84 protein-coding genes, 6 tRNA genes and 1 rRNA gene (1 of these 91 running past the window's edge) are annotated in these 115343 nt (G+C 52.5%); 77 read left to right on the forward strand and 14 right to left on the reverse strand.

From position 1 onward, the window contains the following. The 20 genes from V8F51_RS04725 to V8F51_RS04820 form a co-directional block, all read left to right on the forward strand. Nucleotides 1-93, forward strand: a 23S ribosomal RNA gene (locus V8F51_RS04725); the annotation flags it as partial. Nucleotides 94-247: 154 nt separating this feature from the next. Then, nucleotides 248-335, forward strand: a tRNA-Ser gene (locus tag V8F51_RS04730). A 26-nt stretch (nucleotides 336-361) separates the two neighbouring features. Further along, nucleotides 362-436 (forward strand) — tRNA-Glu (locus V8F51_RS04735). An 18-nt stretch (nucleotides 437-454) separates the two neighbouring features. Beyond that, nucleotides 455-531: transfer RNA gene (locus V8F51_RS04740), tRNA-Met, on the forward strand. Between the two features lie 35 nt (nucleotides 532-566). After that, nucleotides 567-642 (forward strand) — tRNA-Thr (locus V8F51_RS04745). Nucleotides 643-649: 7 nt separating this feature from the next. Next, nucleotides 650-724 (forward strand) — tRNA-Gly (locus V8F51_RS04750). 8 nt (nucleotides 725-732) lie between these two features. Continuing rightward, nucleotides 733-809, forward strand: a tRNA-Pro gene (locus V8F51_RS04755). Between the two features lie 119 nt (nucleotides 810-928). After that, entirely contained in the window at nucleotides 929-1951 is a 1023-nt protein-coding gene (locus V8F51_RS04760) for an LLM class flavin-dependent oxidoreductase (protein ID WP_337098910.1), read from the forward strand. 187 nt (nucleotides 1952-2138) lie between these two features. After that, on the forward strand, nucleotides 2139-2684 hold the full coding sequence (locus V8F51_RS04765; RefSeq protein WP_337098911.1) for an HD domain-containing protein: 546 nt from the start codon (nucleotides 2139-2141) through the stop codon (nucleotides 2682-2684). A 168-nt stretch (nucleotides 2685-2852) separates the two neighbouring features. Next, entirely contained in the window at nucleotides 2853-3602 is a 750-nt protein-coding gene (gene pdaA / locus V8F51_RS04770) for a delta-lactam-biosynthetic de-N-acetylase (protein ID WP_337099364.1), read from the forward strand. Between the two features lie 259 nt (nucleotides 3603-3861). Next, complete coding sequence (locus tag V8F51_RS04775; protein ID WP_337098913.1) at nucleotides 3862-5106, forward strand: MFS transporter; 1245 nt, start codon at nucleotides 3862-3864, stop codon at nucleotides 5104-5106. A 204-nt stretch (nucleotides 5107-5310) separates the two neighbouring features. Further along, nucleotides 5311-6231, forward strand: a complete 921-nt coding sequence (locus V8F51_RS04780; RefSeq protein ID WP_337098915.1) for an ABC transporter permease — start codon at nucleotides 5311-5313, stop codon at nucleotides 6229-6231. A gap of 37 nt (nucleotides 6232-6268) precedes the next feature. Further along, complete coding sequence (locus V8F51_RS04785) at nucleotides 6269-7162, forward strand: carbohydrate ABC transporter permease (protein WP_337098916.1); 894 nt, start codon at nucleotides 6269-6271, stop codon at nucleotides 7160-7162. Nucleotides 7163-7245: 83 nt separating this feature from the next. After that, nucleotides 7246-8898, forward strand: a complete 1653-nt coding sequence (locus tag V8F51_RS04790) for an extracellular solute-binding protein (RefSeq protein WP_337098918.1) — start codon at nucleotides 7246-7248, stop codon at nucleotides 8896-8898. 167 nt (nucleotides 8899-9065) lie between these two features. Next, on the forward strand, nucleotides 9066-10643 hold the full coding sequence (locus V8F51_RS04795) for a response regulator (protein ID WP_337098919.1): 1578 nt from the start codon (nucleotides 9066-9068) through the stop codon (nucleotides 10641-10643). Next, on the forward strand, nucleotides 10634-12379 hold the full coding sequence (locus tag V8F51_RS04800; RefSeq protein ID WP_337098920.1) for a sensor histidine kinase: 1746 nt from the start codon (nucleotides 10634-10636) through the stop codon (nucleotides 12377-12379). Before V8F51_RS04795 ends, V8F51_RS04800 begins: the two co-directional genes overlap by 10 nt. A gap of 197 nt (nucleotides 12380-12576) precedes the next feature. Then, on the forward strand, nucleotides 12577-13767 hold the full coding sequence (locus V8F51_RS04805) for a glycoside hydrolase family 88 protein (protein ID WP_337098921.1): 1191 nt from the start codon (nucleotides 12577-12579) through the stop codon (nucleotides 13765-13767). Between the two features lie 27 nt (nucleotides 13768-13794). After that, nucleotides 13795-16989, forward strand: a complete 3195-nt coding sequence (locus tag V8F51_RS04810) for a glycosyl hydrolase (protein WP_337098922.1) — start codon at nucleotides 13795-13797, stop codon at nucleotides 16987-16989. A 34-nt stretch (nucleotides 16990-17023) separates the two neighbouring features. Continuing rightward, nucleotides 17024-18163 (forward strand): right-handed parallel beta-helix repeat-containing protein, encoded by a 1140-nt coding sequence (locus V8F51_RS04815; protein ID WP_337098923.1) that lies wholly within the window; start codon nucleotides 17024-17026, stop codon nucleotides 18161-18163. Between the two features lie 64 nt (nucleotides 18164-18227). Beyond that, nucleotides 18228-20705: a glycoside hydrolase family 2 TIM barrel-domain containing protein gene (locus V8F51_RS04820; protein ID WP_337098924.1), complete on the forward strand. Its 2478-nt coding sequence runs from the start codon at nucleotides 18228-18230 to the stop codon at nucleotides 20703-20705. A gap of 106 nt (nucleotides 20706-20811) precedes the next feature. Here the strand turns inward: V8F51_RS04820 and V8F51_RS04825 are convergent, their stop codons facing one another. Together V8F51_RS04825 and V8F51_RS04830 are read right to left on the reverse strand one after the other, a co-directional pair. Continuing rightward, nucleotides 20812-21441 (reverse strand): histidine phosphatase family protein, encoded by a 630-nt coding sequence (locus V8F51_RS04825; RefSeq protein ID WP_337098925.1) that lies wholly within the window; start codon nucleotides 21439-21441, stop codon nucleotides 20812-20814. Nucleotides 21442-21464: 23 nt separating this feature from the next. After that, entirely contained in the window at nucleotides 21465-22877 is a 1413-nt protein-coding gene (locus tag V8F51_RS04830) for an FGGY-family carbohydrate kinase (protein WP_337098926.1), read from the reverse strand. Nucleotides 22878-23086: 209 nt separating this feature from the next. On the opposite strand from V8F51_RS04830, the gene V8F51_RS04835 reads away from it, so the two are divergent. The 12 genes from V8F51_RS04835 (at nucleotide 23087) to V8F51_RS04890 (ending at nucleotide 45875) form a co-directional block, all read left to right on the forward strand. After that, the gene (locus V8F51_RS04835; RefSeq protein WP_337098927.1) at nucleotides 23087-25264 is read left to right on the forward strand and encodes a hypothetical protein; all 2178 of its coding nucleotides are present in this window, start codon (nucleotides 23087-23089) and stop codon (nucleotides 25262-25264) included. A 200-nt stretch (nucleotides 25265-25464) separates the two neighbouring features. Beyond that, nucleotides 25465-27846 carry an alpha-L-rhamnosidase-related protein gene (locus tag V8F51_RS04840; protein ID WP_337098929.1) on the forward strand — a complete coding sequence of 794 codons (2382 nt, stop codon included), beginning with the start codon at nucleotides 25465-25467 and terminating at the stop codon, nucleotides 27844-27846. Between the two features lie 79 nt (nucleotides 27847-27925). Further along, nucleotides 27926-29728 (forward strand): sensor histidine kinase, encoded by a 1803-nt coding sequence (locus tag V8F51_RS04845; protein ID WP_337098930.1) that lies wholly within the window; start codon nucleotides 27926-27928, stop codon nucleotides 29726-29728. A gap of 5 nt (nucleotides 29729-29733) precedes the next feature. After that, a complete protein-coding gene (locus tag V8F51_RS04850; protein ID WP_337098932.1) occupies nucleotides 29734-31398 on the forward strand; it encodes a response regulator in 1665 nt (554 codons plus the stop codon). A gap of 105 nt (nucleotides 31399-31503) precedes the next feature. Next, a complete protein-coding gene (locus tag V8F51_RS04855; protein WP_337098934.1) occupies nucleotides 31504-33270 on the forward strand; it encodes a hypothetical protein in 1767 nt (588 codons plus the stop codon). A gap of 72 nt (nucleotides 33271-33342) precedes the next feature. Further along, nucleotides 33343-34242 (forward strand): ABC transporter permease, encoded by a 900-nt coding sequence (locus V8F51_RS04860; RefSeq protein WP_337098935.1) that lies wholly within the window; start codon nucleotides 33343-33345, stop codon nucleotides 34240-34242. Between the two features lie 21 nt (nucleotides 34243-34263). Then, nucleotides 34264-35151, forward strand: coding sequence for a carbohydrate ABC transporter permease (locus tag V8F51_RS04865; protein ID WP_337098936.1), 888 nt, complete (start codon nucleotides 34264-34266; stop codon nucleotides 35149-35151). Nucleotides 35152-35225: 74 nt separating this feature from the next. Next, nucleotides 35226-37169 (forward strand): heparinase II/III domain-containing protein, encoded by a 1944-nt coding sequence (locus tag V8F51_RS04870; protein ID WP_337098937.1) that lies wholly within the window; start codon nucleotides 35226-35228, stop codon nucleotides 37167-37169. 3 nt (nucleotides 37170-37172) lie between these two features. Beyond that, complete coding sequence (locus V8F51_RS04875) at nucleotides 37173-38315, forward strand: glycoside hydrolase family 172 protein (RefSeq protein ID WP_337098938.1); 1143 nt, start codon at nucleotides 37173-37175, stop codon at nucleotides 38313-38315. Further along, nucleotides 38302-39471, forward strand: coding sequence for a glycoside hydrolase family 172 protein (locus V8F51_RS04880; protein ID WP_337098939.1), 1170 nt, complete (start codon nucleotides 38302-38304; stop codon nucleotides 39469-39471). The genes V8F51_RS04875 and V8F51_RS04880 overlap by 14 nt, the downstream gene beginning before the upstream one ends. 176 nt (nucleotides 39472-39647) lie before the next feature. After that, entirely contained in the window at nucleotides 39648-39791 is a 144-nt protein-coding gene (locus V8F51_RS04885) for a hypothetical protein (protein ID WP_337098941.1), read from the forward strand. Between the two features lie 93 nt (nucleotides 39792-39884). Beyond that, nucleotides 39885-45875: an InlB B-repeat-containing protein gene (locus V8F51_RS04890; RefSeq protein WP_337098942.1), complete on the forward strand. Its 5991-nt coding sequence runs from the start codon at nucleotides 39885-39887 to the stop codon at nucleotides 45873-45875. 505 nt (nucleotides 45876-46380) lie between these two features. On the opposite strand, the gene yhbH is transcribed toward V8F51_RS04890, so the two are convergent. Continuing rightward, nucleotides 46381-47544: a sporulation protein YhbH gene (yhbH, locus tag V8F51_RS04895; RefSeq protein ID WP_337098943.1), complete on the reverse strand. Its 1164-nt coding sequence runs from the start codon at nucleotides 47542-47544 to the stop codon at nucleotides 46381-46383. 275 nt (nucleotides 47545-47819) lie between these two features. Here yhbH and V8F51_RS04900 point away from each other — a divergent pair, with 275 nt between their 5' ends. The 11 genes from V8F51_RS04900 to V8F51_RS04950 all read left to right on the forward strand — a co-directional run bounded on the left by V8F51_RS04900 (nucleotide 47820) and on the right by V8F51_RS04950 (nucleotide 59549). Continuing rightward, on the forward strand, nucleotides 47820-48632 hold the full coding sequence (locus tag V8F51_RS04900; protein ID WP_337098944.1) for an ABC transporter ATP-binding protein: 813 nt from the start codon (nucleotides 47820-47822) through the stop codon (nucleotides 48630-48632). Beyond that, entirely contained in the window at nucleotides 48613-49428 is an 816-nt protein-coding gene (locus V8F51_RS04905; protein ID WP_337098945.1) for an ABC transporter permease, read from the forward strand. The genes V8F51_RS04900 and V8F51_RS04905 overlap by 20 nt, the downstream gene beginning before the upstream one ends. Then, entirely contained in the window at nucleotides 49425-50348 is a 924-nt protein-coding gene (locus tag V8F51_RS04910; RefSeq protein WP_337098946.1) for an ABC transporter permease, read from the forward strand. The genes V8F51_RS04905 and V8F51_RS04910 overlap by 4 nt, the downstream gene beginning before the upstream one ends. A gap of 73 nt (nucleotides 50349-50421) precedes the next feature. Continuing rightward, nucleotides 50422-51516, forward strand: a complete 1095-nt coding sequence (locus V8F51_RS04915; RefSeq protein WP_337098947.1) for an ABC transporter substrate-binding protein — start codon at nucleotides 50422-50424, stop codon at nucleotides 51514-51516. 118 nt (nucleotides 51517-51634) lie between these two features. Next, the gene (locus tag V8F51_RS04920; protein ID WP_337099366.1) at nucleotides 51635-53008 is read left to right on the forward strand and encodes an aspartate aminotransferase family protein; all 1374 of its coding nucleotides are present in this window, start codon (nucleotides 51635-51637) and stop codon (nucleotides 53006-53008) included. Then, on the forward strand, nucleotides 53005-54291 hold the full coding sequence (locus V8F51_RS04925) for a M20 family metallo-hydrolase (protein WP_337098948.1): 1287 nt from the start codon (nucleotides 53005-53007) through the stop codon (nucleotides 54289-54291). The genes V8F51_RS04920 and V8F51_RS04925 overlap by 4 nt, the downstream gene beginning before the upstream one ends. Beyond that, a complete protein-coding gene (locus tag V8F51_RS04930; protein WP_337098949.1) occupies nucleotides 54279-55163 on the forward strand; it encodes a nitrilase-related carbon-nitrogen hydrolase in 885 nt (294 codons plus the stop codon). Before V8F51_RS04925 ends, V8F51_RS04930 begins: the two co-directional genes overlap by 13 nt. 24 nt (nucleotides 55164-55187) lie before the next feature. Next, nucleotides 55188-56564, forward strand: coding sequence for an NAD(P)-dependent oxidoreductase (locus V8F51_RS04935; RefSeq protein ID WP_337098951.1), 1377 nt, complete (start codon nucleotides 55188-55190; stop codon nucleotides 56562-56564). Further along, a complete protein-coding gene (gene preA / locus V8F51_RS04940) occupies nucleotides 56557-57867 on the forward strand; it encodes an NAD-dependent dihydropyrimidine dehydrogenase subunit PreA (RefSeq protein ID WP_337098952.1) in 1311 nt (436 codons plus the stop codon). The genes V8F51_RS04935 and preA overlap by 8 nt, the downstream gene beginning before the upstream one ends. Before the next feature lie 3 nt (nucleotides 57868-57870). Further along, nucleotides 57871-59307 (forward strand): dihydropyrimidinase, encoded by a 1437-nt coding sequence (gene hydA, locus V8F51_RS04945; protein WP_337098953.1) that lies wholly within the window; start codon nucleotides 57871-57873, stop codon nucleotides 59305-59307. A gap of 26 nt (nucleotides 59308-59333) precedes the next feature. Beyond that, complete coding sequence (locus V8F51_RS04950; protein WP_337098954.1) at nucleotides 59334-59549, forward strand: hypothetical protein; 216 nt, start codon at nucleotides 59334-59336, stop codon at nucleotides 59547-59549. Here the strand turns inward: V8F51_RS04950 and V8F51_RS04955 are convergent. Next, nucleotides 59543-61165: a PucR family transcriptional regulator gene (locus tag V8F51_RS04955; RefSeq protein ID WP_337098955.1), complete on the reverse strand. Its 1623-nt coding sequence runs from the start codon at nucleotides 61163-61165 to the stop codon at nucleotides 59543-59545. The genes V8F51_RS04950 and V8F51_RS04955 overlap by 7 nt on opposite strands. A 197-nt stretch (nucleotides 61166-61362) precedes the next feature. Here V8F51_RS04955 and V8F51_RS04960 point away from each other — a divergent pair, with 197 nt between their 5' ends. Then, nucleotides 61363-62841: a CoA-acylating methylmalonate-semialdehyde dehydrogenase gene (locus tag V8F51_RS04960; RefSeq protein ID WP_337098956.1), complete on the forward strand. Its 1479-nt coding sequence runs from the start codon at nucleotides 61363-61365 to the stop codon at nucleotides 62839-62841. Between the two features lie 13 nt (nucleotides 62842-62854). Here V8F51_RS04960 and V8F51_RS04965 read toward each other — a convergent pair whose 3' ends face one another. Continuing rightward, complete coding sequence (locus V8F51_RS04965; protein WP_337098957.1) at nucleotides 62855-64108, reverse strand: MFS transporter; 1254 nt, start codon at nucleotides 64106-64108, stop codon at nucleotides 62855-62857. Between the two features lie 209 nt (nucleotides 64109-64317). Here V8F51_RS04965 and V8F51_RS04970 point away from each other — a divergent pair, with 209 nt between their 5' ends. Next, nucleotides 64318-65484 (forward strand): exonuclease SbcCD subunit D, encoded by a 1167-nt coding sequence (locus V8F51_RS04970; RefSeq protein ID WP_337098958.1) that lies wholly within the window; start codon nucleotides 64318-64320, stop codon nucleotides 65482-65484. Further along, nucleotides 65481-68576 (forward strand): SMC family ATPase, encoded by a 3096-nt coding sequence (locus V8F51_RS04975; RefSeq protein ID WP_337098960.1) that lies wholly within the window; start codon nucleotides 65481-65483, stop codon nucleotides 68574-68576. The genes V8F51_RS04970 and V8F51_RS04975 overlap by 4 nt, the downstream gene beginning before the upstream one ends. 74 nt (nucleotides 68577-68650) lie before the next feature. Here V8F51_RS04975 and V8F51_RS04980 read toward each other — a convergent pair whose 3' ends face one another. After that, nucleotides 68651-69193 (reverse strand): hypothetical protein, encoded by a 543-nt coding sequence (locus V8F51_RS04980; RefSeq protein WP_337098962.1) that lies wholly within the window; start codon nucleotides 69191-69193, stop codon nucleotides 68651-68653. 199 nt (nucleotides 69194-69392) lie between these two features. On the opposite strand from V8F51_RS04980, the gene V8F51_RS04985 reads away from it, so the two are divergent. After that, the gene (locus V8F51_RS04985; protein ID WP_337098964.1) at nucleotides 69393-69773 is read left to right on the forward strand and encodes a DUF423 domain-containing protein; all 381 of its coding nucleotides are present in this window, start codon (nucleotides 69393-69395) and stop codon (nucleotides 69771-69773) included. Nucleotides 69774-69921: 148 nt separating this feature from the next. After that, nucleotides 69922-71817: a putative bifunctional diguanylate cyclase/phosphodiesterase gene (locus V8F51_RS04990; RefSeq protein ID WP_337098965.1), complete on the forward strand. Its 1896-nt coding sequence runs from the start codon at nucleotides 69922-69924 to the stop codon at nucleotides 71815-71817. Between the two features lie 95 nt (nucleotides 71818-71912). Here the strand turns inward: V8F51_RS04990 and V8F51_RS04995 are convergent, their stop codons facing one another. Next, nucleotides 71913-72410, reverse strand: coding sequence for a hypothetical protein (locus tag V8F51_RS04995; RefSeq protein ID WP_337098966.1), 498 nt, complete (start codon nucleotides 72408-72410; stop codon nucleotides 71913-71915). Nucleotides 72411-72571: 161 nt separating this feature from the next. Here V8F51_RS04995 and V8F51_RS05000 point away from each other — a divergent pair, with 161 nt between their 5' ends. Beyond that, a complete protein-coding gene (locus V8F51_RS05000) occupies nucleotides 72572-72877 on the forward strand; it encodes a YunC family protein (protein ID WP_337098967.1) in 306 nt (101 codons plus the stop codon). Between the two features lie 88 nt (nucleotides 72878-72965). Here V8F51_RS05000 and mtnA read toward each other — a convergent pair whose 3' ends face one another. After that, on the reverse strand, nucleotides 72966-74021 hold the full coding sequence (mtnA, locus tag V8F51_RS05005; RefSeq protein ID WP_337098968.1) for an S-methyl-5-thioribose-1-phosphate isomerase: 1056 nt from the start codon (nucleotides 74019-74021) through the stop codon (nucleotides 72966-72968). Nucleotides 74022-74045: 24 nt separating this feature from the next. After that, nucleotides 74046-75257, reverse strand: coding sequence for an S-methyl-5-thioribose kinase (gene mtnK, locus V8F51_RS05010; protein WP_337098969.1), 1212 nt, complete (start codon nucleotides 75255-75257; stop codon nucleotides 74046-74048). Nucleotides 75258-75407: 150 nt separating this feature from the next. Here mtnK and V8F51_RS05015 point away from each other — a divergent pair, with 150 nt between their 5' ends. From V8F51_RS05015 to V8F51_RS05045, 7 genes are all read left to right on the forward strand, one after another. Continuing rightward, nucleotides 75408-75995 carry a DUF1802 family protein gene (locus V8F51_RS05015; protein ID WP_337098970.1) on the forward strand — a complete coding sequence of 196 codons (588 nt, stop codon included), beginning with the start codon at nucleotides 75408-75410 and terminating at the stop codon, nucleotides 75993-75995. A gap of 323 nt (nucleotides 75996-76318) precedes the next feature. Further along, on the forward strand, nucleotides 76319-77098 hold the full coding sequence (sufC, locus tag V8F51_RS05020) for a Fe-S cluster assembly ATPase SufC (protein WP_307205760.1): 780 nt from the start codon (nucleotides 76319-76321) through the stop codon (nucleotides 77096-77098). 21 nt (nucleotides 77099-77119) lie between these two features. Continuing rightward, a complete protein-coding gene (sufD, locus tag V8F51_RS05025) occupies nucleotides 77120-78427 on the forward strand; it encodes a Fe-S cluster assembly protein SufD (RefSeq protein ID WP_337098972.1) in 1308 nt (435 codons plus the stop codon). Continuing rightward, nucleotides 78424-79650: a cysteine desulfurase gene (locus V8F51_RS05030; RefSeq protein ID WP_337098974.1), complete on the forward strand. Its 1227-nt coding sequence runs from the start codon at nucleotides 78424-78426 to the stop codon at nucleotides 79648-79650. Before sufD ends, V8F51_RS05030 begins: the two co-directional genes overlap by 4 nt. Further along, nucleotides 79637-80062, forward strand: coding sequence for a Fe-S cluster assembly sulfur transfer protein SufU (gene sufU, locus V8F51_RS05035; RefSeq protein WP_337098975.1), 426 nt, complete (start codon nucleotides 79637-79639; stop codon nucleotides 80060-80062). Before V8F51_RS05030 ends, sufU begins: the two co-directional genes overlap by 14 nt. 39 nt (nucleotides 80063-80101) lie before the next feature. Then, nucleotides 80102-81499 (forward strand): Fe-S cluster assembly protein SufB, encoded by a 1398-nt coding sequence (sufB, locus tag V8F51_RS05040; protein ID WP_337098976.1) that lies wholly within the window; start codon nucleotides 80102-80104, stop codon nucleotides 81497-81499. 147 nt (nucleotides 81500-81646) lie between these two features. Beyond that, entirely contained in the window at nucleotides 81647-82579 is a 933-nt protein-coding gene (locus V8F51_RS05045; protein WP_337098977.1) for a GNAT family N-acetyltransferase, read from the forward strand. A gap of 63 nt (nucleotides 82580-82642) precedes the next feature. Here the strand turns inward: V8F51_RS05045 and V8F51_RS05050 are convergent, their stop codons facing one another. The 3 genes from V8F51_RS05050 to V8F51_RS05060 form a co-directional block, all read right to left on the reverse strand. After that, the gene (locus V8F51_RS05050) at nucleotides 82643-83701 is read right to left on the reverse strand and encodes an HD-GYP domain-containing protein (protein WP_337098978.1); all 1059 of its coding nucleotides are present in this window, start codon (nucleotides 83699-83701) and stop codon (nucleotides 82643-82645) included. Between the two features lie 96 nt (nucleotides 83702-83797). Further along, on the reverse strand, nucleotides 83798-84889 hold the full coding sequence (locus tag V8F51_RS05055) for a ThiF family adenylyltransferase (protein ID WP_442956403.1): 1092 nt from the start codon (nucleotides 84887-84889) through the stop codon (nucleotides 83798-83800). Between the two features lie 17 nt (nucleotides 84890-84906). Beyond that, on the reverse strand, nucleotides 84907-85641 hold the full coding sequence (locus V8F51_RS05060; RefSeq protein ID WP_337098979.1) for a molybdenum cofactor biosynthesis protein: 735 nt from the start codon (nucleotides 85639-85641) through the stop codon (nucleotides 84907-84909). Between the two features lie 221 nt (nucleotides 85642-85862). Between V8F51_RS05060 and moaA the strand changes: the two genes are divergently transcribed. The 15 genes from moaA (at nucleotide 85863) to V8F51_RS05135 (ending at nucleotide 105119) form a co-directional block, all read left to right on the forward strand. Continuing rightward, nucleotides 85863-86864, forward strand: a complete 1002-nt coding sequence (gene moaA, locus V8F51_RS05065; protein WP_337098981.1) for a GTP 3',8-cyclase MoaA — start codon at nucleotides 85863-85865, stop codon at nucleotides 86862-86864. A 9-nt stretch (nucleotides 86865-86873) separates the two neighbouring features. Beyond that, the gene (locus tag V8F51_RS05070) at nucleotides 86874-87350 is read left to right on the forward strand and encodes a hypothetical protein (protein ID WP_337098982.1); all 477 of its coding nucleotides are present in this window, start codon (nucleotides 86874-86876) and stop codon (nucleotides 87348-87350) included. Nucleotides 87351-87406: 56 nt separating this feature from the next. Beyond that, on the forward strand, nucleotides 87407-88873 hold the full coding sequence (locus V8F51_RS05075) for a bifunctional metallophosphatase/5'-nucleotidase (protein ID WP_337098983.1): 1467 nt from the start codon (nucleotides 87407-87409) through the stop codon (nucleotides 88871-88873). Nucleotides 88874-89000: 127 nt separating this feature from the next. Then, entirely contained in the window at nucleotides 89001-90116 is a 1116-nt protein-coding gene (locus tag V8F51_RS05080; RefSeq protein WP_337098984.1) for an HD-GYP domain-containing protein, read from the forward strand. Nucleotides 90117-90408: 292 nt separating this feature from the next. Further along, nucleotides 90409-91533: a radical SAM/CxCxxxxC motif protein YfkAB gene (gene yfkAB, locus V8F51_RS05085; RefSeq protein WP_337099368.1), complete on the forward strand. Its 1125-nt coding sequence runs from the start codon at nucleotides 90409-90411 to the stop codon at nucleotides 91531-91533. A gap of 103 nt (nucleotides 91534-91636) precedes the next feature. Then, the gene (ytvI, locus tag V8F51_RS05090) at nucleotides 91637-92668 is read left to right on the forward strand and encodes a sporulation integral membrane protein YtvI (RefSeq protein ID WP_337098985.1); all 1032 of its coding nucleotides are present in this window, start codon (nucleotides 91637-91639) and stop codon (nucleotides 92666-92668) included. A 113-nt stretch (nucleotides 92669-92781) separates the two neighbouring features. Continuing rightward, the gene (locus V8F51_RS05095; RefSeq protein ID WP_337098987.1) at nucleotides 92782-93945 is read left to right on the forward strand and encodes a glycosyltransferase family 4 protein; all 1164 of its coding nucleotides are present in this window, start codon (nucleotides 92782-92784) and stop codon (nucleotides 93943-93945) included. Between the two features lie 205 nt (nucleotides 93946-94150). Continuing rightward, nucleotides 94151-95191 (forward strand): FecCD family ABC transporter permease, encoded by a 1041-nt coding sequence (locus V8F51_RS05100; protein ID WP_337098988.1) that lies wholly within the window; start codon nucleotides 94151-94153, stop codon nucleotides 95189-95191. 2 nt (nucleotides 95192-95193) lie between these two features. Further along, nucleotides 95194-96225, forward strand: coding sequence for a FecCD family ABC transporter permease (locus V8F51_RS05105; RefSeq protein ID WP_337098989.1), 1032 nt, complete (start codon nucleotides 95194-95196; stop codon nucleotides 96223-96225). A gap of 122 nt (nucleotides 96226-96347) precedes the next feature. Then, complete coding sequence (locus V8F51_RS05110) at nucleotides 96348-102209, forward strand: WIAG-tail domain (RefSeq protein ID WP_337098990.1); 5862 nt, start codon at nucleotides 96348-96350, stop codon at nucleotides 102207-102209. A gap of 172 nt (nucleotides 102210-102381) precedes the next feature. Then, on the forward strand, nucleotides 102382-103731 hold the full coding sequence (locus tag V8F51_RS05115) for a glycosyltransferase family 2 protein (protein WP_337098991.1): 1350 nt from the start codon (nucleotides 102382-102384) through the stop codon (nucleotides 103729-103731). Nucleotides 103732-103837: 106 nt separating this feature from the next. Continuing rightward, complete coding sequence (locus V8F51_RS05120; RefSeq protein WP_337098992.1) at nucleotides 103838-104128, forward strand: nucleoside-diphosphate sugar epimerase; 291 nt, start codon at nucleotides 103838-103840, stop codon at nucleotides 104126-104128. A gap of 22 nt (nucleotides 104129-104150) precedes the next feature. After that, complete coding sequence (locus V8F51_RS05125; protein ID WP_337098994.1) at nucleotides 104151-104495, forward strand: restriction endonuclease subunit S; 345 nt, start codon at nucleotides 104151-104153, stop codon at nucleotides 104493-104495. Then, complete coding sequence (locus V8F51_RS05130) at nucleotides 104492-104875, forward strand: hypothetical protein (RefSeq protein WP_337098995.1); 384 nt, start codon at nucleotides 104492-104494, stop codon at nucleotides 104873-104875. Before V8F51_RS05125 ends, V8F51_RS05130 begins: the two co-directional genes overlap by 4 nt. Beyond that, nucleotides 104862-105119 carry a hypothetical protein gene (locus V8F51_RS05135; RefSeq protein WP_337098996.1) on the forward strand — a complete coding sequence of 86 codons (258 nt, stop codon included), beginning with the start codon at nucleotides 104862-104864 and terminating at the stop codon, nucleotides 105117-105119. The genes V8F51_RS05130 and V8F51_RS05135 overlap by 14 nt, the downstream gene beginning before the upstream one ends. On the opposite strand, the gene V8F51_RS05140 is transcribed toward V8F51_RS05135, so the two are convergent. Next, nucleotides 105101-106144 carry a ketoacyl-ACP synthase III gene (locus V8F51_RS05140; RefSeq protein ID WP_337098997.1) on the reverse strand — a complete coding sequence of 348 codons (1044 nt, stop codon included), beginning with the start codon at nucleotides 106142-106144 and terminating at the stop codon, nucleotides 105101-105103. The two genes, V8F51_RS05135 and V8F51_RS05140, sit on opposite strands and share 19 nt — an antisense overlap. A 165-nt stretch (nucleotides 106145-106309) precedes the next feature. Between V8F51_RS05140 and V8F51_RS05145 the strand changes: the two genes are divergently transcribed. From V8F51_RS05145 to V8F51_RS05170, 6 genes are all read left to right on the forward strand, one after another. Then, nucleotides 106310-107038, forward strand: coding sequence for a YhcN/YlaJ family sporulation lipoprotein (locus V8F51_RS05145; protein WP_337098999.1), 729 nt, complete (start codon nucleotides 106310-106312; stop codon nucleotides 107036-107038). A 176-nt stretch (nucleotides 107039-107214) separates the two neighbouring features. After that, on the forward strand, nucleotides 107215-111039 hold the full coding sequence (locus V8F51_RS05150; protein WP_337099000.1) for a glycosyltransferase family 39 protein: 3825 nt from the start codon (nucleotides 107215-107217) through the stop codon (nucleotides 111037-111039). Nucleotides 111040-111061: 22 nt separating this feature from the next. Further along, nucleotides 111062-112078, forward strand: a complete 1017-nt coding sequence (locus V8F51_RS05155) for a glycosyltransferase family 2 protein (protein ID WP_337099001.1) — start codon at nucleotides 111062-111064, stop codon at nucleotides 112076-112078. Beyond that, nucleotides 112029-112517: a GtrA family protein gene (locus V8F51_RS05160; protein ID WP_337099002.1), complete on the forward strand. Its 489-nt coding sequence runs from the start codon at nucleotides 112029-112031 to the stop codon at nucleotides 112515-112517. The genes V8F51_RS05155 and V8F51_RS05160 overlap by 50 nt, the downstream gene beginning before the upstream one ends. A gap of 33 nt (nucleotides 112518-112550) precedes the next feature. Further along, the gene (locus tag V8F51_RS05165) at nucleotides 112551-113240 is read left to right on the forward strand and encodes a class D sortase (RefSeq protein WP_337099003.1); all 690 of its coding nucleotides are present in this window, start codon (nucleotides 112551-112553) and stop codon (nucleotides 113238-113240) included. A 126-nt stretch (nucleotides 113241-113366) separates the two neighbouring features. Continuing rightward, nucleotides 113367-114551, forward strand: coding sequence for a hypothetical protein (locus tag V8F51_RS05170; RefSeq protein ID WP_337099004.1), 1185 nt, complete (start codon nucleotides 113367-113369; stop codon nucleotides 114549-114551). A 77-nt stretch (nucleotides 114552-114628) separates the two neighbouring features. Here V8F51_RS05170 and V8F51_RS05175 read toward each other — a convergent pair whose 3' ends face one another. Then, a protein-coding gene (locus V8F51_RS05175) for a UTP--glucose-1-phosphate uridylyltransferase (protein ID WP_337099005.1) crosses the window boundary here: on the reverse strand, nucleotides 114629-115343 show its 3' portion. Its footprint extends 95 nt past the window's final position; only the last 715 of its 810 coding nucleotides appear in the window; its start codon lies off the right edge, out of view; it ends in the stop codon at nucleotides 114629-114631.

The following is a 115343-nucleotide window of genomic DNA, read 5'->3' on the forward strand; positions in this document are numbered from 1 at the left end:
GACCCCTTGAAGACGACGAGGTTGATAGGTTCGGGGTGGAAGCACAGCAATGTGTGTAGCTGACGAATACTAATCGGTCGAGGGCTTATCCTAAAGAGCTTATATGGTCCATACAACCTGTAGGCAACAGCTAAAGTTCAGCAGCAACATCTTTCGTATCCAGTTTTCAGGGCGCAATGCCTTGATTTCAATGGTCGTGTCTTTTCTGAAGTCATTCAGGAAGCATAATCATCGAAAAACATTGTTTGGAGAGATACCCAAGTGGCTCAAGGGGACCCTCTGCTAAGGGGTTAGACTGCGTAAGTGGTGCGAGGGTTCGAATCCCTCTCTCTCCGTACGAACTTTTTTATCATCATAGTTAGGCCCGTTGGTCAAGGGGTTAAGACACCTCCCTTTCACGGAGGTAACAGGGGTTCGAATCCCCTACGGGTCACCATTATTATTTGTTTAACGACGCGGGGTGGAGCAGCCCGGTAGCTCGTCGGGCTCATAACCCGAAGGCCGCAGGTTCAAATCCTGCCCCCGCAACCAATCCTTTCATCTAGAAGCAGATGAAACCATACCTTGCCGTTGTAGCTCAATTGGTAGAGCAACTGACTTGTAATCAGTAGGTTGGGGGTTCAAGTCCTCTCGACGGCACCAGTTTTTTGCGGAAGTGGCTCAGCGGTAGAGCATCGCCTTGCCAAGGCGAGGGTCGCGGGTTCGATTCCCGTCTTCCGCTCCATCTTTTCTCGGGATGTAGCTCAGCTTGGTAGAGCACCTGGTTTGGGACCAGGGGGTCGCATGTTCAAATCGTGTCATCCCGACCATCTTCATTTTTTTCTTAAACGGTAACCACTAACTTCGTCGCATTGAGACGAACGGGAGTGGTTTTTTTTGAAATTATCTTACTCATATTGATGCTCATTATATCGCTAGGAGGTTGGTTATGCTCAAGCTTGGAGTTCTCGATCAGGTGCATATTAGTGAAGGTCAGACTGCGGGAGAAGCGCTGCAGGAAGCGACACGTCTCATTCAGGAGACGGAGAGACTAGGTTACAGCCGGTTCTGGGTATCGGAGCATCATGCGACAAGGGCGCTCGCGTTCTCTAGTCCTGAAGTGCTTATCGCGCATTTGGCAGCAGCTACATCGACGATACGTGTAGGATCAGGCGGGATCATGCTGCCTCATTACAGCGCCTATAAAGTAGCGGAAAACTTTAAGCTGCTGGAGGCGCTCCATCCGGGCAGAATTGACGTCGGGCTAGGCCGAGCGCCGGGAGGTATGCCGATTGCGACAAGGGCGCTGCAAGCCGATAAGTTCGTTGATGTGAACAAGTACCCGCAGCAGGTGCTTGATTTGGCAGGTTTTCTGCGCGATAAACAGCCTTCGGGGCATCCTTTTGAGGGGCTGCTGACGTCTCCGTCGATTCCGAGCGCGCCGCCGATCTGGATGCTCGGCTCTAGCGGAGAAAGCGCAAAAATGGCTGCGCAGCTAGGTTCGGCTTATGCGTTTGCACAGTTTTTCGGCACACCGGGCGGAGAGGAAGCGATGCGATATTATCAGAGACACTTCCAGCCTTCCAAGCTGCTCGGCGATAAGCCGCAGGCTATGATTGCAGCATTAGTTATTTGTGCTGATACGGACGAGGAAGCGAATGCGCTTGCGACAAGCAGTGATTTATTTTTCCTGCAGCTGTCGACTGGACAGCAACTGCTCAATCTGCCTTCTGTGCAGACGGCATATGATTACCCATATACGGAAGCAGACTATCTAAGAATTAAGCATACGCGCCAAACGAGAGTTGTAGGTTCTCCGGAGAAAGTGAAGCAGCAGCTTATCGAGCTAAGCGGGGCTTACAATGTTAACGAGATTCTCATTAATAGCCCGATTCATAATTACGAGGCGCGTGTACATTCATATAAGCTCCTTTCGGAGTTATTCGATCTGAAAATAAGCAGTCATAGTTGATTAGACGATATTATGTGGTATACGTAGCGATATTCGGATACACTACGAACACTAGCCGACCATTACGCATACGCATATGGTCTAGTTGAAACAAAAAAGCGTATATATTACGTTTATAGGCTGCATACGAAAAAGATCGAACAAAAAAGAAAAGGCGGCCATGCAGGAGAGGGAGCGATTATTGGTAATGGAGCTTATACAGAAAGCGATAGATCTTGCGGCAAAGGCTCACAAAAATCAAGTGAGGAAAGGTACGAACCTGCCTTATATTAGCCACCCTTTCGGAGTCGGGATGATGCTGATGCAAGCCCAGTGCGAGCCTGAGATCGTAGCTGCAGGCATCCTGCATGACACGCTGGAGGATACCGAAGTTACGGAAGAAGATCTGCTCGAGAAATTCGGACAGACGGTGACGGATATTGTTATCGGATGCTCAGAGCCTGACAAGAGCAAGTCCTGGGAGGAGCGCAAGTCGCATACGATTGCTTTCTTAAAGACAGCATCGCTTCCGGTCAGAATGGTATCCTGCGCAGATAAGATTCATAATATTCGATCGACACGGGCTGCTATTGAGGCTGAGGGCGAGAAGGCGTGGCAGCGTTTCAAGCGCGGCCGCGACAAGCAGGAATGGTATCATCGTTCGATCATTGAGAGCATTGGCTATCAATCAACCTTTCCGCTGCTCGAGGTGCTGATCCAAGAGGTAAACGGACTGTACGGCGAACGGCAATAAGGGAGAATGATGGATATAATAGTGAAAATCAGGGGAAAATAGCTGCGCTGACGATTTAAAATCGTTGGCGCAGCTATTTTTATTATGATCGGTTACGATCGGGACAAGAGAAGGAGCGGATGAGTGGTTATGCGTTTGATTCGTATCGTCGTTGCGGCTTTGCTGCTTATGGTTATGCTGAGCGGTGCGACAAGTATTGTAAATGCGGCTGGCTCGCCTGGCGTGTATCATTTTGGCTTTCGGAAGAGCGCTGAGGGGCGGCTCCCCTCCATAGATGATGAGGGCTTCAAGCCGATCGTGATGAAACACGGTGCTTTGTTTCTTGGTGACACGACCAAGAAGGAGCTTTACTTAACGTTCGATAACGGTTACGAGAACGGCTACACCCCCAGAATCCTCGACATATTGAGGGATAAGAAGACGCCGGCGACTTTTTTCGTGACCGGTCATTACATTAAGGATCAGCCTGAGCTGCTAAAGCGAATGGCATCCGAGGGGCATATCATCGGCAACCATTCCTGGAGCCATCCGGACATGACGACGTTGTCCGACGAGCAGATCAAGTCCGAGCTGGACAAAGTAAATGTACAAGTGCGCGAGCTCACAGGACAGAAGGAAATGATTTATCTAAGACCTCCAAGAGGGATATTCAGCGAAAGGGTGCTGGCTGTCAGCAAGCAGGTTGGCTATACGAACGTATTCTGGTCGGTCGCTTACAAGGATTGGGATGTTAATGCGCAGCGAGGACGCGATTACGCCTACAGCTCTGTCATCAAGCAGCTTCATCCCGGCGCGATTATTTTGCTCCATTCCGTGTCGAAGGACAATACGGAGGCGCTTGGAGGCATTATTGACGAAGCTCGCCGTCAAGGCTATGAATTCAAAAGCTTGGACGAGCTAATGGCTGGTTTTATGTAAGTGATTGTGCGCCCCCGGCTTTTTTGCTAAAATGGCAATAACTTTTGTCGGCAGCGAAAGCTGCTGATCGTCGGGGGTGCTTCCTTTGCTAGGTACAGCATTTATGCGTTTAAGGTAAGACGAGGGGCAGGTCATCATCGCACTCCATTTTTTAGTGAAATGGCAAGTGTTGTTTGGTGTGCTCCTATCTCGGATTATCTTATACAACAGAATGTTACTCGATATCAATCGAGGATACCTAAATAGAGGAGCAACCAATATGATAACTGAAAAGCTGCTTAACACGAATGCTATGCAATGGAAAAAAGCATTCGCCACGATATTCACCGGACAACTATTCTCCATATTAACGACGTCGATGGTTCAATTCTCGATTATTTGGCATTTGACGGAGACGACGGAATCAGCCATCGTGCTGACGATTGCGGGACTTATAGGCTTCCTTCCTCAGGCGCTGTTAGGTCCCTTTATTGGTGTGCTCCTCGATCGGTGGAACCGCAAGCTTACGATGATTATTGCGGACAGCTCGATTGCGCTATTCAGTCTTGTGCTTGGATTATATTATTATTTTGGCGAGCCTAGCCTAGCTTTCGTATATTTGATATTAATGATTCGATCGACGGCGTCAGCCTTCCACGCGCCTGCCTTCCAAGCGGCTATTCCGTTGATTGCACCGGAAGATCAATTAACGCGCGTGGCCGGTTGGCAGCAAATGATCTTCTCGTTCTCCACTATTATCGGACCTGCTCTCGGAATTGCAGTGTATTCGGCGACATCGCTCGGAGTCGTCCTTTTCCTTGACGTGGCCGGCGCTCTCATCGCCAATCTGATGCTCTTGTTCGTAAAATTCAATCAACCGAAGCCGGAAGTGAAGGTGCAGCCTCATTTCTTTAACGAATTGAAGCTCGGCTGGCAAACGTTCATTAAGGTCAAGCCGGTTGTCATTATTACGCTTGCCGCGGCGATCTTCAGCATAGCTTTTATGCCGCTTGCCATGTTATTCCCTTTCATGACGCTTTCTCACTTCGAGAGGGGAGGCTACAGCGCTAGTCTTGTGGAGGCAGTGTTCAGTATCGGCATGATGGCAGGCGGCTTACTGCTATCGGTAGCTGCATCCAGGTGGAAGGATGTAACGTATATCGGTTTCAGCCTTGTGGCAATAGGAGCAACCTGTCTGGCCAGCGGCTTGCTCAGCAAAGATGCTTTTATCGTTTTCGTCGTTCTGTCGTTCTTCATGGGGGCGACGGCACCGTTCTTCAACGGACCGTATATGGCAATGATTCAGAGGGCTTACGAGCCAGAGATGCTCGGACGCGTCATATCGATCGCAACGAGCGTCATGCTGCTGGCTTCGCCGATCGGCTTGCTGATGGCTGGACCGCTCGTAGACAAGTACGGCATTCAAATGTGGTTTTTCTGGTCAGGCGTCGTTGTCGTGCTGACAGGCATATTCATATTCGCGAAGTTCAAGCGGCTGCAATTGATAGAGCCGTCTAAGGCATGATTATAAGCGTTAATAATTGAAACAGGAAGGTGCAGACCGAACATCTGCGCCCTCCTGTTTTTTTATGTCGACTGAAAGGTTTAGAAAATTACGTTTTTTTGAATACCTTCTCAAAGTATAACTTTTCGATGCATAGTGCGGTGGTTGGGGGCAACGTATCCCATGTATGATTAGGTCGAGAAGAAAAAGAAAGGACGTGACCCTATGCAATCACGAACGAGCAAGCTGATCCGATTCGCGAAGCAATGGGATCTGCAGATTATGGTCATTCCTGCAATTCTGTTCATCGCCTTGTTCAGTTACGTGCCGATGTATGGAGCTTTGATGGCTTTTAAAGATTATGACATTATACAAGGCTTTTGGGCGAGTCCATGGGTAGGCTTTAAGCATTTCGACGCTTTCTTCCAGTCTCCCGACTTCTGGAGAGTCATGCGGAATACGCTTGCGATCAGCTTCCTGAAGCTGTTGATCGGATTTCCTGCCCCGATTATTTTGGCTGTCTTATTAAATGAGATCAGGAATGCCGCTTATAAGCGAATCGTGCAGACGATCAGTTATTTACCGCACTTCTTATCGTGGGTAATCGTTTCCGGATTTGTGGGTTCAATGCTTGCCGTAGATAACGGGAGTTTGAATATGTTGCTAGAGTCGCTCGGATGGATCAAGGAGCCAATCAACTTCCTATCGAACGCAGATTATTTCTGGTCGATTCTCATTAGCACGAACGTGTGGAAGGACATCGGATTCTCTTCGATTATTTATTTGGCGGCAATAGCCGGCGTGAATCCGGAAATATACGAAGCGGCGTCCCTCGATGGAGCTAACCGGTTTAAGCAAATTCATCATATTACGATTCCAGCTATCAAACCGGTCATCATTTTGTTCTTTATTTTATCCATCGGCAATCTGCTCAGCGCCGGCTTTGAAGACATCCTGTTGTTGTCCAAAAATCCGATTCTGCTCGACGTCGCAGATGTCATCGATACGTATGCTTACCGCGTCGGCATTGGCTCATATCGCTATTCATATGGCACAGCGGTTGGCTTGTTCAAAGCCGTAATAAGCGTGACATTGCTTGTGCTTGCTAACAGATGGGCAAGAAGATCGGGACAAAGCCTATGGTAGCTCTCGACTCCGACATTTCAAATAGGGAAGTGAAGATATGAGATTATCGTTCTCTGAGCGATGGATGGTGAATGGAATCTACCTGTTGGTCGGCTTCATGTCCTTCATCATGTTATACCCGTTCTGGAATTCTGGCGTCATCTCGTTCAACAGCGGGACGGACACGTCTATGGGCGGCGTCACGTTCTGGCCGAGACAATTCACGCTCGACAATTATGCCATCGTGTTCGATGACAAGAGGCTGATCACAAGCTTCATCGTATCCGTTGTCCGAACAATCATCGGGACGATTACTGCCATCTTCTTCACGGCTGTATTCGCGTACGGCATGTCCAAAAAAGAACTGATGGGCAAGAACATTTATATGGTCATTTGTTTGATCACGATGTATTTTGCAGGTGGACTTATTCCTTCTTATATGCTTATACAGTCACTGGGTCTGATGGACAGCTTCTGGGTTATGATCATCCCGAACTTGATCAGCGTATGGAACATGATCGTATTCCGGACTTTTTTCCTTGAGCTGCCGGATGGGTTGGAGGAGTCGGCCAAAATTGACGGCTGCGGTTATTGGGGCACGTTCTTACGAATTGTGATACCCGTATCTACCCCGGTTATTGCGACGTTATCCTTGTTTGCCGCGGTGTGGCATTGGAATGAATGGTTTACACCGATTCTCTACATTACGAACGAAGATCTTCTTCCGATCCAGACGACGCTGCAACGCATCTTGAACTCTAATATTATGTCCGAGCAGCTCATGCAGACGAATGCGGCGGCGCAGAACGCAATGTCGGCGAGTCAGGCGGTCACGACAAAATCGTTAACGATGGCTACGATGATGGTGGCGACGATACCTATTCTCCTCGTGTACCCGTTCGTTCAGAAATATTTTGCAAAAGGGGTCATGATCGGTTCGGTCAAAGGGTAATCTATCTTTTCTCTTAAGAATTGAAGTGAGAGCCGAGAGGCTTTAACGATATAATAATAACGAGATGGAAAGGGGCATTATCGATGATCAAGAGAAATAAGATGATTGTGTCATTAGCCTTGATGCTGGCTCTTCTAACCGCACTTACCGCTTGCAGCGGAAAGGAAAATAAAGCTGAGGAGGGCGCGACGGATCAAGCAGCAACTAACAATGCGAGTAAGGAAGAGAATGCTTTCGTATTCGGCGAAACGCCGCTGTCGTTCTCGTTCTACGGCAACTACGATTGGTATACGATGTATCCGTGGGGAGAAGACATGGCGACGAAGTGGATTCAAGACAACAAACAAGTTACCGTGAAAGCGATCCCTTCCAGCGGAGCTGCCAGTCAGAAGTTTACGACCATGCTCGCTTCCAAGAAGCTGCCCGATGTCGTATGGCTCGACCGCGGACCGGATGTTGAGAAGTTGGTGAAGGCCGGACTTGTCGTTCCGTTAGATTCTTATTTGGAGAAGTACCCTAATTTAGTAAAGTATGCGGGAGAAGAGACGCTGAATATGCTTCGTTCCAGCGACGGCAAGCTTTATCAATTCCCGAACTGGTATACGAACCGTCCGATGGGCAACGGCGGATACGCAGTCAATATCGAGATCTATAAGGCGCTCGGCGAGCCAAGGCTGGAAACCTTCGATGATCTGTATGCGTATTTGAAGCTCGTAAAGGAAAAGTATCCGGATGTCATCCCATATGAAACAGGCATGACGGGTCAAGGTATGGATATGTTCTATCCGGGCATGGCAGATGATCACCCGATGCAAAATCTTGCTATGAGAGCTGTCCCTCAGGGCGATAAGTTGATTTCCTTATTCACGGATCCGGTTTACCGGGAGACAATGAAGTATACAAGCAAGCTTTTCCGCGAGAAGCTGATTACCCAAGATGCGCTGACACAGACTCGCGACCAAGTGAAGGAAAAGGTCAACAATGGAAAAGTGGCTGTTTATTCCGCTTATGATACAACGGGGCTTTTACCGACGGCTGACGGAATTTTGAAAGAAAAAAATCCGAACGGCGGTTACCAAATTATTTGGCCTGTTCATAAAGAAGGGGTAGATCCAAATAAGGTGTGGGTCAACCAGTACGACTCAATCGGATGGAACGTCAGCTTGATCACGACGTCTGCCAAAAATCCGGAAGGCATCTTCGCCTATCTCGATTGGCTGACAAGCCCAGAGGGCGAGAGGGTTATTTTCTGGGGGCCTGAAGGCCATTATTGGGAAGGAACGGACGAGAACGGAGCTCCGCTTTATACCGATAAGTTTATTGAGGAGAAAGACGAGCGCACGAAAAACATGGCCATTTGGGATACGTTCCAGTGGGCAGGAAACACGAGTTTTATCGATACGTCAAAAGCGGTTAACGAGATGAAGCTTGCAGAAGACAAGCGTTCATGGGATACGGTGGCGCAAACGTCGGTTACCTGGAAAACTTCGTTTAACGCGACCCAATTTGCGGGTATCGAGCCGATTCAGGAATCGGACGAAGGCGTCATCGCTCAGCAAATTGGACAAATTGCCGATCAGGCGCGCGCTAAGGTGATGTTCGCGAAGAGCGACGAAGAGGTCGACTCCATCCTAGACAAAGCCGAGAAGGATGCGCAAGCAGCTGGCTATGAGAAATTGCTTGCCTACAAAACGCAAATTTGGCAGCAAAACTTGAAAAAAATGCAAGGGAATTAAGCGCGTATTTGTATAGAAGAAAGGTACAACCACTCCTTGCGAATGGTTGTGCCTTTTTCCCTTATTGTATTCGTACATACATTCATTCAAGCACGATTCTATAGGCATGTCGGAAGCTTGACGTTATACTACTTGTATTAACAACGTCCTAGAGAGGTGATTGCTTCATGTACTGTGCGCTGCTAGTGGATGATGAGGAATTGGACTTATATGGACTGAGGCATTTCATTCCATGGGAACAGCTGGGGATTGCTGTCTCTGCATCAGTCAATAGCGGTTATGCGGCAATGAGCGTGCTGGAGCGGGAGCAGATCGATATATTGGTAACCGACATACGCATGCCGAATATGTCAGGGCTAGAGCTGGCCAAGAAAGCGAAGACGCTGTGGCCGGACTTGAGAATTATTTTCGTAAGCGGAGTCGAGGATTTTCATTACGCGCGCGAAGCTCTGGCGCTCAATGCGGTTAGTTATGTACTGAAGCCGGTAGACGATGATGAGCTTACCCGCACGATCGAGCAGGTAAAGGACTCGCTGGATACTGCGAGAGAGAATGTTCGCATGGAGTCCGTCTATAAGGAGCTAGCGCCGATGGCGCGTAAGCAATGGCTGCTGGATGCGTTGGAAGGCATGAGCCTGAGTAGTGAAGCGGGTTTTGAATATGAACGTAATGCGGAGTTGTCCAAGCTGCCGGGTAAGATTGCGGTGTTGGAAATCGACGATGTGGCATGGAAGCTAAGCAAGCTCTCGGACATGGAGCGGGAGAAGCTGCTGTCCGATTGCTTGGAATATTTGGCGGAGCAAGCTAAGATCGCGGGAGTTGCGAATTGTTGCAGAATCGCCCCTCATCGGATGGCTTGCATTCTGGAGAATGCCGACGACGCCAGCTACGAGTGGCTGACGAGCGCCATCATTGGACTCAGCGAACGACATCCGGTTACGGCTACCGCAGGAGTAGGAGAGTTGTTCGAAGCGTACGCCGATATGAAGAGATCGTACAAGGAAGCGCTTAAGGCGCTCTCTTGCAAATGGTTTGAAGGAAAAAATCGTGTCATTGAGCTCGGCCGTATTGAGCATGCGGAGCTGGAGCATGCGAGGCATGTCGATATCGGGCTGGATACTTTGTTTGAGGCGTTAAGCCGGTGCGATGCCCTATCGATCGAGGAGGAAGCCGGCGGCGTGTTCAGTTTCGTTAGACGCCTCGACTCCAAACAGGATGTGGATAATTTTTTGGCGCGCGCATTATTTAAGCTCGAGTTATATCTGGAAGGACTAAATGTCGATTTCCAGGATCATTGGGGAAAGGCTGCAGACCATTGGGAGGCCATAACGAGCTACGAGACGATCGCTGATGTGCAAGAATGGTTCATATCGAAATTAAAGGCAATCTCCGATGTTTTGTTGGTTAAGAAACAGCGTAAAAACCGCCAGTTAATCGAAAAAGTAATGGCATTCGTCGAAAGTCGGGTAGGCGAGCAATTGACGACGCTCCGCGACGTTAGCGATCATTTCTCCTATTCGCATAATTATATGGGTCAGTTGTTCCGCGAGGAGACCGGCCGAAGCTTCACCGATTTCATCATTCATGTGCGGTTGGAGAAGGCTTGTGAACTGCTTAAGCATTCAAGTCTCAAAATCTATGAAATATCCGATCATGTCGGCTATAGCAACTTGACGTATTTCAGCAAACAATTCAAGGAATCCTTCGGCTTGTCTCCCGGGGAGTATCGCAAGACATGCAGATAACGAAGCGAAGTTACATTCCGTTCGGGTATAAGCTGATGGCGACCTATGTGCTGGTCATATTGATTGCGATACTGACAATAGGCACTTTCTCGTATGTGACGTTCATTCATTCCATTCGAGAGCAATCCAGCAACAACATTAGGGCAACGCTCAAGCAGATCGCCGACAATGTGGGGTATAAGCTAAACGATACGGTTAGAATCAGTCATTTGCTTTATTCGGATCTCGATCTAACCGCCCATCTACGGAATTACGAAGAAGGTTGGGTCAGCTATGAGACGACAACCAGTTATCTCATTCCAAAGCTGCAGAATGCGATCAAGTCCACGGACAGCAGCATCTGGCTAAGCATGTATTTGCGAAATCAATCGCTGCCGGAGCTGTTCTATACGAAATCGGACTCGGAGGACTTTTTGGCGAGCAAAGGAAAAATTTTCGAGCTGTATCATCTGAGCCGGATCGTGGACAAACCATGGTATGGGGACATTCCGCAAGAGGAATACGGCATAACGATGCGGTGGGAGCAGATCGAGAACGACGCTGCAATGGGAAACATTTCCCTCATCCGTCGATTGGTGGATACTTATGATCCGTTCCAGCTCGATGAAATCGGAATTATGCGGGCTACCGTGAAATTAGACGAGCTGTTCCAAAGCGTCGATTATTCAAAGATCGGCAATGAGGCATCAATATACGTTTTGAACGAGAAGGGGACGACTGTCTTTGCATCCGAGCAGGGAACAGAGACAACGAACGTTCCGCAAGAGGATCAGGGAGTCAGCGGCGATCTGGTTATTAAGGAACCGCTGGCGGGTACGCAATGGGAGCTTGTAACCGTCGTGCCGAATGAAATTTTGACGAAGGATGCGACGCGGGTATGGAAGCTGACGATTATTGTCAGCATCATCGGGATGCTGGTGTTATGGCTGATCGCCGTTCTGATCAGCCGCTATTTCTCCTTGCGCGTCGGTCGGATCGTCTCGGTATTAGGGGCGTTCCGCGAAGGCGATTTCCGAAAACGGATGGTCGTCAGAGGGAAGGATGAGTTCTCGGAAATAGGAATTGCGCTGAACGAGATGGGCACGAATACGGAGAAGCTCATCCAGGAAGTTCTGATGATGCAAATTCAGAAAAAGGAGTCCGAATTTGCTGCTCTCCAAGCACAAATTAACCCGCATTTTCTCTATAATACGCTTTCCTCTATCGGACGGCTATCGAAAATGGGCGAAAATGAGAAGATTAATAAAATGATTCTGGAGCTTGCCAAATTTTATCGTTTGACGTTGAACGAAGGCAAAATGTTTCATGTAATCGAGAAGGAAATCGAGCATGCCAAAGCTTATTTGGCCATTAAGCAGATTCGTTACGGCGAACGGATGGAGGTCGGTTATCGTATTGATCCGGCGATCTATGCATACGGAACGATCAAGCTCATTTTGCAGCCTTTTCTGGAAAACGTTCTCGAGCATGCTTGGTTCGGCGATCGCATTTATTTGCGGCTTGAAGCGGGGATGGAGGATAATCATATTTTCTTCAGCATTATCGATGATGGCGTGGGCATGAGCGAAGATACGATTAAGCGGATTTTCAGGGAAGACGGAGGCAAAGGCTATGGCATTCGCAATGTTGATCAGCGCATCAAGCTTCATTACGGCAATCAATACGGCGTTTCTCTTTTTAGCCGACCCGGAATCGGCACGAACGTGAAGATCTTATTTCCAACGGATCCGAAATAGGTGAAAAATAAAGCGGGCTTGCGATTATCGGGAGATTTTCTTCCGCGAATACGCAAGCCCGCTTTTGTTTCAAAGCCCGTTAAATGGTTATGAAAAGACAGCGAATCAATAAATATTACTATTGGTTCGGCAGTTTAGCGATTTTATAATAAATACAAACACGGCAAAGCCAGAGAAGCAGCAGGAGGGATGGAAGTATGACGGAGCAGAGGTTGAACCCCGGAATGATACGGGATTTGGGCTGGGCGGAAGAGGCTTGGAGCCGGGCGGAAGCCAAAATCGTCCGGAGTGCCCGGACGATCGGAGTCGCCTTTCCGAATGGGACGAAAGACGGACGTTACGTCAAAGGGCCGAAGCATGACTGGGTCGCCGGCTTCTGGCCGGGACTGCTGTGGCTTGCGTACCGGGAGAACGGCAACGAGGAGCTGCGACGAGTCGCCGAAGCGTGCGAGCGGGAGCTCGCGGAGACGCTGCACACCTACGATCTGCTGCATCACGACGTCGGCTTCATGTTCAGCTTGAGCAGCGTTGCCCAGCATCGTCTGGCCGAAGCGTCAGAGCGCGGGGGAGATGAAGACGCGAAGCGGCATGCGCTCATCGCGGCCAACCTCCTTGCCGGAAGATACAATCCGCAGGGGGAGTTCATCCGCGCCTGGCCGAATTGGGACGAAGAGGATCATACCGGCTGGGCGATCATCGACTGTCTGATGAATTTACCGCTGCTGTATTGGGCCGGATCCGCAATCAATGATCCGCGGTACAAGCATATCGCCATCCGCCACGCCGACTCCGTCCTGCGCGATTTTGTTCGCCAAGACGGTTCGGTCTGCCATATTTTCCGTTACGATCCGGAGACAGGGACGCCGATCGAATCGCTGGCCGGGCAAGGCAACGCCGCGGATTCCGCTTGGGCGCGCGGAGCTTCCTGGGCGCTGTACGGCTTCGCGCTCAGCTATCGGTACACGGGCGAGGCGCGGTATCGCGAAGCCGCGCTGCGGGTCGCTCGTTTCTTCGTGGCGCAGTTGCCGGAAGACGCCGTCCCATACTGGGACTTCTTCTTGCCGGAAGCTGGCCGGGAGTCGATGCCGAGAGATTCGTCCGCGGCGGCGATCGCGGCGTCCGGTCTGCTGGAGTTGGCCGAGTCGTTGAAAGCGGACGAAGGAGCTGGAGCCGTAGACGCCGCTTGGTGCCGGATATCGGCCGAGCGAATCGTCCGGTCGCTGTGCGACCGCTATGCGGAATGGGGCGAGGAGCATGAAGGCCTTCTACGGCATGCGACCGGTTACTATTCGCGCGGGGTGTATGTAGACGAATCGCTGATCTATGGCGATTATTTCTTCGTTGAAGCGCTCGCGAAGCTGAGGGGACGAAAGGATCTATTCTGGTAAGCTCTCGTCGAAAGGAAGAATTGACCTATGCCAGCTTTAAGCGAATTTATCGATCCGCCGGCTGCTTTTCGGCCGGCGCCTTTGTGGGTATGGAACGACGAAATGACGGAAGACAGAATCGTAGCCCAGTTGCGGGAGATGAAAAAAGGAGGCTTCGGCGGCGCGTTCGTACACCCGCGGCCGGGACTGATTACCGAATACTTGTCGGAGGACTGGTTCATTCTATGGGGCATCGCGCTGCGGGAAGCGCAGCGGCTCGACTTCAAGTTGAACATCTATGATGAGAATTCCTATCCTTCGGGTTTCGGAGGCGGGCATGTCTCCGCGCAGTTGCCCGACTGCGCGGCGTCTTCCGTTAAGGTACGCTTCATCGGCGCGGACGAAGCGGCAGCGCGAGGCAATGGCGTTGCACCTTTGCTGGCCGGTCATATCCGGGCTTTCGCCTGCGAGCCGATCGGCATGTCCGCGCTTCGTGAAGCTGAGGTGCCGCGTTATCGGATCGTCGCGGACGTGACGTATGAGCCTTACAGCCGCTGGAACGAACTCGGCGACTCGTTTCTCGTCTTCGAGGAGGAGCGCTTCGTCAGCACGGCTTGGCTCGGTGGCTTCTCCTATATGGATCTGATGCGCCCCGAAGTCGCCGAGAAGTTCATCGAGACGACCTATGAGGCTTACGCCAAGCGATTCGGAGATTCGTTCGGGAGCGACGTGACGGCTATCTTCACCGACGAGCCGGCAGTCGCTGGCAGCGCCGTCTATTCCGCGAGCCCGGATTCGCTTCCTTTCAGTTATTGGTTCGCCGTGCAATTCCGCAAACGCAACGGTTACCGACTGGAGGAGCATCTGCCGTGCCTCTTCTATGACGCATATGGCGCAGGGATATCCGTTGAACCGACGAAGGTGCGCTTCGATTACTATGAGACCGTTCGCGAACTGTGGTCGAACAATTTCGTACGTGCGATCGGGGAATGGTGCAAGGGTCGCGGCATCGCCTATACGGGACATTTTATGGAACACCACTGGCCTTCGCCGTCCGGCATGGCTTCCCCTGCCGTCATGTCGCTTTACGAATTCATGGAATGGCCGGCTATCGACTGCCTGATGGCGCGTATGCTGTCGGACGATGCCCGGCACCCGTTGATGCTTACCGTGCTGGAGGCGGCGAGCGTTGCGAATCAGCTCGGCAAACCGCGCGTCCTATGCGAATCTTTCGGCGCTTCCGGGTGGGACTCCTGCTTCGCGGATTATAAGAGAATCGGCGATTGGCTGGCGGTCCACGGCGTCAATTTCTTTAACCCGCACTTTACGGCCGGATCGATCGTCGGCGCGCGCAAACGCGACCACCCGCAGTCGTTCGACTGGCGCCAGAGCTGGTGGCCCGAGTTCGCGGTTCTGAACGCCTACTTCGGCCGCCTGTCCTATGCGCTCAGCAAAGGCGCTGCGCGCAATCGCGTGCTCGTCCTGCATCCGACGACGACGGCGTTCCTGTATCCGCCCGGCGTGGAGGCCGGCTCGGTCGAGAGACCAGACAATCCGCCGATTCGGCCGGATTTCCGCGGCTACTTGGCGATGCTGCAGCATCTGGCCGACGAGCTGTGGGACTTCGATCTCGGGGACGAATTTATACTGGAGCGGCATGGCGGATCGGAAGCGGTAGCGGAAAGCGCCAAGCTCCGCGTCGGAATCGCCCGTTACGAAGTCGCGGTTGTTCCCGAAGGAATGGCCAATATGCGCAGTTCCACGATCCAACTGCTGGAAAACTTGCTGGAAAGAGGGGGCCGGGTCGCCGTCATTGGCGAACCGGGTCCCTATGTAGATGGAATAAACGATCCTGCGGCTTACAGACGGCTGCTCAGCTTGCCAGGCATTCTACGGATCGAGTCCGGGCAAGAGGTGAGCGGCGGCCTGATGGAGCTGGGCCTCGAACCCCGATTCCAATGGGAATCGGAGGTAACGCCGGGAATCCATCACCTGCGCCGGGAGCTGGAAGACGGGTCGGCGATCGTGCTGTTCACGAATTGTGGCCGGCATCCGGCATCCGCGGTGCTCGGCATCCGCGGTGCGGCTAGCGCCGAGCGTTGGAACTTGCTGAACGGCCAGACAGAATCGCTTGCAGATGCAGTTACCGGCGCCCAGGACGGCATCCGCTTAACGGTGAAGCTTGAAGGGACGGACTCGCTATTATTGCGTTTGAATCCGCTGGATGCTGTGCCGTCTCGCGCAACGGACCCGGCTGCTGCAGCGAAAGAAGCACGAACGATCAAGCTGGATGAGGGAGAGGCGATTGCGGAATCGGACAACGTGCTCGTGCTCGACTACGGCGATTTCGATTTCGGCGACGGCAGCTCTTGGCAGGACGTTCACGCCATTCATGCCGGCTGGCTGCTTTACCAAAACCGCGGATTCGCGGCCAACCCGTGGGACAACGCGATTCAGTACAAACGGCGGATCGTGGACCGCAACCGCCATTATGGCGAGGACAGCGGCTTCGTCTGCACGTATCGGTTCAAGATCGCGGAAGGCGGAATCCCTTCCCGCTTAAGGTTAGCGGCAGAGCGTTCGGCCTATTACCAGTTGAAGGTGAACGGCGCGCCCGTCGCTTGGCTCGAAGGCGAAACTTGGCTCGACCCGGACATCGGCGTCGCCGACATAGCGGCTGTCGCGTTCGAAGGATGGAACACCGTAGAGCTGGTCGCGCCGCGGTTCGATGTACGGCTGGAAATCGAGCCCGTCTACGTGCTAGGCGCGTTCGGCCTTGCGCCGAGGGACGGCGTCTGGACGATCGAATCTCCGCGCGCGCTTGGAATCGGCGCTTGGAAATCGATGGGATATCCTTTCTACTCCGGAGCCGTGCGCTATCGTCACGTTGTCGAGCTGGACCGAAAGCCGATTCAGGCGCTGCTGGAGCTGAAACGGTTCGAGGGCGCGGTCGTTTCCGTCATCGTTAACGGCAGCGAAGGAGGCTTGATCGGATTGGATGGTTCCGGACGGCTGAATATCTCGCCTTGGTTACGTCCTGGTTCGAACGAAATCGTCGTTCGTGTCAGCGGCACGATGAAAAACACGCTTGGTCCGCATCACGATGCCGAGCTCCCGCGGAAGGCGGCATGGCCGGTTTTCTGGAAAAGGGCGCCGATGCAAGGGCAGCCAGCGGCGGAAGCTTACGACTTGCTCGATCAGGGGCTCCTTGAGCCTGCGGATCTGCAATTGATATTTTCATAACGAGAGGGTGAGAGAGTTGGGGATGAGAGATCCGATGCTGCGCAATAGCAAGATCGAAGTGACTGCGGGAGGTCCGCAAAGCGACTATCCGGGCTTCACGTCCATGGCCGTCCAATCGGCGGTAGACGAAGCGACCCGGCATGGCGGCGGCATCGTGCGGCTGGATCCGGGCGTGTATGACGTGTACGGACCGATTCGTTTGACGGATCGGGTCACGCTTGCCGGCGCCGGACCGAAGACGGTACTGCGCAAGACGGACGGCTTCAAGAGTCCGTTCATCGTCGACGCCGACTACGGCGAGCTGCGCGTAGAGGTGGCGGACGCCAGAGGCTTCCGCGTCGGAATGGGGCTGCAAATTTTCGACGCGTCGCAAAAGTGGGGTTGGGACGAAAGCACGGCGGTCATTACGGCAGTGGACGGCCATGTGCTGCGCTTCGACCGGCATCTGGAGCGCGATTACCGCTCGGACGACGGCGGAATGGCTACGAATGCCTGCTCGATCATCGAGGCGGTAGACGTCGAGCAGGTCCGCGTACGCGATCTTGCGATCGACGGAAACAAGGCGGCCAACGAGCCGATCGGCGGCTGCCGAGCGGGCGGAATCTATCTGAAGCAGGCGCGCGATTGCCTGATCGAGCGCGTCTTCGTGCGCGACTTCAACGGCGATGGCATCAGTTGGCAGATTACCGAGAACATCTCGGTGCTTCATTGTGACGTTCGCGGCTGCAAAGGATCGGGGCTGCATCCCGGCGCCGGCTCGCACTCCTCCCGCGTCAAGGACAATACGTGCAGCGACAACGGCACGGCGGGGCTGTTCGTCTGCTGGCGCGTCCAGTTCGGCGAGTTCGAGCGCAACGTGCTGGAGCGTAACGCCGTGTCCGGCATCTCTATCGGACATAAGGACTCGGACAACCGGTTCGCCGACAACGTCATACGCTGCAACGGGAATGGCGGCGTCTATTTCCGTCCGGAGAAAGCGGCCAACGGGGCGAACCGCAACAAGTGGCTCCGCAACGTGATCGAGGATAACGACGGATTCGGATTGTTCATGAACGCCGGGTCCGTGGACAATGAACTGAAGGACAATCTTATCCGCGATACTGGTGCGGGCCGGCAGACGGGGGACATCTGGTTGGCGGATGGCGCAGAACGATTCCTCGAGAATCGGGAGTAGGCTGGAAGAAGGTACGGCTAGAAGCGAATTACGAGACAGACCTCGCGAAGGAGCCTTGTGGAACATGACCAAAAGAAGAATAGAACCTACCCTCTCGTACGTGGAGAGGATGCTTGACGGCACCGATTACCGAAGCATTACATTTTTGAGGGAAAATTGGCGCTGCCATGCGGGAGACGCTCCGGGCGCGCAATCGGCCTTGTATGACGACTCGGCATGGCGGATCGTGCAGCTTCCGCACGACGATTCGGCGGAATCGGATTTCGATGCCGCCTATCCGGCGAACGGGTACGTTCGCTCGGGCGTCTTGTGGTACAGATTGCCGTTCGCTTCTCCGCAGCGGCATGTCGGCGGCAAACGTTACCTCATGTTCGACGGAGCCGCGATGAACGCCGAGGTGTGGGTGAACGGCCGCTGCCTCGGGACGCATCCCTACGCATTTACGCCATTCTGGTTTGATATTACGCCTCATCTTCGTCCCGCCGGGGAGGAGAACGTCCTTGCGGTCAAGGTGGATGCTTCGCTGCAGCCATTCGGCAGATCCTATCAAGGAAACGGACTGTTCCGCCGCGTGCAGTTGATAGTCGCAGCCCCTTTGCACATTGACGTATGGGGCGTGGTAGCAAGAACGGAGTCCATCGACTCCGGGGGCGCCGCGATCTCGGTCGCAACGAACATCTCCGTGGGGCGTTATCCCGAGACGAAGTGGAACGCTTTCGTCTGGCAAGGGGAGGGAATGGCGGATAATAACGAAATCAACAAAAGCTGCCGACTGCGAACGACGATCCTCGATCAGGAAGACCGCGAGGTGGCCGCAGCCGAGGATGAGACGATCGTGCCGCAGTTCGGCAAACATCGGTTCGAGCAGCGGCTGCGCGTGTTGGAACCCGCTCTCTGGAGTCCGGATCAGCCGAATCTGTACCGGGTACGCTCCGTTCTGTTCGTCGAGGAGGAGCCGACCGACGATGCGCTGACCCCGCTCGGCATTCGCACGTTATCGTTTACCGCAGGGAAAGGCTTCGAGCTGAACGGAGTCGAGACGAAAATCAAAGGCGTCTGCCTGCACCAGGACGCGGCGATTTTCGGAGGGGCGGTTCAGACGCATACATGGGCGAGCAGGCTGGCCATGCTGAAGGAAGCCGGTTGCAATGCGGTCCGCACGTCGCATCACCCTTTCCCGCTGGAATTTTATCATGCGTGCGATTACCTCGGAATGATGGTCATGGACGAAGCGTTCGACGAATGGCAGTTAGGCTGGGATCGCGGCTATTCGGACTCGCCGTACGGCAAGAACGCCTACGGATATTATCTTTACTTCGACCAATGGTACGAGACCGACCTTCGGGCGATGCTGCGACGGGACCGCAACCATCCGAGCGTCATTATGTGGAGCGTGGGCAACGAAATTCCGGATCTCTACTTCGACGAAGGCATCCCGATCTTGCGCAGGTTGGTTAAGATCTGCAAGGAGGAGGACGATACCCGGCCTGCGACCGTATGCGCGGAAGGCAATCACCTGCTTCGTTTGCGGGAAGGTATCATGGATTTGGTAGACGTGCCGGGGTATAACTACGTTGCCAGCCGGGAAGGCGACGCGTACTACGAACGCATACACGCCGAGCGTCCGGATCGGGCTCTGATCGGCTCCGAGACCGAATTCGAGCCGGAGCATTGGAAGCGCATTATGCAGCATCGCTACGTTATCGGCCAGTTCCTGTGGGTCGGCATCGATTATTTGGGAGAAGGCGCCGACGTCCTCGGCGAGGACTCTGCTCTGGGCAATACGTTCGATATCTCCGCGCTGGCGGGAGGGCGCCGCGGTTGGGGGTTCGGGCTGGTCGATTCGGTCGGCACGCCGCGAGGAGAGTACTACTACCGCCGAAGCATCTGGAGCGATGAGCCGTTCGTTCGCCTCGCCGTCAAGCAACCCGTTCCCGCTGCCGGCGGAACGTACGCCTACATGAATTCGCAGTTTCACTGGAACTGGAACGAAGGCGAGCGCAAGACGGTATACGTCTTCACCAACTGCGATGCGGCGGAGCTGTTCCTGAACGGGCGCTCGCTCGGAGTATTAGCGAAGGATACGGAGGGTTACCGCGCGATCGAGCTGGACGTCGACTATGTTCCCGGAACGCTCGCTGCCGTCGGACTGAACGAAGGGCAGCGAGCATGCGAGGACGCGCTGTTCACTGCAGGGAGCGCTGCACGGCTGGAGCTGAGCTGCGACAGCGAACGGTTGTCCTCGGACGGACGGGACTTCGCGGAGCTGCGAATCGTTGTCGTCGACAAGGATGGCCACCTTGTGCCTGACGCTGCGCATTTGATTTCCGTCACGGTAGAAGGAGGCGGAAGCCTGCTCGGCGTTTACTCGGCGGACGTGACGAGCAGCGAAAGCTACCGTTCCGCGAGCTGCCGCGCCTACCGCGGAATCGCCGCCGCCATCGTGCGGGCGGAGCGGGCTCCGGGAGCGATTGCCATTGAGGCGTCGGCTCCGGGGCTAGCCTCAGCGAGTTGGACGCTGCCTTGTGTCAAGCATGAATAGGCTGCGAACTTTCCGAGACGTTGCTCCGGCCGATAATTCCGTCCGCGAGCCGCATATCATCAAGAAAGGCACCCTTATTGGGTGCCTTTCTTGATGAAGGAACGTACTATCCTTCCGTCGCGATCTTTCTCAAGTGTGCGGTTTCGTTCATTCGCTCCCACACCATTTCTCCATTGTGCATTTCCATCAAGGATATCCCGCAGTTATGCTGCCTAAAGCTTCGGTAAAAGCGAAGCGGCAGTTCGAGCGAATCGGCTATGAACAGCCGATTGGCAGTATTATGGCCGATGACTGCTACAGATTCGTCAGCATGCGTCGCTCCTTTTTCCCTCATGAACGACTCGTAGCGAACGGCCGCTTTCGCGCCGGTATCTCCTGTTTCTCCCGCAGGAGCGATACGGGGATCGTTCAACCATGCGTCCCATCCGCCTCGGTAGTTGGATTCGATCTCATGCCGGGTTACCCCCTCCCATTGGCCGAAATCGAGTTCATACAGCCGGTCGTCTACGACCGGCTTAAGCGCCAAGGCTTTTCCGATTATTTTGGCTGTCTCAAGAGAACGCTGCAACGGCGAACAGTAGATAGCGGATATCCCATTGCCCATAAGCGAAATGCCAGCCGAACGGGCTTGCTCCCGCCCGGCATCATTCAGCGGAATGTCCGTTATCCCGCAATATCGGTTTCCTTGCTGGTTCCAAACCGTTTCCCCATGCCGCAATAAAAAGAATCGAGTCACGTTGCTGCTCCTTTCCGGATGATTCAGTTCAAATATCCTTTGTTTTTCAACAGAGCTTTGAACTTGATGTAATTGTCTTGATATCGATATTTCCGGACGCCAGGCTCGACGAGCTTATCAACGATGGACATTTGCTGTACGGCTTCGCCTAGGGATGCGAATTCGGTCGCCGATGCGGCGAGCATCGCTGCCCCATCGGCACCTTCCACGTGTTTCATCTTGTAAATCGGTTTTTGCAAAACGTCGCTCCGGATTTGCAGCCACGTATCGCTGGAGCTTCCACCGCCTGCCGTGTAGACGACTTCGATTGTTTCCGGAGATAGCGATTCTATCGTTTCGTAAGCTAAACGTTCCATATAGGCTACGCTCTCCAACCTAGCCGCGTACCGCTGGACTGCGGTCAACCCGGGGGCATCGAATCCGCGCGCGTCCTCGTTCAGGAACGGAAATCTTTCTCCCTGTCGGGAAAGGGCATAACTTAGCCAAGGAGTAGGGAGCCACTGCTTGGCCTCCTGATTTAACTCGGCCAAGTCCCATCCGCCGTAATCCAGCGAAATCCAGTCGGCGCCCGTATTGCTAGCGCCGCCCGGCATCCAATATCCCTGCGGATGCTTGTGGTTGTAGATACGCCCGAGAGGGTCGTGCACGGGCTGGCGAGTGATTCCTTTGATGACTAGAGTCGTACCTATGGTCGTGTTCCAGTGGCCCGGAAGGCAGCACCCGGATGCGATCTGCGATGCGCATCCGTCCGTCATGCCGGCAACCATGAGCACAGAGGAAGGGAGGCCGGTCGATTCGCACACTTCATCCGACAATCGACCCACGATTTCCCCGGGTGCGATCACTTTTGGAAGGTGATCTGCGGGGATGTTCAATGTCGCTGACAAATCATTCGGCCATTCGTTCGCTTCAAGGTCGTATCCGCTTTTAAGCGCGCTCGTATAGTCGGCGATTCCCCAGACTCCGCTTAACTTTCCCGTCATGTAATCGACAGCGTGGCACCAAAGTCGGATTCGTGCGGCTTGTTCCGGATAGTTGTGGATATACCAGAGCATCTTAGGCAGTCCATAAGAGGAGTTGATGGCTTTGCCCGCAACCTCCGTACAGAGAAGCGCTTCTTCCTTGGACCGATTATCGCTGTACATAAGAGCCGCATGCAAAGGGCTATGATGCTCATCCACCGGAATGACGGTTCCGGACGTGGAAGCGACGGCAATGGAACGAATCGGGCTCCATCCTGCTTTTGCGGCCAATTCTCCTAGCTGTCTCAAAGCCTTGAGGAGCATGGACCACCATAATTCAGGGTCTTGTTCGTCCCGGTTATCCGACCATCCGAAGCTTTCTTTAATGACGGCGACTTGGTTGCCGGCATTATCCATTAAGACGACCCGCAAACCTTGCGTACCGATATCCACGCCAATGAAGAAAGAGGTCATTTCAACACATCCTCATTCCAAAATAATCGATAGCTTGATGTCTAGAAGAGTATACATGATCTAGACGTTCTCATAAGACTTTGCCGGAAAATCGGATATGAAAATGCAACATAAGTCATCAAATGACCATATCCATAGCCTGGGCCGCCATTCAATATAGAAGGAGGACGGTCGCGATTCCATCGCGCACGCGTCGTCGATAGGTATGCGTGATGAAACGAGAGGATAAGGTGAACCTATTGCCGGACTTAAAAATCGCTACGCAACAGATGTTGTTTTGTTGGAATACGGATAAGGACCAGGCCGTACTTGAACGGGATGATCGCATCGTGTGGCAAGGAAGTCTGCTGCCTGCTTTTGAGTTGGCGAATGACAACGGACAGACTTACTATACGGATGCGATTATCTCGAATGTGTCATCACTTTCGGATTCTCGCTATGAGATCGCGCTTGAATTCGGTGAGTCAGGAAGAGGCTCCCTGCAGGTGAATACCGAAGCTTGGGGAATCCGATTTTCCAGTTTGGAAGTGATATGGCATCAGCCGACCTCTATCGTCGCGCTCTATTTCGGAACGAAGCGAATGACGGACATGCAACGCCGGGCCGCGCCATCGCTTGCCAAGCCCTTCTGGCCGAACTGGAAGGCGGAAGGGTACTGCCTGCCTTGCGCAGGCACGAATCCGACGCGCAGCTTTTGGCGTTTTTATGATATGGGCGATTCGCTGCTGCCTCTCGGCAGCTTTGGCGATGCGATGGGAACGTCTTATGCGGCTGCTTACCCGAGGCCGCTTTATGCTGCGGCGATGGGCGGCGGCGACGGGTGGCTGTCGTTCGGACCCGGAACGATCCCGGATGCGGCGCTATCGTTGCAGTTAAAATCGGCCACCGCTTGCATGCAGTATTTATACAGAGAGGATTTGTGGGAAGCGCCTGACCTGCTGAATCGAAGATGGAGCGAACCGCTCAGGCTTGCCTGGGGGGTGAATGGATTCGATGCCTATGACCGGTTGTATCAAACCTTTCCGGTGAGCGGTCCCAAATCGTCCATACACGCGAAATCGTTCGTATGCACATGGGGCGATTTCAAGGAAGGGCAGTTTGATCTAAAGGCCATTACGGAAAGGGTTTCGCGATCGGCCCCTGCCGATATGATCGTGCTCGACGAATATTGGGAGACTTGCGACAGCAGCGGAATTCCGGACTATAACCGGTTTCCGGAGTTTGACAGGGACATTGCGCATATGCGGGCAGAAGGCTTCGAAATTGCGGTATGGCAGTCAATCGGCTGGATTGACCAACCTGAGGCGTTCGGCCTGACCGAGAAGGATCTGTTGTGCGGAGCGGACGGGAAACCGAGGCTCTGGCGCTGGTCGGGCGATCCGATATACGGTCAGTCCTATCATTATTGCTTGGATCCCAGCTCGGAGCGGACCCGATCGTTTCTAACGGAACGTACCAGGACTATCGTCAAACGGCTGAATCCTGCAGCGCTTAAGTTGGATTTCGGTTATGGCTTGCCCGGGCCGGACGTAAGCGTGCCGCGTCGTCCGGAATTGCGGGGAGAACGGCTTTGCTCGGAACTGCTCAAGATCATTACGGACGCGGCAAAGGAAGCAAAGCCGGATATCGCGATGATCTATTATGGTCTGCATCCGCTGCTGCACGACCGCTTCGACGTAATCAATATCGATGATCTAGGCGACGCCGGAGACAGCGCGGAGTATGAAGCTCTTGGGCACAATCAGCGGTGCATGTGGTCGGCGCTCGCGGCGCGCCGCGGCATGTTGATCAATACGTCGACAGGCTATTACTGGGAAACGTTGGAGCAGATTTTGCTCAACACCGCCGTCGTCGGCACTAATGGCTTGACGCTCGGAGCTGCGGATCGTACCGGCAAGGCGATGACCGACTCGCAGCGGCTCCGCTGGCTTGCGCTGGACAAGTGGCGCAGGCCCGGCAGCGGCTGGTCTCCGTTATGGCTTGATGCCGACTTCGGAGATGTGAGCCGCGAGCCGGTCGTCAGGTCATGGGGACGGGTGGAATCCCATCAAAGCGATGACAGGATAACTGCCCTCGCATTACGACAGGCGTCAGGAGATGAGATGGCTTATCCGCAACTGTCCGGTATTCGTTTCACGGGGGACTGGGCGCTTATCGCCCAAGACAATGAGGACATCTGGCATTGCTCCAAGCTGGCCTGTATCCCGTTCGCGCCCGGTACTCTTACCTTCGAGGGAGCTTTCGGAGCCGTTATTGAATTCCGTCATCATGAAGAGAGAGAGACGAGTCAGGTATCGACTCCTTCCGATCATAGCGGAAACGTGACTGTAAGCATAAGCGGTAATGAACTTAATGAGATCGTCGGATTTATGCTCGTACGACAATAAAAAAACGGTAGGGGCTGACCAAGCGGGCAGCCCCATCGCCATGTATTTCAACAAAATCGTATCCTTGATTTATTCGGAACTTCGAACGCTTGGATTCGATGAGATAGAGGTCGAAATTCATATGAAAGCGCTTTATAATAGGGTGGTACGATCCGTTTGCGATCACCTAAATGCTGGACTTTCGAGAGGAGCAACAGGGGATGGAAGAGAATCGCGAGTGGCATGCCAAATGGATTTGGCTGGATAAGGACGCGGCGTCCGGCACGAAGCAAGAGCGCGCGTATTTGCGCAGAACGTTCCGCATAGCGGATTCGGGCAAAGCCCGGCTTACGGTAGACGTGACGGCGGACAGCCGTTATCGGCTGTATATGAACGGGGCCTGGGTATCCGGCGGTCCCGCCAAAGGAGACGGATGGAGCCATTATTACGAAAAGTTGGATCTGACGGCTTATCTCGTTCCCGGCGTGAATGCGCTGACCGCGATCGTCGTTCATTATCCGATCGTCTCGTCCGGCAACAACGGCGAGAACGGCCCGGCATCCGTCTGGCGTTCCGATCGCGGGGGATTCCTGCTTGAAGGCGCGGTAACGGACGAGCACGGAGCCGAGCTCGAAACTTTGCACACGGATAGCCGGTGGAAAATGAAACGAGACGACGCGGTATCGATCGGCGATGAGAAGCTGACGCTGTTCGTCGGCGGCATGGAAACGGTGGACGCCGGTCTCTTGCCGCACGGATGGCGGCTTCCGGGATTCGACGACACGTCCTGGCTGCCTCCCGGTCAATTGCAGGAGCCGCATGATCTGCTGTGGGGACAGTTGAATAGAAGGCAGCTTACCCCGCGCACGATTCCGCCTCTTCGCGAGACGGACCGCTCTCCTGCACGTCTGATGCGTACCGACCTCGACCCGGATTGCGCGGCATCGACGGCGGATAGGCTGTTCCCGCTCGCGATACCGGCGCACGCGGAAGGATGGCTGGAGCTCGACCTTGGCGAGATGACGGCGGGTTATCCTGAGCTTCGGTTGATCGGAGGAGCCAATACCGTAATCAAGCTGCTCTATTCCGAAGCGTACGAATACGCCTCCTCGCAGGCGGCCCCGGGCGGGTCTCGTCGCGCCGTGCGCGATGATCCGGCAGGCAAGGAGCTGGTCGGCAACGAGGATGCGTATATCGCCGCCGGCATCGGCAGCGAGGAGCAGCACGAGACCTACGAGCCTCTGGCGGTGCGCGCCGGCAGGTTCATTCGGCTCTCGTATGCTGCGGCGGACGAGCCGCTCACGATCGCCGGACTCGTCTGGCGGGAGGAAGGCTATCCGCTTGAATCCGTCGCTAAGGCCGAGAGCTCCGACTCGGACTGGCCGATCATGTGGGAGATCAGCTTGAACACGCTGCGGCGCTGCATGCACGATACGTACGAGGACACGCCGTTCTACGAGCAGATGCAGTACATTATGGACGCCCGCTCACAGGCGCTGTTCACGTATCAGATCAGCGCGGACGACCGGCTGCCGCGCAAGACGATCCACGATTACCACAGCTCGCTGCTCCCGAGCGGCATGCTGCAAAGCCGCTACCCGTCGGTCGATCCGCAGGTCATTCCCGGCTTCTCGCTGCTCTGGGTGCTAATGGTGCACGACCATTACAGCTATTTCGGCGATCTGTCGCTCGTGAAGCGCTACCGCCCGACGATAGACGCAGTGCTCGATTGGTTCGGTCGGCGGGTGGAGAACGGACTGGTGGGCATTATTCCCGAAGCTTATTGGTCCTTCGTTGACTGGGTAGAGGAGTGGCGCGAAAAAGCCGGATCGCCGCCGGCCAAGTGGCAGGGCCCGATGACGGTGTACAATCTGATGTACGCCGCCGCCTTGGCCTGCGCCGCCGAGCTGAACGAGGCGACCGGAAGACGGGATACGGCGAAGGAATACGCCGCCAGAGCGGACGAAATCCGTGAAGCCGTCCGCAGCCGTTGCTTCGACGAGGAGCGCGGCTTGTACCGCGACGGTCCGGATGTCCGCGAGTTCAGCCAGCACGCGCAAATCTGGGCGGTGCTCGGCGGGGCAGCGACCGGGCGGGCAGCGACACGGCTTATGGAGCTTACGCTGTCCGACCGGGCGCTGCCGCGCGCCTCGTTCTCGATGAGCTTTTTTTACTTCCGCGCGCTGTCGATCGCGGGCTTGTACGACCGAACCTTGGAGCTGTGGAAGCCGTGGAAGGATCAGATCGGCTTGCATCTTACGGCTTGGGTCGAGGACCCGGTCACGCAGCGCAGCGATTGCCACGGCTGGGGAGCGCTCCCGCTATACGAATATACGGCGGAGACGCTTGGCGTCCAGCCGGCTGAGCCGGGCTTCGCGCGCATCCGGATCGCGCCACAGCCAAGCGGCTTGACCTGGGCATCGGGCACGGTCGCTACGCCTAAAGGGACCGTCGACGTAAGCTGGAGTCTAAGCGAGGAGCGCATGTTCCGATTGTCGGTCCATTCACCGGCCGGCGTGCCTACCCTGATCGTGCTTCCGAACGGCGAAAGCCGCGAATCGGACGAAGGCGGCAATGTTGAGGCGAGTTGCAAGATCGATTAATCGATGTTTTCGCAGAGGAAGCCTTCGCACTTGTGCCAGAGATAACATGTCGTATTTTAAACGCAAGGGGCGGCTCGAAATGAAGATTTTTCTAAAACAACAGCGGAGAATGACGATATTTCCGAAGCTGATCATCGCGTTCCTTCTTGTCGTCGCTCCGATCTACGGCATCGGTCTCTGGATGAATCAGCTGGGCGAGGAGAGCGTCCGCGAGGAACTGTCGAAATCGCTCAAGTCGCGGGTCGATTTCTACCTTAACTCGCTTGAGGTAGGAAATGAGCAGATAAGGGGGCTGCTGCAGCAATACGCGATTGACAAAGACATCCAACACGCCGCATTTATAAGCAATACGATGTCGATCGGAGCATGGACGGAAACGGTGCAGCGCATCCAGGATAAGCTGCAGCAAATCAAGTACTCGAGCCTCTATATCAAAACCGTAAGCGCTCACATTCTGACGCTGAAGCGGACGTTATCGAGCGACGAAACGATAAGCGACACGATTAATCCCGAATATGAGGCCGTTGCCTCCGTATCCAAACTCCGGGGCGTCGGCAATTACTACTGGAAAGACCGGCTGTTCATGGCGATCGCCTATCCGGGCTCCGATCTGCCGGACATGAAGGAAACGTTCGCGCTTTCGATCGAACTCAACCAGGAGGCGATGAAGCAGTCGCTGCAGAACTTCTCCGACTACAAGAACGCGGGAGCGATGCTGGTCAATCCGGAGAACGGCTGGGTCTTGGGCAACCAAACGGACGAAGGACTTTCGAAAGTGCTTTCGGCTTACTTGAAAAACCGTCCCGAGGACAGCGCAGACGAGGGCTATAAGCAAATTTCGGCGGGAAACAGCTCCTATTTCGTCGCCTATAAGCGCTCGCCTACGTTCGGCTACTACTTGATCGCCTACGTGCCGTCGGCCGAAATGCTCGGTCCGATCGACAAATACCGGATACTGCTATGGCTGCTGTCGTTCGTCTCGCTCGTTTTTATCGTCGCCTATTCTTATTGGCTGTATCAGCTCATCCGCAAGCCGCTGCATCGGATGATCACCGGATTCCGCAAGGTAGAGGCGGGAATGATGGAGCCGATTCCGCTGCCCAAGTCGCGCGATGAGTTCCAGTACCTGTTCCAGCGATTCAACATGATGACGAACAATCTAAAGGTGCTGATCCAGGAAGTGTACGAGCAGAAGCTGCGAGCCCAGACGTCGGAGCTGAAGCAACTGCAGTCGCAGATCAATCCGCACTTTCTGTATAATACCTACTTTATCCTATACCGCTTGGCGAAGATGCACGATAATGACAGCGTAATCCGGTTCAGCCAGCATCTTGGAGAATATTTTCAATACATAACCCGCAACGGCTCCGACGATGTGCCGCTCGACGCGGAGATCAAGCACTCCCGTTCGTACGTGGAAATTCAGAACATCCGCTTCGCGAAGAGCCGCATTACCGTCGATTTCAGCGAACTGCCCGAAGGCTGCGGCTATATGCGGGTGCCGAGGCTCATCCTGCAGCCGTTCATCGAGAACGCGTACCAGTACGGGCTCGAGACCAAACGCAGGGATGGCAGAATCGCCGTGAACATGACCGAGCAGGATGGCCGATTGCTCATTTCGGTCGAGGATAACGGCGAGCGGCTGACGAACGCCGACCTTCAGCTGCTGGAAGCGAATTTAGAAAAACAGCGCGCCGATATGGAATATACCGGCATGCTGAACGTTCACCGCCGGCTGCAGATCCGGTTCGGCGCCGAGTATGGCGTGTCCGTCGCCCGCAGCGCAATGGGCGGCATGAAAGCGACGCTGAAGCTGCCGATGCCCCAGTCCTCGGACAAACCCGCGGAACCTTCACCTACTTTAGACGCGAAAGGAGATTGAAAGCCATGTACCGGTTGTTGATCGTAGACGATGAGCCGATCATCGTCGAAGGCTTAAGCGAGCTGTTCACGCAGTCCGACGATCCATTGGAGGTCTATCAAGCGTTTGACGGACTGGAAGCGCTGGCGATCGCGCGGAAGCTGCGCATCGACATCCTGCTGACGGATATCGAGATGCCGGAGATGAACGGGATCGAGCTGCAGAAGGAGGTGCAGCGCCTCTGGCCGCGCTGCAAGTCGATTTTCCTGACCGGCTATAACGAGTTCGACTATATCCAGTCGTCCATCCGCGGAGGAGCGATCGATTACGTGCTGAAGACGGAAGGAGACGATTCGATCGTCGCCTCGGTCAAGAAGGCGATTCGCATCATTGCCGAGGAAGTGACCTATGAGGGCCTGATCGAAAGCGCTCGCTCGTCCCTTAAGCTGGCGCTGCCGGCGCTGCGCAAGGAGTATTTGACCGGGCTGCTGGAAGGGGAAGCCTCGTCGTCCGCCGCGCGGAGAGAGCGGTTCGCGCAGTTTGAAGTGCCGCTCGATCCCGACTTGCCGGTCGTCATGGCCGTCGCCCGGATCGACCGCTGGCGCGAGGATGCCATGGGAGGCGATAAGGTGTTGTTCGCTTATTCGATCAACAACATTTTCGAAGAATTCGTAGCGCTGGAATTCGACCTGACGCACTTCAGAGGCAATCACGAGCGGCTGATCTGGCTACTGCAGCCGAAGCCCGAGTCGGGGTATCGCCAGGCGATCGTCGGCCATTCGCCGCTGCGCACAGGAGCCGATGCGGAAGCCGCTCTGCACGCTTACTTGCTTGGGATGCTCGAATCGGTGCAAGACGCGTGCAGCAGCTATTTGAAGCTCGCGTGCTCGTTCGTCGTCTCAAGCGAGCCGTTCGAGTGGGACGCGCTCTTGTCCAAATACGAACGGCTGTCGCAGTTGTTCGGCCGCGGGCTTGGACTCGGCAGCCAGATGCTGCTGTCGGACGACCGGGCGAAGGAAAGCGGAGACGAGAAGGCGCGAAGCAAGGTCAAGCGAATCCGGATGCTCGACCAATACTTGATGCAGAAGGAACGGGCGAAATTCGAGCAGCTGTTCGACGAGATCGCGGCAGCCGTCGGCGAGCCGGCGACGCTTGCGGCGGGTCTGCCGCTCGAGGTGTTCTACGAGCTGTCCGCGATCTTCATCCCGCATCTGAATCGGTTCGAAGCGCTCGGAGCCGCCCGAGGCCACCCCATCCCCGGCAAGCTGTTCTCTATCCACGAGCATCGTTCGTGGAAGGAGGCTTCCGACTTTTTCCGCGAGCTGGCGGAATTGCTGTTCGAACGAATGGAAGGCGGCAATGAGCAAGAGACGAGCGAGGTCGTCGAGCAGATTCATCAGTACGTGGAGGAGCAAATCGATGGGGATCTGTCGCTGAACCGCCTGGCCGAGCATGTCTATTTGACGCCTTTTTACCTTTCCAGATTGTATAAGCAGAAGACGGGTCATAACATCAGCGACTATATCACGAGGAGAAGAATCGAAATAGCGAAGCGGATGCTCGGCGAGAGATCCCTTAAGATTCATGAGATCGGCATGCGGATCGGGTACGATTCGGCGTCCTATTTCACTCGGTTTTTCAAAAAAACGACATCTTTGACGCCTCAGGAATACCGCGATTCGCTCAAGTAGATATAAAAGGATAAGGAATGTAAACGGTTTATTATATTCGCCGTATCGGTTCTCCTTCATACTGAAAGCGTACCACATTTAACCCAGGATACGGGGGGCAAACAGATGGTGACGAAGAATTCGAAAGTGAAAGCGAAAGTGAAAGGCTCGGCAATGCTCTTATTGCTGCTTCTTATGACAACAGCAACAGCTTGCAGTAACGGCGACAACGGCAACAACAGCAACACGGCTTCCAATGGCGGCAACTCGCCAAGCGCATCGACGAGCACGGGAGAAAGCCCGGAGGCTTCGCCTGAAAATTCCGTTCCGAACGGTCCGGAGGGCAAATACGATCCTCCGATCGAAGTAACGACAGTACGCCACATCAATCAGGCCGCTGAAATTCCGCCTGGCGAAACGTACGACGAGAACCTTTGGACCAAAACGTTCGAAAGCGATCTCGGCATTAAGGTGAAGAACGCCTGGAAAGTAAACGCTGAGCAATATCAGAACAAGATCGCCGTTACGATGGCTTCGGGCGATCTGCCCGACTTCATGTATGTCGACGCCCAGCAGTTCCAGATTCTCGTGGAAGCCGGCACGATCGCGGATCTGACTGACGTGTACGCGAAGTACGCTTCCGATCTGACGAAGAGCTCGTTCGAAGGAAGCAACAGCCTGCGTCTCAAAGCGGCGACGGTAGACGGCAAAATCATGGGAATTCCGGCAGACGGCGGAGAAGCCGCCGATACCCAGCTCATCTATATTCGCAAAGACTGGCTTGACAATGTGGGGCTTCAGCCGCCGAAGACGATGGACGATGTCATCAATATCGCCATGGCATTCACGAAGAACGATCCGGACAAGAACGGCAAGAACGATACGTACGGATTAAGCCTCGACTACAACTTGTTCAACGGCTGGTCCGGTCTTGACGGCTTCTTCAACGGTTACCACGCGTATCCGTTCAATCCGACCAAGGGCACGGGCACAAATCTGAATTTCATCAAAGGCGCGGACGGCAAGGCGCAGTGGGCCGACGTTCAACCGGAAGTGAAGACCGCTCTCGGCAAGCTGGCCGACTTGTTCAAGCAAGGCGCGATCTATCCGGAATTCAGCGTCATCGACGGCAATAAGTCCGCAGAACTCGTCACGTCCGGCAAAGTCGGATTAACGTTCGGCGCATTCTGGGTGCCGACATGGCCGATCAACAATATGTACAAAGACGTTCAGGGCGCCGATTGGGGCATCTATCCGCTCGTGTCGTCCGACGATCAGCCGGTCCTCTCGCAAAGCATGGGAGGATTGCCCGCACACTACTATGTCGTAAGCAAAAAGTCGAAACATCCGGAAGCTCCGTTCTTGCTGCTAAACACGTATATTGAGAAAATCTACGGAAACTTCGATAAGAATTACCATACGGTTACCGTGGATGGCAAAGATTACAACGAATTCGCACTTACACCGATCACCGGAGGCTTGCCGGGCAACAATCCGAGGTCGGCTACCGCGATTCAAGCAGCGAGGAAATCCGGCGATTTGTCGGCGATGAATGCCGAACAGAAAACCTACTTCGATCAAGTGGCGCAATTCGAGGCCGGCGACGCGACCATGTGGGCCGCGAACAAATTGTGGGCGGAAGGCGGCGTATTCAGTCTCCTCGGCCAATATGTAGACAACAAGCAAGTATTCACATCGGCCTATTTAAGCAACCCGACTCCGACGATGATCTCGAAAGGTCCTTCGCTTCGCGACGAAGAAGTCAAGATGATGACTTCGATTATCATGGGTTCCAAGCCGCTCGACTACTTCGACGAGTGGGCAGCGAATTGGCTTGCATCCGGCGGTCAGAGCATTCTCGACGAAGTCAACGCCAGCGGCATGGTTCAATAAGACGTAACAGGGGGATAGGGGCTAGCCGCTAGCCGCTATCCCTTCTTTGCAACAAGGAGAGAGGGGAATCTATTGAGCCGAAGAAATTGGAGATTGGAATTGCCGCTGCACCTTATGCTGGTGCCGGGCATTATCATCGTGCTGCTATTCAGCTACGGCCCGATGGTCGGCATTGTCATGGCTTTCCAGAATTTTATCCCGGTTAAAGGGATTTTTCATTCCGAGTGGGTTGGATTGGATCATTTCCGATATATCTATAGCTTGTCCGAGACAAGGGAAGTGCTACGAAATACTGTGTTTATCGCGTTCATGAAAATTATCGGTGGACTCGCCGCGCCGTTTGTTACCGCGCTTCTACTGAATGAGATCAGGAAGAAGTACTATAAGCGCTCCGTCCAAACGATTATCTATATGCCGCACTTCATGTCCTGGGTCATTATGGCCGGCATCTTGATTGATGTGCTCTCCCCGACTTCCGGGATTGTGAATCAATTCATCGCGTGGCTCGGATTCGATAAAGTGTTCTTTCTCGGCAATGATAAGTGGTTCCCTTACGTGCTGGCGGTGACCGACGTATTGAAGGAATTCGGATTCGGAACGGTCGTCTATTTGGCTGCTATCACTGCCGTAAATCCGTCTTTGTACGAAGCGGCCGTCCTGGACGGCGCGAACCGCTGGAAACAAACGCTTCACGTGACGATTCCCGCGATCATTCCGATTACGATTTTGCTTACGACGCTCGCGCTTGGCAACGTGCTGAACGCCGGCTTCGACCAAGTCTTTAACCTCTATAACCCATCCGTCTATTCGACCGGCGACATCCTCGATACTTACGTCTACCGGATCGGACTGGCCAGCGCTCAATACGGAGTCGCGACCGCCATCGGACTGTTCAAGTCGATAATCTCGCTCGCCCTTATTGCGATGTCTTATTTCCTGGCCTATCGTTTCGCTAATTATCGCATTTTCTGATCAGCTGCAAGGAGGATTGTCATGGTTCAACCCTACTCATGGAGTCGCAAGCTGTTCGTTGTTTTCAACTATACTTTCCTTGCGGTTTTGTCTCTTATCAGCATTTTGCCTTTATTAAACGTCTTCTCCGTCTCCATAAGCTCGGCCGCCGCAATCGAAGCGGGCAAAGTTACGCTATGGCCGGTCGATTTTTCATGGAAGGCTTACAGGTTCGTTGCGGAGAAGCATGAGTTCCTGGTCTCGATGGGCATCTCCGTAAAGCGCGTGTTGCTAGGCGTCGGCATTAACATGCTGCTAACGGTGCTTACGGCCTACCCGCTGTCCAAGGAAGCAGCGAGTCTGAAGTTCCGAACGGGATACGCCTGGTTCTTCGTCTTCACGATGCTGTTCTCCGGCGGATTGATTCCGACCTATATGATCGTACGTAATTTGCACCTGCTCGACAGCATCTGGTCGCTTGTGCTGCCGGGCGCGCTGCCTATCTTTAACGTAATCCTGATGCTCAACTTCTTCAGAGGTTTGCCGAAGGAGCTGTCAGAGTCGGCGTTCATCGACGGCGCCGGACATTGGCAGACGCTCTGGCGGATCATCATTCCGCTCTCGATGCCTTCGATTGCTACGGTAACGCTGTTCGCGATCGTCTCGCACTGGAACGAATGGTTCAATGGGCTGATCTATATGAACGATCCGATTCACTATCCGCTTGCCAGCTACTTGCAGACGATTATCGTTCGCATGGATATGTCTTCCATATCCGATCCTTCCATGTTGCTATTGCTGTCGCAGTTGAACGACCGATCGGTGCGCGCGGCTCAAATTTTCCTCGGCATGCTGCCTGTGCTGTGCGTATATCCGTTTCTGCAGCGTTACTTCATGAGCGGTATGACGCTCGGAAGCGTCAAAGAATAAGGCATTGTCCGATAAGCCGTCCTGTTCATCGGAGCAGGGCGGTTTTCCATAAAGGGATGGGAGGAGAATGAACGGTGTTATATGAACGTTACGGCTCGGAGCGTCTGGAAGAGCTTGGCTTCGGCGACGGCCCTTACGCGCCGTTCCCGAAGGCGGAAGACCGAGAAGCCTGGGGATCGATCTCGTCCGAGAAAAGAGAGAGCTGGCTGCGGCTTGCGAATCGTTATGCGGATTACGGGTGGCCGGTGCTTAGGGTATCCGACTATCGCGCCTATTGGACGAGCGGCGACCTGTCGCGCCTCAGTCTCGCTTACTTCGAACGGAGAAGCGTGCTCGGCATTCTCGTCATTGCCGAATGCATGGAAGGCGAAGGCAAGTACTTCGATCAAATTTTAAACGGGATTTTTGCTATCTGCGAGGAGACAACCTGGGTGTTCCCGGGCCATCGCAGCCATTGGCAGGAATTCGATAAGCAAGAGAGCATCCCTAGCGGTACGGAATTCGGAGTCGAGCTGTCCTCCGCGGAAACCGCGCGGCTGCTGCTATGGACCCGATATTTGCTAGGAAGCAGGTTTGACGCAATCAGCCCGCGAGTGAACGAGCGCATCGTTCGGGAGACGAAGGATCGGATGCTGAAGCCTTACCTGGAACACGACGATTATTGGTGGCAAGGCTTCACGCCGGGAGAGCGGATCAACAATTGGAATCCGTGGTGCAACGGCCCGGTGCTGGCGGGATTCCTGCTCGTCGAGGAGGACCCGGACATCAGAAGAGCGGGAATTGCCAAGGTGATGCGAAGCCTCGACGCGTTCATCGCCGCTTATCCGACCGACGGCTGCTGCGACGAAGGACCGTCTTATTGGAGCGCGGCGGGTGGCGGCTTGTATGAATGTCTGGAGATGCTGTCGCTGGCGTCACAAGGACGTTTCGACATTTTCGGAGAGCAGATCGTTAAGGATATCGGCGCTTACATGCCCAAAGTACACATTCATGGCGATTATTACGTCGCTTTCGCCGATTGCGATGCAAAGGCGAGTCCGGGAGGCGGGGGCGTGTATCGCTACGGCCTTAGCGCGAAGGACGAGTCGCTCGTCCGTCTCGGTGAAAGCTTGCCGCCAATCGGCGATCCGAGCACGCGCATTTGGTTTAACTTGTATAGCTATGCGCGGGATTTGTTCATCGAGAAGGAACGGCTCGCGCAGAGAGCGCATGCTCCCTATATGCGAGATGCCTGGTTCCGCGATACCGAAGTGATGACCGCAAGGGAACGGGAAGGCACCGAGCAAGGTCTGTACGTCGCGGCCAAAGGCGGCAACAACGGAGAGGCGCATAACCATAACGACGTCGGCAGCTTCCTCGTGTTCGCCGACGGCTATCCGCTGCTCGTAGATTTAGGCACTGCGGAATACACGGCTCAGACGTTCAGCCCGCGGCGCTATGAGCTTTGGTATTTGCAATCGCAGTACCATAACCTGCCGACGGTACGCGGGGTAATGCAGCGCGAAAGCGGGCGGTACAAGGCGCGCTATGCGGAATACTCGCGGCAAGGCGGCCGCTCCGAGCTGCGAATGGACATCGCCGAAGCGTATCCGGAAGAGGCCGGCATCGCAACCTGGGAGCGCTCGGTTCGGCTGGATCGGGACGGCGTCCCCTCTGTGACGGTGGGCGACGTATTCGCCATGAAGGACGGCGTTCCGGCGGAAATGTTCCATTCGTTGGTGACGCCTTGCGAGCCAATAATCAAGGGCGAGGGCAGCGGCAAGATTCTGCTGACATACGCGCCCGGTAAGCAGGCGGTCATCCGCTATGAGGCCGAGCATCTTCGCGCGCGAATCGAGAAGATCGATTCCATGGATAGCCGACTAAGAAGAAATTGGGGCGACCTTATGTATCGCATCGTGCTGGAGGAACGGCAGCCGGTCGCTGCCGGCGAGAGATCGATATTCGTTACGCTAGAGCGCGGCGAGCGCCGATACCTGGCTGACAGCCGCAACAACGAGGCAAAGGGAGAGCGATAATGGATGAGCGCACTGAACGAGATTTATAAGATCAAGGACGGCATTCGCACCAAACGGGAATCGAGCTACGACCGCACGGGAGGCAATCAGGATTACGTGACGATTCAGGCCGGCGAGACGGCCGTGCTGGCGGACATACCCGGCGCGGGCATCATCAAGCATATTTGGATCACGGTCAACACGCTTGACGAAATGATTCGCCGCAATGCCGTGCTTCGCATGTATTGGGACGGAGAAACCGAGCCGAGCGTAGAGGCGCCTCTCGGCGACTTCTTCGGCCAAGGGTGGGGCGAAGCGTACAATTACATCTCTCTGCCGCTTGCGGCGGCACCTGCCGAGGGAAAAGCGCTGAACTGCTACTTCCCGATGCCTTTCGGCAGCGGCGCGCGGATTACGTTGCAGAACGAGTCCGACGTACCGATCCGGTCGTTCTATTACTACATCGACTATGAAGAGCACCGCGAGGTGCCGGATTCGATGGGCCGATTCCACGCATGGTGGAATCGCGAGCTGACCGAGGTGCATCCGGAAGCCGGGGAGAACGAATGGAGCATCCTCGCGCCCGAAGGCAAAAATCCGAGCGACGCGAACAACTACTTGTTCGCCGATATCGAAGGCAAAGGCCATTTCGTCGGGGTCAATTATTTCGTGGAAAATCCTGGCCCGATGTGGTATGGCGAAGGCGATGACATGTGGCTCGTAGACGGCGAAGACTGGCCGGGCTCGCTGCACGGCACGGGGACGGAAGATTTCTTCAACAGCTCCTGGTGCCCGAACGAAGTTTATTTGCATCCGTATTTCGGCTACGCCCGCGTGCCGGATAAGCTGGGTTGGATGGGCCGCACGCACTGCTACAGGTTCATGCTCGAGGAGCCGGTCTACTTCGAAAAGTCGCTGCGCGCGAGCATCGAGCACGGACATGACAACAACCTGACGCTTGATTTGAGTACCGTCTCGTACTGGTACCAGATGGAGCCGCATAAACCTTTCCCGGCGTTCCCGGCAAAGGAGAAGCGCCAGAACATGCCGGCCATTTCGGTGCGGGACGTTCATCTCTGGCGCCACGAATGGCGGCAGTCGCACAGCGGCGGTACGCGGCTGTGGGGCCATGAACCGAAGAAGGAGCAGAGCGATGACGGCAACTAGGACGGGACCTGCGATCGGAGCGGCTGGGGAGAACGCGCTGTACGCGATGCTGGACGGGGTGGAGACACGCTGGGCGTGCCCCGAGAACCGAACGGCTGCCAAAGGCTCCGCAGCCCGCGCCGGAGGCGGCCGCAAAGGCTCGCCTTTCTTGCCGATCGCTCCCGGGGAGACGGTCGTGCTGGCGGAGGAGCAAGGGGTCAGCGGCATCGTCCGGCGCATCTGGATGACGATGAAAGACAGAAGCCCGCGCACGCTGCGTTCGCTTCGTATCGACATGTATTGGGACGGCTCGGACAAAGCGGCGGTCAGCGCGCCTCTGGGCGATTTTTTCGGCACGGGTCTCGGTCTCGTCGTACCGTTTCAATCGGCGTTGTTCAGCAGTCCGGAAGGCAGGAGCTTTAACTGCGCCGTTCCCATGCCGTTCCGCACCGGGATGAAGATCACGGTGACGAACGAAGGCGACGAGACGATGCAGATGTTTTTCTACGATGTCGATTATACGGTGGGAGACCGCCATGCGGCCGACGTTCTGTACTTCCACGCGCACTTTCGGCGGGAACATCCGACGAAGCAGCGGCAGGATTACGAGATCGTGCCGCTGCTGAAGGGCCGCGGCCGCTTCCTGGGCGCGAACATCGGCGTTAGGCCCGATATCTCCCGGTACGGCCTATCCTGGTGGGGCGAAGGCGAATGCAAAATCTATCTGGATGGAGACGATGACTACCCGAGCCTCTGCAGCACCGGAACGGAAGATTACATCGGCACCGGCTGGGAGCAAGGGACGTTCAGCAACCTGTATCAAGGATGCCATGTAGCTGACAAGACGAGCATGGCGTTCTGCTTCTACCGCTATCACGTGCCCGACCCGGTCTACTTCCACCGCGATATCAAGGTAACGATGCAACAGATAGGCTATTGGGATCCGCAGACGCGCGACAAGTTCAAGGAGTCGGGCGTACGGGCGATGACGGCGCGCGAAGGCGATCGGATCATCGACTTCGCCGCCGACGCGCCGGAGAGCATTCCGGATTACGGCAATTTCGAGCGGGAGGACGATTGGTCGAGCTGTGCTTATTTCTACCTGGACTGCCCGGCTTCCAGTCTGCCCGAGCTCGCGGACGTGAAGTCGAGAATCGCCGGATTGGATGCGCGATGACAACGGACGAGTGAAAAAAACAATATTTATTTAAGCGGCGATCGAGTTTCGGTATTCAACCGAAGTGCGGTCGCCTAGTTTTTTAATCGTTTTATCGCGATTCCCCGTTTTATTTCCGTAAAGCTATCAAAAGTAAACGAAAGGCAACGGAATACGATATATACCACTAATAGAATGTGTTACTTTATACGCACCGGGCCCGTCATCATTTTCGCAGGAAGGAAGGTTATTCGAAGATCATCGGCAGGAATCTGCCGTACAGCGACGCGGAACTGTCCGTTGTTTGCAAGTTCGCCGAATATGTTCCCGCTTATCCATGAATCGTTAGCCCGGACTGTTTTCGCGGGGGCATCGAAAAAAGGAGTTTTGTCCGACACAACTGGGATCACTATTTTTTGTTGGGAGGAAAAATGATGAAACGAAGGCTATTGGCGGTTATCATTACCGCAATCATGCTATTGACGACGAGCATCCCGGCCCCGGCTTTTGCGGGCACCGCGGCGGGTATCGACGTGTACTTGACTGCGGACAAAACATCCGTGGAAACGGGCGATACGGTAACCTATAGGGTCACCGTAACCAATAACGGCAGCAAGGGTACATACAATAATATCCGCATTGTCGCGGGAGAGAACGCCTGGGACATCAATCAGATCAAGAAGGACAAGTCTCAAACCTTCACTTTCATGGCCGCCTATAACGAGCCGGGAGAATACACGCTCCTAAGCAAAGCGAAGGACAAAAAAGGAAACCTGATCTCCCAATCCGGCCAGCTGACCGTTACGGTGACGAGCGTTGTCACCGACGACGAAGACGGATGGGTCACCATCGGCGACAAGCAGGTCGTCGGAGTGGAGAGATCCTGGCTAGGCACGAAAGGCGAGGACACGACCCCCGGCAACCCGTATTTGCTGTTCCGCGGATACGAGACCTATAAAGACTTCACGACATTCGAGCAGATCAGCGCGGCGAGTCCGTCCGGCTATTGGCCTATTCTTAGCCAAACCGACAAGCTGATCCCGAACGGCAATACCGACAAAGTCTGGAGATCGGGAGCCGGAGGCGCATGGGACACGAACAGAGTACTCGAGATCGAACTGAAACAGCGGCATGAGCTTGAGGAGATCTGGTTCTTCGACGGCGGAGCGTATCGACCCTCGGCGTATTGGAACTTCGCGGATCCGAACAACCCCGTTCCCGACGTCCCGAACGATCCTGAAGGCGTGGGCAGCAAGTGGGAAGTCATCGGCGGATCTATCAATGTATACGGCTACTTGGAAGACGAGGCAAGATATGAACCGCTGTTCTCCTATGAAATGAACAACGACGACAGCTGGGTGCAGGTAGACCTCAGCGATCTTAGCCATTTCGCGAACCATACGAGCCTCACCTACGAGCAGATCAAGAGAGTTTCGAAAATCAAAATCGAAAAGGTGAGCGAGGATAAATATCACTGGTGGGAAGGCGCCGACGTATACAGAAACTTCGACACCGACGTAAACCTTTCGAGCTTCGTCATGCTCGGCAAGCCCATCACCCGCAGCGCGGTAGCGGCGGTGCAGAGGTCTTGGCTCGGCAACGACGGCAAAGCCGAGGGAGACGGGGCGCCTTACCTGCTGTTTGACGGATACGACAACTACAAAGACTTCACGACGTTCGAGCAGATCAGCGCCGCGAACCCGTCCGGCTATTGGCCGATACTAGGCGAAGAAGAGAAAGCGCTTCCAGCGAACGACGGCGTATGGAAGGCGGGCGAGGGCGGCAACAGCAAGCTAGAGGTAGAGCTCCATCAGAAGCATACGCTGCAGGAGATCTGGTTGTTCGACGGCACGGAATACGGCGCTACGTCGGCAGCCATACCGGACCAGACCAGCGCGTGGCAGGTCGCCGGCGGTTCCGTCAGGGTGTCCGCCTACGTGGATGACCATTACGTGGAGCTGTTCACTTACGCGATGGGCAACGACGACAGCTGGGTGCGAATGAACCTCGCCAGTCCTGCCAGCGTGGGCGGCAACTATGATTACAATGAGATTAAGAACGCCTCTAAACTCAAAATCGAAAAGCTGAGCGGCGGCACTTACAAATATAAAAATTTCGCGGACGATATCATTACGGTCGACCGCGACGTCAACCTGTCCGAGTTCGTTATTCTCGGCCTGCCGCTTGAACCGCTGGTCGCGGATACCGGCAAGAGGGACATCGTACCGATCGACTGGGACAAAGAACCTCAGACGGTACCCGACTTCGGCATTGACATCGATACGTTCGTCGGCACGAACAGCTTTTTCAATGACCCCGATCTGGGCGGCACGGTGGCTCCTATCAGCGGAACGACTAGAGAATACCACACGTGGGCTTGGACGGAATACATGGTCGGCAACGACTTGGACTACGGGGACAACGATCCGCGTATGATCGACGATCCGATAAAGCCGCTTGTGGCTTTCGTCAACACCTGGGGCGCGTTCGACGCATTCTACAGAAACATGAAAGCCGCCGGCGCGATCGTCTACCTATGCCTGCAAAACTTGCATGTCGGTGATGCCGAAAGAACGGATCCCGCGTACACCATACCGAATTACCAGGGAGATGGGGACAGACAAAATCCCGATTCCTATCTCGGCCACGCCATGAGCTTATGGCAGCACGTGGTGAGATATGGTAGCGCCAAGAGCACTGCGGAGGGAGGCAGCGTCGATCCGGATCTGGTGCACGTAGCCCCAGGCACCTCCAAGGAAATCGGATTGAATTTGATCGAGTACTATGAGAACGGTAACGAATTAAACCTTAAGGGCGTGAACGGCTACGAGTTCGCGGCCATGACCAGCGCGGACTACGACGGGCATATGAATTCCATGAAAGCGTGGATCCATGATACGGACATCGCCGTTAATTCCCGGAACGGCAATTACATCTACACCGAAGAAGCAACCGGCAAGCCTTACTCCGGCGTAGGTCTCAAGAACGCCGATCCTAATGCCAAGCTGTCCATAGCGGGCGTGGGCGGTCTCGACCTCAAGTTCATGGAAGAGATGACAGAATGGTTCCTGACTTACAGAACCAAGGACGATTACCTAGCTATCAACTATATCTTCGAAGGGGGTTCGTACTACAGGAAACACGACACCGAGAAGACGCAGCCATACACCAGAGCGGAAGCTCTGCTTGGAGAGGAGAATCCCGAGGAACAGGCCAATTTCCTGTACAGGTTCGAGCAGTTTCCGGTAGACGTACTGAACGTGCACCACTACACACCGGACTCCAAGGACGTCGCGAACGGCAGGCCGATCGGCGGCGTGGCGGCGGAGGAAGACCAGTGGACCAACCAGAAGTGGAATCAGGACGTTCCTCTCGAGTACGGCATGAAGTGGGTCATGAATCTTCGCGCGCTGTATTATCCGAACGCCGAGGTGTGGATTTCCGAGCTGGGCTGGGACACCGCCCAAGGCACGGCGACCACCGCCAAAGCGAATCAGGATTATTATCCCGGCATCAACGCCGAGCTAGAATTGAATCCGGTTCTGTATCCGAGCTTCCCCGGCAAGGACAATCCGGTAACGCTGCAGAACGTCGTCGGCGGATTCGAGATGCAAGGCCGCTGGTTAGTCAGGGAATTCCTGCTCCTGGCGTCCTGGGGCGTGGATCGTGCCCAGCAGTTCATGCTGCGCGGTTCGGGAACGGGTACGGCCGGCAAGTTTAATACGAGCGGATATCTGGATACGCAAGAGGTGCTGGGCGAAGGTCCGACAGCCAAGAAACCCGCCTGGTACTACGTTGCAGCCATGCGCAATTGGCTAGGCGATATGCGCTTCGAGCAGGAGGTGGAGGCTCCTGCCTATACGAAGAAAGTAGAAGCTTGGGATGCTGCGGGCAACGCGTTCACCAATAACAATACGACGCCCGCTAACGCGCTGAACGTCCTTCGGTTCGGCTTCGATGACGAGAACATCGGGAAAGGCGAGCAAGACAAGAAGCACGACAAAGGCTTCGCGCTCTGGCTGGGAACCTCCAAGGGCGATATTGACGGTAACTACGCGGATTACGAGCTGGATCTATCCGCAATCGATCTCGCGGATATCGAGGACATTAAGCTGGTCGAGCTGGTGCACAAGAGCGAGACTGGTTCCGCCACATCGATAATGTCTCAGCTATCCGACGGCAAGGTGACGGTAAGAGTTACCGAAAAGCCGATGTTCGTCATCATGACGGATGCTTCTCCCGAGCTTGCGATGCATAACGTTACGATCGGCCAGATGGAGAACGGAAACGTCACGGCCGATAAAGCCCAGGCGATAGAGGGAGAGCCGGTCACCCTCACCGTTGCTTCGAACCCCGAATACCGAATGCTGCTTGGCTCGCTCAAGGTCAACGGCAGCGCCGCCGGCCTGACCAGTCTCGGCGATAACAAATACCTGTTCGCCATGCCGGGCGAAGACGTTACGGTGACGGTCTCGTTCGTAACAATCGAGGGCGACGAAGAATACGTTGTCCTGTATGACGAGAACTTCGACGCCAGAGTCAGCGTCGGCGGAGGAGCATGGGCCGGCGACAGAGCAACGATCGTCGACCGTCCGGAGGGTGGCATAGGCGACAAGGCGGTTGAACTTACGCAAGGTGCCGGCAATAATCTGTATCAGATCCCCGGAATCACCTTCGAGCCGGGAGTCGACTATACCCTTGAATATGACTTCAGGGGCGACAGCGGCATCGACGGAACTAGTTTTTATTTCAACGACAGCCAGCGGCTATTCGACGGAGACGCCCCGGTGGACGGCAGGATGAACGTGCGTTCGGCTAGCACTTGGAGCGCGAAGACGTATAGCCATGACCAGTGGCATCATTTCAAATTGCAGTTCAGGCACGACGGCGTGAAATGGACGTTCGCGCTCTTCATCGACAACGTCCTTATGGCGAACGGTCCCGTCGCCAGCGCTATCGCTACCGGAAGCCTGACGGCGAAGCTGAAGAACGGCTACCTTAGCGAGGAAGGCGGCAAAGCGTACTATGACAACTTCTTCCTCTATCGGGGGCAGTATGAGGTCGTGAAGACGCCTCACGGCATCGCGGTTCCCGGCGGGATCGCCGGAGGTTCCGTGACCGCGGACAAGGCAACGGCTACCGAAGGCGAAACGTTCACCTTGACTATCGCTCCGGACGACGGTTACGCGCTGTCCTGGCTCAAGATCAACGGCGTGGAGCAGACGATCGCCGGGGGCAGCCACGTATACCTCATGCCGGATGAAGATGCCGTAGTCACGGCCGAGTTCGAAGAACTCGAAGTTCCCTACGCAGTTCTGTATGAAGAGAACTACGATTCGCGCAACGCTCCGAACGAGGTTGTCGGATGGGCCGGTACCGGCAGCGCGATCGTCGCCGCTCCGGGCGGGGCTGGAGGCAAGGCGCTAGAGATCACCCAAACCGACGGCAATAGCTTGTATCAATTTCCCGCGATCGCGTTCGAATCGGGGATCGACTATACCTTGGAATACGACTTCATGGGCAGCGGCACGAGCACCGGAAATGCGCTCTATGTCGGGTGGAGCGAGAGATTCTACGACAGCGACGGCGGCAGCGATGCGAGCAAGCTGCATCTGCGCATGTGGCAGAGCTGGGTCGCAAGGCCTTATACGAAAGACGCGTGGCATCATTTCAAAGCGGAGTTCAAGCACGACGGCGTCAAGTGGAACGTTAGACTCTTCCTGGATGGCGTGCTTGTGGACGAAAACGATGTAAACGGCGCGGTATCACTCAATCAGCGACTGATGTTGAAGGTCGGAGGGGCCGGCGGTAAAAACTACTTCGACAACGTCAAGCTTTACCAAGGTGAGCCGGTCGTCGCGTACGATTTCCTGATTGAGGAAAATTTCGACGAGGTCAACGCTCCGAACGAGGTTATCGGATGGGCCGGAACAGGCAGCGCGATTGTCGCCGCTCCGGGAGGAGTAGCGGGCAAATCGCTTGAAATTACGTACACTGACGGCAATAGCATGTATCAATTTCCTGCGATTACGCTTAACCCGAACGTCAACTACACCTTGGAATATGACTTTATGGGCAGCGGCGTAACGACCGGCAACGCTCTCTATCTCGGGTGGAGCTCGAGATTTTATGACAGCGACGGCCCGGCGCAGGGCAACGATTTGAATCTGCGTCCGTGGAATACTTGGAGCAATAAGTATTATGCGAAAGACGCGTGGCATCATTTCAAAGTGGACTTTACCCATGACGGCACGCAGTGGAACTTCACGCTCTATCTAGACAACGTCGCCGTGGCAAGCGGTCCTAGCGGCGCGAATGTAACCGGAAGCGTCCAGCTGATGTTAAAGCTCGGCGCGACTGCCGCCGGCGGCAAAGGTTACTATGACAATATCGTCTTATACCAAGAAGTAAACTCGGTTGATTAGTAAAACATCAGCGCGCCCGGATCAAGATCGGTGAAGCATTGGGATTTCAGGCAGGTTAGTATACCTGCCTGGAATTCTTTTTTTTCTACAACTGACCAATTAACGTACAGTATCCGTTTTCTGTCTCTTGAAGGTACTTTGCTGGATTCCTTCTGAAGCGACGGCGTTTAGTTGTTTACATGGCTAACGGACCTACAGGACACTAATGGCCATTACTCGGCCGTTGCTGCATCGTTACGGACACCACAGACCCTAACTGCACCAATCGAAGCGACTTCGCTGCCAAACACATCTGTTAGAGTCATATATGTCCTTAAGACCAGCAAAACTCGTCAATAAGGCTTATAAGGACCTCTGGTGTCCGTTAGCAGGAGCAGATTTTTGTATGCTAATTGGTCGGTCGTAGTTTTTTTCAATACGATCGATAGGATAGTAAAAAAGATGACCCCTGTTCAAGACAGGAATCACCTTTAGTCTGATGCAGATGCCTAACCTTCCTCTTCTTTCACCCCACAACACCCTCGCGCTTGCGGAAGAACGACTTCAGCGCGTTGTATACCTCGCCTTTTTCCTTAATGACGTAATACATGAAATGCTGCAAGTTAATATGCTTGTAAGCGGACATAAGCGTACTGGAGCGGTTATATTGGTTAACCTCGCCGTAGCCGAATAGGTTGGAACGCTTAAGCAGCTCGCCGATTAGCTTCACGCACCGTTCGTTGTCGCTCGTCAGGTTGTCGCCGTCAGAGAAGTGGAACGGGTAGATGTTGTACAGGTTCGGATTGAAGCGGCTGTCGATAATTTCCAACGCTTTCATGTAAGCCGACGAGCAGATCGTGCCGCCGCTCTCGCCACGGGTGAAGAACTCTTCCTCGGTTACTTCCTTCGCTTCTGTATGATGCGCAATAAACACGATGTCGACCTTCTCGTACTGGTGCCGCAGGAAACGCGTCATCCAGAAGAAGAAGGAGCGAGCCACGTATTTCTCGAACGAGCCCATGGAGCCAGATGTATCCATCATGGCGAGTATGACGGCATTCGATTGCGGCTTAACGATCTCTTCCCATGTTTTGTAGCGAAGGTCATCAGGCGAAATACCGTGAATGCCCGGTTGACCAGAAGTGGCATTGCGGCGCAGATTCTCGATGATCGTCCGTTTCTTGTCGATGTTGGACATGATGCCTTTTTTACGAATATCGTTGAACCTGATTTCCTTGGTCTCGAGCTGATCCTTGTCTTTCTGCTTCAGGAACGGAAGCTCCAGCTCTTCGAACAGCATCGTTTCCAGCTCTGCAAGGCTGATCTCCGCCTCGATAATATCCTCGCCGGGCTGATCTCCGGCTTTGTCGCCTTTGCCGCCCTTCTGCGCCGATGAAGGATCAACGCCGAGGACGTCGCCTACCTGGCTGTCTCCATCGCCTTGGCCGACATGTTTATTTTTATTGTAGTTGTAGACGAATCGGTATTCATCAAGGCTCCGAATCGGCACCTTAATAACTTGTTTGCCGTCTGACATGACGATGCTTTCCTCAGACACGAGATCGGGCAAATTTTGCTTAATCGCTTCCCTTACCTTCTGATGATGCCTGGCCTGATCTTGATACCCTTTGCGATGCAATGACCAATCTTCCCGTGAGACGCTGAACATGCCGTTGTCCGATGAACCCATTTCGGAGCACCTCCTCCGCGTATTTGTTGTTGAAACACCTGTTGTTAAACAATATATTCAAGAGCCGAGCGGTTATGTGAAAGAATAAAAGTCCAATTCTAGTAATCTACCAACCGGCTTTGCGACTGATGGTGACATTGTGTCCAGTCCGACTGATGATTTTTAACCACTTTGTATAATGCAATTGAACGTTTATGTTATATAATATGACATATGCAGTAATGAAGTCTTTCGCACACTTAACGCAAACTATGTTTGTTCTGAGGAGGAACTGCATGCATATATCTGATGCTGCCAAGAAGGCAGAGATTATCGTTGATAAAGTGAGTATGCGTTTTGGGAAAAAGGGGCAGGAGGTCACTGCGCTCCAAGACGTAAGCTTAGAAATCTATCACAATGAATTCGTATCGCTGCTAGGACCGTCCGGCTGCGGCAAGTCGACGCTGCTCAGGCTGATGGCCGACTTGCTTGAGCCTACGAGCGGCACGATTACGATCCAAGATGACCACCCCCGTGAAGTCCGACTCCGCCGTAAGTTCGGCATTGTGTTCCAGAACCCGACGCTCTTCGAATGGCGGACGGTGAAGGAGAATATCGAGCTGCCGCTAGAGGTGCTCGGTGAGCGCAAATCGCAATACACTCCTCTTATCGAGGGGCTGCTCGAGATGGTCGGGCTATCCTCATTCCGTAATTACTACCCTTGGCAGCTAAGCGGAGGCATGCAGCAGCGTGTCGCAATCGCCCGCGCCTTATCGCTTGATCCACCTATTCTTTTCATGGATGAACCGTTCTCCGCGCTTGATGAGTTCACGAAGGAGAAGCTGCAGCTGGAGCTCCTCGAGATCAAGAAGCAAACGAACAAGACGATCGTGTTCGTTACGCACAGCATTCCAGAAGCGGTGTTCTTGTCAGACCGCGTCATTGTGTTATCCGCTCATCCCGGACGCGTCCATTCGGTCGTGGAAATGATCAGGGAGGAGGGCGATCTGTCCCATATCCGTGAATCAGCCCATTTCCACGAGATGACGAGGACGGTGAGGAATTGTTTCTACAAGGAGAGTGATTCCTTTGACGGACAGATTGTTTAGAAGAGGGGGCCAGGGCGCTGTCCTTGCCTTATGGGCCGCCGCGATCCTGCTCTTATGGGAAGCTGGAGCATGGTTCATCGCCGACGTCATGAAGACGACCGCCCCAGCCTCGAAGCTTCCTTACTTGCATAAGGTGCTGGGAACACTAGCCGATCATCTGCCAACCTTGCTTAAGCAAGGGACGGTGACGTTCGGCAATTCGATTACCGGTTTCGTCATCGGTTCAATCATCGGTTCAGCACTTGCGATTGTAATGAGTGTATCGAGAGCAGCCGAGCATACGCTGTCGCCATATATGATTGCCTCGCAGATGATACCAATCATCGGCCTAGCGCCCATTATTTACGGGATTGTCCGTGATGCCGAGCTGTCCAGAGTGCTGATGGCAGGATACGTGACGTTTTTTCCTGTTGCGATCCATATGCTTCGCGGGCTGCGAAGCGTAAGTCCTGAGCAGTTGGAGCTTATGAGGACGTATGCAGCCTCGACATGGATGCTCTACAGCAAGCTGAAGCTGCGTGCCGCGCTTCCCGGCTTGTTCGCAGGTCTGAAGCTGTCCGCGCCGCTCGCCATAACAGCGTCTATAATCGTGGAGCTGATGGGAGCCCCGGACGGTATCGGGGTGCTCATGGTCAGCTCGCTCTACTACGGGACGTCACAGGTGTATATGTTCTGGTCGACGGTGCTCATTAGTATGGGAATCGGCATTGCGTTATATCTGTTTATCGCCGCAGCGGAAAGGCTGTTCACGCCGTGGCAGCCCGAGTTTCGGGAGACTGGGAGGGACGAGGCATGAAGGAGCTTGCGGCCGTCAAGCCGGAATCGCAGTCAGGTATGGCTGCGTTGCCTGCCGTGGGCAATGTACAGGAGCTGGATTCAGGGCGAGACACGATTACGATTAACCTCGAAGCGAATGAGAGAGGTCTGCCGCGTAAATCAGCGGATTGGAAAGCTCTGCAGCCGGTGCTGCTTCCGGTAAGCTTCGCGATTGTATTCCTGCTCGTCTGGCAGCTTGAGGGCTTCCATCGATTGTTCAAGCTGGAGCGCTATCAGCTGCCGATTCCGTCAGCGATCGCATCTTCCATTAAGGATAACGCTGATTTGCTTTGGAGCTACTCGATCTATACGGGAATCGAGATCATAGGAGGCTGTCTCATTGGCTCATTGCTCGGTCTTGCCGCTGCTGTGGCGGCGTCATTGTTCCCGAATGCGGGCAAAGGCGCGATTACGCTGATCGCATCATTCAACGCCGTTCCTATCGTTGCGCTTGCGCCAGTCATGAACAATTGGTTCGGAGACGGCGTTTCCTCCAAAATAGCGATTGTCTCCGTCATGACGATGGCTACGATGGCGATTAGCGCATTCAAAGGGCTGCGATCCATACAGCCTGCTTACCTCGATCTCATGCATGCCTATGCAGCGCCGAGAACGACCGTGTTTCTGAAGCTGCGCTTTCGAGCCGCACAGCCGACAATCTTCACGGCGCTGAAGATCAATATGTCCACGAGCATCATTGGCGCAATCGTCGGGGAATTTTTCATATCTTCACGGGGACTCGGCTTTCTATTATCGGATCAAATCAAGCTTGGCAACATGCCGCTCGCCTGGTCCTGCATCGTAATCGCCGCAGCGCTAGGCATCTTTCTCTATTATATTGTTCAGCTTGTTGAGCGGCTTGTTATACCGTGGCATGTATCGCACCGTAGACATTCCTGACATTGTACATCCTGGAAGTACTCCGAAAGGAGTTTCTCTAATATATAAAACAATAGGGAGAGGAATGGTCTTCATGAAACAGAGAAACCATACGATGCAAGCCGTTTCAACCGCTTTACTCGCATTAATGCTGCTCTTCGTCGCCGCTTGCGGCAATTCGAACGAGGCGCCGCCTGCTGAAGACGATCCGAAGCTTACGGATGGCGCAACGAACGAGGCGACGGATAAGCCGTCGGACGCACCGCTTGCTAAAGTGAAGATTCAACTGAAATGGGTGCCGCAGGCACAGTTCGCGGGTATTTTCGTTGCCAAGGAGAAGGGGTTCTATGCAGAAGAGGGGCTGGACGTTGAAATCATCCCCGGAGGACCGGACGTTGTCATTGAACAGCAGGTCGTCAACGGCGCAGCCGATATTGGCGTAACTAGCTTTGACAGCCTCCTCGTCAACCGCGACAACGGTTTGCCTCTCGTATCAGTAGCGCAAATTCTGCAGCAAAGCTCCTACCGGTTCGTAGCCAGCAAGGAGTCGGGCATTGACGAGCCGGCTAAGATGAAGGGCAAGAAGGTTGGCATGTGGACGGGGAGCCAGCAATTCCAAGTGCTTGCCTTCATGGAGAAAAACGGACTCGATCCGAAGAAGGATGTTGAGCTCGTGAAGCAGGGTTTTACAATGGACCAGTTCTTTAACAAACAGCTTGATGTAGCAATCTCTACGATCTATAACGAATATCATGTCGTGCTCGAGAGCGGCGTGAAGGAAGAGGATTTGTACGTATATGACTTCGAGGATGCGGGCGTAGGTATGTTGGAGGATACGCTGGTCGTCAAGGAGGATTGGCTGAAGAGCAACCGAGAGCTTGCGGTCAAAGCGATTAAAGCGACGATGAAGGGCTGGAATTATGCCATCGCGAACCAGCCGGAGTCGGTTGATATCGTAATGAAGGTGGTAACCGAGGGCAGTACAACGAAGGAGCACCAAACAACGATGCTGATGGAGATGGCTAAGCTCGTGAAGCCGGAAGGGTTCACAGAGGCGCAGGTCGGCAGCTTCGTCGACGATGCGGTACAGAGAACGGTCGACATCTCGCTGAAGTACGAGTTGATTAAGAAAACGCCGGATTTGGCTGTGGCAATCGACAAGACGATTCTGGAAGACGCATTGAAATAAAGGAATGCTTGCTAAGGGCTGATGGCAAGGAAGAAGCGCCGATGAGCAGCTGGCTTCGGCGCTTCCCCACCGCTTTGCGGCGAGCTGGAGGAGGCGATAGAGTGTGAAAGAACCGGCTATGGACGGGATGAGCAAGGAGGAATGGCTGGACAAGGATCGCAGGTATGTATGGCATCATATTTCGCCCCATAACGATCATCCGATGATTGTCGTTTCTGGGGAGGGCAGCTGGATTACGGATAGCGACGGCAACCGGTATTTGGATGGGATGTCGGGCTTATGGTGCGTTAATGTCGGGCATGGGCGCGAGGAGATTGCGGAAGCGGCAGCTAAACAAATGAAGACGATTGCCTATTCCACGCTCATTCAGTCGCATGTTCCGGCGATTAAGCTTGCCGAGAAGCTTAACGAGTGGCTGGAGGGGGACTATCGCATCTTCTTCTCCAATTCGGGCTCGGACGCCAATGAGGTCGCCTTCAAAATCGCCCGTCAATACCATCACCAGAACGGCAAGCCGAGCAAGCATAAGTTCATTTCCAGGCATCGCGCCTACCATGGCAGCTCGCTCGGTTCGCTAGGAGCGACGGGACAGGCGCAGCGCAAGCTGAAGTATGAGCCGCTGGCGATGGGCTTCTCGCATGTGCCGCCGCCTTATTGCTACCGCTGTCCTTTCGGCCAACAGGAGGGTGCTTGCCGCATGCAATGCGCGGAGGCGTTCGACGACGCGATTACATGGGAAGGGGCGGATTCGGTTGCCGCCGTCATTATGGAACCGGTCATTACCGGCGGCGGCATGATCGTACCGCCGGGCGGTTACATGAAGCGAGTGCAGGAAATATGCAACAAACACGATGTGCTGCTTATCGTTGATGAAGTGATCTGCGGCTTCGGCCGATCGGGCATGAAGTTCGGCCATCATAATTACGGCGTGAAGCCCGATATCGTTACGATGGCGAAAGGAATGACGAGCGCTTATTCGCCTCTATCGGCAACGGCGGTGTCGGCAAAGCTGTATGACAGCTTCAAGGATACGAGCAAGGCGGACAATCATTTGCGGCATGTGAATACATTCGGCGGCAATCCGGTTTCCTGTGCGGTTGCATTGGCGAATCTAGTGATACTGGAGCGCGAAGAGCTGGTTAGCCGATCTGCTTGGATCGGCGAGCAGTTCCGCGAAGGCCTGCAGCCGCTGGCTGCTCATCCGCATGTCGGCGACATCCGGCATTTCGGCTCTGCGCTCGGGATTGAGCTCGTTGAGGATAAAGGTTCGAAGCGGCCAGCGGATGCACCTCTTGTCGCTTCATATATTGCGTCATGTAAGCGGTTAGGCTTGATCATTAGCAAAAACGGCGATACCGTGCCCGGTTTCGCCAATATATTGACCATTAGTCCGCCGCTTAGTTCGACCGATGAAGACGTTGCATTCATCGTGGATACGCTTCTGAAGGCATTCTCCATCTCGATGAAGGATGAGGGGAAGGTGATTGCATGACGCTCGGCCTATACACAGGAGCGATCAATAAGGAGAGGCTCCACAGAAGAATTGAGGAGCTGTCGCTCGTCGGGAAGATCGGAGATTCCGGCGTCTGCCGTCTTGCGCTCTCCCAGGAGGACCGTGAGGCGGTCATGCTCGTTATGAGCTGGATGGAGGAAGCGGGGCTCGAGGCGCATATCGATCCATTTGGCAATTTGATTGGCGTTATGGGAGGTGCGAACCCCGCGCTGCCAGTCTTAATGCTCGGCTCTCATATCGACTCGCAGCCTTACGGCGGCCGATTCGACGGCGTCATCGGAGTGCTCGGCGCGCTTGAAGCCGTTCAGACGATGGAGGAAAGCGGATTTGTACCGATGATGAACATCGAGGTCGTTGCTTTCTGTGACGAGGAAGGCTGCCGGTTCAATAAAGGACTGTTCGGCGTAAGAGGAATGACGGGCAAGCTGGAGGACGGCGAGCTTGCGCGAATCGATAAAAACGGGGTAACGCGTGAAGAAGCGTTAAGGCAATTCGGCTGCGATCCCGCTCTAATAGAAAGCTACGAGGTAACGGCCGATCGTATCGGCGCCTTCCTTGAGCTTCATATTGAGCAAGGTCCCGTACTTGAATTCTTGGAGCAGCCGATCGGCATCGTGAGCGGTATTTCCGGACCGGTATGGTGGACGGTCGAGATGAACGGCTTCGCCGGACATGCGGGCTCGGTGCCAATGCCGATGCGGCGCGACGCGCTGGTCGGAGCGGCCAAAGCCATTACGGCGCTGGATAGGCTCGCAAGGGAGACACCTGGCGCGCCGACGGTCGGGACGGTTGGATCGTTAACCGTCTTTCCCGACTCGCGCAACATTATTCCGGAGAAGGTGAGCTTCACAGTCGATTTTCGCGACATTGAGCTTAGCAGGAGGAACGGGCTGGAGACTCGGCTGCTTAAGGAAATAGAGGAGGCCGCCGACGAGCACGGTCTTACGTATACGATTCGCGAGGATACGAAGAGTGATCCGCGCTATTGCGCCGACTGGATCAAGAAGACGCTGCGGATCGAAGCGGACAACATGGGCATTGCGCCGCCGCCAGAGCTTATGAGCGGTCCGTTCCACGATTCGCTTACGATGTCTTACGTATGCGATTACGGGATGATTTTCGTCAGGTGCAAGGAGGGCATCAGCCACAATCCGAAGGAATATTCGTCGCCGGAGGATATAGCGCTTGGCGCAGAGCTTCTGTATCTCGCGGCAAGGCGAATCGCAAGCCATGAAGGGGGGATAGACGCATGTCGAAGGTGAAGATCGGTTTAATCCAAGCATCGAACGAGCTGCATGGGGATGAGCCGGTTGCCGCTCATAAGGAAGCGGCTATCCGCAAGCACTTAAAGCTAGTTAGAGAAGCTGCAGCTAGGGGCGCTCAGATTATATCGCTGCAAGAAATTTTTTATGGTCCGTACTTTTGCTCCGAGCAGCAGACGAAGTGGTATGAGGCAGCGGAAGAAATTCCGTCGGGGCCTACGACCATATTGTTTCAAGAGCTCGCGAAGGAGCTTGGCGTCGTTATCGTACTCCCGATCTATGAGCGCGAAGGGATAGCGACCTATTACAATACGGCAGCGGTAATCGATGCGGACGGCTCGTATCTCGGCAAATATCGGAAGCATCATATTCCGCATGTGGCCGCAGGAGGCGGTTCATGCGGCTTCTGGGAAAAATATTATTTTAAGCCGGGAAATCTCGGATATCCGGTGTTCGATACGGCTTATGCGAAGGTCGGGGTCTATATATGCTATGACCGCCACTTCCCGGAAGGAGCGCGGGCGCTAGGGCTTAACGGCGCGGAGATTGTATTCAATCCATCGGCGACGGTGGCTGGGACGAGCGAGTATTTGTGGAAGCTGGAGCAGCCGGCCCATGCGGTAGCCAACGGGTATTACGTAGCGGCCATCAATCGGGTTGGCGTCGAAGCGCCGTGGAATATGGGCGAGTTTTACGGCCAATCGTATTTGGTCGATCCGCGAGGCACGATTGTATCTATCGGCAGCCGTGACAAGGATGAGATCGTTATTGGCGAGATGGATAAGGAGCTTATTCGCGAGGTGCGCAATGTGTGGCAGTTTTATCGAGATCGCAGACCGGAGACATACGACAATATCGTTAGCCTGAAATAGGACGTGAGGAAAGGAGCGGATGGCATGAGCGGTAAAGTTCAATCGGCATTCATATCTCTTGAGCAATTGAAGCGCAACTTCGCCGAGGTTAAGGCGGGCATGAGGCCGAAGGAAGCGATGGAAGAATCGAATCGATGTTTGTACTGTTACGATGCGCCATGTATTAAGGCATGCCCGACCGGCATCAATATCCCCTCTTTTATCAAAAAAATCGCCTCAGGCAATATGCTCGGGTCCGCGCGGGCCATTATGGATGCCAATCCGGTAGGGGCTACCTGCTCGCGGGTATGTCCGACAGAGGAGCTCTGCGAAGGCGCATGTGTCCTTAATCATTCCTCGAAGCCTATTATGATCGGCGAGCTGCAGCGATATGCAACCGATTGGGCGATTCAGAGCGAACAGGTGCTGTTCTCGGCCGGGCGCAGCAACGGCTTGACGGCAGCCATTATCGGCGGCGGACCTGCAGGACTGTCGGCGGCGCGGGAGCTTGCGCGGTTTGGCTTCGCCGTTACGATCTTCGAAGCGAAGGAGCAGGCTGGAGGGCTCGATACTTACGGCATCGTATCATTCCGACTGCCGCAAAACATATCGCTTTGGGAAGTCGAGCAAGTGAAGCAGCTTGGCGTCGACATAAGGACGAATACGAAGGTTGGGGTCGATATTAGCGCCGAGAAGCTGCTCGAGCAATTCGATGCCGTTGTACTGGCGATCGGAATGTCTAAAGTGCCTATGCTAGGAATCGAGGGCGAAGGTTTGAACGGCGTATATGATGCTATCGATTTCGTAGAGGCAACTAAGACGGGACTGACGGCAGAGTTCGCAGGCAAGAAGGTAGCGGTTATCGGAGCGGGCAATACGGCTATTGATGCGGCGACTTGCTCTGTCCGGCTTGGCGCGGAAGATGTCAAGATCGTCTATCGGCGGACAAGTGCGGAGATGACCGCTTACGACTTCGAATTCGAGTTCGCTAAGCAGGACGGCGTATCGTTCAAATGGTTAACCGCGCCTACGCGCATCGCCGCTGGACAGAACGGCGAGGTCAAGGCGCTTGAATGCGTCGAAATGAGGCTTGAGGAGGATGCAAACGGCGGGCGTGCAAAGCCTGTGCCGATAGAAGCTTCGGCTTTCTCCATGGAAGTCGACGTCGTTATTAAGGCAATCGGACAGACTCGTCATTTGCCGCTCATTGAGCAGCTGGGACTCGCGCATAAACGAGGCGTCGTAACGGTTGATGCCGCAACGTATCAAACGTCCAATCCGCAAGTTTATGCGGCAGGAGATGTCGTGTTCGGCGAAGGGCAGCAGGGCGATGCAATGGTCGTATCCGCAGCGCAGCAAGGGAAGCTCGCCGCTTATTCGATATACAATTCGCTCTGTGCGAGGAGGGAACGCTATGGCTGATCTCAGCATTAATCTGGCAGGCATCAAGTCTCCGAATCCGTTCTGGCTGGCATCCGCGCCGCCGACGAATACCGGCTATCAGGTGCAGCGCGCGTTCGAAGCGGGCTGGGGAGGCGCGGTATGGAAGACGCTTGGCGATCCGATCATTAATACGTCGTCGCGGTTCGCTGCCGTTCACTTCAACGGCCAGCGTGTAGCGGGCTTCAACAATATCGAGCTTATTACCGATCGTCCGCTAGAGATTAATTTGAAGGAAATCTATGAGACGAAGAGACGGTTTCCGAATCATGCGCTTGTCGTATCGCTAATGGTTGAACCGAAACGCGAGAAATGGCATGAAATCGTGAAGAAGGTCGAAGCGATCGGCGTTGACGGGCTGGAGCTGAACTTCGGCTGTCCGCATGGGATGGCGGAGCGCGGCATGGGCTCTGCTTCCGGTCAACAGCCGGACCTAGTTGAAGCGCAGACGATGTGGGCCAAGGAAGCGGCACGGACGCCGGTTATTGTGAAGCTGACCCCGAACATTACCGATATTACGGCTACGGCGAAGGCGGCAGCAAGAGGCGGGGCGGATGCAATATCGCTTATTAATACGATCAATTCGCTTGCAGGCGTAGATATCGATACGTGGAATACGATCCCGCATGTCGCAGGCAAAGGAGCGCATGGCGGGTATTGCGGCCCGGCTGTGAAGCCGATCGCGCTCAACATGGTCGCGGAATGCGCCCGCAATCCGCAGGTTGGTATTCCGATATCAGGCATCGGCGGTGTATCCAACTGGCGCGACGCGGTTGAATTTTTACTGATGGGCGCAACGGGCGTGCAAATATGTACGGCAGCCATGCACCACGGCTTCAGCATCGTCGAGGATATGATTGACGGATTAAACAATTATTTGGATGGCAAAGGTCTTGCTTCCGTTACCGAGCTGATCGGCAAGTCGGTTCAGCGATTCTCGGACTGGGGCGACCTTGATCTGAATTATGCAGTCGTGGCGCGTATTGAGGAAGAGAATTGCATCGTATGCAACAAATGCCATATTGCTTGCGAGGATGCTTCGCATCAATGTATTGAACGTCATACCGATGAGAATGGTGTCGCGTATCTGAAAGTGCGAGAAGAGGATTGCGTCGGCTGCAATCTATGCTCGATCGTTTGTCCGGTCGAGGGTGCGATCACGATGGTCGAAGTGCCGTCAACGGAAATGCCGATGAGCTGGAATGAGCGGCAGAAGGCGATTAGCGCCCTTAGCGGCAGCAGCAAGGATGATGCGGACGGCTCGAGCGCAAAGGAGGCGGTATAGAAAATGACTTCCAAATGGATAAAAGGCGGAACGATCGTTACGGCGGCTGACACTTATTGCGCCGATCTGCTTATTAAGAACGGAATTGTCGCGAAGATTGGGCTTGATCTGTCTGCCGAGGCGGCGACGGAAGGCGCCGAAGCTGTCGATGCATCCGGTAAGCTCGTATTCCCGGGGGGAGTAGATCCGCATACGCATCTTGACATGCCGTTCGGCGGTACGGTGACGGCGGATGACTTCGCGACAGGGACGCGGGCGGCGGCATTCGGCGGAACGACGACGGTTATTGACTTCTGTCTCACGACCAAAGGCAAACCGCTTGCCGATTCGATCGCGGCATGGCATCGCAAAGCGGCCGGCAAGGCGGCTATCGATTACGGCTTCCATCTGATGATCGGCGAGATCAATGATGAGGTGCTGGCGGAGCTGCCGACTGTGGTGAAGGAAGAAGGCATTACGTCGCTTAAAGTATTTATGGCTTATAAGAACGTATTCCAGGCCGATGACGGGACGCTGTTCCGCACGATGCTGGCGGCCAAGGAACTTGGCGCCATGGTGATGGTGCATGCGGAGAACGGCGATGTCATCGATTTTCTTATTCGCCAAGCTTTGGAGGCCGGACAGACGGATCCGATCTATCATGCGCGTACGAGGCCGTCTGTTATTGAAGGCGAAGCAACGGGCCGAGCGGCGAATCTTGCAGCGCTTGCCGGAGCGAGATTGTATGTGGTGCATGTGACTTGCGAGGAAGCGGTGCGTCAGATTGCGGAAGCTAGAAGCCGCGGCGTCGACGTATGGGGGGAGACTTGCCCGCAATACTTGACGCTCGACGAATCATACCTGGCTCAGCCGGGCTTCGAAGGCGCGAAGTATGTATGGTCGCCGCCGCTGCGTGAATCGAGGCATCAAGAGGTGTTATGGAATGCATTGAAGAGCGGCCAGCTGCAGACCATCGGCTCAGATCATTGCTCGTTCAATTATGACGGACAGAAGGATCTTGGACTTGGCGACTTTAGCAAAATACCGAATGGCGGCCCGGTTATCGAGGATCGCTTCTCCATTTTGTACTCGGAGGGGGTAGCGAAAGGTCGCATTACACGGAATCAATTCGTGGAGATGGTATCGACGCGTAACGCCAAGCTGTTCGGACTGTTCCCGCAGAAGGGGACGATTGCCGTAGGCAGCGATGCGGACATCGTTATTTTTGACCCATTGGTGGAAAGGTCGCTGTCCGTACAGACGCATCATATGAATGTGGACTATAACCCGTTCGAAGGCATGCAGGTAACCGGGGTTCCAGTAAGCGTACTCTCCAAAGGCGAATACGTCATTCGCGATAGGCAATTCGTAGGCGAGCTTGGCAAGGGAAGATACTTGAAGCGTTCACCATATAGAAGCGCAGAAGCAACTAACCGTACCGCTGCTAGCGCTCAATCATAAGCATAGCTATAGGAGGTGACCTTACAATGAAGGCATATCAACAATTCAAAGAAGAAAAGCTGAAGATCGACGATTTCATCGAGCGGCGCTTCATAATCGCACATGTAAAGGAAGATCTTAGCGGAGCTTCGGTGGTCATGGAGCATCCCGGAGGCGAACAAGCCGTTATTCAAATTTTGACGGCGGATGCCAGAAAGTATCTGGTCAACGCTATTATTAAGCAAATTAACGCTTCCTATTGAATCCTTCCATGAATATATTCATAAGCGCGAAGCGCAAGCTCGATCGTCAGCCGTTTCTCTGGATTGTTGGTGAAGTTACTGCCAAGCAGCGCCTCGAGCTTCTCTAACCTATGATAAAGCGTTTGGCGGGCAATGAGCAGCGCTTTAGCTGTTTCTTGCTTGGAGCCTGACAGTGACAAGTAGACGGAAAGCGTCTGCAGCAGATGACCGTTGCGGTCTTTGTCACTAGCAGCGACAGGCGCGATATATTGCTCGGCAAGCGCGTGAAGCGTCCCGGCTTTCTTGAGCGCATACATCACTTTGTGCAAATGCAGGTCTTGATAGAAAGGAGAGGCAAGCGGGCCTACATCTCTCTGAATGGCGAGCATTTCTTTGGCGGTATCGTAGCTCTCATGGAGCCGGCTCAGCTTGGTCATATAACAGCCGATGGATATACGTAGTGCGAAGAGCGCTTGCTCTTGAAGCTGCTCCGTTCGACTTACCCGATCAATGGCGCGCAGAAGCCGCTCCCTATGCTTAATTTCGCCAAGCTGGTCAATGACAATGAAGACGATCTGATCGTGATGAAGGAGCGGCAGAAGCACATAACCCTCTCCTTCGAAAATCGCTCGCGCGACCATATGCTTCTGAATAAGCAGAGCCCCTTCGTCCCTCTCGGCTTCGCGCTTCGTCTCGGCATCGAGATCGAATAGGCAGACGGTTGCTCCGCCTAGCTTGGCAGTCGGCTTCAAGGTCTTAATATAATCAAGAACTTCTTGCTCGGCGTGTTTTCCGCTTAGCCAGTCAACAGCCCATAAATCCTCCTTAAGTCTGCGGCGCTCCTCCATATATTTGGTACGCATCATTTCCTGGGCAATGGCAGTGGCGCAGCGGTCGAGCACTAAGATTTGAAACTCGCTCAGCTCGGTTCTGCCTTGGAGCAGCAAGTCCGCGAACAAATGGTCGAGCGCTAGAATCGGCCGATGTGCGATGGTTTGCTTCTGCTCCGCACCTGCAAACATTTTGCCGTAGATCCATTGCTCATAGAAGATTCCTGCTTTGGTACGAGGCATATGCGGGACGAACTGCGCTTCCGCTCCGAGCGGGAAGAAGGCAACTTGGGCGCCGGTCGTCTGATGAAGGAGGCGAAGCAGCGACATCATCCCCTTGCCGGATAACAGCAGTTGGTTAAGCTCGGTGGACAGCTGTTCGAGCCGAGACACCATCTGATGATGCTGGTTAATGAAGTAGGCGTGCAAATCTTGTGTAATATCGATATAACGGACTTCCTCATGAAAAAAAATAAGCGGAAAATGTTCGCTCTCCGCGAGCTGCTTCATCCTCTCGATGGGCTGCTTCGCATAAGTGCCAAGCTCGATGCATAAACCGGAAGCGCCGCTGTCGATTAGCTGACGGAGGAAGGAGACACTTAGCTCCTCGTCGTCACGCCAACCGATGCCTGTACTCAGAATGAGTTCATGCCCGTTCAGCAAATGGCCAACCTGCGTAACTTCCATAATATGCACCCAACGGACGGAGCGCTGCAGGGCTTCGGGGCTGGCGATGGCCTCCGCTCTAGCGAATAAAGGCCGTTTCAAAATGTCCCCTACGGTCATTTGCAGCAACGTGTTGACCATCGTCCATCACCGCCATTCTATTATTTTCGGAAAAATCTGAAATCTTAACTGTGTTTTCAATAGTATACTAAATGTCTTTTTCGAATGGGAAACTTTTTATTACTCAACTGCTAGGGCAGTTTCTTGTGCGGGAATAGTTTAGGGCAGGGCAGGTGAGAGCAGACAAGACGATACTTGCAGCTCAGGAGATGAGAGAGATGGCCATAGAGTCTACATCCGATCCCCTTAGGGAACAGAACCGGTTGCGTAACTTCGTTAACGGCGCTTGGATCGAATCGGAAAGCAGGCAGGCAGAGCCGGTGTTCAATCCTGCGACCGGAGAAACGATCGCTTATGTGCCGATATCCGTTCAATCCGACGTGGGGGAAGCTGTGCGGGCGGCGGAGCAAGCGTTTCCTGGATGGAGCAAGACGCCGGTGCCGCGCCGAGCACGCATTCTGTTCCGTTATTGGCAGCTGCTGCAGCAGCACTCCGAGGAGTTAGCCAAAATTATAACGACGGAGAATGGCAAAAGCTACAAGGAAGCGCTTGGCGAGGTGCAGCGCGGCATTGAAAATGTTGAATTCGCAGCAGGAGCTCCAACGCACATGATGGGGCGGACACTCGCTAATATCGCCACAGATCTGGATTCGGAGATGTTCCGCGTGCCGGTCGGCGTTGTAAGCGGCATTACGCCGTTCAACTTCCCGATGATGGTACCATGCTGGATGTTCCCGCTTGCGATAGCGCTTGGCAATACATTCGTGCTGAAGCCTTCGGAGCGAACGCCGCTGACGGCGAACCGGCTTGTGGAGCTATTCCACGAAGCGGGACTGCCGGAGGGCGTCCTTAATATTGTGCACGGCGGTCAGGAGGTCGTTAATGGTCTGACGAGCGCACCGGCAGTTAAGGCGGTATCCTTCGTGGGCTCGCAGCCGGTCGCCAAGTACGTTTATGAGCGTTCGTCTTCCTTCGGCAAGAGGGTGCAGGCGCTGGCTGGCGCCAAAAACATGCATATCGTCATGCCGGATGCCCATATTCCGAAGACGGTCGAGAACATAATCGCTTCTTCTTACGGCAGCGCGGGCGAGCGGTGTATGGCCTGTTCGGCTGTTGTCGTCGTTGGAGACGGAGAAGCGTTCATGGGCGCGCTCCGCGCAGCGGCTTCCGAAATGGTGATCGGCAGCGGTCTAAGGGAGGACGCCACGTTAACGCCCGTCATCCGCAAGGAGCATCGATTGCGAATTGAAGCCTATATTGCCCAAGGCGAATCGGAGGGAGCGAAGCTGCTGCTCGACGGCCGCACAGCGGAGGCGCGCGGATTGGAAGGCTTCTTTCTTGGTCCTACGTTGTTCGATGGGGTTAAGCCGAATATGACGATCGCGAAGGAGGAAATATTCGGCCCGGTGCTGTCCGTTCTGCGGGCATCGAGCCTCGATGATGCCATCGGAATTGTGAACAGCTCGCGGTTCGGCAACTCGGCGGTCATTTATACCGAGAATGCGAAGGCGATCAGACAATTTCGGGAGGAGGCCGAAGCGGGGATGCTAGGAGTTAACGTTGGCGTGCCTGCCCCGATGGCTTTTTTCCCATTCTCGGGCTGGAAGGATTCCTTCTACGGCGATTTGCATGCGAACGGCGGAGATGGTATCGAATTTTATACGAAGAAAAAAATGATTACATCGCGGTATTTCTAGGCAGACGTTCGCTTTATAACACTTCGTTACGCGCGCGCAGCATGCGATAAAGAATGATCGACGCGATCGAGCATAATAACGCGCAAGCGCCGATAAACAAATAACCCGCTTGGAGGCCGGCGATGAGACTGGCCTCTTCGTCGTGTCCGGAAGCGAACAGCCGCTTGATCCAGTTAATGATCGCACCGATCGCGAAGTTTCCGATGACGCTGGCAATGCCCATTAGCGTGACCGTGAATGTAATGGCCGTATCCGCGTTGTTCTTGTACCTGCGAGCGAGCAGCGCCATAACGGTCGGATAGATCGGCGCAATGCCTACGCCAGCGAGCGCGAACAGAACGGCGCCCTGCTCACCTACGATAATAGCGGCGACTGAGCAAAGGCCGGAGATGGCAGATAAATAAATAAGCGCCTTCGTGTAACCGATCTTGTCCGTAACAGGTCCGAGAAAGAGACGGGCCAGCATGAAGCATAGGAAGAAGGCTGACAGCATGCGGGCAGCCGCGTCGTTGCTCCATCCGTATGCCTTCTCTAGAAAGTTAACGAGCCAGCCGCCGACGGCAAGCTCCGATACAACGCCAAGCGAGAGAACGATAACAATCAACCAAGCAATGGGATCTTTCATATATTGCCTAAGCGATATTCGTTCCTCCTGCTTGCTCTCTTCAGCAGGGAACTTGGCGATTAATGCAGGCAGCATCGGAAGAACGGACAACGCAAGCATAAGCGCGTACATCCCGCGCCATCCAAGCTCCGATCCGAACAACGAAACGCCCATAAGAGAGGCTGCGAGCATCGGTGCGATCATTGAGCTGAGCCCATAGAAGAAGTGGGAGAGATTCATCATCGTTCCGGTGTTTTTGACAAAAATGCGCGCGGCTAGCAAGGCGAGACCAATTTCCAGTATCCCGTTGCCGATATACATGAGAAAATAAGACACGGATAATGCAGTGTAATTGGATGCGATATAAATGAAGATGCCGGATACTGCCATCGAGCCGAGCGCAAGCATCGTCGTCAGCTTCATGCCCGCCTTGCGGGACAGCCAGCCGGTGAAGCTGCAGGCGAGCAAGTAGCCTAGTGAGTTGAAGGCAAGCAGCATGCCGATCTGAAACTCGTCTAATGCGAGGTCGCTTTGCATTTTGGGGAGTGCGGGACCCTTAATATTTTCAGAGAAACCAAACACAAGGAAACCGCCGAATACGACGATTAATAATAGAATGTAGTTTTTTCGCAAGGATGATGCTTTTTCTCGTTCTAGTTGCAAGCGGAAAACCTCCAAAAAAGTTGCTATAATGAGACGATTATTGTCTTCGGCGCAGCTATGCTGCACGCAAAATATCGCCTTGTCCACTCTATCGCGAATCGATCGGAATGACAAGCGGCAGACTATGCGTTTCATAGATTAGAATGGTAAAATAACGGATAGAAATAGGCGGAAGCATGTCGAACCGCGGGAAAGGTAGGTTGCTAGACATGAAATTTTTTCACACGGCGGATTGGCATTTGGGCAAGCTTGTCCAAGGCGTATATATGACGGAGGATCAGCGGCATGTGCTCGAGCAACTGCTGCAAGCGATTGAGAATGAAAGGCCCGATGCGGTAGTTATAGCAGGCGATCTGTATGACCGGGCTGTCCCCCCGACAGAAGCGGTTGAGCTGCTGGACGAGCTGCTGGAGCGTATTGTTATCGATCTGGATACGCCGGTTATCGCCATCTCAGGCAATCATGACAGCCCAGACAGGATCGACTTTGGGACGAAGTTAATGGCAGGCCGCGGCCTGTATTTGGTTGGGCAGATGAAGCGGGAGCTTGAGCCGATCGTTTTAAGCGATGAGTTCGGCGAGGTTCATTTCCACCTCATCCCTTATGCGGATCCCGCACAGGTTCGCCATTTGCTCGGAGATGATACGATTCGCTCGCATGATGATGCGATGAAGGCGATAACGGACCGGCTTGCCGAAACGATGAATGCATCGGCTCGTCATGTGCTCGTTGGGCATGCCTTTATTACGCCGACTGGGGCGCATGAGAACAATACAAGCGATTCGGAGCGTCCGCTTGCCATCGGCGGAGCGGAGCATGTGAGCGCCGGTCACTTTGCGAAGTTTCAATATACGGCGCTCGGCCATTTGCACCAAGCCCATTATGTGCTGAACGATACGATTCGATACGCGGGTTCTCCGCTCAAATATTCGATTTCCGAAGAAAGCCATGCCAAAGGGTATTTGGTCGTTGAGATGGATGGCAGCGGCAAAGTATCGGTAGAGAAGCGCGAGCTCGCGCCTCTGCGGGACATGCGCAGAGTTACCGCTTCAATAGAAGAAATAGAAACACATAGCGTCAACGAGGATTATGTCTTCGTAACGTTGCTTAACGATAATCCAGTGCTCTTCCCGATGGAAAAAGTAAGGGCGGTATACCCGAATGCGCTTCATGTTGAGCGCCGTATGGCTAGTTTGTCCACTCTTCGTAATGGGCAGGAAGAGGGAGAACAACGAGGCAGGCGCGAGGCTGATCCGATCGAGCTGTTCAGCGCTTTCTACCAGGAGGTTAAGGGCGAGCCGCTTTCGGATAAAAAGCAGCAGCTGTTCGCTGACACGTTCGCAGCGCTGCTGCGTGAGGAAGGGGGAGCGGTATGAGACCGCTGAAGCTAACGATGACGGCCTTCGGGCCATACCGCGACGTGGAGACGATCGATTTCAGCCTGCTGCAGGACCAGCGGCTGTTCGTTATCTCGGGCAACACAGGCGCGGGCAAAACAACGATATTTGACGCGATCTGCTTCGCCGTCTACGGTTCGGCAAGCGGCGAGGATCGTTCCGATATGCGCATGCTTCGCAGTCAATTCGCCGATGAGGACACGCATACGGCTGTGGAGTTTGATTTTGCCATTGGCCGCAAAGCTTACCGTGTATTCAGGCAGATGAAGCATCGCAAGGGCGCGAACAAAAGTGAAACCGGCGAGAAAACCGAGCTGTATGAGCTTACGGAGGACGGCATTGCAACGCCAATTGTTGACCGCTTTATCTCTACAGAAGTGAATACAAAGCTGTTGTCGATTGTAGGGCTGACGAAAGAGCAGTTCAGTCAGATCGTGATGCTGCCGCAGGGGGAATTCCGCAAGCTGTTAACGTCGGATACGGACAACAAAGAGGATATTTTGCGTCGAATATTCCAGACGGAGCTGTATGAGAAGCTCGAAGCGAAGTTCTATGCGATGAACAGGGAGCTCCAAGAGCAGCTCAAGGAAACGCGAGCGGGAGCGGCCGCATACATGAAGCAAGCGGAGGAGGCATTGCCGCAGCGCGAGGGAAGTCAGCTTGCGCTGACGCTGGCGCAGGAATCGTACAATGCTCTGCAGATAACTGATGCGCTGGAGAATGAGGCTGCATACTACGAGCATCTGTCGGCGGACGCGCAGCAGCGTAAAACGGAGCTGTCGGGGCGCATCGAGACTCGCCAAAGCGCGTTGAACGATGCGCTGGCGCTCAATCAGCGGCATGATGCGCTAGCCAAGCTTAAGGAGCAAGAGCGGCAATCCGAAGCGGAGCGGCCGGCATTCGAGGCGCGGGAGAAGCGCCTCGTTCTTGCCGAGAAGGCGGCGAAGCTGACGCCGTACGAGGAGCAGGCAACACGCGCGAAGTCGGATAGCGAAGCGAAGCGCGGTCAGTTGGACAGCCGTCGCGAGAGGCTTGCGGCGGTGGAACGCTCAGCTTCGGCTGCGGAGGAGCGGTATGCGGCGGAAGCAGCGAAGGAAGAGCAGCGTCGCGAGGCGGAGCGCGAGCTTCATAAGCTGACCGAGCTTGCGCCGCTTGTTCGCTCGCTTGCGAGCCAGCGGCAGACGCTTGCTCGGCTGCAGCAGGAGGAGCAGGGCGCTGCTGCCAAGCATGAGGCGGCCGAAGCTGCGCTTGCCGAGCAGCGCGAGCGCAAACAAGGGATGCAGCAGGCGTTGCAGAAGCTAAGCGCGAATGCGGGAATGCTCGCAAGCAAGTTGACCGAGCTGTCGCAAGTTCAACAGCAGGGCAAGCAATTGACGCAGATGATCGAGTTGGATAAGGAGATGCTGCGTATCTCGCAGCTAGAGAGCGAAAATAGGAATACGATGCTTCAAGCGAAGTCGGAATATGATCGGCTGGAGCAGTTATGGATTGAAGGTCAGGCCGGTATGCTTGCGGTTCATCTGCATGACGGCAAGCCTTGTCCGGTATGCGGCAGCGAGTCGCATCCGGCCAAGCAGGCCGTCGCTGAGGATGTGCCTTCACGCGAGCAATTGCAGCAGGCGAAGGCGCAGCTCTCGGTTATCGAAGGCGAGCTTCACTCGTCAAGAGCGCAAGCGGCGGCAGCCAAATCCACTCGTGACAGCAACGCTGAGGATCTTGCGGCTTCAGGCATTGAGATCGTAAAGCTGGAGGAGCAGCAAGCACAGCTTCGCAAGCTGTGGCGCGAGCTTAAGGATGAGACGGATGAGCTGCAGAAGCAGGCTCAGGAAGGGCAGAAGCTGGGCGAGCAGTTGCATCATCTTGAGCAGGAGCTGGACAAGCGTCAAGCGGACAAGGAACGTCTGCAGCAACATTGGCAGCAGCTTATAATTGAGCGGACGAAGCAGCAATCGCTGCTCGAGCAGGAGCTTGAAAGAATCCCGGCTGCACTTCGCTCGGAGGAGACGATGACGGCTAAGCTTTCTGAGCAACAGAAGCTGACCGCTTCTTTTGAGCTGGCTTGGAAGACCGCACAGGAGCAGCGACAGCAGCAATCTTCATTGTTGGCGGAAGCGAAGGCGCATGCGGAGCAGGCTGCTGTGCAGTATGAAGAATCGAAGCTTCGCCTGCAAGAATTCGAGGCACGGTTAACGGAAGAGCTTGCGAATGCGGGTTTCGCAGATGCAGCTGAATACCGAACTGCGGCGATGAGCGCGGTCGATCGCGATGCGCTGAGATTGCAGCTGGAGTCGTATCGATCGGCCATTCAACTGCTTGCGCAGCAGATTATGCAGCTTGAACAAGAGCTGCGGGACAAGCCGCGTCTCGATGCAGAAGGTTTGCAAGCCGAGCTGGCCGGCATGAGGGATGAGCTGGAGCGCTTAATTGCAGCCTCGCAGACGCTGCTGCATAATGAACAAGAGGCGCGACGGCTGGCAGCATCGATTAAGCGGGCCGCCGAGCGGGTTAAGACACAAGAAGCGAAGCTGGCTGAAGTATTCGATCTTTATCAGATGCTGAAGGGCGACAATGCGATGAAAATATCGTTCGAACGTTATATTCTGATCGAATATTTAGAGCAAATACTGCTTGCGGCTAACGCGCGGCTCGCGGAGCTGTCGAACGGGCAGTTCCTGCTGGAGCGCAGCGACCGGCTTGAGAAGAGCGGCAAGCAGAGCGGTCTCGGACTTGATGTGTATGATGCGTATACGGGGCAAAATCGCGATGTAAAAACGTTGTCCGGCGGTGAAAAGTTTAATGCTTCCTTATGTCTCGCGCTCGGTATGACGGACGTCATCCAGTCGCATCAAGGCGGCGTAACGATCGAGATGATGTTCATCGACGAGGGCTTTGGCTCCTTAGACGAGGAGTCGCTGGGCAAGGCGATCCATGCATTAATAGATCTGCAGAAGGCGGGGCGGATGATTGGCGTTATCTCCCATGTTCAGGAGCTCAAGGATGCGTTCCCAGCCCGTCTTGAGGTACAGAAGACGAAGGAAGGTTATAGCAGAACAAAGATTGTTGTGAAGTGACAATAAGAAAAAGTCTGTCGCGTGAAGAACCCGATTGGGTTCTTATGCGACAGACTCTTTAGGGCTAATAACGATTAACCGACTCCGCTGGAAGTGGCTCCAATAGCGAAGCCTACGATGACGAGTCCGATCGCGCCAACAATGAGCAGGCCGTTAAGCACGAGACCGATGATCGCGAACGCTTTGCGACGGTTTTTGGCGAAGATTCCGATGAATGCAAGAATGACGCCTACCAGAGCAACGCCCATTGAGCCGAACATGCAAATCATGATCATCACGATCACGCCAAGAATGTCTCCGCCGAGCGCTTCAACGTCTTCCGGTGTAACAACGCCGTTACTCGAATTCACTTCTTCGGCAAATTCCATGAATTCGGCTGAGTTTGTCGTTGCAAGAACGAAGGTGAGAATGATAAGCAAGACGGCAACGAGAGCGATGATGAAGGAGGCAATGCCAAGCTTTGATTGCTTCAATGGCCCGGTTTCATTCGAATTGTCGTCCGAAAATCGCGGGGGTGTCGAGTAAGGAGAATATCCATTATCTCTCGGTTGATCCGAGGTTGGTTGTTCCTCCGTATTCTTGGATAAGTCGGGCGGTTGGTTGTTTTCGTTATTCAATACGGCTCAGCTCCTTCTAATAGGGATAATGTCATGAGACAAGCGTAAACGGCTAACTCCGTCCTTTGGCAGCGTAAGCTAACGTTTCGCGGATGAAATATAGGCCCAGTATAAGAGTGTGAATGTTATACTTACCTATATTTTTAATAATCACAATTACGGTAAAATTATACACAACATCGAAAGGGATGAAAACATAATGTTTCCAAAATATTTTGTAATAGGTGCAATTAACGCAGCGCTGTCCATCGCATTAGGAGCGTTCGGCGCACATGGTCTTGAAGATAAAGTGAGCGACCATCTCATTGAAGTATTCGAAACAGGAGCGCGATATCATATGTATGGCGCGCTGGGATTAATGCTGATTTCATTGCTGGCCAAATTTATTGACGGCGGCAATTTGCTGTTGAACGGCGCCAGATTTATCTTTGCCGGCATTATTTTGTTCAGCGGAAGCCTTTATGTCATGACCCTTTCGGATATTAGCAAGCTCGGTATGATCACCCCGCTCGGTGGAGCAGCGATGCTTATAGGGTGGGTATGCGTAATCATTTCCGCAATTAAATTTGGTCGAAAATAAGGAAAAAAATGTAGCGATTCGACAAGAATCGCCGTTATCCAACATTAATCCGCTTGTCATTAGTAAATATTTCTATACCGCAGCGACTTCATCGTTTATAATAAAGCTAACACTCACTTGACTCGAACAAGAGGAAGGAAGTTGGTGCGTGACGAGACGGATGGATAATAGAACTAATAGACGAACCCGCCGATCGTTCGGTGAGCCGCTTAGCGGCCCATGGACGATAAGTATCGTGTTAACTTTACTCGCTGCGGTCTGGATCGTCGTTTCCCTTATATTAATTAATCCGATGTATCGATGGTCTGCTTCAGCTATCGCTGCGTCATTATTAGTTACCGCAATTATTATCTATATACGTCGAAGACAATCATTCAGCTTCAATAATTATCATACGGCAATCGTGGAGACGCTGCTTCGTTCTGAGGCAATCCCGCTTGCCGTGCTGGATCGAAGCGGAACGGTTATAGAGATGAACGAAGCGTCGAGCAGTACGCTTGGCTATTCTCGCAACGAATTGCTTGGCGAGCCGCTTGAGCGTCTTGTAGAGCCAGCCAGCCGGCAGGTGCTTCAGGAAACGTTCCAGCAGGCGCTGCTTGGCGAGGCGAAGCAGACGAACATTAATATTACGCATCGTTCGGGATTCCCGCTTGAGCTGCAGATCGTGTGCACGCCTATGATAAGGGATGAAGAAGTGATCGGTACGGTTATGATCATTCATGATCTAAGCGATCGGAAGCGGAATGTCGAGCGAATCCGATATATGGCCTATTATGATGATATGACGGGCTTGCCGAATCGGACGCTGTTCCAGATGAAGCTGACGGAGAGCATAAGCCGTGCAGTCGAGGAAGAACGAATCGTTGGTATCTGTTATTTGGACTTGGATCGTTTCAAGCTTGTGAATGCTTCATTCGGCCGAGAGTTTGGCGATATACTGCTCATGCAGGTTGCCGAGAGACTTAACCGCGGCATGTCTGAATCCGATTTCGCCGGCCGGATGGAAGGCGATGAGTTCGCGCTTCTATTCCATAATGTTAACTCCGAGCAGCATCTTCTAGAGCTGTCGCGCAATGTGCTAAAATCGATTGAGGAGCCGTACGAACTTAGAGGATTCCCGTTACATATTACGGCAAGCATCGGTTCCGTAACGAACCGAAATGTAGAAGATGATGCTTATACGTTAATTAAGAAAGCGGATATGGCCCTTGTAAGAGTGAAGGAAAGCGGTAAGAATGATTGCCTGCTTTACTCTGAGACTTGGAGCAATTCTTCATTCGAGCGGTTGACGCTGCAGCATGAGATGTACCGTGCGATTCAGCGCAGTGAATTTATTCTTCATTATCAGCCGCAGTATGATCTCGTATCCGGAACCATGGTCGGCGTTGAGGCGCTCGTCCGTTGGAAGCACCCCGTCAAAGGAATGATTCCGCCAGGCAGCTTCATTCCTCTAGCAGAGGAAAGCGGCATGATCGTCCAGATCGGAGATTGGGTACTTGAGGAAGCATGTCGACAAAACAAAGCCTGGCAAGACGCAGGGTTACCGCCAATACCGGTATCCGTCAATCTATCCATAAGACAATTCGTTCAGAACGATCTGGCAAGCAAGGTAGCCGCTGTGCTTAAGAAGACAGGACTGGATTCTAAGTATTTGGATCTCGAAATTACAGAATCGATGACGATGGATGTCAGCCATGTATCGCGTTGCCTGCTTGATCTGACCGAGATGGGCGTTGGCATTAGCGTAGATGACTTTGGTACAGGGTATAGCTCCTTCCATTATTTGAAGAATTTCCCGATCGATCGGCTTAAGATCGACCGCTCTTTTGTAAGAGACATTCAGCAGGATCCAAGCGACGCCGAGATTGTAGCAGCCATCATTGCGATGGCGCATAACTTGAACATCCAAGTAATCGCTGAAGGCGTTGAGACAGAGGCGCAGATGGAATTCCTTCGCAAGCATAATTGCGATGAGATGCAAGGCTACTTCTGGAGCCCGCCGGTGTCCAGTGACAATATTGAGCAGATGTTGGCTGCGAGCTAGCGCGCTCTTATGACAAATCCCCGTACAAGGGCTGCAGATGCAGTGCGATGTACGGGGATTTGTTTTGTTTTGTCTTATCTTTACGAAAATTAAGTTTAAGTTTGTTCCTTATAATCCTCAATCTCATTTAATCTGAATGTGTAAACTTGTTTCTCATCGACATGATAGACGGTAATTAAGTTCTCGTTTTCGTTCATGTTAAGTATCCGGCAAGGAATGTTAAGCGTGATGCCAAGTCCTTTGTTGACGACGAGTCGGATGAGTGAGTTGTTCTTAATAATTTGTTTAATACGCTCAAGTCCGTTATTAATAACGCTTTCAGAACTGGCTATCGGAGGTGCGGGAACGCTGATGGGCTTCTCTTGTGGCGGAAGCTGAGTCGGTATCGGCTGCTGCGTCGCTGAAGCTGTTCTGCGTTCTTCGAGCAGTTGCCCGAGCTGAATGCCGGATTTAACCTGATAGTCGAGGAATCCCCCGTTATTGAGTTGATGCAACAGCTGTTCAAGCGCTTCGCCGTTAGTCGTTCCCTCTACAAGCACTTCAATTTGGAAAATGAAGGATGATTTATTAGTGGATGTAAGTGGTTTTATCATAAACCCTCCGTACGAAAATGATATCTCTAATATACCACCAAATCGATCGTTCATGTAGTCATAAAATGAGCATTTATCGGGTGGCTCTCGCCCGCAACATGCATATAATGTGGATGCAGACTTATGCCTCTAATGACGTGGATGAAGGGGGTGGATCCAGTATGATGCGAATGATTCCATTTACGCTCGAAAATGGCGAAACCGTGCTTGGCGTTGAAGTTAACTTGCCTAAAACAAACCTGCTCGCAATAACGACGGATAAAGGATATATCATGTGCGGCGCGCTTGATGTCGCGCTGCTGAACGAACGATTGAAAACCCGAGAAATCATTGCAGGCCGCGCTGTCGGCGTTCGAACATTAGAAGAGCTGATGGAAGCGCCGCTCGAATCTGTAACGTTCACGGCCGAGAAGCTCGGGATCGTTGCCGGTATGAAAGGATCGGATGCACTCCGTCTTATGCTGTAATTAATCTTATTTGGCTTTTTTGATGAAGAAAGCCCCGGCACGCTCGTACCCATCGAAGGGAGGGAAAGCGTACCGGGGTTGTCTGTTCTCACGCTTGTTCGAACAGTTTGCGCAGATTGTCACCGTATGGAGCTTGAATGATACCCTTCTCGGTAATAATCGCGGTTACATATTCATTCGGCGTAACGTCGAAGGCTGGATTGTAGACTTTGACCCCTTTCGGAGCCGTACGTTTACCGAAGCCTTCCGTAATTTCCTCAGCGCTGCGTTCTTCAATTGGAATCTCAGCGCCCGTCGGCGTGTTCAGATCAATTGTCGACAAAGGGCAAGCGACATAGAACGGAATGCCATGCGCCTTGGCCAGTACAGCTACGCTGTATGTGCCGATTTTGTTGGCTACGTCGCCGTTGGCAGCTACGCGGTCTGTACCGACGATGACGGCGTCGACCCAGCCCTTGGCCATGATCATGCCGGCCATATTGTCGCAGATAAGCGTTACATCAACACCTGCTTGCTGAAGCTCGAACGCGGTAAGGCGGGCGCCCTGCAGAACGGGGCGAGTCTCGTCGGCGAACACGCGAAGCGTAATGCCTTTCTCAAGAGCTAAATAGAATGGAGCAAGCGCCGTGCCGTATTTGGCAGTTGCAAGTCCGCCTGCGTTGCAGTGCGTCAGTACGCCCATGTCGTCCTTGAACAAGGAGAGAGCATGCTCGCCGATCAGTCGGTTCGTCTCCTCGTCTTCACTCTGAATCGCGATGGCTTCTGTCAACAGCGCTTCCTTGCATGCAGCAAGCGAAAGCTCTTGACCAGCGAATGCTGCCGCAGCAGCTTTCATACGATCAAGCGCCCAGAATAGATTGACTGCTGTCGGACGGGAAGTTGCAAGGTATTCAGCTTCCTTATTAACGGCAGCGAGCCAAATCTGAACGGAGTCCGCTTCACGGCTGCCGAGCACTACGCCGTAAGCAGCGCTTATGCCGATAGCTGGCGCACCGCGAACTTTGAGGTGACGGATCGCTTCCCATACGTCCTCTGATGTTGTAAGCGGCAGATACACGATTTCTTCAGGCAACAGACGTTGATCGAGCAAATCAAGCCGATCCTCTGTCCATATAACGGATTGTAAAGCTGTATTTGTAGTCATGCTGTTAATTCCTCTCTGCTTCTCTCATTTGCTTGCGGCGGTCAGCGCGGTATCGATCGCTTGTTCGATCGATTGTGTCTGACGGTTGCCGCGAATTAGCGTTGTGCCGATTGCCAGCGCAAGGCGCTGCGCTTTCTCGCGTGTTGCATCATTCGGAATGCGATCAATATCGGCTACATGAGCAAGACCTACGATGCGGCGCACCATCTTGCAGCCAGCGAAGCCGACGGCGTCCTGAAGGAGCCGGTTCATATAATAATCTTGATAGCCTGCTGCGGAATTAGCAAGTCTGTCGACGCCATTCTCATTCCACAAAGCACGGAACTTCGCCTCGAACTGATTCCAAATATCGATGATCGAGGTAATTAAATATTGGCGGTAGTCTGCACGTTCAGCTTCATCGGACAACCAATGCTCTTGTCCGGCATAGTTGAGCAGCAGATTCGCGATAACTGCGCCGACATCGAAGCCGACTGGACCATAATAAGCGAATTCCGGATCGATTACCTTCGTTGATTCAGGAGTTACGAAAATACTGCCTGTATGGAGATCGCCATGCAGCAGTGCTTGAGCGTTCGTTAGGAACTTATCGCGCAGGATCGCGACTTCCAAATGAAGCTCGCTATCCTTCGTCAGCGCTTCTGCGGCATCGGCAATTGCAGGATCGAAGCTGTTGTTGGACGATACGGTATAAGGATCGTCGAATATGAGGTCTTCCGTTATTTTGCACAAATCCGGATTAATGAACGATTTCACCTGATTTTTCTTATCTTGTTGATTCATGCCGAGATCCGATGTGAAAAATAAGGTGCGAGCCATGAACGTCGAAATATCGTCAGCGAACTTCGGATAACGCGTACCGTTGATCAGGCCTTGACGCATTATAACATGATCGCTTAGATCTTCCATTATCGTGAGAGCGAGCTCGGAATCGTATTTATAAACGGTCGGCACGAGTCCTGGAGCAAGCTTCGCCTCAAGGATGAGCTTCTCGCTCTCGATGCGCGCTCTGTCAAGCGTAAGCGGCCACGATTCGCCTACGACCTTGGCATACGGCAGTGCTTGCTTCATAATGAAGCTTTTGCCGCTGACGCTATCGGTAATGTGAAAGACAAGATTCAAGTTGCCGTCGCCAATCTCGCGGCAGCTAAGTTCTGCTTCCTGTGGAAAAAAGCCTTCAATCGAACGGGATATTCGTATCGCTTCTTGATCATTTAAAGGGTGATATGCAGACATGGCTGTCCACCTCCGAATATAGGTTTATAAGGTCAATCATAAATGCCAAGTAATCATCTCCACATAGTATATAGGATATTATTTCGCCATGGAATACCTACCTTTGATATAATAGTGTCAAATCTAGAGCAGACAGGTGGATGATGGATAATGACAGAGAGCAACGAGCTCCAGCCGGTCGCCCTCAAGGAATGGGCCGTATCGGTGAAGGCATTGGCCGAGGGAGAGCAAATCATCGTGATGCGCAAAGGCGGAATCGTGGAAGAAACGCGCGATTTTCAATTGATCAGCCCAAGCTTCTATTTAATGCCCGCATACGAGCATCAGAAGAAGCATTTGCTGAAGCCAGGTTACGATGAGCAATTGGACGAGACCTTGAAGGGCTGGACTCCTGAGATGGAGACGATTACCCTTGAAGCTTACGCGGAAGTTGCCGAGGATATTGAGATAACGGATCAAGAAACGTTGAATAAGCTGCGAGATTTTCACATATGGACCGACGGCTTTGCCGAAGAACGGCTGAAGTGGAAGAAGACGAAACCGCTGCATCTACTAATTATGCGCGTGTACAAGCTGGATGAGCCGCTTAAACTTCCGATGCAGCCTGCTTATAATGGATGCAAATCATGGGTAAAACTGGAGGGGAACGCTGAGCTCCGTCCTGCTTCGATGAAACCGGTAGTAGACGATGACAAGTTCCAGTCGGAACTGGAGCAAATAAAGGCCGCTCTAGCATAAGTTCGACAGAAAAATATGGGAAGTCATGCTCGAAGGTTAACTTACGTTGATTTATAACTAAAATTATATTAAAATAATTATTGAGAATCAGTGAGAATCACTCTATAATAGACAGGCTTGTCTTTTTACGGAAGTGACTACACAAGTGTAACGGCTTTCGCTACGCACGAACCGTTAGCTGCGTATACGCGCAGATCGGTTCTGTGCCGTCCTTTAGCGGCATAAGCTTTCGTTTCGCGGTGAAATGTAGGCGTAAGTTTAAGAGTGAATCTTATACTTTCCTATATTTTCAAATAAACCAACCTTGGAGGGATTAAGATATTATGGCAACGCATTTTGTCATTGACGGCTTGAAAGCTGAGATTGAAGGAAAAGAAATTTTGAAAGGCATTAACCTTGAGATCAAAGGTGGAGAAATCCACGCGATCATGGGTCCTAACGGAACAGGTAAAAGTACATTGGCGTCCGCTCTTATGGGACATCCTAAATATGAAGTAACTGGCGGCTCCGCTACGCTTGACGGCGAAGATCTGCTTGAAATGGGCGTTGACGAGCGAGCTCTTGCCGGTTTGTTCCTCGCTATGCAGTACCCTAGTGAAATTCCAGGCGTTACGAACTCCGATTTCTTGCGCAGCGCGCTTAACGCACGTCTAGGCGAAGGAAACGAGATCTCGCTCATTAAGTTCATTCGCAAAATGGAAGGCAAAATGAAAGAACTCGAAATGAATCCCGAGTTCGCTCACCGTTACTTGAACGAAGGTTTCTCCGGCGGCGAGAAAAAACGTAATGAAATTTTGCAAATGATGCTGCTTGATCCGAAGATCGTCGTACTTGACGAAATCGACTCCGGTCTTGATATCGATGCTCTTCGCATCGTTTCGAACGGCGTGAACGCAATGCGTTCCGAAGATCGCGGCTTCTTGATCATCACTCACTATCAGCGCCTGCTTAACTACATCAAACCTGATTTCGTTCACGTTATGATGCAAGGCCGCATCGTTAAATCCGGCGGTCCTGAGCTTGCTGAGCGTTTGGAGAACGAAGGTTATGATTGGGTTAAAGAAGAACTTGGCATCGTTGACGAAACTGTAGGCCAGGCTTAAGCGGAGAAGGGGGCAAAACGGATGAGTACAGAACTATCTACGGGAGCCACTCGTCAGTCTGCTGAAGCGCTGGCAAGCAGCAAAGGCGAGCCGAATTGGCTCGTGGCACTGCGCGGCGAAGCGGCTGAATTGGCTGGAACACTTGGCTGGCCGAAACCAGAGAAGGTGCGCATTGAGCGCTGGAACCTGACAGCGGTAGGCAACTATGAGCAGCCAACACAAGCGGCTTCAATCGGCGAACTGCCGACAGTCGTACGCGAATTGATTGCAGAAGGCACAGAGAACTTGCTCGTACAACGCAATTCCGGCGTCGTATGGAAGCAATTCTCGCAAGAGCTTGCAAGCAAAGGTGTTATTTTCACAGATCTCGAGACGGCATGCAAAGAGCATGGCGAGCTCGTTCAACAATACCTGTTCCAAGCAGTAGCGAAGAACGAAGATAAATTGACAGCATTGCATGCGGCACTATGGAACGGCGGCGTATTCGTATACGTGCCTAAGAACGTAGAGGTAGAAATTCCTTTGCAAGCGATTCTGTTCAACGATAATGCAGCTGCTACATTCGCACCGCATATTCTGATCGTTGCTGATACGCATAGCCGCGTAACGTATGTTGATTCCGTAGTATCTGAACCAGGTGCGGCATCCGCGCCATTCATGCATCCTTCGGTTGTCGAAGTATTCGTAAAAGCAGGGGCGCATGTTCGTTTTGGCTCCATTCATCATATGGGAGAGACGGGCGTGGATATGTCAATCCGCCGTGCCGTAATCGAAAATGATGGCCGGATGGAATGGATTATCGGCGACCTGAACGACGGCAACACGGTATCGGATACGAAGTCGGTGCTGAAAGGCAAAGGCTCAACATCCGATGCTAAAGTGATCAGCGTAGGAACTGGCGCTCAGCAAATGAGCTTGACGACACAAGCCGTTCATTTCGGCAAAAGCTCGGACAGCGACATGGTAACACGCGCTGTTATGAAAGATTCCTCATCTGCGATCATCAACGGCATTACGAAGATTGAGCACGGCGCAACGAAAGCAAACGGCGTTCAAACGGAGAAAGTTCTCATGTTGAGCCCGAAAGCGCGTGGCGACGCGAATCCGATTCTGCTCATTGATGAAGATGATGTTACAGCTGGTCACGCAGCAAGCGTAGGGCAAGTTAACCCAGAGATGGTCTATTATCTGATGTCTCGCGGTATATCTAAGCAGGACGCTGAACGATTAATTATTTACGGTTTCTTGGCTCCGGTCGTATCGGAAATTCCGGTCGAGGCGGTACGCGAGCAGCTTCAGCGTTTGCTCGAAAGGAAGCTAGAGGGATGAATATAAATGCGATTCGGGAGCAGTTCCCGATATTGCATCAAGAGGTAAACGGGCATCCGCTCGTTTACCTGGATAGCGCGGCGTCTTCCCAGAAGCCGCGTTCCGTCATTGATGCGGTTAAACGATATTACGAGCTGGATAACGCGAACGTTCATCGCGGCGTGCATACGCTCGGTTCGAGAGCAACCGACGCTTATGAGGGAGCGCGCGAGAAGGTGGCGGCATTGCTTAATGCCGGCGCTGCGGAACAAATTATTTTCACACGGGGTACGACGACGGCACTTAATTTGGTTGCTTCAAGCTATGCCCGTTCTGTCTGCGGGGAAGGCGACGAGATCGTCATCACGCCGATGGAGCATCACAGCAACTTGATTCCGTGGCAGCAAGCAGCGAAAGCTACAGGCGCGACGCTTAAGTATATTCCGCTTCAGCCTGACGGCACGATCTCGCTAGAGGATGCCGAGAAGACGATTACGCCAAACACAAAAGTCGTATCCGTCACGTATGTATCGAACGTGCTTGGTGTTGTGAATCCGATTAAAGAGCTGGCTCAGATTGCGCATCGCAACGGCGCGATTATGGTCGTTGACGGCGCACAAAGCACGCCGCACAAGAAAGTGGACGTACAGGATTTGGACGTTGATTTCTATGCGTTCTCCGGCCACAAGATGTGCGGACCTACGGGTATTGGCGCTCTGTACGGCAAGAAGAAGCTGCTTGAAGGCATGGAGCCGATCGAGTACGGCGGCGAAATGATTGACTTCGTAGATTTGTACGAATCGACGTGGAAGGATATTCCTTACCGCTTCGAGGGCGGCACACCGATTATTGCCGGCGCAGTCGGACTTGGCGCAGCGATCGACTTCCTGAATGAAATTGGGATGGACAATATTGATAAACATGAGAAGCATCTTGCTGCTTATGCTTACGAGAAACTGTCCAGGATGGAAGGCATTGAGCTGTACGGGCCTAAGACAAACCGAGTCGGTCTAGTCACCTTCAACCTTGAAGATGTTCACCCGCATGATGTCGCTACGGTACTTGATTCCAAAGGGATTGCGGTACGCGCAGGCCATCATTGCTGCCAGCCGCTTATGCGCTGGCTGAATGTTTCGGCAACGGCTAGAGCAAGCTTCTATATATACAATACTGAAGAGGATGTTGACCGCTTAGCCGAAGCATTAATCCAAACAAAGGAGTTCTTCGGTCATGCAATTGGATGATTTGTATCGCAGAGTCATAATGGATCATTATAAAAATCCACGCAACCGCGGAACAATGAACGATGAGGCGGTTACAATCAACTTAAATAACCCAACCTGCGGCGACCGTATTTCTTTGCAGCTGCAAGTAGAGAACGGTAAAGTCGTTGACGCTAAGTATACGGGCGAAGGCTGTTCGATCAGCATGAGCTCCGCATCGATGATGACGGAAGCCGTTAAGGGCAAGACGTTCGACGAAGCGCTTAACATGGCGGAACGATTCTCCGGTCTCATGAAGGGCCAAGAGGTCGAGTTCGACGAGCTGGAGGATATTGAGGCGTTGTCGGGTGTCAATAAATTCCCTGCACGGATCAAGTGTGCAACACTTGCTTGGAACGCGCTGCGCAAAGGTATCGAGAACGAGCAGCATTAATGATACAAAATCCCGAAATGAAAGAGGAGAGTGAAAACGATGGCAAAATCAATGCCGGAAATGGAAGAGTATAAGTATGGCTTCCGTGATGAGCACAAGTCGATTTTCCAATCGGGCAAAGGCTTGACGCCGGAAATCGTACGTACTATTTCGTCGATGAAGAACGAGCCGGAATGGATGCTTGAATTCCGCTTGAAGTCGCTTGAGCAATTTAATAAAATGCCGATGCCTAACTGGGGCGGCAACATGGACGATCTTGATTTCGAAGACATTCAATACTACGTTAAGCCGTCGGAGAAACAAGGCAAAACGTGGGAAGAGGTTCCTTCGGAAATTAAGGAAACGTTCGACAAGCTTGGCATTCCTGAGGCGGAACAGAAGTTCCTTGCGGGCGTATCGGCTCAATATGAGTCCGAGGTTGTCTACCACAGCATGCAAGAGGATCTTGAGAAGCAAGGCGTTATCTTCACGGATACGGATACGGCGCTTCGCGAGCATTCTGAGCTGTTGAGAGAATATTTCGGTACGATCATTCCTCCGAACGACAACAAGTTCGCAGCGCTTAACAGTGCGGTATGGTCGGGCGGCAGCTTTATCTACGTTCCAAAAGGCGTGAAGTGTGAAATCCCTCTTCAAGCGTATTTCCGGATTAACTCCGAAAATATGGGCCAATTCGAGCGTACGCTTATTATTGCCGACGAAGACAGCTCCGTTCACTACGTAGAAGGCTGTACAGCACCTGTGTACAGCACGAACTCGCTGCATAGCGCAGTTGTTGAGATCCTTTGCAAGAAAAACGCTCGCGTTCGTTACACGACGATCCAAAACTGGGCGCCGAACATCTACAACCTTGTAACGAAGCGTGCAGTAGCGGACGAGAATGCAACGATGGAATGGGTAGACGGCAACATCGGCTCCAAGCTGACGATGAAGTACCCGGCAGTCGTATTGCGCGGCCGCGGCGCGAAAGGCATGGTATTGTCGATCGCTGTTGCAGGCAAAGGTCAGCATCAGGATGCAGGTGCTAAGATGACTCACCTTGCACCTGACACAAGCTCGACGATTATTTCCAAGTCGATCAGTAAACATGGCGGTAAAGTAACGTACCGTGGACTTGCATCGTTCGGACGCAACTCCGACGGAGCGAAAGCGAACATTAAGTGCGATACGCTTATCCTAGATAACGAATCCACTTCCGATACGATTCCTTACAATGAGATCTTCAACGACAACATCACGCTTGAGCATGAAGCAACGGTGTCGAAGGTGTCCGAGGATCAATTGTTCTACTTGATGAGCCGCGGTCTTAGCGAAGCAGAAGCTACGCAAATGATCGTTATGGGCTTCATCGAGCCATTCACGAAAGAACTGCCGATGGAATACGCGGTAGAGATGAACCGTCTCATTAAGTTCGAGATGGAAGGCTCGATCGGTTAATAAGACTGTACCCATGAACCGTCCCCTCTTCGCGAGGGGGCGGTTTTTTCTGCGATAATTCGTTTTAATTAACTATAATTAACTTTTCCATTTGATTGCTCCGGGCATAAACGTATACTTGAAAGAAAAACCAATCGGAGTGATACCTTGTTCCAAGTATACGAGCTTAAGGAAAAGGCAGAACGGTTTGAAGAAGCCGTCCACCTTTTTTGGAGTCAGTGGGGAAGCAATGAAAATTTCCATTTTTATTACGACTGTATGCTTCATTCAATGACAACTGATAGCCAGCTGCCGCGATTTTATATTGCTTTGGAAAACGATTCAATTATCGGCACTTATGCGTTGTTGAGAAATGATTTAATTAGCCGCCAAGATCTATTTCCATGGTTAGCCTGTTTGTATGTCGTTCCGGAATACAGAGGGGAACATAGGGGGGCCAAACTGCTGGAGCATGCCCTTCACGAAACGAGAAAGAAGGGGCATGAATACCTATATCTCTGTACCGATTTGGAAGGCTATTACGAAAAATACGGCTGGTCCCTCCTATCTGACGGATTCATATTTAATGGTGAGAAAACGAAAATTTACGCGGCTTCTACTGCAAAGAATACCTATCCGCTTGAAAATGTTGTAATCCAGTCCATTAAAGAGTTCCCTGAACATCGAGATTCGTTCATCAATTATATATCTGAAGCTTGGCCCGGCGTAAAGGATATCGCGATAAACCAAATGGAACAAAGCTTAACAACATCAAACGGTTTACCGTTGACGTTATTAATGTTCCGGAACGAGCGGATTATCGGCTTTTATCAATTGAATGAACAGGAATATCTAGTCAGAAAAGATTTATCGCCTTGGATTGGGCCTCTGTTCATTGACAAAAGCGAGCGAGGACAAGCATTAGGAGCGCTGCTGCTGCAACACGGAAGAAAAACGGCAGGGCAGCTCGGGTATGATAAGGTGTACTTAACGACGGATCATATTGGATATTATGAGAAGTATGGTTTCCGGGAAATCGGAATTAGCCAGTTCGAGTGGGGACGTCCCAGCAAAATATATGAGCATTATAGTATAATGTGACAAAGGAAAGCGCAGCCCGAATGCCGATTGGCATCCTAGCTGCGCTTATTGATTTTTATGGTCTTACAGGTACACTTGTTTAATCTCATAGCCGCGTTCGACGGTTAGATCGATGAAGTTCTCGTCGATGCGGATAAGTGGCTGGAAGAACTCGGTCGGGTGGGTCATCACAATGACGCCAATCTCGCCGGTTACCAGCTCAACCTTCTTGCCGATAAAGTTCGGAATCATATGTTTGATAAAGATGTGTGTCGTGAAAGCGTCCAGTTCTGCGAAGCTCATGTTGTACAGCTCCTTGAGGACGTCGAACAAATCACGTCTTTGCTGGTACACTCGCTCTGAAATCATCGCGCTATATATATCGACGACAGAAATGATTTTTGCAACGGGATGAATTTCTTCGCCTTTTAAGCCATGCGGATATCCGCTGCCATCGACACGCTCATGATGCTGAAGAGCGCTGACGGCGAGATAGGGCTCGTCGAACGACTTGGTAATAATCTCATGACCATATAGCGTATGTTTCTTTACTTCGTCGAACTCGTCTTTCGTGAGCTTGGCAGGCTTGTTTAGAATGTCTAAATCGATCCGGCATTTGCCGATATCATGGAGAAATCCAGCTTTGCCGATCTGCAGAGATTCTTTATTGTCATATCCGACCCAAGTGGCAAGATAATACGATAACATGCCGACTTGTACGGAATGTTGATAGGTATAATCATCGCTCGTATTTAGCAGCAATAGCATCGATACGACGTCGCGTTCAAGTTGCAGGTTGCTTAGAAGCGGCTGAAGCGTAGCGGTAACTTCATCATCGTCAACTTCTCCGTCGTTAAGCGCTTTCGAAAAAAGAGTCTCGAATTTACTTACAGCGGTTTTGTATATAGGCTCGACAGTGGGCAGCCATTTCGGACTAGTTGTAGATTCAATCGTTCTAGAGGCTGGAGTTTGAGTTGTTGGTTTATCGTTAATGTCAACATAATCAATCTGATGCTGAATAAGCCTAGCAATGTCATAGCGTTGCAGCGTCGTCCCCTTGGAAAGAACATGGAGCCCAAAATTGTTGAAAGTATCCCGGCTTAGTACGTCTCCCTCATTCAAATCTATGACTTGAACCCTCATTAAGACACCTCTGATTAGTATATTGTTTGTACGAATATACCTACAATAGTAGCAATGTTTCGATAGAATGGCAATATGAGGAACTTTTAAATAAGACTAAACTCCTAGTAATTCAGCATAAACCGACTTTGCCTTCGACAACTCATCGGTACCTTGAATAAGCGCTCTGCCATCGCTAAATAGCACAAAAGTCAGTCCCTCTGCCAGTTCTACTCGCAGGAGGTATCGGTTATAGGTCGTACGGCCTGCGGGAGCGAGCCTAAGTTTAAGCTGCTCCAAGTCCAAGACTGCCGGTTTGCCGGGCGTTATCTGAACGGTATGACGTCCGCATAGCGTTGCAGCGGCTGTTTCTGCTCCGTTCTCCTCTAAGAAAGGGTAGTTATATTGACCGCAGGTTGGACATTCGTTTTTTCGAGCACCAGCTAGGCCTACAGGCATCCAAGCGTGATTCCAAAGATCAACTTGAAATAATGTGCGGTGAAGCGCCAGTTCGTTGCCTGATAACAGCTTTATTGCTTCGCTCGCCTGGACTGAGGCGATGATATCAATAATCGGGGATAGAACGCCAGCCGTCTCACAGGTGTCCGTCATGCCAGGTGCAGGCGGCTCTGGAAACAAACAGCGATAACAGGGGGATTCCCCAGGCATAATCGTCATGGTCATGCCGGAAGCGCCTACAGCACCTCCATAGATCCATGGAATGTTATGTTTTACACTTATGTCATTAAGTAAGTAGCGAATGCTGAAGTTATCGGTTCCGTCAATAATGAGCTGCACGTTAGAGAGCAGTTGCTCTGCATTGAGCGGTGTGACATCGGCCACAATAGGTTCAATGACAATAGAGCTGTTGATCTCGCGCAGATGAACGGCAGCGGCCTCTGCCTTCGGTAACAGCTGCTGAACGTCTCTTTCCGTATAAAGCATCTGGCGCTGCAGATTGCTCCATTCGACGATGTCACGATCGATAATACGCACATGTCCAACACCAGAGCGAACGAGGTGGGAGGCGATGACGCAGCCAAGCGCTCCCATCCCGACGACGGCAACACGGCTCTCGTTGATCGAATGTTGTCCTGAAGCGCCGATTGGCGCATATCGTATTTGTCTTGCATATCGGCCGGTTGACTGGGAAGCAGAAGCATCCCGATCACGGTTAGCATCATTAATAGCAACGTTCATATCGTTCATGCGGGCATATACTCCTTCTAATAATCCGTTAAAGGCTCGGTCGGATTCCAAGGGCCCAGCTGGTGGCCTTTCCACTCGGAGCCGTCCTCCCATATTTCTTTTTTCCATATAGGTACAATTTGTTTAAGCCGTTCAATTGCATATCGGCTGGCGTCATAGCAGTCTCCTCGATGAGGTGCAGATACCGCGATAATGACACTTGTCTCGGCAAGGCCGACAACTCCGATCCGATGACTAATCGCGCATAGTGCTCCCGGCCAGCGCTGCGCAATCTCATCGCCAATCTGCTTCATTGTTGCTACAGCCATCGGTGCGTAGGCCTCATACTCTAACCTAACCGTCCGTTGTCCTTGAGTCCATTCACGTGTCGTGCCGACAAAAGCCAGGCTGGCGCCATGCGCAGGGACAATAACTTTGGCTATCACATCGCTCTCGCTTATCGGATCAGATGTTATGACGTACAGCTCTTGGTTGGTTGCTGTTATGCTTGCAGGCTCTTCTCCGCCCGATACTGGAGGCAGCAGGGCAAGCTCGTCCGTCGCGTGCATGGTCGACTGATCTGCGGCATATGAATGGTTGCAAGCGAGGAATGAAATTGAAATTAAATTGGCATGTTCAGGATATGCAGCAGCAAGCAGTTGCTTCAGTTCAGCGGCAGTAACGGCCTCTGAGTCATTCTGAACCTTTATGGAAGAGACGCCGAAACGCTCCGGCAAGCCTGCGAATAATTGAATGGTCCACGTATATGTCATGTCACAAAACCTCTCATGGTATAGGTTGAAGTTGTTTATAGAATATCATAATTCACGAAAAAATGTTATGCTGATACATAGATAGATAAGCGGATGCTTACGACGTGTGTTTGCTTCGCAAACACTAAGCGAATGCTTACGAGGTGTGTTTGTTACACAAACACTAAGCGAATGCTTACGAAGTGTGTTTGTTGCACAAACACTGGAGGAGTGGGAGAGATATGCCTGAATTAATAGACCGCTTTGGACGCGTACATGATTATTTGCGCATATCCGTTACGGATCGCTGTAATTTGCGCTGCTTATATTGCATGCCCGAGGAGGGCGTGGAGTTTACGGAATCCTCAAACCTGCTTTCTTATGACGATATTGTTGAGGTTGCCCGTGCCGGCGCCTCGCTTGGTATATCCAAATTACGCATTACAGGCGGAGAGCCATTAGTGCGACCTGGCCTTGACGGCTTAGTTAAGCGTCTTGCCGACATTCCCGGCATTCGCGATATAGCTTTGACAACGAACGGCATCTTTCTGGCTAAGCAGGCAGAGGCGCTTAAGAAGGCCGGTCTGAACCGCGTCAACATTAGCCTCGATACTCTCGATCATACAAGGTTCAAGTTTATTGCCAGACGCGGTGAGTTGAAGCGGGTTATGGAAGGAATTGAAGCGGCAGGCGCGGTGGGCTTCGACCCCATTAAGCTGAATTGTGTGCTGCTCAAGGATATCAATGAAGACGAGATCGCGGATTTCTTAAAGCTTGCCTTCGAACAGCCGCTTCATGTCAGATTCATTGAATATATGCCAATCGGTCATGCCGACGAGAATTGGAAAAAGATGTACTTGCCGCTGTCACGCGTATTGGAGATTGCTTCGTCCGAAGGCTATGACATTAAGCGCAAGGAGAATATAAAGGGGAACGGGCCTTCCGACGATTGGCAGATCGAAGGGGGCAAGGGCTCATTCGGTCTTATTCATCCAATCAGCGACCACTTCTGCAAGAGCTGCAACCGGCTCAGACTAACGGCAGACGGCTCCATTAAGCCATGCCTATACTGGGTAGACGAATTGAACGTGAAGACGGCTCTTGGCAATCCTGAAGCGATGCAGGAGCTTCTATTGCGGGCGATGGACGTTAAGCCGGAAAATCACGAGATGGCAGCTAAGCTGGCAGACGGGGCGCAGTCCCATGTTCCAACAGAACGGCGGATGTCGCAAATTGGAGGCTAATAATCGATTATGCGTGGAATAAATATATATCATTCTCATTATGGACATTCGGTAACTGAAGCTGCCCAAATGGCCAAGATCGCCGGGGAACACTTCGACATAGGGCAACGGGTACCTGAGGTGAGCGGTGAAGCGTTCGATCTGTTGACGTGGTACACGAACTGGCTCGCGCTGCATGAAGATCGAGAAGCAAATTCGGTTCTGCCAACAATCCTGAAGGTTGAGGCTGTCGATACATTCGAAGCGACGATCCCGTGGGATCAACTTGCCCACGCGGCCGTTCTATTCGAGAAGGACGGTGAGCCGCTCGGGCAGAACGGTCCGATTCGTCTCTACGTACCTGACGGCAGCAGCAAATGCTTGAATGTCAAAAGCATCGTCACCATGCGTATTGAATGCGAAGCAAACGGCGCTGCAGATGCAGAGCGCGAGGCGAGTTATGGTTTCAAGCATACGTTTACCAAGGATGATATGTTTAAGAAATAATATAAGGCAGATCTTCATGACGCTGAAGCGGAGTATTGAGGAGGCGTGCATCGACATTGAATGATGACAACAAACAGACCCAAGTTGTGCTTCTGCATAGCAACGATGTTCATAGCCGATTGGAAAACGCAGCTAAGATAACGGGTTATATTGCCGAGGAGCGCCGCAAATATGGCAGCGATTCCGTACTCGTTATAGATTGCGGTGATCATATAGATCGGATGCGAGTCGAGACGGAAGGAAGCGATGGACTCGTTAACGTGGCTTTATTGAACCTGGCAGGTTATGAAGCTGTTACGCTTGGGAATAACGAGGGACTTACGTATTCCATACAAGTACTTGAGAGCTTGTATCGCGATCATGCGGCATTTCCCGTTATTTGCGCCAATATGAAACAGACAACGACAGGAGAGCTTCCTGAATGGCTGCTGCCGCATGCAATAATCGAGAAGAATGGGCTGTCCATTGGACTTATTGGCGTTACGACAGCTTATACCGATTTTTACTCCTTGCTTGGCTGGGAGGCTGCAGATCCGATAGAGGCTGTGCGCGAGCAGGCAGCTCTACTAAGAGAACAGGTGCAAGTTGTCGTTGTGATGTCCCATCTTGGTATTAGGTACGATGAGAAGATGGCAGAAAGCATTGACGGTATCGATCTCATTATAGGAGCTCACACGCATCATCTATTGGAAGAACCTCTCGAGATTTGCGGAACGACGATATGCGCCGCAGGGAAATTCGGCGAATATATTGGCCGAGTGGAGATTGGCATGGACGAGTTGACCCATCGGCCCGTTTTTCGCGCAAGCGTCATACCAACAGCCGCTTTCGAGGAGCAGCAAGAAGCCGCAGAGCTAATAAGCATGTTTCTGGAGTCGGGACAGCATAGGCTTAGTGAAGTCGTTGCGGTGCTTAACGAACCGCTGCCTGCATCTACGAATACAGAGTCTCCGCTATGTAATTTGCTTGCTTCTGGACTTCGCCGCTGGACGGATGCCGACATAGGTATTGTAAACACAGGGCAACTGCTGGGTGGTCTCGCACAAGGTGAGGTGACAGCGGGAGAGCTGCACGCCTTATGCCCATCCCCGATCAATCCTTGCAGGATCAGCATAGAAGGCAAATACTTGCGGGAAGCGCTGGAGCAGTCGCTGCTGAAAGAATATATCGAGAAGCCAATTAAGGGCTATGGCTTTCGCGGACATGTGCTTGGGAATATTGCCGTTGACGGAATCGAAATTGAGTATGAAAGCAATCGCCCGGATTACATGAAGCTCCAAACCGTACTGGTAAATGGAGAACCGTTGGACGATCAGCGATTATATCGCGTCGGAACGATCGATATGTTCACGTTCAAGGCGGGCTATGAATCGCTGGCGAACGGGCGCTCTATCGATTATTATTTGCCCGAATTTATTCGCGATGTGATCGCCCATCAACTGCAAAACAGCGCAAATATTACGGATTGCCGCAGAAGCCGTTGGCATAATATGTCGACGGATCAAAGGCGGGCGCGATTGTAATCGTTCGCTGTCGAATAATATAGAAGAAAATGGTTGCGAAATCCCCGTTTTTCCCGTACATTAACATTACGAACGGCTTTTTCCGATGAAAGTATTGAGGAGACCATTTGGGGGAAGGATCGAGAAAATGCGTTTGGTGCCGATTACAAAATGCGAGCCGGGGATGAAGCTTGCCAAAAAAATATTTTCACAAGAAGGCATGGTGCTTCTCGGCGAGAATATAGAGCTAACCCAAAGACTAATAACCCGCCTGGCGCAGTGCGGGATACAGTACGTATACATATCCGATGCAAGAACGGATGACATTGTGCTGCCGTCATTAATAAGTGAGGATACGTTGCGTGTCGCTTTGAAGGACATAAAGTCGAATTTTCGCGAGATGATGGACCGCCCAAAGAAGAAAAAAGGGGTAACATACCCCTATATTGCTCAGCCCTTTAAGCAAATGATGAATATGATTATAGACGATCTCTCCGGTCATCAGGATGCAATGATTATGCTCATGGATATGGGATCGGTCGACCATTATCTATTCCAGCATTCGCTTAATGTGTGCGTCTATACGACGCTGCTCGGAATGTCGCACGGATATTCTCGAGAAGAACTGATGACGCTTGGCATGGGCGCGCTTCTGCATGACATTGGAAAGACGCAAATATCGATCGATGTTCTGAAGAAGCCTGGCTCTCTGACGGAAGAGGAATTCAAGGCCATGAAGCAGCATGCAAGAATAGGCTATGAGCTTCTGAAGGACGAGCCTAACTTGCCGCTTATCGTGGCGCATTGCGCCTTCCAGCATCATGAACGGTTAGACGGAAGCGGTTATCCGAGAGGCATTAAGGGCGATGAAATCCATGATTATGCGAAGTGGATTGGACTTGTCGATTCTTATGACGCGATGACGACGAATCGGATTTACCGCGCTCCAATGCTGCCGCATCACGCGATCGAGCGCCTGTATGCTGGCTCAGGAACGTTATACGAGCAGAAGATGCTCCAGCTGTTCCGAGACAAGGTGGCTATCTATCCGATAGGCATTACCGTGAAGCTGCAGTCAGGGGAATCGGGCGTAGTCGTCGATCTGAATTCGTCTTATCCGCACCGGCCAATTGTGCGCGTGCTTAACAACGAGGCAGGAGAGCAACTGGCAGTTCCGTATGAAATCGATTTGTCGAAGCAATTGACGGTTATGATCACACATGTGAATGATGACCCGACAGACAAGCTTGTGTCAGGTATCTAGCATCTGATTTATAGAAGTGCAGGAGTCTCGCAAGACGACTTGCGACATAACAGGCCAGCCAGATTACTCTGGCTGGCCTGTTATGTCGATAGTAAGGATGGCATTGCTTGTCGGCCGTTTACGCTTAAGCTTGCTTCCTGGGGAAACGGACATTACAATGAAATAATAAGCATATCGAAGCTTGTACCCTGTTATATGTTAATATGAAGATATAAAATCCAGTCAATTAAGTCAGGTGCTGATATAGATGAATACTGTTCAATTGCAACAAACAACGACTCCTATAAGACAGATGAACGCCCCTTTAACTGCTTTGCCTCCATTGTCCCCGGTCAATGATCCGTGGGATCCGATCCGTTCCTTACGCCAGCATGGCCGCCATCGATTGACGAGCGTTGAGATGACGGTATCGAATTTATGCAATATGCGCTGCGAGCACTGCGCCGTTGGCGATACGCTTGTTATGGCAGAGCCGCAGAAGCTGCCGCTTAAGCAAATGTTGGAGAGGCTCGATGAGGTAGAGCATCTCGAGACTATAAGCATTACAGGCGGCGAGCCTTCCTTCTCCGATCGAACAGTTCGCGATTATATGGTACCGCTGCTTCAATATGCGCGCAGCCGCGGCATACGTTCCCAAATTAATTCCAATGTTACTTTACCATATAGCAGGTATGAGCAGCTTGCGCCGTATTTGGACGTTATGCACATTTCCTTCAACTATACGAATGCAGACGACTTTCACCAGATCGGCTTCGCTAAGGCGGGTCATGCTGTATCCCGTGAAGCTGCAGTAAAGCTGTACGATCGTATGATTGACAACAGTCGTCGTCTAAGCGAGACGGGCGTGCTTGTATCCGCGGAGTCGATGATTAATTATCGCACCTTCGATAAGATCGATGAAATTCATAGACTAATCGTTGAAATGGGCTGCAAGCGTCACGAGGTTCATCCGATGTATCCAAGTGCGTTCGCGAAGGATCTGCCTGTCATTACAAGAGAGCAGATGCGCCAATCGATCGAACTTCTGCTTAGCAAGCGTGATCCATCTATATGGATGCTGTTCGGCACGTTGCCCTTCTACCAATGCAGCGATAACCAAGAAGAACGCAAGCTGCTTGCGAGACTAGCCTCCGAGCCGAATGTTACGGTTAGAAATGATCCTGACGGACGCAACCGGCTGAATGTCAATCTATTCACGGGCGACGTATTCGTAACGGACTTCTCCGACGTTCCAGCCTTCGGCAACATAGCCTCGTCCAAGCTGGACGACTTGTTCGACCGTTGGCTCGATCATTCACTTGCGCGCAGCGTCGACTGTCATTGTCCAGCAGCGGGCTGCTGCGGTCCGAACTTGCTCGTCAAGGATATGTATTATAAGGATACAGACTTTCATACGAAGACGGCTTTGTTCGATTAAGGGGAAAATTTTATATATTCCGATCGATATTGTAAAGCTAAAAGCTGAAACCCGCTCGTATAATATCCGTATAGAAGTTCAGACATCGGAGAGGAGGTAACATATGTCCATAAAAACGCTCGTATTTATAGCAGTAGGTCTGTTGCTGCTGTATCTGTTATTTACAGTAGGCGCTCCTTTTCTGCTTGCGTTAATTGTAGCGATCTTCCTAGAACCGCTTAATCAATTGTTTATGACGAAGTTCCGGATGAATCGGCTTGTTGCGGCTACGATATCCAGTACCATCTTCTCGATTGGATTGATTGGGCTGATCGCGCTTCTGGGCGTTAAGATTGTAGCCGAGATCATCGCTTTTTTCAAAAAAGTGCCCAAATATTTCGAAGATGCCAACGGCATCGTGCAGGATCTGATGGATCAAGCAGATTCGATCTATCAGCATTTGTCGCCTGACGCGGTATCGCAGGTCGAAAGCTGGATGAAGGGGCTGACGGACAATTTGACGAGTATGGTTGGCTCGTTGTCCAATACCGTTATTTCGTTTGCTTCCAGCATTCCTGGCATGTTCATCTTTTTCATCGTCTTTTTGGTGGCGGTATACATGTTCAGCTTCAGCCTCAATACAATGAAGGCTTCGGTCTTGTCGCTGTTCGAGGAGAAGTCGAGACAACAAGTCGATGACGTATTAGGCAATTTGCGTAAGTCGATATTCGGCTTCCTGCGCTCGCAGATTATATTGAGTGCCCTGACTTATGTCATATCGTTGATTGGCTTGCTTATTCTTGGCATCAAATACCCGCTTGCAATCGCGCTATTGATTATTGTTGTTGATATTTTGCCGATACTCGGCACGGGTTCGGTTCTCGTTCCTTGGGGTACATATTTGGCGATAACCGGCGATCTATACACGGGGATCGGTCTATTCGTCCTGTTCCTAGTCATTACTGTATTCCGTCGTATAATAGAACCAAAAATACTTGGCGATGCGGTCGGTATCGGTTCGTTGTCGGCGCTCATTAGCTTGTACGTAGGCTTTAAGCTCGTTGGTGTAATCGGTGTATTCTTAGGCCCGCTCGTTATCATTATCTATATGGCGGCGCGTAAGGCTGGCTTGTTCCAGACGAAGCTGAAGCTTTAATCCGGAAATGCCGAGCAAATGCCGTCTTGTGCTAGGTCACTTGTATAGGTCATCGGTTCGTTCCGAGGCGTATAATACTGCATCATGCGTATGAGCAGGAGGCAGACGAACCAATGGCATCGATGAAAGTAGCGATCGTTACACCCGGATCTTATTCTATTCCTTCTCCTATGAGCAGCTCCGTCGAGCGAGTCATAGAGAAGTTTGCTCCGCTGCTGCAGCCGCAGGCGGAACCAAGAATATATGGCAAGCTGTCTAAGAGGCTCCCCCGAAAGGGGGAGCTTCTAGGCGTTGTGTACGAGCGTTTCTCCAAATCAAGCACAACTCGCTACCTTCAATCGATTGGCAAATCGATTAAGCGATTCAATCCAGATGTTATTGATGTGGAGAATCGGCCTAAATATGTGCTCTCTATGAGACGTTCTAACCCAAGAAAGAGAGTCTGGCTTTATTTGCATTCCTCTACGTTTATCAGTCCAAGACACATAACGCCTCGCACCTTGCGTCACTGCCTGCGCGCTGCAGACCGAATTATCGTTAATAGCGAATATTTGCGGGGTGTTGTCGCAACTAAAGTGCCGGAAATAACAGCCAAGCTCCGAGTTATTTATCCCGGAGTCGATACAGCTCGCTTCCTATCTCAGTATTCGCCAGAGGGAATGGTCTATCGAGAAGCGCTGCGCCAAAGAGAAGGGGTCGCTCATAGAAGAGTTGTACTTTTCATGGGCAGGCTTATTCCGCTTAAAGGTGTTCACCATCTGCTTAGAATCGTCCCCCAGCTTGCGCGTAGCAACCCTGATGTGATGGTCGTTATCGTCGGCAGCCCGTTCTACGGCTCTCACCGCAAGACGAGGTACGCGCTTGAGCTCGAGCGCATTGGCAGGCTATGCCCCGAGCATGTTCGATTCGTCCCTTACGTCCCCTACACGGAGGTGTCGGATTGGAATTTGCTTGCCGATGTCGCAGTCGTCCCGTCCGTCGAGCGTGAAGCTTTCGGACTCGTGAATGTCGAGGCAATGTCATGCGGAGTACCAGTTGTGGCAACCAATGTAGGAGGGATGAGGGAAATTATTGAGCATGGCAGTACCGGCTTTTTGGTCGACCCTGCACGGGTTGAGGCGGAGCTGCTCGAGATGCTGCAATTGCTGTTAAGCAACGATGAGCTTCGCCGCGAATACGGCATGCGAAGCCGGGAGCGGATCGAGCAGATGTTCACCTGGCAGCATATGGCGGATAGGTGGCTGTACCTTTTGGAGACGGAGGGACGCATGCGCTAACGGTTAACGAGAGAAGGCTCGACCAATTCTTCCATTGAAAAAAACGATAATTTCTGATATATTGAAAACGAGAATCGTTATCACTGTATCGGATTTGTCGTTTTTTTTGCTGAAAATATGGTTTATAACACTTTTTAACGATTATAATGATCATCGTTATGTTGTCAGCAGTACAAAAAGTTTACATACAGAGAGGTAGTTACAGATGTCTTCCAAGTCGCAATCCAACGAGCAGCAAGCTGTACCGCTGCGCACGAGGCCGCTGGCGGCCACCGTAATCTTTTTTGGCGGAATAGCCGTATTGCTGTTCTCGCTGGCACTGTCCATCTCTGTTGGTGCCGCCGATATTAATCTATCGACGGTCTGGGATTCAATCTTCCACTTTGATGGGGAAAACGTGCAGCATCTTATTATCAATGAGCTTCGCATGCCGCGCGCTCTCGCTGGCGCACTTGTAGGCGCTGCGTTCGCCGTTGCCGGAGCGGTCATGCAAGGAATGACGCGCAATCCGCTCGCTGATTCAAGCTTGGTCGGCCTTAACGCGGGTGCGGGCTTAATGCTCGCAATTTGCTTCGCGTTCATCCCAGGGCTCTCTTACTTGGAAATTATGTTCATGTGTTTCGGAGGAGCAGCCGTTGCCCTTGGCATCGTATACGGCATCGGATCGATTGCCAAAGGCGGATTGACGCCGGTCAGGCTTACACTTGCAGGCGCTGCTGTCGGCGCGTTGCTGCTTGCCATTACTGAAGGGATTGCGATCTACTATCGGATTGGTCAGGATATGGCTTTCTGGTATGCCGGAGGCGTCGCAGGCACGAAGTGGGTGCAGATCAAAATTATCGCTCCATGGATTATTGGCGGATTGCTCGGAGCGATCGCGATTTCGCGTCAGATTACAGTGCTAAGTATGGGCGACGAGGTTGCTCAAGGACTAGGCCAGCGCACAGGCTGGGTTAAAGCGATATCGATTATTATCGTGCTGCTGCTTGCCGGAGCCGCTGTATCCGTTGTTGGGGCAGTCGGCTTCGTGGGGCTTGTCATTCCGCATATCGCGCGCATTCTCGTAGGTGTCGATTATCGATTCATTATTCCATGCTCGGCGATATTAGGCGGCCTGCTTATGGTCGTTGCGGATATTGGCGCTCGGATGATTAATCCGCCGGTTGAGACGCCAGTCGGTGCGATTATCGCGTTAATCGGTGTTCCTTACTTCTTATATCTCGTGACGAAGATGAGGAGGGAATAACGATGAACGAATTGTATATTACCGCAACAGAGAAGAACAGAAGAAGTCGAGCGATCATCGTCATGACCGTTCTCGGTATTCTCATTATATCTTCCTTTATTATCAGTATGAACACAGGTTATATCCGATTATCGCCGCTTGATGTACTGAAGACGGTGTTTGGCTCGGGAACGAGTAAGCAAGAGCTTATTTTGTTCGACTTCCGTCTGCCGCGGATTGTAATATCAGTATTGATTGGTGCAGGCTTCGCTGTATCGGGTGCGATTATTCAAGGCATATCGCGGAATCCGCTCTCAGATCCGGGGCTGCTCGGCATTAACGCCGGAGCGGGTCTAGCCGTTGTTCTCTATATTAGCTTTTACCCGGTTAATGAAGCGGCTCCCTTGTTCTTCATGCCATTCCTTGCGCTTGTAGGGGCTGGGGCGACAGCGGTGCTTATCTACTCGCTATCCTATAGAAAGCATTACGGCCTCATGCCGACTCGGATGATTCTAGTCGGTATCGCGGTTGCCGCAGGCATTGGCGCAGCGATGCTCGTACTGACGATCAGACTTGACCCGAACGATTATCAATTCGTGTCGGTATGGCTGGCGGGCAGTATCTGGGGGACGAACTGGAAGTTCGTGCTTGCTCTGCTGCCTTGGATCTTGATTTTACTGCCGTATTCCTTCACGAAGGCGAAGGTGCTTAATGCGCTTAATCTTGGCGACCAGCTCGCAATTGGTCTTGGAGCACGCGTGAACAGAGAGCGACTAGGGCTTATTGCTGCTGCTGTTGGACTTGCCGGTGCGTGCGTAGCGGTTGGAGGAGGCATCGGCTTCGTCGGGTTGATCGCGCCACATTTGGCACGTAGACTTGTAGGACCGCAGCATCAGTATTTGCTGCCGGCATCGGCGCTTATCGGCGCTTTGCTGCTTATTGTTGCAGATACGCTGGCGAGATGGGCTTTCCAGCCCACCGATATTCCGACGGGTATTGTCGTAGCGGTTATCGGCGCACCATACTTTCTATACCTGTTGGCCAAAACGCGATAGTTATACAGCGATACCGCGGAGACAATCTGTCTCTGCGGTTTTTTTGTCGTGTGCCGAGTAGCCAGCCCATGGGTAGTTGCATATATTACCTAAGACATTTCAGGTGGAAGAAGGAGAGGGCAATGGCAAAAAGCAGATCAGGGAAGAGCCCGAAGGGGCGAAAGCCGCTTTTTTATGTTGATAATCCGAATACTTCCGAATTAAAGTGGCTCGATGAGGCAGGAAAGCGCAAGGAAGCAGAGAGGACCTCGCCGTTTAAGCAAGCTGTTCCCGTTGCGAGCGCGGACGAGGATCAGGACGCGTTGAAAATAACTGCCATGGATTTACTCGAACTTGAGCTTGAGGAAGAAGAATTAACTGTTATCGAGGCTGATTCCATATCGGAACTTGAAGCAAGCGCTAACGATGAAACAGGTGAACAACTGGAGCAACTGGAAGAGTTGATAGATCCAATAAACGAAATAAGCTATGAAGATAAGTTGGAGAAGATTGAAGAGAAGAAAGGGCCAGATGGCCCGCTGCCATTCATCTATACCGATGATTTGGCCGATCAGTTGATTACAGAAAGCAAGATTGCCCCCGGCTCTATAAATAATTCCAAGATTCAGGCGGGCAGCATTGGCTCCGAGCTGCTCGCAGACTTCGCCGTCAAAAACATTCATATTGCCGATGGCTCAGTCACTTCGATGAAGCTTTCCCCGGAATCGGTAACAGGCACGCATCTCACTAACGGTTCTATCTCCGGTGCCAAGCTGCTCGATCATTCCATTGACGGCAGCAAGCTGCAGGACGGCAGCATCAGCTCCGAGAAGCTCGCTGATCGAACGATAAGCGCTTATAAGCTCGCCGATCATTCCATTGAGGCGAAGCATCTGAAGGAGTTTATTATTACGACCGAGCTGCTAGGCGATCAATCCGTTACGGCAGATAAGATCGTGAGCGGCTCCATTCAAGCAGAGAATATTGCCAATGAAGCGATTAATAATTCCAAGCTTGCTGAAGGAGCGGTTACAAGCTCAAAGCTTCGTGATGGCTCCATTACAGAAGATAAGATCGCTGAGCAAGCAGTCGGTTCAGCACAGGTGAAGCATGGCAGCATACAAGCCGAACATCTGTCCGAGGGCGTGATTGAAGGTCGCCATATACTTGAAGCCGCTATTCAATCGCAGCACATTGCCGAAGGGGCGATTGGATCCAGAGAGCTTCAAACCGGGGCTGTCAATTCGGGGCAGATCGCCGAGTCGGCTATCGGTCCAACCCATTTGCAAGCGGGTGGCGTAACAAGCGCTCATATTGGGATTGGCCAAATTATGAGCGAGCATCTGTCCGATCAGTCGGTAACGACTACCAAGCTAACCGATCAATCGGTAACGACAATGAAGATCGTTGATCAATCGATCACCTTGTCGAAGCTGTCTGATCAAAGCGTCAATGCACAGAAGCTGTCTAATGAATCGGTGCTCAATCGACATCTCGGACGCTTCAGCGTTACGTCTGACAAAATCGCTGAATCGCAAGTGCTGCAATCCCATCTCGCTGCTGATTCTGTTTCTTCCAAGCAGGTTGCCGCGCATGCGATTGCGAGAAACCATTTGCAGAACGGCATCATTAATGATGAGAAGCTTGCAGCCAAAGCAGTCCGCTTCGGCCATATCGATATAGCTGCTATAGGGACGGGGCAACTCATTGACAGCTCCGTAACGACAGGAAAGATATTAGACCATGCCGTGACCTCCGCCAAGCTTGCCGCCGATGCTGTGGAGACGAAACATCTGAACGATGACTCGGTAACCTTCCAGAAGATCGCGCCCGGCTCCCTAAGAGCCTTCCATCTATCGAAAGAGGCTGTAACCGAGGAAGCGATAGCGCCTGGTTCTGTGAATGGAAGCCACTTGAAGCAAGGTGTCGTTGACTTACCCCATCTGGCAGACAACGCCATAGCAACGGATAAGCTGCAGGACGGCTCTGTTACAAGCGGCAAGCTTGCATTCGGAGCGATAACGGAGCGTTATATCGGGCCAGGCGTCGTGCTCTCGCATCACTTGGCCGATCATATTGTGAACTCGCTTAAGCTATCGCCGGAAGCAGTAACGTCCGATAAGCTAGCCGACCTTAGTGTAACGGGAACTAAACTTGCGGACGGGAGCGTAACGCATTCCAAGATCGCGCCTGGGACGTTGTTGCCTGAACATTTCGCTGACAACTCGGTAGAAGGAAAGCATATTCAACACGGCACGATTCACGCCAGACATTTGCAACACCGCTCGATTGCTGCGGAGCATTTATCAATCAAGTCGATTTCGGCAGAGGCGCTGCAGGATGGTGTCGTTACGAAGTCGAAGCTGGCGCAGGGCGCCGTGCACAGCGGGCATATCGGGGAGGAAGCGATAGCCAGCCGGCATTTGGCAGGCCAATCGGTACTAGGCATTCACTTAGGCGAGAACAGCGTCCATGGTTTTCATATGACCGACGGTTCGGTAACGACGACGAAGCTGGCGGCTGGCAGTGTTGGGGAAGCCCATCTCATGGCGCGCTCGGTCGGAGCGGAAGCGGTGCAAAAGGGCGCAATCGCCGCGGAGCACCTTGGACTAAACGTAGTCTCTTACGAGCATCTAACTAACTTGTCTGTTGGCCCTGAGCATCTTCGTTCGCAGGCTGTTGAAGCCGAGCATTTGGCGTCCGGAAGCGTAGGATCCGATGCCATCCAAGATGGGGCAATCGTCAGCGTGAAGCTGGCGCCCGGCGCGATTGCCGGAGAGCATGTGCAGCTCGAGACGCTGGCCGGCAAACATCTTAAGGCCGATACGCTGCAAGGCTATCATATCCGCAAGGGAACGATTACAAATGCTCATCTAGCGGGAGACGTACTTGCTTTCGACAAGATGGCTGACGATATCATTCCGGGCAGCAAGATTAAAATAGGTTCGATTGGATCAAGGCAGCTAGGGATTGACAGCATCGGCAGCGCACAGCTTATGACAGGTTCTGTTATAAGCACGAAGCTGGCTATCGAAGCTGTTCACGGCGCTAATATTAAATCGCAAGCTGTCGGAACGGAACAGTTGGCGGATAGCGGTGTAACGAGAGAGAAGCTTGCTCCAGGCAGTGTCGCAGAGGATCAGTTGGCAGAGGGAAGCGTAACCGCGCGCATACTGTCGCCAGGAAGTGTCGGAACGGACCAATTGCTGGCTGGCAGCATAGTGTCGAGCAAGCTTGCCTATGGTAGTATCGAGGCTGAGCATATCGCAGCAGGCAGCATTAGAACGGAGCAGCTTGCAAGCGAAAGTGTGACAAGAAGCAAACTCGCTAACGGCAGCGTCGGAACAGAGCAATTGAACGAGGGCAGCGTGACAGCCGAGAAGCTGGCAACGGGCAGCGTAGGCGAGAAACAGCTTGCGAATAGCGGCGTAACGCAGGAGAAGCTGTCACATGGCAGCGTCGGAACGGAGCAATTGAGCGAAGGCAGCGTGACAGCCGAGAAGCTGGCAACGGGCAGTGTGGGCGAGGCGCAGCTTGCTAGCGGCGGCGTGACGCAGGAGAAGCTGGCGTCCGGCAGCGTCGGAACGGAGCAGCTGTTGAACGGCAGCGTCACAGTGGAGAAGATCGCTTTATCCAGCGTTCGAGAGGAACATCTTGCGAATGGCAGCGTAACGACAAGCAAAGTTGCCGGCGGTAGTATTGGAACGGAGCAATTGGCCGAAGGCGGCGTGACGACAGGGAAGCTGGCGCTAGGCAGTGTCGGAACGGCGCAACTGGCCGAAGGCGGCGTGACGTTGAATAAGCTTGCCGCAGATAGCGTCGGAACGGAGCAATTGCTTGCAGGCAGCGTTGATTCGAGCATACTTGCCTCCGAAAGCGTAAGAGCCGAGCATATCTTGAATGGCACAATCGGAACCGATAAGCTTGCATACGGCAGTGTGACAACAAATAAACTGGCGTCTGGCAGCGTGGGAACGGATCAATTAGGCGAAGGCAGCGTAACGAATGAGAAGCTGTCGATTGAAAGTGTGGGAACGGAGCAATTAGCGAACCGCAGCGTGACGATGGAGAAGATGACAGCGGGCAGCGTCGGGCCAGAACAGCTCTTAGCGGGCAGCATTGTATCCAGTAAGCTGGCATACGGCAGCGTGGGAACGGAGCATATCGTACTAGGCAGCATTATCGGGGCGGAGCATATCGCGGCCGGAAGCATCGGAGCTGAGCAGCTTGCGAGCGGAAGCGTGACGGCGAGCAAGCTGGCATACGGCAGCGTGGGAACGGAGCATATCGCGCCGGACAGCATCTTTGGAACGGAGCATATCGTCGCTGGTAGCATTGGCGAGGATCAACTCGCGAATAACAGCGTGACGATGAGCAAGCTGGCATCCGGCAGTATCGGAACGGAGCATATCGTACCGGAAAGCATCGTTGGAACAAAGCATATCGTCGCTGGCACCATTGATTCGGATCAGCTTGCCAAATTCAGTGTGACGAAGAGCAAGCTGGCATACGGCATCATCGGAGCGGAGCATATCGTACCCGACAGCATCATTGGAACGGAGCATATCGTCGCGGGCAGTATAGGCGAGGACCAATTGGCAAGCGGTATTGTGACGGCGAGCAAGCTGGCATACGGAAGTGTCGAAACGGAGCATATCGCCCAAGGCAGCATCATTGGTACAGAGCATATCGTGCCAGGCAGCATTGACTCGGAGCAGCTCGCAAGCAGCAGCGTCGGATCGGATCAATTAAGCGAGAGAAGTGTGACAAACGAGAAACTGGCGTTTGGCAGCGTAGGGCGAGAACAATTAATTAATTACAGCGTGACGACGGAGAAGCTTGCGGCAAGCAGCGTTGGAGCAGAGCAGCTCATCGGCGGCAGTGTCGGAACGGAACAACTAAGCGACGGCAGTGTCACGATAGAGAAGCTGGCGTCAGGCAGCGTCGGAACAGAGCAATTAACTTATCACAGCGTGACGACGGAGAAGCTTGCGCCTGGCAGCGTTGGCTCGGAGCAGCTTGCAAGCGGCAGTGTGACGACGAGTAAGCTTGCGCACGGAAGTGTTGAAGCCGAGCACATCGCAGAAGGCAGCATCATCGGAACGGTGCATATCGCAAGCGGCAGCATTGGCTCGGAGCAGCTGGCAAATGGGAGCGTGACGACGAGCAAGCTGGCACAACGAAGCGTAGGAGCCGAGCATATCGCGGCGGGCAGCATCATTGGCTCGGTGCATATCGCGAAGGGAACTATTGAATCGGAGCAGCTTGCGAGCGGCAGCGTAACGACGAGCAAGCTTGCAAACGGCAGCGTCGGGACGCAGCACTTGTATATAGCCAGCGTAACGTCCGAGAAGCTGGCGCCTGGAAGCATAGGCGCCGAGCAGATTGCGAACGGCGGTGTGACGCTTAAGAAGCTCGCACTCGGCAGCGTTGGAACAGGGCAATTGCTGTACGCCAGCGTAACGACGGATAAGATTGCGCGCGGCAGCGTGGACACCGAGCAACTGGCGGACGGCAGCGTTACGTTCGAGAAGCTGGCAGCCGAAAGCGTCGGAACGGAACAACTGGCTACAGGCAGCGTAACAGCCGATAAGCTTGCTCCAGGTCTATTGGGTGAAAGAAGCGGCAGTCGAACATCAGCTCTGAAGCCGGAGGATATCGCCGATCATTCCATCTCAAGCCAGCATCTGCAGAACGGTTCGGTCGGACTTTCCGCACTCAGCTTCAATCCAATTGTAGCGCCGAGCAGCACGGGCGTAACGAAGCAGCAATTCGGTCTCGAGCCTTACAGCTTCTCGATGCAAGAAGAGCAGATTGATGTCACGATCACGTTCGATGAGCCTTTCGCAGGCGACAATTATGTGCTTGTTGCGTCAACGGATAATACGGCTTGTTACGCGATTATCCAAGCGAAGACCGAAGAGCAAGCGATGATTACCATCGTTCGCACGCGATTCAGTCGAGTATTGAAAGGCAATATCAACTGGATAGCGATCGGGAAATAATCGCAGGTGTTTGAGAAGAGACGGTGCAGGTCTACCTGCATCGTCTCTATTTCTATTGCGAGACAGGAAAAGGCGAACAGGTAGTTGTACATATGCCGTTGCAGAGCGCTTCCCCGTACATACAATAACGTGATACCCCTATCATAAACCAGACGAATTGGAGAGAGTGCCGATGAGGCGCAAGAAAGATCAGTCCCGTCGTCCTAAGCGCCGCCCTGATGCAAGAGGGTCGGTCGCTTCACCGAAAGAAAAGTACAGGCTGGGCTTGGCTAACGGCTATAAAGAAGGCTTGAAAGCGGGCTGCGATAGCTACGGAAACCATTTTGACGGAACGAGTATTATCATTTCCTGCCGCAATGAAGCCGAATATTTGAAGCGGTGCATCGAAAGTATTATGGAGCATACGGAATTGCCCTATGAAGTAATCGTTATTGATAGCGGTTCTACCGATCACACGCAGCAATACTTGAAAGGGTTGGATGGCCAAGTGAGATATTGTCTACTTGGCAACGACGCTGGTTTTGTCATGTCAGCCAATCGCGGACTGATGATGGCGAAGGGAACGACTATGCTGCTGCTTAGCAATCGGATCATTGCAACCGAATATTGGCTGGAAAATATGCTGAATTGTTTGAATAGCGATAGCTCGATCGGCATGGTCGGTCCTGTATCGAATGGCTGGCAAGGCAACCAGCATAAGGCGCTGCGCTGCGAGAAGCTGGAAGATATGCATGAACTAGCAAGAATCAACAATGTCATAGATGCCGGTGCTAGGAAGCGGACAGAGCGGCTATCCAAGGAATGTTTGCTGTTCAGACGTGAACTGCTGGAGAAAACAGGTTACCTGGATGAGGCGATTGAGCATGACTCATTTTGCGAAGAGGATTATAGTTTGCGAGTAAGGCTGCAAGGTTACACGCTCTTGTATACGGAAGAGGCATATGTACATTTCGCGACTATCAATTCTGAGATGAAAGAGCTGGTAGAGCATTATGAAGCGACGAGCGAGGCGAGTACGTCGTCGATGCTTTATTTTATGGACAAATGGAATAATCCGAATCAAATATTACGTTATCGAGAAGAGCTTGGACTGATGACGAACCTTGGAGAGGCTGCTTATTACCCCTTGCAGGCTGTGGTCAAAGGAACCGGTAATCGAATCTACTGGATCGAGGATCAGAAGAGACGGCTGATTGAGGGTATGTGGGAGCGGGACGCTGTACAGCTGTCTCAGCTCGATGTTAGACGTTGGGAGGCGAGTGAGCCCATAACAGCGGAGGCTGCGGCGGAGCGCCTTGATACGGTGTCGGTATCGGATTTGCACGGATCGGTATTACGAGACAGCGAAGGGACACTCTACTATTTTGAAAATGGACATAAAAGAGAAGTAGCGGGTCTTGCTGCCGAGCAGGCTTGGCTCATGCATCTGTATCCGACTGCCAGTCTATCGGAGCAGCAAATGAAGGAGCTGCCGTCTGGACTGCCGATTATCGCTCCATGCTCGCTCCGGCAAGCGCTATAGCCTATATAATGTTCTCGGGCTGGGAAGCAAGGAGTGGTTGTGACACTGCTAGGATCAGCGCATATGATGTAAGCAAAGTGAGCGGTTAGAAAGAGGTGACTTTTTTATGCAAAATTATGTAAACGAAATGGTTGAGCATATGGCCCAGTCGAGCGCGGAACTCGCGCGCATCCTTGAGGCGGAAAAGCATGTCGCCGTGCGAATGTCGGATATCGTACAGGTCATTCCAGATCAGAGGCCGAGCTTCGACGGTGGAATATCGGCAACCGTAGAAAACTCGCTAGCGGTATCCCAGAATATTGTCGCTTATTTGAACAGTATTGCGGATCTGCAAGAAACGATCGCTTCACAATTATCAATCATCATTCGTGAGCTAAAGGTAGCAGAAGAAGAATGATTAGCGGGGGCGGGGCGATTATATGAATCGTGAGGAAGCCTATTTAAAAATGGTAAGCTCAGCAGCCAGCATGCAGTGGAGCATTGCCTTCATTCTCCAGGCTAAGGCGACTGAAGCGGAGAAACAGCAAGCTTGGGTCTTGAATCATGTCGAGAGCCGCATCTTTGACAGCCAGCAGTCGCAACTGAATCAGTCTGTCCAATATCATGAAATGGTGCTGGAGACGATTGAAGGGATTACGAAGGTCAATCAGAGTATGGTTTCCATCCTGAAGGCTGTCCTCGATAAAGAAGAGGCAAGCGAAGGCTTCGCGGGTATGGAGGGCGGCTTCGGGAACAATCAAGCGTTCGGGGATAAAAGAAGATGAGTACGTCATTGACGGAACAAGCGGCCAAAGCGTCGCTCATTCATTCGATAGCGAAAAGCCAGCACGCTCTGGCGCGAATATTGGATAGCATAGCGAATGTTGCCGAGCAATCACCCGAAACAGCCAAGCTGCTTCGGGATAACATTCGCATGTTGACCGATATGCAGCGAGCAATGGCAGAAGCGATGATAAGGACAGAGCAAAGTAATCGGGGCAAAAGCCGTAGGATCAGCAGCAGTAACCCCGGCAAAGCCGTAAAGTCAACGGGATCAGAGATAAACCGGAGGAAGACGCTTTGGTCTCCGCGCCCTGTAAGCCGCCGTGGAGCGAAGACCGGCAGCTCTCCAAGGAAGGCAGGCAGCCGCCATGGCAAGAAATAGACGCAAAGCTTCTCGCAAAAAAACGTCGAGCGTAGCCTCCTCAGCTAAGAGGATCGGTCACGGAATGAAGGGCAGCCAAAGAAAAAAGACGCTTCTGCGCCGAAATGCGGTGCAACGGAAGCGTCTGTCTAGCGATGACAAGGAGCTTGCGAGCCAAAAGCACTTCTATAATCTAGGTTATAATTCTGGCTTTGCGAAAGGCTTCGAGGACGGTCATCTGAAAGCTTATGAAGATAAATTGTAGCGATCCGACTGCATGGACCAGCGAATAAGAACGCCTGCCTGCGTCAATCCGCCGCCGAACCCATACAGAAGCACGAATTGTCCTGGTTTCACACGACCTTCTCGAACGGCGTTATCGAGCGCAAGAGGAATCGATGCGGCTGATGTATTGCCGTAATCGCCCATGCTTGTAAGCGTGCGCTCCTTAGCGATGCCAGTTCTTTCACAAATTGCATCTACAATTCGCATATTTGCGCTGTGCGGCACGAACCAATCGATGTCGCCTGGTTGGAGGCCGTATCGGGCAAGCATGTTCGTAATGCCTTCCGACACTTGTGAAATCGCCCACTTGTACACTTCTTGACCGTTCTGCACCAACCGTCTGTTCTGCTGAATCGGATGCTCGCCAATCGAAGGTGCTAATCCGCTCAAATAGACCTGATGTCCGAGCGAGCCGTCGGTAGTGGAATACATGGCGGTAACGCCGCCTTTGCCCTCGGCATCCTTCTCCATAAGAATGGCGCCAGCTCCGTCGCCGAACAGAATGCATGTCGCTCTGTCCGTGTAGTCCGTTACTTTAGACAACGTTTCTCCGCCTATAACTAATATTTTGCGGCACATGCCGGATAAGATGAGACCGTTAGCCAGTTGAATCGATGAGGCGAAGCCTGCGCATGCCGCTTGCACGTCCACCGCGCCGCAGCTGACGATGCCGAACCTCGCTTGGACAAGCGAGGCAACACCCGGAACGATTGCATTAGGTGTCGTTGTCGCCACAATAATGTAGTCCACATCCGTAGGGTCCACGTCGTACCGGTCAATCATATCTTGAACGGCAGCTATACATAAGTCGCTCGTGTATTCATGTTCGGCCGCTATCCGACGCTCATGGATACCCGTACGACGAACAATCCATTCATCATTGGTATCGACCAGCTTCTCCAAATCGCTGTTCGTCATTCTGCGTTCTGGCACGTAGGAGCCGATCGCCGTTATAGCGGCATTGGATTGAATCATGGCATGGTGATTCGCAGCAGCGTTACTCATAGCTTAACCACTCCTCCAAATAGTTAGTATCAGGTACTAATACTTGATACTAATTTATATTACCAATGATATTTTGTCAACGGAAAGAATAGGTGTCGTTCGAACTGCTTATCCTAAAAATCGGGCCAACAGCGCTCGAAACTACAGGTTTGGGGGCGAATAAGCATGCGCAGCAAAATGGCGGCTTTGGCAGCAAGCGTACTGCTCGGCACGATGCTGGCCGGGTGCAGCCAGTATCAAGGCGATGTCGGCAACAAAAATATACGGCCTAATAGTGTCCGCTATGATGCCAATGGCAACATCATCAAGGACAAGCGGTTCGCCAACGATCAGATGAATGAAATGAACCGTGTAAACGGCCGCAGGTTAAATAGCAATAATGTAGTCGGTTCGCATAAAGTGTATCGCATGGAAATGAGCGACAAAATCGCTGAACGTCTTACCGCTATGGATGCGGTCAAGTCATCGTATGTCATGCTCACGGATTCTAATGCCTATGTTGCCGTATCGCTTGACGAGAGCGAGCCGAAAGGCAACTCCAAACTAATGAGCCGTTCGAATTATGGATATATCGGCAAGGACGGCATTAAGATGAGCAAAAAAATGAGCAGCCTGTCCACCGGAGAAAATAAGCTTACCGACGAGATCAAGGATCAAATCGCGAATGAGGTCAAGCGGTTAAGCCCAACAGTGGAGCATGTGTACGTATCCGCCAACCCGGACTTTGTCGGCAGGATGAATGGCTATATGAACGATGTAAAACTGGGTCATCCGATTCAAGGCTTCGTAGCCGAGTTTAACGCGATGGTCGAGAGGATCTTTCCAGCAAAATCCGGAGACAACAGCGTATTGAATCTAAAAGGAACAAAGCCTAAGACAATGATTTACGATTAGGTTGCATATGCGTTGACAGCCATAAGCCGGTTGAAGGATAGCTTTCCTTTGCCGGTTTATTTCTGCAGCATAGATTGAAGTTTTTTTATTTGACCGAGCCGATATTATCCGATAGAGTGTAATTGTATTTTCATGTAAAAAAAGCGCTTATTTATCCCTATGAGGTGGAATATATAATGATTAGAACTCTGTTGCTTCGTGTCCTTATCGCTCTCTTTATGCTGCTTGGGTTATTGCCTGTAACAACAGGTTACGCTGCGGACAATCTGCTCAAAAATGGCGGCTTCGAACAATTGACCTCATTCAATCCTGATGGATGGGAGCAAGCCCAATACGTGACGGAGAGCGGGGTTACCAACTATGGCATTGCCGAAGTAGGCGTCAAATCAGGTTTAACTGCCGCCGTTATCGAGAATAAGGAAGAGAATCATGCACGTTGGACGCAGCGCGTCGCTGTTGAGGCAGGGAAAACGTATAAGTTCTCGGGTTATGTGAAGACGGAAGGGTTAATGCAGGACCGAACAGGTGCGCATTTCTTCGTAGACGGGGTAGCCGCCGAGTACCCTAATAAGTCGGAAACGAATGGTCAGTGGGAGTACTTGGAGTTCTATGGCAAGACGGGCAAGGATCAGAAAGAGATCATATTCGGCGCAAGTCTCGGCGGTTATGGAAGCCTGAACGCCGGCAAAGCATACTTCGATGATGTAAGCATAGAGAAGGTTGCCGCTGCTCCTAATGGAGCGCAGGTGTTCGATCTGGTTGCCACCGCTCCAGCCCAGCCTGATGATGATGCTGCGAAAGCCGTGCATCATGTATCCATTATTCCGCTCTTAATCTATTCCATATTGTTCACGCTGTTGTTCGTATTTATATACAAAACAGTATTCCGTAACGATAAGCTTGAATTGAAAGGAAATTCACCTTACATATTGTTGGCCTTGCTTCTTATCTCCGCGTTTGCTTTACGGGCGGCTATTGCGGTATCGACAGGCGGGTATGCGACTGATATTGCGTTATTTATCGCTTGGGCTGACCATGCCGTGACGCAAGGCTTATCGGGATTTTACAATTCCGGCGTATTCGTCGATTATCCGCCGGGCTATATTTATGTCCTGTACGTGCTGGGTACGCTCAAATCGTTGCTTGGCATTCAAGCTGGGACAGATGCAGCGCTGCTGTTGTTCAAGCTGCCGGCAATTCTTGCCGATCTCGGCGCTGCTTACTTCATCTTCCGGCTTGCAAGGAAGAAGCTAAGTCCGGCGTTCGCGCTCGGACTAGCTGTTCTATACGCCTTCAATCCGGCAGTTATCGTAGATTCCGCTGCATGGGGGCAGGTCGATTCGATCTTTACGCTGGTCCTTGTGCTCTCATTCTACAATTTGAGTCAAAGCAAAATCGAGCGGGCTTCTGTATGGTTCGCGATAGCAGCGCTTGTCAAGCCGCAAGCATTCATCTTCATGCCAGTACTGCTGCTGTACTTCGTTCATCGCAGGGCATGGAAGCAAATTCCGATCAGCGCTTTATTCGGCTTCGCCACGTTCGGCTTGTTGGCCGTCCCTTACTTCTGGGGCAATGGGGGCATCAGCGCGTTATTGGATTTGTACTCGGGTACCTTATCCTCTTACCCGTATGCATCTCTTAATGCGTTCAATCTCTATACGCTGATCGGCGCGAACTGGAAAGCGCTTGACCAGCAATGGCTGCTGCTCACATTCAAAGCATGGGGCAATCTGTTCATTATTGCTGCGGTAGCGCTTGCCGTATACTTCTCATTCAGGAAAAAGAAGGACGACGGGGAGACACCGGATCATTCCTTCTATCTTGCGGCACTTCTCATTACCGTCGTATTCATGCTTGTGACGAAGATGCATGAGCGTTACTTGTTCCCTGTAATGCTGCTGAGCCTCGTTTCGTTCATGCAGTCCTTCGATCGAAGAATGCTTTATTTATTTTTGGGCTTCAGCCTGACCAGCTTCATAAATGTCGCTTATGTGCTTGATTTCAGCAAGGCAGGTACTTTCGTACCGATGAACGGTATCCTGATGCTTATTTCCATGGCTAATATCGGATTACTGCTATACATGCTTTATATCGGATATGATATGTATAAGAGGGGAAGAATCGTCGGTATTGATCCGTTTACTGAAGCAGATGCCAAGGCATCTGACTATGCCGCCGTAGCGGAGTTCAAGCAACAGAAAGCAGAAGAAGGCGCTGAGACGTCGAAGCTCGCTTGGCTATCGCGGCCGGATTGGATATGGATGGGCGCCGTCACCCTTATCTATGCTGTAATTGCTCTGATCAATCTAGGCTCACATCATGCTCCTGTAACCGTGTGGCAGCCGAGTTCGTCTGGACAAAGCTTCTACGTCGACCTTGGAGAGAGCAAGCAGCTCACGATGATTAACAGCTTCGGTGGCGTAGGGACCGGCAAGTACAAATACGAGTTTAGCGACACGGCTGACGATTGGAGCGGCGCTGTAGAAGTCGAGAGCAGTCATGTGGCCGTATTCAAGTGGAATAGTCAACAGATCGATGTTGCAGCCCGTTATGTTCGTCTAACGACTGTAAATACCGGATTCTCGATGCATGAGCTCGCCTTCTTCGAGCAAGGCAGCGAGCAGCCGCTCCCAATCGCGGCAGTCCATGCGGAAGAAGCCGTTGATGCGAAGCGCGGCAGCGTACAGCAGCTCTTCGACGAGCAAGACGAAGTGAAGGTTAAGGAAACCTTCATGAACAGCTCTTACTTCGATGAAATTTATCATGCTAGAACGGCTTATGAGCATTTGGAGCATATCGTGGCCTATGAAAATACGCATCCGCCGCTCGGCAAGCTATTGATCGCGCTCGGAATCAAGTTGTTCGGGCTTAATCCGTTCGGCTGGCGGATAGTCGGCACACTCGTGGGAATCGCAATGCTTCCGCTTATGTATATGATCGCAAGACGTTTGCTGGGCAGAACGACCTACGCAGCGACAGCAACCATATTGCTGGCTGCTGATTTCATGCATTTTGCACAGACGCGGATTGCTACGATTGACGTATATGGCGTATTTTTCATTATGCTCATGTTTTATTTCATGCATCGCTACAGTTCACTTAATTTCTATAAGGTTAAGCTGCAAACGACGCTGCTGCCGCTGTTCCTAGCAGGACTTTTCTTCGGAATCGGCGTAGCATCGAAGTGGATCGTCTTGTACGGAGGCATCGGACTTGCCGTTATGCTTGCTCTGTCGTTATATGACCGGTACAGACAATATGCCGCAGCCAAGCGATTGCTTGAGGCGAATCGGACAGAAGACTTGGATAAGGAACAATTGACGTCAATTGTGAAGGTGTTCCCGAAATATACGATTGTGACACTGGCCAGCTGCATCGGTTTCTATATTGTCATTCCGTTGCTTATTTACTCTCTTAGCTATATTCCAGTGCTTAATGTGATGGACAAAGGGTATACGATTCAAAGTTTTATTGATTATCAGAAAAATATGTTCAACTACCACAGCAACTTAGTGTCAACGCATCCGTTCTCCTCGTCGTGGTGGGAATGGCCGTTCATGAAGCGGCCAGTCTGGTATTACTCGGGAGATGATATGCCGGCCGGAATGGCATCGTCCATTGCTGCGCTTGGCAATCCGCTCATATGGTGGACGGGAATCTTCGCGATGGCAGGGGCGTTCTGGCTTAGCATTAAGCGCGGCGATCGGTCGGTCTACATGATATGGATCGCCTTCTTGGCGCAATATGTGCCTTGGATGCTCGTCACCAGGCTGACCTTCCTGTATCATTATTTTGCAATGGTGCCGTTCATCATCCTGAGCATCGTCTACATCTTCAAAGCGATCGAAGAGAAGAAGCCTAGCTTCAGTCGCATCAGAGCTATATTCACTGCGGTATCTGTTGCTTTGTTCATCATGTTCTACCCGGTCTTGTCTGGAATGACCGTAAGCAGCGATTACATCAGACATTGGCTGCGTTGGTTCGGTAGTTGGGTATTCTAGATCGTTCTATGGAGGCGAATGAATGAAAGCCGCTAAAGTCAAATACAGCATTATTATACCGATGTACAATGAAGAGGAGGTCATCGAGCATACGTATGACCGTCTCAAGCAAGTAATGGACACCACCGATGAAAACTATGAGCTGATCTTCGTCAATGACGGAAGCCGTGATCGGACAGCCCAGCTCATTAGCATGATTAGCGAGTTCGATCCAAATGTCCGCCTGATCGACTTCTCGCGCAACTTCGGTCATCAGATTGCGATATCAGCAGGGATGGATTACGCGCAAGGCGATGCGATTGTCGTGATCGATGCCGATTTGCAAGATCCGCCAGAGGTCATTCTCGATATGATCACGAAATGGAAGGAGGGCTACGAGGTCGTCTATGGCAAGCGTCTGAAGCGTAAAGGGGAAACCTTTTTCAAGAAAGCGACAGCTAAGGTGTTCTATCGAATTTTGCGCAGCATGACGAGTTTCGATATTCCGATCGATACAGGCGACTTCCGTCTGATTGACCGCAAAGTGTGCGACGTATTGCGCGGATTGAAGGAGAAAAACCGTTTCGTGCGCGGACTCGTCAGTTGGATCGGCTTCCGGCAAACGATGGTCGAATACGTTCGCGAGGAACGATTCGCAGGCGAGACCAAATATCCGCTCAAGAAGATGATCGGCTTCGCGCTCGACGGCATTACATCCTTCTCTTATAAGCCGCTTAAGATTGCGACATATGTCGGCTTCACACTATCGATCGGAAGCTTCATATATTTATTAGTCGTTGTGTTCCAAAAGCTGTTCTCAGGATTCCCTGTACAGGGTTGGGCGTCCATTGTCGCCGTCAATCTGCTGTTTAACGGAATTATTCTTATGATTCTAGGCGTTATTGGCGAATACATTGGCCGAATCTATGACGAGTCGAAAGGACGCCCGTTATATATTGTCCGTGACGTGCAGGGCTATTCGAGCATCGCTGGCAGTGAAGGTGATGAAGATGGGGCAGGTACTGGCAACAATCGAGATCGGGATAAACAATATGTCTAGCAACGGCCGCAGCCGCAAGGCGTTAGCCATTCAATTCTTAACGTTTAATGCAGTGGGTCTACTAAATACGGCAATCGATATTGTTCTATTTGCTCTGCTCGTATGGCTAGGCGTTCACTTTGCGATCGCGCAGGTGATATCTTACGGCGCAGGAATGGTTAACAGCTTCATACTGAATAGCAAATTCACGTTCGGTGGAGAGACCGGAGGATCAGGAGCAGCTGTGTCTCACAAGCCGGCGCGCTTGAAGAAGTTGATTCGTTTCGTTGTATGGAACGGTGTTATACTAGCCGTCTCAATTCTATTATTGGCTCTGCTGACGAAGCTAGCCGGTATGGAGGAGCTATACGGAAAGCTGATTGCAACGGCGGTGACGGTAGTCATTAATTTCTATGGCAGCAAGCGCTGGGTATTCGCTGGCGCGCGTGTCAATGGATAGGTGAATAAGCTCTAGAAACAAGAGGTGAGCAAGATGAGAAAAATATTGTCTTATACATTAGTTATACTTGGCATATTAGTGCTTCTCTACCCGAAGGCCAGCGAATGGTACGAAGGGAAGCAGCAGGAACGGCTGATGGCGGAATGGGAGGATGCGAGCTTCGACCAAACCGCAGAGGATGAGGCACAAGCTCAGTTTGAGGATCTGACGAGCTTATTCAGCGAGGAGCCGGGTAATTCAGTCGAGACTGTCGATACCGCTGCGGTGACGACGGAAGCGCCATTAGCCACAATAGCGCCTACTGAAAAGCCTAAGGCAGAGATGCCGAAGCTGCAGACGATCGCCACGATCAAGATTCCGAGCATTAAGCTGAGCCTGCCCATACTGGAAGGGGCAACGCAGAAAAATATGAAATATGCAGCTGCTCATCTGAAGGAGACCGCTAAGCTCGGCCAGGTAGGCAACGCCGCGATCGCTGCCCACCGCATGAGAGCGAAGGGCAAGCTGTTCAATCGGCTCGGGGAAGTGAAGGTCGGCGATAAAATAACGGTCGAAACAAAGGGTGAGACGTTCACTTATACGGTATATGACGTATCCATTGTCGAGCCTACCGATGTGTCCGTCTTGAACTACAATAATAAAGATAAACTGCTTACGCTCATTACATGCGACCCGATTGTGAAGCCGACCCATCGTCTTATCGTTCATGCGAAATTAAGCTAGACTTCCAAATATAGACTTTTAGCAGGGATTCATATGACGGGGGACAATCATATACTAAAGGAAGAGAGGAGAGATCTGCAAAGTGAATGCGTATCGACTATCTTCCAATCGTATAGTGGGAATTGAATGATTGTTGGGACGGTTTCAACCGCTCGTGATTTGCCAAGCACCATTGTCATGGCTAGATCGGTTAAGGAGCATATGCCAGGTTCTAGAATCGTGGTAGGCGTTATGGAGGAAACTCTGCCTCTGGACGCAATGAACTGTCCTTATTTCGATGAGGTTATCCAGTTAAAGAATGTTCTGCGTTTCCCGAATCTATCGAAATTTTGGTTTCAATATGATGAGCAGGAAGCAAAAAATGCATGCAAAGCTCCGCTTTTGAGCTATATTTATGATAAGTATGTGGATGAGCAGCTGTTCGTTTATTTGGAATCAAATATAAAGGTATACTCTCCCCTAACCGAGCTTGAAGCAATCTCTGAGCGCCATCCGATTACGATTGCCGGTTATCGAACGAATTACGATTTCATGGAATGGGATTTACAGATTGAAGGGGACAAGGCGAATGTCTATAATATGGGCTTACTGGCACTATCAAGACATTCGGAAGCGAGACGGTTTCTGTCCTGGTGGACCAATATAGGCGAGCGTCATTCCGGCAGCGAATACTCGTTTCTTGATCTAACGCCGATATTCTTTGACGATGTCTATATTTTGCGGCATCCGGGCTACGGAATTGAGCATCGTAATTTGGTAGAGAGATGGAATATCGCTCAATCTGGCGTTGGATCTTACACGGTTAACAGCGAGCCTCTCCGCTGTATCCTCTTCACTCCCGAGCTTGCTACGGCGGCCGGCTGGCTGGACGAGAATAAATCACAAATTTACAGTCAAATCTATCAACGTTATACGTTAGAGGTGGAGGGTGTAGCTAAGACCGCTCCGATTGCCAAGCCTTGGAGTTATGGCAGTTTTGCAAACGGAGAGCCCATTGCGAAAGCAGCCAAGCAAGCGTTTCGCAACAATTACTACGATAATTCGGCCATCGACAATCCGTTTCTTCTCAGCAACGGTTTCTTTCATCCCCAACCCTCTAACTACAGATCGTCCACAAATCATCAGTTCCGTTTCCCGCGCAAGTCAGTAAGAAAGCATAAGTGGCCGAAGGCAGGTAGGCGCAGAACGGTTCCTGCTTTCAAGAGAAGGACATCGAAGCCGCTCGTATATAAGCGTTTACGAGCTCGCGCAGCAAGACTACGCAACCGTCCGCTAATGACGAAACGGGCTCGTATCGTTCCGAACCGTTAGAAGATTCATAATTTAACTGGCAGATATAGTGCGAGGCAGAATAGCGCCCTCTATGGGGAGTTATTCTGCCTCTGTTGTTATGTCCTTTTTCTCAATTCAAGCGCTCGCTGCTGCAGCTTAATATATTGTTCTTCGATGCTCGTATCGAACCATCGTTCGTTGTAAGCATAACCGATCATTCGGTTCGAACGGCAAACTTCGTTCAGTGCATCGGTTAATTGAATCTCGCCGTTCACATCCGGCTTGGTCCGGCGCAGCTTATCGAAAATATGTGGCTTGGCGATGTAACGTCCCATAAGGGCTAGTTGTGACGGAGGATGGAGAGGCTTCTCGACGATCGAGTCGATGTCGTACGTTCGCGCATTGATGCGCGAGGCGGATACGACGCCGTAGTTGGACAGCAGCTCCTTTTTCACCGTCTGCAGCCCGATGACATTGGCGCGGTATTGCTCGAAACACTTGATTAGCGGTGCGAGCATTGATGTGCGACTTAAGCTAATCTGATCAGGGAGCATAATGGCGAAAGGCTCACCTGCCGCGAACGACTGGCCAAGCAGGATTGCATGGCCGAGTCCGAGCGGCTCATTTTGCCGGATGTATTGGATATTGAGCTTGGTTGGAGCGATTAGCGGAAGCAGATTCTCCTTCTGCCGCTCTGTCAAGTAAGCCTCGAGCTCCGGTGAGCGGTCGAAATAGTTCATGATCTCCGTCTTGTTCCGGGACAGTACGATGAGTATATCCGTTATTCCTGCCTGCACCGCTTCGGCAACGACATAATCGATCGCAGGCTTA

The sequence above is a fragment of the Paenibacillus sp. YIM B09110 genome, assembly GCF_037167145.1.
In the GTDB taxonomy this organism is placed as follows: Bacteria; Bacillota; Bacilli; order Paenibacillales; family Paenibacillaceae; genus Pristimantibacillus.

What these genes read in the sequence shown, in the direction of transcription:
- V8F51_RS04780 (WP_337098915.1), top strand. Translation starts at nt 5,311, where the DNA reads ATGCAATCACGAACGAGCAAGCTGATCCGATTCGCGAAGCAATGGGAT.
- V8F51_RS04760 (WP_337098910.1), top strand. Translation starts at nt 929, where the DNA reads ATGCTCAAGCTTGGAGTTCTCGATCAGGTGCATATTAGTGAAGGTCAG.
- V8F51_RS04970 (WP_337098958.1), top strand. Translation starts at nt 64,318, where the DNA reads ATGAAATTTTTTCACACGGCGGATTGGCATTTGGGCAAGCTTGTCCAA.
- V8F51_RS04915 (WP_337098947.1), top strand. Translation starts at nt 50,422, where the DNA reads ATGAAACAGAGAAACCATACGATGCAAGCCGTTTCAACCGCTTTACTC.
- V8F51_RS05145 (WP_337098999.1), top strand. Translation starts at nt 106,310, where the DNA reads ATGCGCAGCAAAATGGCGGCTTTGGCAGCAAGCGTACTGCTCGGCACG.
- V8F51_RS05115 (WP_337098991.1), top strand. Translation starts at nt 102,382, where the DNA reads ATGAGGCGCAAGAAAGATCAGTCCCGTCGTCCTAAGCGCCGCCCTGAT.
- V8F51_RS05095 (WP_337098987.1), top strand. Translation starts at nt 92,782, where the DNA reads ATGGCATCGATGAAAGTAGCGATCGTTACACCCGGATCTTATTCTATT.
- sufB (WP_337098976.1), top strand. Translation starts at nt 80,102, where the DNA reads ATGGCAAAATCAATGCCGGAAATGGAAGAGTATAAGTATGGCTTCCGT.
- sufD (WP_337098972.1), top strand. Translation starts at nt 77,120, where the DNA reads ATGAGTACAGAACTATCTACGGGAGCCACTCGTCAGTCTGCTGAAGCG.
- V8F51_RS04910 (WP_337098946.1), top strand. Translation starts at nt 49,425, where the DNA reads ATGAAGGAGCTTGCGGCCGTCAAGCCGGAATCGCAGTCAGGTATGGCT.
- V8F51_RS04875 (WP_337098938.1), top strand. Translation starts at nt 37,173, where the DNA reads ATGAGCGCACTGAACGAGATTTATAAGATCAAGGACGGCATTCGCACC.
- V8F51_RS04845 (WP_337098930.1), top strand. Translation starts at nt 27,926, where the DNA reads ATGAAGATTTTTCTAAAACAACAGCGGAGAATGACGATATTTCCGAAG.
- V8F51_RS04790 (WP_337098918.1), top strand. Translation starts at nt 7,246, where the DNA reads ATGATCAAGAGAAATAAGATGATTGTGTCATTAGCCTTGATGCTGGCT.
- V8F51_RS05000 (WP_337098967.1), top strand. Translation starts at nt 72,572, where the DNA reads ATGATGCGAATGATTCCATTTACGCTCGAAAATGGCGAAACCGTGCTT.
- V8F51_RS04935 (WP_337098951.1), top strand. Translation starts at nt 55,188, where the DNA reads ATGAGCGGTAAAGTTCAATCGGCATTCATATCTCTTGAGCAATTGAAG.
- V8F51_RS05140 (WP_337098997.1), bottom strand. Translation starts at nt 106,144, where the DNA reads ATGAGTAACGCTGCTGCGAATCACCATGCCATGATTCAATCCAATGCC.
- V8F51_RS05060 (WP_337098979.1), bottom strand. Translation starts at nt 85,641, where the DNA reads ATGACATATACGTGGACCATTCAATTATTCGCAGGCTTGCCGGAGCGT.
- V8F51_RS05170 (WP_337099004.1), top strand. Translation starts at nt 113,367, where the DNA reads ATGATTGTTGGGACGGTTTCAACCGCTCGTGATTTGCCAAGCACCATT.
- yfkAB (WP_337099368.1), top strand. Translation starts at nt 90,409, where the DNA reads ATGAACGCCCCTTTAACTGCTTTGCCTCCATTGTCCCCGGTCAATGAT.
- V8F51_RS04805 (WP_337098921.1), top strand. Translation starts at nt 12,577, where the DNA reads ATGACGGAGCAGAGGTTGAACCCCGGAATGATACGGGATTTGGGCTGG.
- V8F51_RS04925 (WP_337098948.1), top strand. Translation starts at nt 53,005, where the DNA reads ATGACGCTCGGCCTATACACAGGAGCGATCAATAAGGAGAGGCTCCAC.
- V8F51_RS04830 (WP_337098926.1), bottom strand. Translation starts at nt 22,877, where the DNA reads ATGACCTCTTTCTTCATTGGCGTGGATATCGGTACGCAAGGTTTGCGG.
- V8F51_RS04890 (WP_337098942.1), top strand. Translation starts at nt 39,885, where the DNA reads ATGAAACGAAGGCTATTGGCGGTTATCATTACCGCAATCATGCTATTG.
- V8F51_RS05160 (WP_337099002.1), top strand. Translation starts at nt 112,029, where the DNA reads ATGGGGCAGGTACTGGCAACAATCGAGATCGGGATAAACAATATGTCT.
- V8F51_RS04840 (WP_337098929.1), top strand. Translation starts at nt 25,465, where the DNA reads ATGGAAGAGAATCGCGAGTGGCATGCCAAATGGATTTGGCTGGATAAG.
- V8F51_RS05130 (WP_337098995.1), top strand. Translation starts at nt 104,492, where the DNA reads ATGAGTACGTCATTGACGGAACAAGCGGCCAAAGCGTCGCTCATTCAT.
- V8F51_RS05050 (WP_337098978.1), bottom strand. Translation starts at nt 83,701, where the DNA reads ATGAGGGTTCAAGTCATAGATTTGAATGAGGGAGACGTACTAAGCCGG.
- V8F51_RS05100 (WP_337098988.1), top strand. Translation starts at nt 94,151, where the DNA reads ATGTCTTCCAAGTCGCAATCCAACGAGCAGCAAGCTGTACCGCTGCGC.
- V8F51_RS04950 (WP_337098954.1), top strand. Translation starts at nt 59,334, where the DNA reads ATGAAGGCATATCAACAATTCAAAGAAGAAAAGCTGAAGATCGACGAT.
- V8F51_RS04795 (WP_337098919.1), top strand. Translation starts at nt 9,066, where the DNA reads ATGTACTGTGCGCTGCTAGTGGATGATGAGGAATTGGACTTATATGGA.
- V8F51_RS04865 (WP_337098936.1), top strand. Translation starts at nt 34,264, where the DNA reads ATGGTTCAACCCTACTCATGGAGTCGCAAGCTGTTCGTTGTTTTCAAC.
- moaA (WP_337098981.1), top strand. Translation starts at nt 85,863, where the DNA reads ATGCCTGAATTAATAGACCGCTTTGGACGCGTACATGATTATTTGCGC.
- V8F51_RS05165 (WP_337099003.1), top strand. Translation starts at nt 112,551, where the DNA reads ATGAGAAAAATATTGTCTTATACATTAGTTATACTTGGCATATTAGTG.
- sufC (WP_307205760.1), top strand. Translation starts at nt 76,319, where the DNA reads ATGGCAACGCATTTTGTCATTGACGGCTTGAAAGCTGAGATTGAAGGA.
- V8F51_RS04855 (WP_337098934.1), top strand. Translation starts at nt 31,504, where the DNA reads ATGGTGACGAAGAATTCGAAAGTGAAAGCGAAAGTGAAAGGCTCGGCA.
- V8F51_RS05150 (WP_337099000.1), top strand. Translation starts at nt 107,215, where the DNA reads ATGATTAGAACTCTGTTGCTTCGTGTCCTTATCGCTCTCTTTATGCTG.
- V8F51_RS04995 (WP_337098966.1), bottom strand. Translation starts at nt 72,410, where the DNA reads ATGATAAAACCACTTACATCCACTAATAAATCATCCTTCATTTTCCAA.
- V8F51_RS04960 (WP_337098956.1), top strand. Translation starts at nt 61,363, where the DNA reads ATGGCCATAGAGTCTACATCCGATCCCCTTAGGGAACAGAACCGGTTG.
- V8F51_RS05125 (WP_337098994.1), top strand. Translation starts at nt 104,151, where the DNA reads ATGAATCGTGAGGAAGCCTATTTAAAAATGGTAAGCTCAGCAGCCAGC.
- yhbH (WP_337098943.1), bottom strand. Translation starts at nt 47,544, where the DNA reads ATGGGTTCATCGGACAACGGCATGTTCAGCGTCTCACGGGAAGATTGG.
- V8F51_RS04810 (WP_337098922.1), top strand. Translation starts at nt 13,795, where the DNA reads ATGCCAGCTTTAAGCGAATTTATCGATCCGCCGGCTGCTTTTCGGCCG.
- V8F51_RS04785 (WP_337098916.1), top strand. Translation starts at nt 6,269, where the DNA reads ATGAGATTATCGTTCTCTGAGCGATGGATGGTGAATGGAATCTACCTG.
- V8F51_RS04975 (WP_337098960.1), top strand. Translation starts at nt 65,481, where the DNA reads ATGAGACCGCTGAAGCTAACGATGACGGCCTTCGGGCCATACCGCGAC.
- mtnK (WP_337098969.1), bottom strand. Translation starts at nt 75,257, where the DNA reads ATGTCTGCATATCACCCTTTAAATGATCAAGAAGCGATACGAATATCC.
- V8F51_RS04955 (WP_337098955.1), bottom strand. Translation starts at nt 61,165, where the DNA reads ATGGTCAACACGTTGCTGCAAATGACCGTAGGGGACATTTTGAAACGG.
- V8F51_RS04900 (WP_337098944.1), top strand. Translation starts at nt 47,820, where the DNA reads ATGCATATATCTGATGCTGCCAAGAAGGCAGAGATTATCGTTGATAAA.
- V8F51_RS05015 (WP_337098970.1), top strand. Translation starts at nt 75,408, where the DNA reads ATGACAGAGAGCAACGAGCTCCAGCCGGTCGCCCTCAAGGAATGGGCC.
- V8F51_RS05120 (WP_337098992.1), top strand. Translation starts at nt 103,838, where the DNA reads ATGCAAAATTATGTAAACGAAATGGTTGAGCATATGGCCCAGTCGAGC.
- V8F51_RS04765 (WP_337098911.1), top strand. Translation starts at nt 2,139, where the DNA reads ATGGAGCTTATACAGAAAGCGATAGATCTTGCGGCAAAGGCTCACAAA.
- V8F51_RS05155 (WP_337099001.1), top strand. Translation starts at nt 111,062, where the DNA reads ATGAAAGCCGCTAAAGTCAAATACAGCATTATTATACCGATGTACAAT.
- V8F51_RS04775 (WP_337098913.1), top strand. Translation starts at nt 3,862, where the DNA reads ATGATAACTGAAAAGCTGCTTAACACGAATGCTATGCAATGGAAAAAA.
- ytvI (WP_337098985.1), top strand. Translation starts at nt 91,637, where the DNA reads ATGTCCATAAAAACGCTCGTATTTATAGCAGTAGGTCTGTTGCTGCTG.
- V8F51_RS04800 (WP_337098920.1), top strand. Translation starts at nt 10,634, where the DNA reads ATGCAGATAACGAAGCGAAGTTACATTCCGTTCGGGTATAAGCTGATG.
- V8F51_RS04880 (WP_337098939.1), top strand. Translation starts at nt 38,302, where the DNA reads ATGACGGCAACTAGGACGGGACCTGCGATCGGAGCGGCTGGGGAGAAC.
- V8F51_RS05135 (WP_337098996.1), top strand. Translation starts at nt 104,862, where the DNA reads ATGGCAAGAAATAGACGCAAAGCTTCTCGCAAAAAAACGTCGAGCGTA.
- sufU (WP_337098975.1), top strand. Translation starts at nt 79,637, where the DNA reads ATGCAATTGGATGATTTGTATCGCAGAGTCATAATGGATCATTATAAA.
- V8F51_RS04850 (WP_337098932.1), top strand. Translation starts at nt 29,734, where the DNA reads ATGTACCGGTTGTTGATCGTAGACGATGAGCCGATCATCGTCGAAGGC.
- V8F51_RS04920 (WP_337099366.1), top strand. Translation starts at nt 51,635, where the DNA reads ATGGACGGGATGAGCAAGGAGGAATGGCTGGACAAGGATCGCAGGTAT.
- pdaA (WP_337099364.1), top strand. Translation starts at nt 2,853, where the DNA reads ATGGTTATGCTGAGCGGTGCGACAAGTATTGTAAATGCGGCTGGCTCG.
- V8F51_RS05030 (WP_337098974.1), top strand. Translation starts at nt 78,424, where the DNA reads ATGAATATAAATGCGATTCGGGAGCAGTTCCCGATATTGCATCAAGAG.
- V8F51_RS05110 (WP_337098990.1), top strand. Translation starts at nt 96,348, where the DNA reads ATGGCAAAAAGCAGATCAGGGAAGAGCCCGAAGGGGCGAAAGCCGCTT.
- V8F51_RS04820 (WP_337098924.1), top strand. Translation starts at nt 18,228, where the DNA reads ATGACCAAAAGAAGAATAGAACCTACCCTCTCGTACGTGGAGAGGATG.
- preA (WP_337098952.1), top strand. Translation starts at nt 56,557, where the DNA reads ATGGCTGATCTCAGCATTAATCTGGCAGGCATCAAGTCTCCGAATCCG.
- mtnA (WP_337098968.1), bottom strand. Translation starts at nt 74,021, where the DNA reads ATGACTACAAATACAGCTTTACAATCCGTTATATGGACAGAGGATCGG.
- hydA (WP_337098953.1), top strand. Translation starts at nt 57,871, where the DNA reads ATGACTTCCAAATGGATAAAAGGCGGAACGATCGTTACGGCGGCTGAC.
- V8F51_RS04985 (WP_337098964.1), top strand. Translation starts at nt 69,393, where the DNA reads ATGTTTCCAAAATATTTTGTAATAGGTGCAATTAACGCAGCGCTGTCC.
- V8F51_RS05070 (WP_337098982.1), top strand. Translation starts at nt 86,874, where the DNA reads ATGCGTGGAATAAATATATATCATTCTCATTATGGACATTCGGTAACT.
- V8F51_RS05055 (WP_442956403.1), bottom strand. Translation starts at nt 84,889, where the DNA reads ATGAACGATATGAACGTTGCTATTAATGATGCTAACCGTGATCGGGAT.
- V8F51_RS04815 (WP_337098923.1), top strand. Translation starts at nt 17,024, where the DNA reads ATGCTGCGCAATAGCAAGATCGAAGTGACTGCGGGAGGTCCGCAAAGC.
- V8F51_RS05105 (WP_337098989.1), top strand. Translation starts at nt 95,194, where the DNA reads ATGAACGAATTGTATATTACCGCAACAGAGAAGAACAGAAGAAGTCGA.
- V8F51_RS04930 (WP_337098949.1), top strand. Translation starts at nt 54,279, where the DNA reads ATGTCGAAGGTGAAGATCGGTTTAATCCAAGCATCGAACGAGCTGCAT.
- V8F51_RS05080 (WP_337098984.1), top strand. Translation starts at nt 89,001, where the DNA reads ATGCGTTTGGTGCCGATTACAAAATGCGAGCCGGGGATGAAGCTTGCC.